The sequence below is a fragment of the Leisingera daeponensis DSM 23529 genome, from assembly GCF_000473145.1.
GTDB classification, from domain to species: domain Bacteria; phylum Pseudomonadota; class Alphaproteobacteria; order Rhodobacterales; family Rhodobacteraceae; genus Leisingera; species Leisingera daeponensis.
The window spans coordinates 57,014-169,948 of record NZ_KI421500.1 but is presented as its reverse complement, the minus strand read 5'-3'; the positions used below and the strand labels follow the sequence as shown (position 1 = coordinate 169,948).

Sequence of the window (112,935 nt, the reverse complement as noted above, 5' to 3'; positions counted from 1 at the left end):
ACAAAGCCCAGCATCACCGGATGCGGCACCAGGCGGATAAACTTGCCCCAATGCATGACGCCCGCAAAGATCTGCAGGATCCCCATCAGCACCACGGTGGCAAACAGGTATTCCACCCCGTGCTCCGCCACCAGCGCCACCATCACCACCGCCAGCGCGCCGGTCGCACCCGAAATCATCCCGGGGCGGCCGCCGAACACCGCGGTGATCAGCCCCACCATGAAGGCCGCGTACAGCCCGACCAGCGGATGCACCCCTGCGACGAATGCAAAGGCCACCGCCTCCGGCACCAGCGCCAGCGCGACGGTGAGGCCGGACAGCAATTCGGTGCGCACGCGGGCCACGGTAAAGCCCTCGTCCTGCATGATGGAAAGGTTGGGCGGGGATATCTGCTTGGCCAGCAAAGCCATGGCTGCGCGTCTCATTGGGTGTACCTGTGCTCGGGAGGAGGAGTGTTCGCCGCCCGCCCCTAGCGGAAATACGCCAATGGGGCAAGGGCGCGGGGCCGAGCGCCCATCCATCGCGCGAACGTGAATTGCACCAGCATCCCGCCATACACAGGTACAGTCGCAGTGAGCTTTCCTGGGGAAAAGATGATGCGGATCCTGCTTGCCTGCCTTGCCCTCGCCGCCGCCCCTGCCCTTGCACAGGACCGGGCCGGACATGACACCGCCAGCGACTGGCGGGTGAAACACTATGAAAGCTTTGGCATCTGGACCTCCGCCTGCGACGAACGCGAGGAGGCCAATGCCCTGGTGCAGCGCTGCTACATCCGCTGGGTGGATGTGTTCTCGCCGCGCCCCAGGTTTGCCGGCCAGTTCCTCTTCCTCACCCCTCATGCGGAGGGCTGGAAGGTCAGCTTCGGCATTGAGCCGGGAACTCTGTTCAGCCCCCGAGGCTTCCGCATCGAACGGCAGGGAGAGGTCACGTGGCGCAGCCTGCATCCCGGCTGCCTCACCGGCCTCAGTTGCAGCTTCACCGGTGCCGGCGCGGACAAGCTGATCGCACAGATGCGTGAAGGCGGCGCCTTCCGCTTCACTTTCCGCGACCGGCACGGGCAGGCGCAGGATCTCACCTGGCCGCTGGAAGGGTTTGATGCGGCCTTTGCCGATTTCCGGGCCGCCGCCAAAGCCCGCAGCCTTTTGGAATAGCCTGCGTGGAACATCAGCAATTCCCCTCTGCAAGATTTAACCCGCCACCCCGGCGCTCAGGAGCCTTGTGCGCAATGTCCCGCTGGCCGGCTTCATCTTTCCTCAAATACTCTCGCCGAAGGCGAAACTTCATAGGGCCTCCGCCCGTGCGGTCCTGAAACTTTGCCCCGGGCGATCACGGGGACGGGCCTCACCCCGCTTCAAACATCCCGGCCTCCCGGCAGCCGCCCGCTGCACAGGGGGTGCACAGCGGGTGCACGCATGCCGCCCCCTCATTTCGCACCTTGGGCTTGCCAAACCCCGGCCCGCTTGCGCATATCCCCTTCAACAGCATCAGGAGGGCAGCACGTGACCGCATCAGAACCCCGCGAAACCATGATCGCCGTGATCGGCGGCTCGGGCATCTACGAAATCGACGGGCTCGAAAACGCTGAGTGGGTCTCGGTGGAAACCCCTTGGGGTGCCCCGTCCGATCACATTTTCACCGGTTCCCTGGGCGGTGTGAAGATGGCCTTCCTGCCCCGCCACGGCCGCGGCCATGTGCATTCCCCGACCGAGGTCCCCTACCGCGCCAATATCGACGCGCTGAAGCGGCTGGGCGTGACTGACGTGTTCTCCGTTTCCGCCTGCGGATCGTTTCGCGAGGAGATGGCACCGGGCGATTTCGTCGTTGTGGATCAATTCATTGACCGCACCTTCGCGCGTGAGAAAAGCTTCTTCGGCACCGGCTGCGTCGCCCATGTGAGCGTCGCGCACCCGACCTGCGAGCGGCTGTCGGACGCGGCGGAGGCTGCGGGCCGGGACGCCGGCATAAAGATCCACCGCGGCGGCACGTATCTCTGCATGGAAGGCCCGCAGTTCTCGTCCATGGCGGAAAGCAAGATGTACCGCGAGCAATGGGGCTGCGACGTGATCGGCATGACCAACATGCCCGAGGCCAAACTCGCCCGCGAGGCCGAGCTGTGCTACGCCTCCATCGCAATGGTCACCGATTACGACAGCTGGCACCCGGAGCACGGCGCGGTAGAAATCACTGAAATCATTGCGACTTTGCAGGGCAACTCCGCCAACGCCCGCGAATTGGTGCGGCGTCTGCCCGACCTGCTGGGACAACAGCGCGCGGACTGCCCGCACGGCTGCGACAAGGCGCTGGAATACGCCATCATGACCGCGCCGGAGCGGCGGGATCCGGCGCTGCTGGCCAAACTCGACGCGGTCGCAGGCCGGGTGCTGGGCTGATCCCCGGCAGCAACAGATTTCAGGTTTCGGGGCGGGCCAGAGGGTGCCGCCCCTTTTCTTTGCCCAACAGGATGCCTTTATCGGACAACAGGATTTACCTCAGGATTTCAGGATTTTTTTCATGCGCCTTCATGGATTGGACATCGCCCGTTTCCTCGCTTTCTGCGGCATGGTGCTGGTCAACTTCCGGATCGCGGCGCAAGTGAGCCCGGGGCCAGATGCCATCTCGCTGTTCACCAACGCCCTGGAAGGCCGGGCCGCGGCGCTGTTTGTCATCCTTGCCGGGGTTGGCCTGTCTGTCGGCAAACCGGACCGGGCAACCCTGTTGCGCCGCGCGCTGTTCCTGTTCCTGATCGGGCTCTTGAACCTGACTATCTTCGAAGCCGACATCCTGCATTTCTACGCGCTCTACTTCCTGGTGGCGCTGCCGTTCCTGACGGCGACCGGCCGGGTACTGCTGCTGGCTGCCGCGGGCACGTTACTGATCGGCCTGATAAGCCTGCTGGCACTGGACTACGAGGCGCATTGGAACTGGGAGACACTGGCTTACGCGGACTTCTGGACGCTGGAAGGCTTCCTGCGCCATTCCTTCTTCAACGGCTGGCATCCGGTATTTCCCTGGGCGGCCTTCCTGTTTCTGGGCATGTGGATCGGCCGCCTGAACCTGGCCAGCCGGTCCGTGCAGGCGCGCCTGGTGCTATGGGGCGCAGCGGCCGCAGCGCTGGCGGCCTTGCCCGGGCTATTGGTACAGAACCCGGACCTGACAGAGCTTTCGGGCACGAGCGCCATCCCCCCCGGGCCTTTCTACATCCTCGCAGCCTCTGGCAGCGCGATGGCAGTGATTGGACTGACGCTGGCCATCACCCCGGCTTTGGACAAGGCGGGCCTTGCCGAATGGCTGGCCGCCCCGGGCCGGCAGGCCCTGAGCCTCTATGCGGCGCATATCCTGCTTGGCATGGGCACCCTGGAGGCTATGGGACAGCTTGATGGCTCGCTGTCTGCCGAGCAAATCTTCGGCTATTCGCTGGGCTTCTGTGCCCTGTCCATGGTGGCGGCCTGGATCTGGAGCCTCTTTGCCAAACGCGGGCCGCTGGAGGCCTTGCTGCGCTGGAGCACCAGCTTTCCCAGGTAAAGCCTGCCAGCGGGCCAGCCGCTGCGCAAAAGGTGACGTCCCGCACACCGGCAACTCTAGCCGTCTTGCGTCAGGATTCTTTGCACAAAGCGGTGGGTTTCGCGGCCCGCCGTCGTGTCCTGATCTCGGACGGCCCGGCAAGAGCGTTCCGCCCCCTTGCCCAAGCGCAGGATCAACCGTCTGGCCTGTCCTGCCCTGCGCCGCCGCGACCGGCGCCATGCGCATCTGGCCCGGCTTCCGGGAAGCCTTTACCGCAGCGACCTGTCGCGGCGGAAAACCCGGCACGGCAACTGACGTCACTGGCGCGGCTGCCGGTTCCCCCTTGCATGACAGCGCGGCTTCGGCCAAACCCCCTGTGCCCGGCGGCAGTGCCGGGCCGCCGGAACCGATGCGCCAAGGGGAGCCAAGCCGATGCCCAAGAAGACCGCTGTTAAGGATTATATCCGCACCATCGTCGACTTCCCGCACGAAGGGATCATGTTCCGCGATGTGACCACCCTGTTTGCCGATCCGCGCGGCTTCCGCATGGCGATCGACCAGATGCTGCATCCCTACGCGGGCGAGCAGATCGACAAGGTTGTGGGGCTTGAGGCGCGCGGCTTCATCCTGGGCGGCGCAATTGCGCATCAGCTGAGCGTCGGTTTCGTGCCGATCCGCAAGAAGGGCAAGCTGCCGGGCACCACCATCAGCCAAGAGTACAAGCTGGAATACGGTGAGGCGATTGTCGAGATCCACGATGACGCGATCAAGCCGGGCGAGAAGATCCTGGTGGTGGATGACCTGCTGGCCACCGGCGGCACCGCGGGTGCAGGCATCAAGCTGATCGAGCGGCTGGGCGGCGAGATCGTGTCGTGCTCGTTCATCGTCGACCTGCCGGAGCTGGGCGGCCGCAAACTGCTGGAAAGCATGGGCATGGACGTCCATGTTCTGTGCGAGTTCGAAGGGCTCTGACGCCCGGCCCGCGGCGCGCTCCCGCCCGTCCTGCGCCATTTTCCGTGAAAACGGCTTTGCCGGTTGGGCATGGCCTTTCAGGTGCCCTGCCAGGGCACCTGAAAGGCGCGCCGCGCGGATGCGCGGCGCCGGGCCCAAAGCCGCCAGGCGGTCCGGCGCAGCCGGGCAGCCGCGGGTGCGGGAGCCCTTCCTTTTTCAGAGAATTCAGACGGCCCTCAGCACCGCGCCCGGGTTCATGATCCCGTTCGGGTCCAGCGCCTGCTTGATCGCGCGCATGGCCGCCAGTTTGACCGGATCGCCATACCGCTCCAGGTCACTGGTTTTCATCCGTCCTACGCCATGCTCCGCGCTGAAAGAGCCGCCGAAGGTGTGGACCAAGTCATGCACGGCCTCCTTCACGGCACTCCGCAGGTGGTCAAAGTCCTCCCGCCTGCGGCCTTTGGGCGGGAAGACGTTGTAGTGCAGGTTGCCGTCCCCAAGGTGACCAAAGCAGTTGATCCGGAATACGCCCAGTGTCTCCAGCACCTCATGGCCGCGTTTGATGAACGCCGGGATCTCTGAGACCGGGACCGAGATGTCATGACTTGAAATTGCACCGATCGCCTTGTTGGCAACCGGGATATGCTCACGCAGCGACCACAGCGCCTGCCGCTGCGCCTCGGATTGAGCAATGACGCCATCCTGCGCAAGCCCGGCCCGTTCCGCCGCCTCGAACAGCTCCGCCAGGGCGGTTTCAGGATCCAGCCCGCGCGGCAGGCCAACTTCGATCAGCACCGACCACTCCGGCGCCGGGGCGAAAGGCTGGCGCACTTGCGGCTGGGTCTCGGCCAGGAACTCCAGCCCCTGCCGGTGGATCAGCTCAAAGGCGCTGACGGCCTCACCGGCCTGATCCCGGGCCAGCGCCAGCAGCGCGATGGCCGCTTCCGGGTCCTTCACTGTGAAAAGGGCCGTGCCCTGTCCCGCCGGGATAGGCGACAGTTTCAGAGCCGCAGCGGTGATCACTCCCAATGTGCCCTCGGCGCCGATCAGCAGGTTCTTGAGGTCATAGCCGGTGTTGTCTTTGCGCAGGCGCGAGAGCCCGTGCCAGACCTCGCCGGAAGGCAGCACCGCTTCCAGCCCCAGGCACAAGTCGCGGGCGTTGCCGTAGCGCAGCACGTTGACCCCGCCTGCATTGGTCGCAAGGTTGCCGCCGATCCGGGCCGAGCCTTCCGCCGCCAGCGAGAGGGGAAACAGCCGGTCTGCCGCCTGCGCAGCGGCCTGCACATCCGCCAGAATGGCACCAGCCTCGGCGATAATCACGTTTTCCTGCGGGTAAACCGCGCGGATCGCCGTCATCCGCTCCAGTGACAGCAGAAGCGGTGCCGGGCCGTCCGGCATCACCTGGCCGCCGACCAGACCGGTGCCGCCGCCGTAGGGCACAACCGGCACCCGGGCGGCATTGGCCTCGCGCACCAGGGTTGCGGCCTGCTCCACGGTGTGCGGCAGCGCCAGCACGCCCGCCTGCCCGCGATAGCGCCCGCGCGGCTCCTCCAGGTGGCGCGGCTCAGGCTGGCGCAGCACGCCTTCGGGCAGCAGGGCAGAAAGGCGGGCGGCAAAGGCGGGATCGGCGGGGTTGAGGCTCATGCCCTATCCATGCCGCAAGGCCCGGCGGCTGGCAAGCGGGCTCACTCCTCTTCCAGCAGGTGCTTCGGCCGCAGCACATGGATGGTCGGGCGGCTGGGCAGGCTGCGCAGCGAAACGGTGAGTGTGCTGCTGCCGTCATCGACCACATCGAACTCCGGGCCGACCTGAGACAGAAAGCGGTCCAGGGAGTAGTCGCTGAACCAGTGCATCGGGATGATGACAGAGGACCGCAGCCGCCCCAGCACCTCCAGCATCTGATCGAGCGGCAGGGTGATGCCGCCGTCCACCGCTGCCATCACCACATCCAGCCGCCCCAGCGCCGCGTATTGCTCCGGCGTCGGCACATGGTGCAGGTGGCCCAGGTGGCCAATGCAGAGCCCCGCAGCCTCGAACACGAAAATCGAATTGCCCTGCTGCTCCACCCCGCCGAACATGTTGCGGATATCGGTGGAGACATTGCGGATCAGCATCTCCCCCAGGTCGAGGTGATGGTCGATGCCTGCCCCGAAGGGGCCCCAGCCTTCCAGCACATGCGGGATCGCCGGATCGGGGTGGGCCGTCCAATGGGTTTCATGGGCGTGGTTCATGGTGACCACATCAGGGATCAAGGGCGCAGCGCCGGTGAATCCGGTGAAATCGGTGACCACATTCAGCCCGCCCTCGGTGCGCAGCAGAAAGGAGGCATGGGCGATATAGCGGATCAGCACGCTGTCCTTGGCAACCGGATCCTGCCAGCTGGCTTTGTGCAGGTAAGCCAGGCCGGGCGTGCCTTGCGCCAGGGCGATGCAATGGCTCGGCCGCCGCTCCTGTGCGGGGAGGGCACTGGCACAGAGGATAAGCCACAGGAGACAGCAAAACGCGCGCATGGGGCAGGTTCTAGGGCGCAAACCACCGCTGTCAGCCCCGGGCGCGAAAAAATCTTCTGGGGCGCTCCCGCCCGCTCCGGCAGAATTGCAAATTCCGCCTTGCGGTTGGGCTGGGCGCCGGGCCTGCGGCCCGGCGCGGACCCGGCAGACCGCCGCCGTCTCTCCCGGCCGCTAGGCCGGGAAACGCCGCACCGCAGGTGCGGCGCCATGCCCGACGGGCGCGGTGCATGTCAGTGCACCAGCGGCGGGCGGGAGGCATTGCCTTTTGCGGGGCCGCAGCGCCTAGGCCTGGCCGGCCAGGGTCTTGCCGCGGCGGTCATGGCGCAGCGCGGCATAGAGCACATGGGTGCGCCAGCGGCCGTTGATTTGCAGATAGGACTGGGCAACGCCCTCATACTTGAAGCCGGATTTTTCCAGCAGCCCGCGGGAGGCCTGGTTTTCCGGCAGGCAGGCGGCCTCGATCCGGCTGAGGTCCAGCTTCGTGAACGCATGATGCACCACCGCGCCGATCGCCTCGCGCATGAAACCCTTGCGGGCGAAGGGCTGGCCCGTCCAATAGCCCAGCGTGCCGGCCTGGGCGGGGCCGCGGCGGATGTTGTCGAGCGTGATCGCCCCGACCAGAACCTGATCCGACCGCCGGATCAGGAACAGCGGCATGGCTGAACCCGAGGCCACCGAGCGGCGCGCCCAGTAGACCCGGTTGGTGAAGCTCTTGCGGCTGAGGTGATCCGCCGCCCAGCTGGGCTCCCACGGCGTCAGATAAGGCTGGCTTTGCAGCCTCAGCGCCGCCCAGCCGTGAAAATCCGCATGCACCGGCGGCCTAAGGGTCAGGCGCTCGGTTTCAATGCGGACCTTGCGGCGGCTGAGCAGCATCAGGCAGCGCGCCTCTCCTGCAGCCTCTCAAGCGCCGGGGCATCCGCCACCGGGCCATACAGCGCCAAGGCCGCCGGCGCAGTTACCGCCATGGTTTCGGCAAGCGTGCGCACGTCCTTGGTGGTCACTGCGTCGATCCGTTCGATGGTCCGCTCCAGCGACGGCACCTTGCCCCAGATCTGCACCAGCCGGGCCAGCCGCTCCGCCCGGTTCGAGGGGCTTTCCAGCCCCATCAGCATCCCCGCCTTCATCTGGGCGCGGGCGCGTTCGACCTCGGCATCGCTCATGTCGTCCGCGGCGCGCTTCATCTCGTCGATGGTGATGCCCGCCAGTTCCGCCAGCTGCTCGCCGGAGGTGCCTGCGTAAACGGTCATTGAACCGGTGTCGGCATATGACCCCGCCTGCGAGAAGATGGTGTAGCAAAGGCCGCGCTTTTCGCGCACCTCCTGAAACAGCCGCGAGGACATGCCGCCGCCGAGGGCGCTGGCATAGATCTGCGCGGTGTACATCGACTGGTCGCGGTAGCCGGGACCTTCGAAGGCCAGCGCAAAATGCGCCTGCTCCAGATCCTTGACCTGCCGCGCCTCACCGCCGGTGAAGGTGGCGCCTTCGGCGGTGAAGTCCGGCTTGGCCGCCATATGGCCGAACAGCTGCTCCGCCAGTCTGACCAGCGCGTCGTGGTCCACACCGCCCGCCGCCGCCAGGATCATCTGGCCGGGGCCGTAATGCTCGGAGACAAAGCCTTCCAGATCCTCGCGCGAGAAGCTGCGCACGCGTTCTGCGGGGCCCAAGATGGTGCGGCCCAGCGGCTGGCCGCGGTAGCTTTCTTCCTGCAGCCAGTCAAAGATCACATCGTCCGGTGTATCCAGCGACTGGCCGATTTCCTGCAGGATCACCCCGCGTTCGACCTCGATCTCGCGCTGGTCGAACACCGGATTGAGCAGGATGTCCCCGATCACATCCACCGCCAGCGGCACGTCATCCTTCAGCACACGGGCGTAATACGCCGTGACCTCGCGCGAGGTGTAGGCGTTGATATAGCCGCCGACATCCTCGATCTCCTCGGCGATCTGCAAGGCCGAGCGCCTTTTGGTGCCCTTGAAGGCCATGTGCTCCAGGAAATGGGCGATGCCGTTCTGTTCAAGCCGCTCGTGGCGGCCTCCGGCTGTCACCCAGATCCCGACCGCCGCGGATTCCAGACCCGGCATATGCTCGGAGACGATGCGGAACCCGTTGGCGAGTGTGTGCTGCTGAACTGTCAATGCGCGATGTTCTTTCTGATATGATCCTCGAGGGCAGCCAGATCGTTGGCAATCCGGGTGACCCGTTCCGGCCTGTCATACAGGTCTGCCATGCGCGGGGGAAGAGGCGGATGAATGCCGCTGGCCTCTTCCACAGCCGCCGGGAATTTCGCCGGATGCGCAGTGGCCAAGGTGATCATCGGCACATCTGCCTTGCGGTGCTCATTGGCGACTTTCACCGCAACCGCGCCGTGCGGGCAGATCAGCTCGCCGGAGGACGCCAGTTCCGATTTGATGGTCGCCAGCGTCTCCTCCTCCGAGGTGCGGCCAGAGGTGTAGTTTTCGGCCAGCGCCTGCATCGCGCCTTGCGAGACATCAAAGCCGCCGTTCTTCAGTTCTTCCATCAAGAGGGCCACGGCCTTGCTGTCCTGGCCATAGGCGTAGAACAGGGCGCGCTCAAAGTTCGACGAGACCTGAATGTCCATTGAAGGGCTGATCGAGGGCTGGGTGTCGCCCTTGTAGTACCCCTGCCCCGACAGGCAACGGTGCAGAATGTCGTTCTGGTTGGTGGCAACGACGAGCTGGTCGATCGGCAGCCCCATCTGCTTGGCGATGAAGCCCGCGAAGATATCGCCGAAGTTGCCGGTCGGCACGGTGAAGCTCACCTTGCGCTGCGGCGCGCCCAGGGAGACGGCGGAGGAGAAGTAATAAACCACCTGCGCCAGCACCCGGGCGATGTTGATCGAATTCACGCCGGCCAGTTTCACCCCGTCGCGGAAATCGAAGTCGTTGAACATGTCCTTGACGCGCGCCTGGCAGTCGTCGAAGTCGCCATCGACGGCCAGCGCGTGCACGTTCTTGTCCTGCGGAGTGGTCATCTGGCGGCGCTGCACCTCGGACACACGGCCATGCGGGTAAAGGATGAAGACGTCCACATTGCTGAGGCCCCGGAACGCTTCCATCGCCGCTGAGCCGGTGTCCCCGGAAGTCGCGCCCGCAATGGTCACCCGGTCGCCGCGGCGTTCCAGGGCAGTCTGGAACAGCTGGCCGATCAGCTGCATCGCGAAATCCTTGAACGCCAGCGTGGGCCCGTGGAACAGCTCCAGCAGGAAATGGTTCGGGGCCAGCTGCTTCAGCGGCGCGCGGGCGGCGTGGCCAAAGCCCTCGTAGGCGCGGGCGATGATGGCTCGGAATTCCTCATCCGTGAAGCAATCGCCAAGGAAGGGGCGCATGACGCGAAAGGCGGTTTCCTCGTAAGACAGACCCGCTAGCGCCGCGATGTCGTCGTGGGACATCTGCGGGATGTCCGCGGGCACATAGAGGCCTCCGTCGCGGGCCAGGCCGGTCAGCATCGCGTCTTCAAAGGTCAGCTCGGGCGCTTGGCCCCGGGTCGAGATATATTTCATCGCCTTCAGCTCTTCAGGTTCAAGGGCGGCTGCGCCGCAGGAAGTAGAGGGTCATCGCCGCCCAGATAAAGGCCAGCGAAAACCAGGTGATCGCATATTGCAAGTGGTCATTGGGGATGCCGGAGGTGGTGACCGGCATGGGGCGCAGCCCCGTCTCCCCTTCGGGTTTTGCGCGCAGGACAATCATTACAGGCTCAGCGCCAAGCTGCGCCGCCATCTGTTCCGCGTCGCGGGCATACCAGATGTTGCCGAAAAGATCCGGTTCAGGCGTGTAGCTATCAACCTCCTGAGGCCAATGGATGTTGCCCTCAATGGCGGCGGGGCCGGCCAGACGCGCGGCCTGCTTCTCCTTAACCGGGATAAAGCCGCGGTCGATCAGCACCCGGCGGCCGTCCTCCAGAGTGAACGGTGAAATCACCCGGTAGCCGGGGCCGGCATCCTTGATCGAAGTGAGGACGTGCAGTTCCTGCGCGCCGATCTCGCCTTGCAGGCGCACGGGGCGGTACTTGTCGGTTTCGGGGTCCAGCTGCGCGGGCAGACCGGCGGCAGGCGCACCAGCGATCCGCGCCTCGATGGTGGCCAGAATGCCATCCTTCCAAGCCTTGCGCTGCAGCTGCCAGGTGCCCAGCCCGATCAGCACGGCCAAGCCCGCGCCGCTGATGATCAACAGGAAGATGACACGCCGCATCTGTGCCGCTCCGCTCCAAAAACAAGGGCGCGCAAGGTCTCCCCTGCGCGCCCTGTGTGTGACTTCATGAGTGCGGATAATCAACCGCAAACATGTAACCGGTACAAACCGCCCGTTACAGGCCGCCCGTTACAGGCCGGATGTGCCCCAGATGTAGACGGCGAAGAACAGGAACAGCCAGACAACGTCCACGAAGTGCCAGTACCAGGCCGCGGCCTCGAAGCCGACGTGCTGTTCCGGGGTGAAGTCGCCCTTGATCGCGCGGATCAGGCAGACGGTCAGGAAGATAGTGCCGATGACCACGTGGAAGCCGTGGAAGCCGGTAGCCATGAAGAAGTTCGAGTAGAACTCGTCTTCGCCGAACTTCCAGCCTTCGTGCAACAGGTGGGCGTATTCATAGCCCTGCAGGAAGGTGAAGGCGACGCCGAAGGCGATACCGATGGCCAGGCCCTGGATCAGCGCCTTGCGGTCGTTGTTGTGCACCAGCGCATGGTGCGCCCAGGTCACGGCACAGCCGGACAGCAGCAGGATCAGGGTGTTGATCAGCGGCAGGTGGAACGGATCAACCGGGTAGATCTCCGGCGCCACGTATTCGGTGCCGATATAGGTCTCCATCGGGTACATGGCGTGTTTGAAGAACGACCAGAACCAAGCGAAGAAGAACATCACCTCGGACATCACGAACAGGATGAAACCGTAGCGCAGACCGATGCGCACGACCGGGGTGTGATCGCCCTGGCGGCTTTCGGCCACAACTTCGGACCACCAGGCAAAGGCGGAGTACAGGACCGCAACAAAGCCGATCCAGAAGGCCCAGGCCGTGATGCCCTTCATCCAGAACACTGCGCCAACCAGCATGACGAATGTGCCCACAGAGGCGGCCAGCGGCCAGATCGACGGCGGCAGAATATGATAATCGTGATTTTTAGCGTGCGCCATTTAAGTGTCCCTCACCTAGCGGCCTAGTTCGTGGTTGCGCCTGCCCCGGTGTTACCCCCGGTGTCGAGAGCGGCATAGCCCTCGGGCAGATCGATTTGATGGAACGTGTACGAAAGCGTGATCGTATGCACGTATTTTGCATCCCGGTCGTCAATGATTTCGGGATCCACATAGAAGGTCACGGGCATCTGCACCCGTTCCCCCGGCTGAAGCACCTGCTCGGTAAAGCAGAAGCAGTCGATTTTCGAAAAGAACCCGCCGGCCTGATACGGCGCGACGTTGTAGGACGCCTGACCCGCCACCGGGCGGTCAGTCGGGTTGTACGCCTCATAGAACGCCAGGCCGGTTTCGCCCAGGCGGATTTCCATCTCGCGCTGAAGCGGCTTGAACTCCCACGGCATGCCGCGCTCTTTGGAGCCGTCGAAGCGCACCTTGATGGTCTGGTCCAGAATGGTGTCGGAACCGCTGCTGGCCACGCCGGTGACGCCGCCAAAGCCGGTGACCCGGCAGAACCAGTCATAAAACGGCACCGAGGCCCAGGACAGGCCGCCCATCAGGACGACGACGCCGACCAGCTGGAGCACGGTTTTCCGGGGGCCCTTCAGCGCCATCAGTTCTGCTCCGCCTGAGTGTCAGGGAAAGAGAAGCCGTTGGAGGTGACCTTGACCATGGTCAGGGCCAGGATCAGCACCACGAAGGCCGCCAGCAGAATGCCCACGCCCATGTTGCGGCCCGACCGGCGCTTGTGGATCTCATGTTGCTTGCTCAGAGCCATATTACCAGCCTCCCAGCCCGTAGGGCTTCAGCAGCGCCTCGGCCAGGATCGCGCCGAAGTGCAGGAACAGATAGAGCAGCGACAGTTTGAAGAAGCTGCGCTCCACCGTGAAATTGTCGGCCTCGGAATCGTCCTCGTCGCGGCGGGTGATCTTCCAGGCGCCATGCAGGAACAACGCGTTCATCACCAGCGCCGCGGCCAGATAGATCGGGCCGCCAATGCCGGAGAATGCGGTGCCGACGGCCAGCAGCGCCAGCAGCACGGTGTAAACCAGGATATGCACGCGGGTGGCGCGGCGGCCGTGGGTCACGGTCAGCATCGGCACGCCTGCGTCGTCATAATCGGAGCGCATGAACAGCGCCAGCGCCCAGAAATGCGGCGGCGTCCACATGAAGGTCAGCAGGAACATCAGCCAGGGTTCAACCGACATGGTGCCGGTGGCGGCAATCCAGCCAATGACCGGCGGGAAGGCCCCGGCGGCACCGCCGATGACGATATTCTGCGGCGTCGCACGCTTCAGCCACATGGTGTAAACCACCACGTAGAAAAAGATGGTGAAGGCCAGGAACGCGCCGGCAAAGACGTTTGCGGCCAGCGCCAGCATGATCACCGACAGGCCCGACAGCGCCAGGCCCAGCGCCAGCGCCTCGCCCGGCTCAACCTTGCCAGCGGGGATCGGGCGGGATTTGGTGCGTTTCATCACCTTGTCGATATCGGCGTCCCACCACATGTTCAGCGCCCCGGAGGCACCGCCGCCGATGGCAATGAACAGGATGGCGCAGAAACCGACGACCGGATGCACGGAGACGGGCGCGGCCAGCAGACCCACCAGAGCAGTGAAGACCACCAGCGACATGACACGGGGTTTCAGCAGGGCGAAATAGTCGCCAAAGCTGGCCTCGTCCTCGTATGCCCGGCTTGCGTTGATGCTTGCGTCGCTCATCTTGGGTCCTTTTGGCGGCAACGGGTGCGCATCGCTGCGCACCCTCATCTTGTGTCTGACCTGCAGGACGCCCGCTCAGGCACCCCGCAGCCAGCTATCAGTTGGAGGCGACCTGGTAGGCCTGCGGCAGCCCCGCGTATTCTTCCTTGGCACCTTCCAGCCAGGCGTCATATTCTTCCTGGGTCACGACCTTGACGGTGATCGGCATATAGGCGTGGTCCTTGCCGCACAGTTCGGAACACTGGCCGAAGTAGACGCCTTCCTTGCCCTCGTCGACCTTGAACCACAGCTGTGCCAGACGGCCCGGAACGCCGTCCTGCTTCACGCCGAAGGCCGGGATGGTCCAGGAATGGATCACGTCGGCGGCGGTCACGTTCATCACGATGGTCTTGCCCGACGGTACCACCACGGCGGTATCGGTGGCCAGCAGGTACTCATCCTCGGCATAGCCGTTTGCAGCCAGCTGGTCCTTGGGCAGCAGGAAGCTTTCGAATCCGAACTCGTGGTCGGTGTATTCATAGCCCCAGTACCACTGGTAGCCGGTCACCTTGATGTTGATGTCGCCCTCGGGGATCTCTTGCTGCGCAAACAGCTGCGGCAGCGAGAAGGAGCCGATGAACACCAGGATCAGGATCGGGATCACGGTCCAGGCGATCTCGATCGGGGTGTAGTGGCTGAACTTGGCCGGGGTCGGGTTGGCGCGCTTGTTGAACCGCAGGATCGCCCACAGCAGCAGGCCCGCGACGAACACGCAGATAACGGTGATGATCACCAGGATCATGTAGTCCAGGCGCTGCAGGCCTTCGGCCAGCGAGGTCGCCGCCGGCTGGAAGTTCAGCCCGCCGTCAACCGGCTTACCAATGGTTTCCAGACCTTCTTGCGCCATTGCTGGAAGGCTTGAAAGGCCGGCAAAAAGGCCCGAAAGCATCAAAGCGTTTTTCATGTTCTGTCCTGATCGGTTGATCGCATTTTTCTGCGGCAGCACGAATGGGGGGAATCATTGATTCCACAAAACGTACCAGCCCCGTTGTCTTTGACGCCGCTTAAAATCATATTCGGGCGTACAGATAAAGAGGCAGCCAAGCGTCAAACCGTCGCTTTCTTGATTTAGATCAAAAAAATCTGAGGACCGTGCCATGGAAAACCCAGCCTTCCGCCCGTTTGAAACCGCGCTTCCGCAGGATGAGGCGCTGGCGACCCTGCGCGATGCGCTGAATGGTGCGGAGGATGGAGAGATCTTTGCCGAGCGCCGCAAGTCGGAAGCGCTCTCGTTTGACGACGGGCGGCTGCGCAGCGCCGGCTACGATGCCTCCGAGGGCTTTGGTTTGCGGGCCGTGAACGGCGATGTGGCCGGTTACGCGCATTCCACCGATGTCTCCATCGCATCGCTGAAACGGGCGGCGGAAACGGCCAGGCTGGCTGTCGGAGCGGGCGGCGGCACCTACTCGGACCCGCCGCAGGCCACCAACAAGAAACTCTACACCGATGCCGACCCGATCAGCGCCATGCCGTTTCCGGTGAAGGTGGAGACGCTGCGCGAAATTGATTCCTATGCACGTGATCTGGATCAACGCGTGGTCCAGGTCTCCGCGTCACTGGCCGCCTCGCTGCAAGAGGTGGAGATCCTGCGTGCCGATGGTGTGCGGGTGCGCGACACCCGCCCGATGGCACGGCTGAACGTCTCGGTGATCGTCGAAAAAGACGGCCGCCGCGAAAGCGGCTCTGCCGGCGGCGGCGGGCGGCTGGGCCTGGATGGTCTGGTCGACCCCAAACACTGGCAGGCCCAGGTGCAGGAAGCGCTTCGCATTGCGCTGGTCAATCTGGACGCTGTCCCTGCGCCGGCGGGCGAGATGGACGTGGTGCTTGGCCCCGGCTGGCCCGGCATCCTGCTGCACGAGGCGATCGGCCACGGGCTGGAGGGCGATTTCAACCGCAAGGGGTCCTCTGCCTTTGCCGGTCTCATGGGCCAGCAGATCGCCGCCCGGGGGGTGACGGTGCTGGATGACGGCACCATCCCGGACCGGCGCGGCTCGATCACTGTGGATGACGAGGGCACGCCCAGCCAGAAAACCACGCTGATCGAGGACGGTATTCTGGTCGGCTTCATGCAGGACCGCCAGAATGCGCGGCTGATGGGGGTCTCCCCCACCGGCAACGGGCGGCGTCAAAGCTATGCCCATGCGCCGATGCCGCGGATGACCAACACCTACATGCTGGGCGGCGACGCCGATCCCGGCGATCTGGTGGCTGGCATCAAGGACGGCATCTGGGCGGTCGGCTTTGGCGGCGGCCAGGTCGATATCACCAATGGCAAGTTCGTGTTCTCCTGCACCGAGGCTTACCGCGTGAAGGACGGCAAGGTCGGCGCACCGGTTAAGGGCGCCACGCTGATCGGCGACGGCGCCACCGCGCTGAAACAGATTCGAGGCCTTGGCAACGACATGGCGCTGGACCCCGGCATGGGCAATTGCGGCAAGGCGGGCCAGTGGGTTCCGGTCGGCGTCGGCCAGCCGACGGTGCTGATGGGCGGGCTGACCGTTGGCGGCTCGGCGGCCTGAATCACTTCGTCAAAAACCGGTAAAACCATGACACTGCCGTAAAATTCCGGGCCGGAAGCCAGCGCTTCCGGCCCCTTTTTCTGCTTCGGACGGCGCGCGCTCTCTGCCGGATTTATATTTCTTCATTTGTTTTCGACACTTAGGAAAATTTTCAGGGTATTGGTTAAAAACTGCCGGCTGTTCACCAACTGTTAACCGCCTAAGGGTTAATTCTAGTCCTGCAAACAGGCGGAGCTGCGGATGACTGAAGAAGCACATTCTTCCACTCACCCCCCACTCCCACCCACCACGGAAGATAACCAGTTTTCATGGCTTCGCCTGTTGCGCTCCAAGCGGGTCGGCCCGGTGACATTTCACCGGCTGCTCGCTGAATACGGTTCAGCGCAGAACGCGCTGGATGCGCTGCCCGAAGTGGCACGCTCCGCAGGCATCAAAGGGTATGAAACATGCCCTGCCAAAGCGGTGGACGCCGAAATTAAGGCCGCAAAAGCCGCCAAAGCGCGGCTTTTGTGCTTTCCGGACCCTGACTATCCCAAACTGCTTGCCGGGCTGAAGGATGCCCCGCCCCTGCTGTGGGCCATTGGCGACCTCTCTGTGCTGGAGCGGCCGGTGATTGCCATGGTCGGGGCGCGCAACGCGTCCTCGCTGGGGCTGCGGATGGCGCGGTCGCTGGCGCAGAACCTGGGCGAGGCAGGCTATACCGTGGTGTCCGGCATGGCGCGCGGTATCGACACCGCCGCCCACCAGGCAGCCTTGAAGACCGGCACCATCGCGGTGCTGGCCGGCGGCGCCGACGTGATCTACCCCGCAGAAAACAGCCGGCTGGCCGAAGAAATCTGCAAAACCGGGCTGCGGCTTTCGGAACAGCCGATGGGCCTGACGCCGCGGGCCCGCGACTTTCCCAAGCGCAACCGGATCATTGCGGGCCTTGCCCGCGCCGTTGTCGTGGTCGAGGCTGCGGCGAAGTCCGGCACCCTGATCACCGCCCGCGATGCGCTGGATTACGGGCGCGAGGTCCTGGCGGTGCCGGGCCATCCATTCGATGCCCGCAGTTCCGGCTGCAACCGGCTGATCCGCGACGGCGCCCAGCTGGTGCGCGATGCCGCCGATGTGCTGGAGGCCCTTCCGCCGCTGGACCTGCCCCCGCGCCCGGTCCCTGAAACCAGCCTGCAAGAAGCCCTGGCGGAGCTGCCCCCGCCGCCGCCCCAGCGGCGCAGCCTGGCGCAGACCCACGCCCTGCATCAGCAGATCCTGCGCAGACTGGGCCCCTCCCCCACCTCCGAGACCGAACTGATGCGCGGCCTCGCCCTGCCGCCGCATGAACTGGCGCCCGCACTCACGGATCTGGAGCTTGAAGGGGCGATCCTCCGCCAGCCGGGCGGGCTGCTGTGCAAGGCGTTTCCGGATGACAGCGATTGACCGCAGGCGCCGCTGAAACGGCCTCCCCGGCGCCGCGGCCAATGCACCCGGATTGACAATCACCTCTTGCGCCCCACATGTTGCCCCGCCATAGAACCCGCAGAAGTGGTCCGAAGAGGTATCAGAATTTATGCCAGTCGTTGTTGTCGAATCCCCGGCCAAAGCAAAAACAATCAATAAGTATCTTGGCCCCGACTATACGGTTCTGGCGTCTTACGGCCACGTGCGCGACCTGCCGGCCAAAGACGGATCCGTCGACCCGGATGCGGATTTCGGCATGACCTGGGAGGTCGCCAACGATTCCCGCAAACACGTGAAGGCCATCGCCGACGCGCTGAAGGACGACAACGCGCTGATTCTCGCCACCGACCCCGACCGCGAGGGCGAGGCGATCAGCTGGCACCTGCAGGAGGCGCTGACCAAGCGGCGCTCGATCAAGAAGGATACCGCGGTCAGCCGCGTCACCTTCAACGCGATCACCAAGGAAGCGGTGACCGAGGCGATGAAAAACCCGCGCCAGGTCGACATGCCGCTGGTCGAGGCCTATCTGGCCCGCCGGGCGCTGGACTACCTGGTGGGCTTCAACCTGTCGCCGGTCCTGTGGCGCAAGCTGCCGGGCGCGCGCTCTGCCGGCCGGGTTCAGTCGGTCTGCCTGCGCCTGATCGTAGAGCGCGAGATGGAAATCGAGGCCTTCAACCCGCAGGAATACTGGTCGGTGCGCGCCCAGCTGGCGACCCCGCGCGGCCAGGACTTCGAAGCGCGCCTGACCGTCATGGGCGGCGAAAAGCTCGACAAGTACAGCCTGAAGAACTCCACCGCAGCAGAGCTGGCGGTGCAGGCAGTGGCCTCGCGCAAGCTCAAGGTGCTGTCGGTCGAGGCCAAGCCTGCCGCCCGCAACCCCTCCGCCCCCTTCATGACCTCCACTCTGCAGCAGGAGGCCAGCCGCAAGTTCGGTATGGGCGCGCGTCAGACCATGAACGCGGCGCAGCGGCTATATGAGGCGGGCTACATCACCTATATGCGGACTGACGGCATCGACATGGCGCCGGAAGCCGTGCAGGCCGCCCGCGCCGAGATCGAAAAGCGCTATGGTGCAGAGTATGTTCCCTCCTCGCCGCGGATCTACAAGAACAAGGCAAAGAACGCCCAGGAGGCGCACGAGTGTATCCGCCCGACCGATATGGGCCGCGATGCCAAGGCGCTGAAGGTGACCGACGACGACCAGCGCAAGCTCTATGACCTGATCTGGAAGCGGACGCTGTCGTGCCAGATGGAAGGTGCGCGGCTGGAGCGCACCACCGTCGACATCGGCTCGGACGATCAGCAGGTCGTGCTGCGCGCCACCGGCCAGGTGGTGCTGTTTGACGGCTTCATGCGGGTCTACGAGGAAGGCCGCGACGATGTCGCGGATGAAGACGACAAGCGCCTGCCGCAGATCATGGAAGGCGAAGCGCTGAAATTCGTCTCCTCGCTGGCGGCACAGGCCGAAAAGGCCGGCAAGGAGGCGTCGGTCCTGTCGGACAATGGCGCCGTGCTGGCGCTGCAGCACCACACCCAGCCGCCGCCGCGCTATACCGAGGCAACGCTGGTCAAGCGGATGGAGGAACTGGGCATCGGGCGCCCCTCGACCTATGCCAGCGTGATCACCACGATCCAGGACCGCGAATATGTCCGCAAGGACAAGAACCGCCTGTTCCCCGAGGACAAGGGCCGGATCGTCACCATCTTCCTTTTGAACTTCTTCCGCAAATACGTGGGCTACGAGTTCACCGCCAATCTGGAGGAAGAACTCGACGACGTGAGCGCGGGCGAACGCGATTACAAGGACCTCCTGGGCCGGTTCTGGCGCGATTTCTCGGCGGCGATCGCCGAAACCTCCGAACTGCGCATCACCGAGGTGCTGGACGTGCTGGACGACGCCCTGGCGCCGCAGCTCTACCCGCCGCGCGAGGATGGCACCGATCCGCGGACCTGCCCGAAATGCGGCCAGGGCCAGCTGCACCTGAAGACCTCGCGCACCGGCGGCTTTGTCGGCTGCGGCAACTATCCCGAATGCAACTACACCCGCCCGATTTCCGGCGAAGGCGCCGAAGGCTATGAACGCGTTCTGGGCGAGGATGACGGCGACGAAATCCACCTGAAATCCGGCCGTTTCGGGCCTTATGTGCAGCGCGGCGAAGCGACGCCCGAGAACAAGAAGCCGCCGCGTTCCTCGCTGCCGAAGCAGGGCAAGGACTTCCTGCCCGGCTGGGGGCCGAACGAGATCACGCTGGAGCAGGCTTTGACCCTGCTCACATTGCCGCGCGACATCGGCGAGCACCCGGACGGCGGCGTCATCCAGTCCAACCTTGGCCGGTTCGGGCCCTATATCGCGCATCAGCTGCCCGATGAGGAAAAGCCGGTATATGTGAACCTCAAAGAGACATTGGATGTCTTTGAGATCGGCATGAACCGCGCGGTGGAAATGCTGGCCGAAAAGCGTGCAAACCCGGGCCGCCGCGGCAGCCGCGCGGCTGCCAAGCCGCTGAAGGAACTGGGCGAGCACCCCGATGGCGGCGGCGCGGTCAACATCATGGACGGGCGGTACGGGCCTTACGTCAAATGGGAGAAGGTGAATGCCACCCTGCCCAAGGACGTGGAGCCGAAGGACGTGACCATGGAAATGGCGGTGGAGCTGATCGCCGAGAAATCGTCCAAGGGCGGCAAAAAGAAAGCCGCAGCGAAAAAGCCCGCTGCCAAGAAGAAGGCCGCGCCGAAGAAAGCCGCGTCCTAAGACCGGAGGCGCACGGCGGCACCCATCAGTGCCGCCATAGCCGCCTCGTAGGGCGCAGACTCAGCGCCTTCGGCAATGGCAAGCGCCGCCCTGTCGAAGGCCGCCGACAGCACCACCGCCAGCGCATCAAGCCCGGCCTCATCCAGCCCTGTGCCCGCAGACGCAAGCCCCGTCCGCAGGGCCCTGCGCCCTCCTCCGGCGTCGATCTCATCCATTGCAGCAGCGCCGAGCACCGCGGGTCCGTCGACCAGCAGAATGCGGGCGCGCCCGGGAACGGCCATCGCGGCAAAATACGCCCTGCTCCCGGCTTCCAGCCCCTCCGCGCCCGGCACCCTGGCCGCGGCCTCAATCGCTTGGGTGACCGCTTGGGCCTCCGCCTCGGCGACGGCGCCGAACAGCGCCTCTTTCCCGTCAAAATGATGGTACAGCGCCCCGCGGGTGACCTCTGCCGCCTTGACGATTTCGGGCGTCGACGTCTCGGCATAGCCTTTTTCCGCAAAGAGCACGCGTGCGGCAGTGATCAGCCGCTCGCGCATGGCAGCCCGGCGGGCTGCGTTCGGAACAGGGGGTTTATTCTCTTGCATACATGCAGCCTGTATGTTTATCTTCACATGCATACAGACTGTATGTTTTCCATGAGAGGTGCAAGATGAAAGTGACCCAATACTATCCGGTGCTGCAAACAAACGACGTCGCGGGCACCGCCGCATTCTACCAAACCCACTTCGGCTTCAGGCCGGCCTTTGAATCGGATTGGTACGTCCATCTTCAGTCCTGCTCTGACCCCGCCGTGAACCTGGCAATCCTGGAGGGCACCCACCCGACGATCCCCGAAGCCGGGCGCGGCAACAGTGCCGGCGTCATCCTGAACTTCGAGGTCGAGGACGCCGCGGCCGAATACACCCGGCTGACCGGCGCGGGCCTGCCGGTCCTGAAGCCGCTCACCGACGAAAACTTCGGTCAGCGCCACTTCATCACCGCGGACCCGAACGGCGTGCTGATCGATGTCATCACCCCGATCCCGCCCAGCGCGGAGTTTGCAGACCAATACGCCGAAGACGCCCTGCCAGTGTGACCTTCGGCCGTGGCGGACCGCCGGCCCGCGCAGGCCGCCACGGCCGCTCCGTAGAAATACGCAAACTTCTCCGTATCGTTGACTTGTGCCCGCCCCGGCGTCAGAACCACTGTCAAACGGTAGTTGTTGGGAGAGCTCCATGAAAAAGGTTTACGCCAACGCCGCCGAAGCGCTCGACGGGCTGCTTCACGACGGCATGCTGATCGCCGCGGGGGGCTTTGGCCTCTGCGGCATCCCCGAACTGCTTTTGCAGGCAATCAAGGACGCGGGCACCAAGGACCTGACCTTTGCCTCCAACAATGCAGGCGTCGACGATTTCGGCATCGGCATCCTGCTGCAGACCAAGCAGGTGAAGAAGATGATCTCCTCCTACGTGGGCGAGAACGCGGAATTCATGCGCCAGTACCTGTCGGGCGAGCTGGAGCTGGAATTCAACCCGCAGGGCACCCTGGCCGAGCGCATGCGCGCCGGCGGCTGCGGCATTCCGGGCTTTTACACCAAGACCGGCGTCGGCACCGTGATCGCCGAGGGCAAGGAGCACAAGGACTTCAACGGCGAGACCTATATCCTGGAGGAGGGCATCTTTGCCGATCTCTCCATCGTGAAGGCCTGGAAGGCGGATGACACCGGCAACCTGATCTTCCGCAAGACCGCCCGCAACTTCAACCCGCCCGCCGCAATGTGCGGCAAGATCTGCGTGGCGGAAGTGGAGGAAATCGTGCCCCGCGGCGCGCTTGACCCCGACCAGATCCACCTGCCGGGCATCTACGTGCACCGCATCATCCAGGGCGAGCACGAGAAGCGCATCGAGCAGCGCACCACCCGCAAGCGTGAGGAGGCTTGAACCATGGCTTGGGACCGCAATCAAATGGCCGAGCGCGCTGCGCAGGAGCTGGAAGACGGCATGTATGTGAACCTCGGCATCGGAATTCCGACGCTGGTGGCGAACTACGTGGGCGACAAGGACATCACCCTGCAGTCGGAGAACGGCATGCTGGGCATGGGCCCCTTCCCCTATGAGGGCGATGAGGATCCGGACCTGATCAACGCGGGCAAGCAGACCATCACCGAGCTGGCGCGCACCTCCTACTTCGACAGTGCCACCTCTTTCGGCATGATCCGCGGCGGCAAGATCGCGGCGGCGATCCTAGGCGCGATGGAAGTGGCCGAAAACGGCGACCTGGCCAACTGGATGATTCCGGGCAAGCTGGTCAAGGGCATGGGCGGCGCCATGGATCTGGTTGCCGGCGTCGGCCGCGTGATCGTGGTGATGGACCACACCAACAAGCACGGCGAGAGCAAAGTTCTGAAGGAATGCACCCTCCCGCTGACCGGCAAGGGCGTGGTCGACCGCATCATCACCAATCTGGGTGTTCTGGATGTCGTCGATGGCGGACTGAAGATCGTCGAGCTGGCCGAGGGTGTCAGCGAAGAGGAGCTGCGCAGCTCCACCGAAGCCACCATCGTCGGCTGATCCCGGTTCGAATCCGAGGAAAAGGCCCTCCGGCTTCCGGCGGGCCTTTTTCGTTCAGGTCATACAGCGGATCACACCCCGGCAGCCGTCCCCGGCCGCGGCCGGGGCCGCAGCGTGTGCCAGACCGCGCCTGCAGGCGGGTTGACGATCTCCCACATGTAAACGCGCTTGTCATGCCAGTTGACGATCTTTTCCCGCCCGTCCTCGAACACCACCACGCAATAGCTGCCCTGCGCCGGATCGCAGCTGTCGCGGCCCAGCACGGTGACGATGACCGGATCGACCAGATGGCTTTTGAACAGAACCATCGCCTTGGTCTGCTTGCCCGAGATGTAGAGCGCCCCTGCAAACAGCGCCGCCGCCAGCAGGACAAATCCCAACCCCGAGAAATTCCGGAACGGGTTAAACTCCGCGAGTTGCGGCCCGAAGGCGGAAAAGACCAGCCGCCCGAAAAACCCGATGAACGCCAGCAAGGCAAACAGCAGGAGTTTTCCACTAACATTTTGCGCGCCCACGGCAATTTCCGATGGGTTAAATCCCAAATCCAAATCCGTTCTCCAAAAAATTTAAGCTAAAAAATTTTCTTTATGGCCACCATACCGGCGGCTTGGGGCAGATGGCAGGCCCTTTGCGCAAAATCTTCGCAAATCGGGTCGCTGCGGAACGTCTTCCGGGCAATGTTCCGCTATGGCCTTTCGGGCCCCGCTGTCCCTGCTGATGCGCCGCCCGCCAGCGGCCGCCGGATAATGCGGCGCACGGGTGCCCGCAAGTGGCTCCAAGCCCGCTGCAGCGGTTTGCACTGCCGCAGTCTGAATCAACGCAAGCAGCCTATCCGCTTCAGCCGCCGTCCGGGGCTTGCACAGGAACCGCCCCTGCAGGGGCCCGCGGCAGTGTCACCGGCAGCAGAACGCCGCCGGCAAGAACAGCGGCCAGCGCCGCCATGAGAATATCCCGTTTCATGCGTGAGACCCCGCGCAGCCGCGGGGGCAGTGCATGGGCAGCTGCCCAGTCAGGACTTGCCTCCCTCCCGCACTGAATTGCCCGCCTGTTCCGGACGCCGCGTCCGGGCGTGTGTCCGCGTCCGGTGCCGTCAGCGCAGCGGCGATGCATGCCGCCAGAATTACCGGCCCGAACGGTGAAGCCATCGGTTTGTAAAGACGTCTCATCCCAGCCCCCTAACAAAGTGTACCGATCTGTCAACTCACGAAAACAAGGTGTACCGATCGGTACTTTAAATCAAGAGATTTATTGCCCGGCCACGGCTGCGCGGCGGCGCCTGGCGCTAACGCCTTTGTGTTGCAGCAAAAAATGTTTTGATTTGCCGGGCCGCCCGGGCGCCAATATGTACCGAACGGTACACTCGAGGACGAATCATGCGCCCCAACAAGCGAGACGAACTGGTCAGCAAAGCCCTGGACGTTTTCTACCGAAGCGGGTTCCACGCAACGGGAATGGACATGCTGGTCAAGGAGACCGGCATCTCCAAGACCTCCATCTACAAGCATTTCCGCACCAAGGACGACCTGATTGTTGCCGTGCTGCACCTGCGGGACGAGAACTTCCGCTCTTGGCTGTTCAGCCGGATGGCTGCTTTGTCGGACACACCCGCCGGGCAGCTGCTTGCGATGTTCACGGCTCTGGGCGAATGGTTCGGCAGAGCTGAATTCGCAGGCTGCATGTTCATAAAGGCCAGCGCCGAGTTCCAGAACCGGGCGCATCCGGTGTACCAGCAGTCGACGGAGCACAAGCAGATGCTGCTGGAGCATTTTACCGGCCTGGCCAAATCAGCCGGCGCGTCTGACCCCGCAGGTCTCGCGCGGCAGCTTCTGACGTTGAAGGAAGGCGCAATCGTTCTGTCGGCCATGTCGGTGACCCCGGATCCGGCAGGGGACGCGCGGCACACTGCCCGGATGCTGCTTGAGCCCTATCTGGCGGAGGGCTGAGCCGGAACGGGCTAGTTCATCACCCGGAACACGCAGCCGTCGGAGATCAGCTGCGGCGGCGTCAGGCACAGGCCCCGGGCCACCTGATAGGCGGCAAGGACCTTGGGCACGTAATCCCGTGTTTCGGCAAAGGGCGGCACCCCCTTGTGGCTGCGCACGGCACCCTCGCCCGCGTTGTAGCCGGCCAGCACCAGGATCGGGTCGCCGCCGAACTCCTTCATCAGCCAGTCGAGATAGCGGATACCCCCCGAGATGTTCTGATGCGCCTCAAGCGAGTCCGTCACGCCGAAGCGCGCCGCAGTGTCCGGCATCAGCTGCATCAGCCCCTGGGCACCGGCGGAACTGATTGCATCCGCCTTGCCCGCGGATTCAACAGCAATCACGGCCAGCACCAGGGCAGGCGAAACCTGGGTGCTGGCGCTTTCGGTCAGGATCTGCACACCGCGGGCCTGGGCGATTTCCTGCATCAGCTGCAACCGCGGCGCCGCCAGCCCCTTGGCCCCGGCCAGCGCCTGCAGGGCATCGTCCAGGCGTCCCGGCCCGCTCTCCTCCAGCCCGGGCGAGATCTTGTCCCAGAACCATCCGTACCGCCCGGCGGGCAGCTCTGCACTCTCTGCCAGCACCGGAACCGGCGCAGCCGCCCTGGCCTCCGGCTGCGGTTCGATCTGCACGGTGATGCGCTTGCCGGTGCCTGGCGCAGGCGGTTTCACCCGTTTCGCCTCGAACTCGGGAAACGGTTGCGGCGGCGCCTCCTGCCCCGCTGCTGTCAGGGGCACGGCACAGGCCGCCAGTGCCAAAATCGCGTTACGGACTGCCATTTCCTTGCCTGCCAGTGGATTCTGCCAGGCGACACTCGGGAAATTGGCCGTTGAAAACCAGTCTCGGCCCCCCAGAATCTGGCGCAATCGCCATATTTTCCCGCGTCTGGCGCGGAAATGCCACGGGCAGCAGACTGGTAACGAAAATTTAACGGAGCAAAATCATTCAGTTACGCCAATCATTGCCAAAAAGTAAAATTAGGGCGGCGATTTCCGGCTTTCAGCCCAAATCCTGCCACGCTGCGCTGGCTATATAAGCTCATCCAAGCCGGACAGAGGTCAAGCAGGTGAGAGAGCGGACCTTGGCGCGAAGGCGGGATAGTTCAAATTCTGAGATCCTTTGGAGGGACCAAGCCATGATCAAATTCTTCAAAAACTTCCGCAAAGACGAATCCGGCGCCGTGACTGTTGACTGGGTTGTGCTGACCGCAGCCGTGGCCGCTCTGGGCGGCGTTGTCTACACCGCCATCGAAGACGGCGCATCGGACCTGACCAGCAAAACCGGCTCCTATCTGGGCACCCAGGCTCCGACCTAATCGCATATAGTGGTCTAACCGATCACGTCACAGGCCGCCCGTTTCCGGGCGGCCTGTTTCGTTTGCGGGCTTCCCAAATCCCGCCGCCTTCTCAGCTTTTTCCGTATGAAATGAACCGCCGGGTTTTCCGGCAATAGGGCGGAAAACTCAGTATTACGCCCAATTAACGCCCCATTCATGAAGCTTAATAGACTCATCAACCGGCGGGCAGGCCAGAAGGAGAGAGCTGGCCAGATCGCCCGGCGGGCCAGATACAGCATTTCAGTTTCCTTTGGAGGGACCAAGCCATGATCAAATTCTTCAAAAACTTCCGCAAAGACGAATCCGGTGCCGTGACTGTTGACTGGGTTGTGCTGACCGCAGCCGTGGCCGCTCTGGGCGGCGTTGTCTATACCGCCATCGAAGACGGCGCGTCGGACCTGACCAGCAAAACCGGCTCCTATCTGGGCACCCAGGCTCCGACCTGATCACTGCCTGATTTCTGAGGCGGCACCGGGCAGTCCGGTGCCGCCTCCGCTCCGGAACCGTTCAGGCAGCGAGGTTCAGATTATGAAGAAGTTACGGTTATATATCGCAAGCGACGACGGTGCGGTTTCCGTCGACTGGGTTGTTCTGTGCGCTGCAATCGTCGGGATGGCCGTAATGATTGCGGCAGCAATGGAAGATGGCGCCCTGGGCGCGGCACAAGCGATTGCCGCCTTCATGTCTAATTGGTCGTTCGGCTGATACCGGCAGAAATGACCGGCTCGCGGCCGCTGCCTTCAAGACGCCTGCGCTGGCCCGGCCATCGCCCGGGGTTCCCGTTGCAGTATGAGACACCCAGCAGCCGGTTCCGATTGCGGAACGCCGGCTTAAGTTGATGAGAGGTAACACAATGCGTGCAGTTTTCGGACTAGTGCTGATTGTCGGTGTCGCCCTCGCCGGCGGCGCCGTGATGATGGCCAAGAACTATATCTCGGCCTATCAGAATGAACTGGCACGCGAGCGCGCCGCCCGCGCCGAGACGGTGCCGACCGTGGACGTGTTTGTCGCCACCAAGCCGCTGAAATACGGCGAGCGTCTGTCCCAGGACGCGGTGCGCGCCGTGCGCTGGCCGGAAAACGCCATTCCCGAAGGCGCCTATACCACCCTGGACGCACTCTTCCCCCCGCAAAGCGGCGACAAGCTGCGGGTGGTGCTGCGCGCCATGGAGAAGGATGAGGCGGTCATGGCCGTCAAGGTCACCGCACCGGGCGAGGATGCCGGCATCACCTCCCGGCTGCAGCGCGGCATGCGCGCCTTTGCGATCAAGGTCGATGTGTCCTCCGGCGTCTCGGGCTTCCTGCGCCCCGGCGACAAGGTCGATGTCTACTGGACCGGCATGATGCCCGGCGCCGGCGGCTCCCGCGGGGAAGTCACCCGGCTGATCGAAACCAATGTGGAACTGGTCGCCGTGGATCAGAGCGCCGGCGGCGACATCAACGAGGCCATCATCGCCCGCACAGTTACTGTCGCGGCCAAGCCCGCACAGGTGGCGGCGCTGGCTCAGGCGCAGACCACCGGGCGGCTGTCGCTGGCCCTGGTGGGCGCAGGCGACGACACCATTGCCTCGGTGGTCGAAGTGGACCAGCGCACGCTGCTGGGACTGGGCGCCCTGGAGGCGCCGCAGGAGGTGGAAAAGGAAAAGATCTGCACCATCCGCACCCGCCGCGGCGCCGAAGTTGTGGAAATCCCGATCCCGTGCGCCAACTAGAAAATACGTGCCCGCACAGGCCGTTGACGCATTCAGCCGCTTCTTCCCCGCGAAGAGCGGCTGTTTGGCCTGTTGCGCAGGCCCCACATGGGCGCCCTGCCAGGAAAGGCCTCGAAGCCTTTGATTCTTGCAATATTTCGGGATCTGCACCACAGTGCCCGAAAGAGCGGGCAAAAAGACCCGGATTTGAGGCGTGATCGGAAAGGCAGGTCACATGGCAATTCGACGGTTCGTGGCGGCGGCCCTGATGGGTCTATCGCTGATTGGCGTGCCGCAGGCAGATGGGGCCTGGGCACAGTCTTTGCGGGTGGTGAAAAAGGGCACGGCGGCAACGCTGGACGTTCCGATGAACCGCGCGGTAGTGGTGGAAAGCGAAATTCCCTTTGCCGAACTCAGCATCGCCAACCCCAGCATTGCCGATATCTCCTCGCTGTCCGACCGCACCATCTATGTTCTGGGCAAATCGCCGGGCCTGACGACACTGACACTGCTCGACGGCTCCGGCCGGCTGATCACCAACGTCGACGTGCGGGTGGCCGCCGACGTGACCGAGTTCAAGCAGCGCCTGCGCCAGATCCTGCCCAATGAGAAAATCGAGGTGCGCACCGCCAATGACGGCATCGTGCTGTCCGGCACCGTGTCCAGCTCGGCCCGGCTGCAGCGGGCGCTGGATCTGGCAGAGCGCTATGCGCCTGAGCGGGTCAGCAACCTGATGTCGGTGGGCGGCGTGCAGCAGGTGATGCTCAAGGTCCGCTTTGCCGAAATGCAGCGCTCTGTCTCGAAATCGCTCAGCGCCTCGCTGGGCTTCAACGGCGGCACCGGCAACGGCCGCACCGGCGGTTACAACACCCTGAACACCTCCGGCGCGCTGGCCAACTCTCTGGCCGGCAACATCCCCGCCGCCAACGAAAACACCGGCGCCTTCCTGTTCGGCTTCAACGCAGGCTCCGTTCAGGTCAGCCTGCTGCTGGAAGCGCTGGAGCAGAAGGGCGTGGTCCGCACACTGGCCGAACCCAACCTCTCCGCCCTCTCGGGTCAGGAAGCGAAGTTCCTGGCAGGCGGCGAATACCCTGTGCCGGTGGCCCAGGAAGGCGGCGTGATCACCATCGAATTCAAACCCTTCGGGATTGAGCTGAACTTCATTCCGCGGGTGATTGACGGCGACCTGATCAATCTCGAACTGAACGCCGCGGTTTCCGCCATCGACCCGACCAATTCGCTGGAACTCAGCGGCCTGACCATCGACGCCTTCTCCCGCCGCGAGACCTCCACCACGGTGGAAATGCGCGACGGCGAAAGCTTTGCCATTGCCGGGCTGATCCGCGACGAATTCCTCGACAACTCCTCGCAGCTGCCGTGGCTGGGTGACGTGCCGGTGCTGGGCGCGCTGTTCCGCAGCGCCGATTACCAGCGCGAGCAGACCGAGCTGGTGATCATCGTCAGCGCCCATCTGGTCACCCCGACCCGCGGCGAGGCGCTGACCCTGCCCACCGACCGGGTGGCACCGCCCAGCGAGAAGGATCTGTTCCTGTTCGGGCGCACGTCCCGCAACCGCGCCGGGCCTGCCGCCGAGGTCGCCAAGCAGGATTTCAACGGATCTTACGGCTACGTGCTGGACTGATAGGGAGTGGCACAGATGATCAGAACCGCCGCAATTCTCGGCCTTCTCCTCACCGCTGCCGCCTGCGAGCGGGAAGCCGGGCGCGAGCTGAACCGCGGGGGAACCTTTGGCGAGGCCACCCTCAACAACGCGGCGGTGATGAGCAACGATCGCAGCTTTACCATCCAGCTGGCCGGCCGCTTCGCCCAGGAAGTGCCGACCACCATCACCTTTGACTTTGACAGCGCGCAGCTGGATCAGTCCGCCCGCGCGGTGCTGGACCAGCAGGCGCATTGGATCCGGCAGTTCCCCGAGGTGCGGTTCCGCGTCTTCGGCCACACCGATGCGGTCGGCAGCGACGCCTACAACCGCGCGCTTGGCCTGCGCCGGGCCCGGGCGGCTGTGAATTACCTGGTTTCCCGCGGCATCAGCCGCAGCCGCCTGGAAGCGGTGATCTCGCACGGGGAAACCCAGCCGCTGATCCCGACGCCGGAACGCGAGCGCCGCAACCGCCGCACCGTCACCGAGGTGAGCGGCTTCCTCAAGAACCACCAGTCGGTGCTGGACGGCAAGTACGCCCAGATCATCTACCGCGAGTATCTGGAGAGCGCGGTTCCGGCCACAACCCTGACCCAGCAGAAGTCGCTGGAGCGCACCCTGCAATAAACCCGCCGCGCGGCCGGCCGGTTACGAAGTAGTAACAATTCCCCACATTTGGGGATTTTTGGCCCCAATATCGCCTAGATTGCCACCGACATTGTTTCCAAGAGGCGGACTGTGCCCATGGCCCGGTTCCGCCCATGTGAACAAGGATGATGGCGATGAGCAGCGGTATGCCGCAAACGGAAACACCAGCAATTGTTGCCTGCACAATCAGCCGCGATGTGCAGAACTTCGACCTTCTGATCGAGGATATGGAAGCCTCGCTGGGAGAGGCCTGGGGCGATCTGGGCTTCACCGAGGCGCTGGCGTTCTTTGGTCAGACCGAGGCGGAGCCGCTGCAATTTGTTGCTCTGGCCATCGACAGCGCCGACGAGGGGGATCTGCCGCTGATGGGGGAGATCATCACCCAGGCCAAGGCGCGCGGCATCAAGGTCATTCTGATTGCAGAAGACGTCACCCCGGCCGCGCTGCACACGCTGTTGCGGCAGGGCGCGGATGAGTTTGTCCCCTACCCGCTGCCCGAGCAGGAGCTGCAGGCCGCCATTGAACGGCTGCAGGCACCGCCGCCGCCAGCGGCGCAAAAGCCGCATCAGCTGCAATCCGGCAGCCAGCGTGAAGGCGCGGTGATCGTCTGCCACGGGCTGGCCGGCGGCACCGGCTCGACCACGATGGCGGTGAACCTGGCGTGGGAGCTTGCCGCGCTCAGCGAGCAGGAGGAGCCCAGCGTCTGCCTGCTGGATCTGGACCTGCAGCATGGTTCGGTTTCCACTTATCTGGACCTGCCCCGCCGCGAGGTGGTGATGGAAATGCTGAGCGAGTCCGAAAGCATGGACGAGGAACTGTTCGGCCAGTCACTGCTGCCGTTCCAGGAGAAGCTGCAGGTTCTGACCGCCCCGCTGGAGATGGTGCCGCTGGACCTCCTGTCGCCCGAGGACATCACCCGGGTGATCGAAATGGCGCGCAGCCACTTTGATTTTGTCGTCATCGACATGCCGCACACGCTGGTTCAGTGGTCCGAAACCGTGCTGACCACGGCGCATGTCTATTTCGCCCTGATTGAGCTGGACATGCGCTCGGCCCAGAACGCGCTGCGCATGAAACGCGCCCTGCAGTCGGAGGACCTGCCGTTCGAAAAGCTGCGCTTTGCGCTGAACCGGGCGCCCAAGTTCACCGATCTTGCCGGCAAAAGCCGGGTCAAGCGGATGGCCGAATCCCTGAGCATCTCGATCGACCTGCAATTGCCCGACGGCGGCAAGCAGGTGCTGCAAAGCTGCGACCACGGGCTGCCGCTGGCTGTGTCGGCAGCAAAGAATCCCTTGCGCAAGGAAATCGCCAAGCTTGCGGCCTCGCTGCATGCGCTGGGCCGCAGTGAAGCAGAAGCCGCCTGAACGGCCTGAATTGGGGGTGAGTTGATGTTTTCCAAGTATAAGAAACAAGCGCCGAAACCTGCCGCGCCGGCACCTGAACCGCTTGCAGCACCCGCTGCCGCTGCCGCCCCTGCCGCCAGCCTGCGCCGCCCGGTGCAGCGCAAGGCGGCTGAGGCGCAGCCGATGGACAAGGAGCGCAAGCGCAAGGAGCGTCTGAGCGAAATCAAGGTCCAGCTGCACCGGGAGCTGCTGGAGAACCTGAACCTGGCTGCCCTGGAACGCGCCGGCGAAGCGGAACTGCGCTCCGAGATTGCCACCATCGCCACGGAGATCCTGGCCGAGAAAAGCATCGTCCTGAACCGCGAGGACCGCCAGCAGCTCAACAAGGAGCTGTATGACGAGGTCACGGGCCTGGGCCCTCTGGAGACGCTGCTGCAGGATGAATCGATCAGCGATATCCTGGTGAACGGCCCGCATCAGATCTTTGTCGAACGCAGCGGCAAGCTTCAGCTTTCCGACATCACCTTCAAGGATGAGAAGCACCTGATGCGGATCATCGATAAGATCGTCTCTGCCGTGGGACGCCGGGTCGATGAATCCAACCCTTACGTGGACGCCCGCCTCGCCGACGGCTCGCGCTTCAACGCGATGGTGCCGCCGATTGCGGTGGACGGCTCGCTGGTGTCGATCCGGAAGTTCAAGAAGGACAAGCTGGGCATCGACGACCTGGTGCAGTTCGGCGCCTTCACCGAGGAAATGGCGGCCTATCTGCAAGCCGCCGTCTCCACCCGCCTGAACGTGATCGTCTCCGGCGGTACCGGCTCCGGCAAAACCACGACGCTCAACGCCCTGTCGTCCTTCATCGACAACTCCGAACGCATCCTCACCATCGAGGACACCGCGGAACTTCAACTGCAGCAGACCCATGTGGGCCGGATGGAAAGCCGCCCGCCCAACGTGGAAGGCAAGGGCGAGGTGTCCCCGCGCGACTGTCTGAAGAACGCACTGCGGATGCGGCCCGACCGCATCATCGTCGGCGAAACCCGCGGCGAGGAAGTGATCGACATGCTGCAGGCCATGAACACCGGCCACGACGGCTCGATGACGACGATCCACGCCAACTCCGCCCGCGACGGCATTTCCCGTCTGGAAAACATGATCGCCATGGCGGGGATCGAGATGCCGATCAAGGCGGTGCGCAGCCAGATTGCGTCGGCTGTGAACCTGATCGTGCAGGCCTCCCGCCTGCAGGACGGCTCCCGCCGGATGACCTCGATCACCGAAATCACCGGGATGGAAGGCGACGTGATCTCGATGCAGGAAATCTTCCGCTTCCAGCGCGTCGGCCTGACCCCGGACAACAAGATCATCGGCCACTTCACCGCCACCGGAGTGCGCAGCCACTATTCCGAGCGTTTCCGCCTGTGGGGGTACGACCTTCCGCCCTCGATCTATGAACCCACCGTGATGGAGAAGCGCTGATGCAGCTGAGTGCGGAACCGCTTATCTACGGCCTGATCTTCTTCGGGGTGCTGGCCCTGGTCGAGGGCCTGTATCTGTTCACCTTCGGCAAATCCATCAGCCTCAACAGCCGGGTCAACCGCCGGCTGGAGATGATGGAGAAGGGCAGCAACCGCGAGCAGGTGCTGGAGCAGCTGCGCAAGGAACTGGGCCAGCACGCAAAATCGCAGTCGATCCCGCTGTACTCGCTGCTGTCGGAACGGGCGCAGAAGGCGGCCATCGCCTTTTCACCGAAACAGCTGATCCTGATCATGGCCGGGCTGGCCGCGCTGGCCTTCGTCGGCCTCAGCATCGGCACCTCCGCCCCCCTGCCCGTCCGCATTCTCGGGTCCGTCATCATCGGTGTCGGCGCGGTGTTCTTCTGGGTCAACAAGAAGGCCGCCAAACGTATGGCGATGATCGAGGAGCAGCTGCCCGACGCGGTAGAGCTGATGGTGCGCTCCCTGCGTGTCGGCCACCCGTTCACCTCTGCCGTGCAGATCGTCGCCAACGAGGTCGAGGACCCGCTGGCCACCGAATTCGGCATCATCTCCGATGAATGCGCCTATGGCCGCGATATCGGCGAAGCGCTCAAGGAAATGGCGGAGCGGCTGGACATGCAGGACATGCGCTTCCTTGCGGTCGCGGTGACGATCCAGCAGCAGTCGGGCGGCAACCTGGCCGAAGTGCTGGCAGGCCTGGCCAAGGTGATCCGCGCCCGCTTCCGCCTGTTCCGCCGGGTGAAGGCCATCACCGCAGAGGCGCAATGGTCGGGCAAGTTTCTGTCAGGCTTCCCGCTGTTCTGTCTGGCTGGCATCCTGGTGAAGGACCCCAACTATTATGACAAGGTGCTGGATCACCCCTGGTTCATTCCCGCCTGTTTCACGGTTGGCGTGATGCTGACGGCCAACCTCTTTGTCATGCGCATGCTGACCAATATCAAAGTCTAAGGAGGCGGACCGTGGGTTTTCTGACCGGAATAAACGACTACCTGACCTCGCACTTCGGCGAATTCGGCCCGCTTCTGGCGCTTGGCATTGCCGGGCTGTTCATGATCCTGCTGGCGGTTCCGCTGCTGCTGAACCAGCCCGAAGACCCGCTGAAAAAGCTGCAGAAGAACATCAAGCCGGAAACCCGCAACGTCCCCAAGAAGGAGCGCCTGCGCCAAGCCAACCGCAACGAGCAGCTGCAGAAATTCGCAGGCTTCCTGGAACCGCAAAACGCGGATGAGCTGTCGGCGATGGAGCTTAAGCTGCGCCAGGCGGGCTATCACTCCAAGGACTCGGTGCGCCTCTTCCACTTTGCCCAGTTTGCCCTCGGCCTGCTGGGGCTGATGGGTGGCCTGTTCTTTGTCTACGTGCTCAAGGCCGACATCGACTATGACAGCCAGCAGATGGCCATCCGCATCGTCGGGCCGGGCGCGGCTGGGTACTTGCTGCCGAAATACTGGATCACCCGCCGCATCGAAGAGCGCAAGCAGAAGATCACCGAAGGCTTCCCGGATGCGCTGGACATGATGCTGGTCTGCGTCGAAGCCGGCCAGTCGCTGGACCAGGCGATTGTCCGCGTCGCCAAGGAGCTGCACGCCTCCTACCCGGACCTGGCTGAGGAATTCGAGGTCGTCGCCTATGAGATGAAGGCGGGCAAGGAAAAGGACAGGGTGCTGCGCGACATGGGCACCCGCTGCGGGGTGCAGGATATCTCCTCCTTCGTGACGGTGATGATCCAATCGGCCAGTTTCGGCACCTCGATCGCCGATGCGCTGCGGGTCTATGCCGGAGAAATGCGTGACAAGCGCGTGATGCGCGCCGAGGAAGCCGCAAACAAGTTGCCCGTGAAGATGACCCTTGCCACAATGGGCCTGACGGTCCCGCCGCTGCTGATCATTCTGGTTGGCCCGTCGATACAGGGCATCATGAATATGGGCAACGCAGGCAACTGAACATGACATCACAAGGACGGGCCGCGCCTGTCCGCCTCAGCCGCGCTCTTGCCGCCGCCAGCGTTCTTGCGCTGGCGGCGGCCTGCGCGCCGGGCGGTCTGAAACAGGACACGGGCAGCCCCTGGGCGCCGGGCGCCGATCACCGCAAAACCGCGGAGGACGGCTTGCAGGTCGGCCACAGGCTGATGGCGGCGGGCGAGCACGAGCTGGCGCTGGAGGCCTTCACCCGCGCCGCCCTCGACCAGGGCCTGACGGCCGAGGTGCTGTCCGGCATGGGATCGGCCAAGCTTGGCCTCCGGCGGCTGGGGCAGGCAGAGGATCTGCTGCGCCAAGCAGTCGATGCTGACCCGGCCTGGCCCGAGCCGATGAACAACCTGGGCGTGGTTCTGATGGAACGGGGCAAGACCGCCGAAGCCGTGCAGGTGTTCCAGCGCGCCTATGCGCTCGACAATGGCGAAAGTGACGCAATCCGCGATAATTTGCGCCTGGCCCTCGCAAAACTGGACGATCCTGCGCATACTGAGCCGCAAAACCAAGATTACAAATTGGTGCGGCAAGGCGGCGGCAGCTACCTGATTCGCCCGGCACCATGACAGAGGCAGAGCAGTAAAAGGACGCACAAATGCGCCAGCAGTTTTTCCTATCCGCTTCTCTGGCAGGGGCGCTGGTCCTGTCGGCCTGCGCAGAGAAGGCCGATGAAACCGTGGAACGGGCCTTTCAGGAAGTGAATGTCATCGACGAGAGCAACCTCAACGATGTCATGATGACCGTGGCCGACCCGAACGAGGCGGTGGCCCATTTCCAGCGCACCCTCAAGACCGGTCCGGACCGGATCGAGCTGCAGCGCGGCCTCGCCTATTCCCTGATCCGCGCCAAGCGCACCACCGAAGGCACCACCGCCTGGAAGAAGGTGGTGTCGATGAAAGGCGCCACCAGCGAGGACCAGGTGCAACTGGCCGGTGCCCTGGTGCGCAGCGGCGAATGGGATGCGGCCAAGGACATTCTGGACAAAGTGCCGCCAACCCATGAAACCTACGAGCGCTACCGGCTTGAGGCCGTGGTGGCGGACGCGAACAAGGACTGGAAGCGGGCGGACAGCTTCTACGAGATTGCCACCGGGCTGACCACCAAACCCGCCAAGGTGATGAACAACTGGGGCTACTCCAAGCTGACCCGCGGCGATTTCGCCGGGGCTGAGCGTCTGTTCGGCGAAGCGATCCGCCAGAACCCGGGCCTGTTCACCGCCAAGAACAACCTGGTGCTGGCCCGCGGCGCGCAGCGCAACTACACCCTGCCGGTGATCCCGCTGGACCAGACCGAACGCGCGCTGCTGCTGCACACGCTGGCGCTGTCGGCGGTCAAGCAAGGCGACGTCAAAGTGGGCGAGAACCTGCTGCGCGAAGCCATCGACACCCATCCGCAGCACTTCGAGGAAGCCTCGCGCTCGCTGGCGGCACTGGAAAACGGCTGATCCATGCAGTTCCCGGCCCATGCCGCCCTGTGGTTTCTGCCCTTCGTGCTGCCGCTGTGCTACACCGTGGCGCTGACCGACCTGCGCGGCATGCGCATTCCCAATTGGGCGGTGGATGTTCTGGCGGTGATCTATGTGGCTGTGGGCGCCATTGCGATGCCCTCCTGGGCGGACTACGGCTGGCACCTGCTGCATCTGCCGGCAGGGATCGGGCTCGGCTTCCTGTTCTACTCCGCTGGCGCCGTCGGCGCCGGCGATGCCAAATTTGCCGGCGCCGCCGCGCCGTTCTTTGCGCTCGGCGATTTGCGGCTCCTGATGATCATCTTTGCCGCGACCCTGCTGGCGGGCTTCACCGCCCACCGGATCGCCAAATACACGCCGCTGCGCCAGCTGGCGCCGCAGTGGCAAAGCTGGGAAACCGGCAAAAGCTTTCCCATGGGCCTGTGCCTCGGCGGCACCCTCGCGCTCTATCTGATCCTGGCCGCCCTGTTCGGCAGCTAGGCCGCGCCGCCGCGGGAAACGGCCACGGATTTTCCCGCCGCCTCCGCGGAAATGCTGCAGCTCTGCCCCGCTGTTGCCACAGTCCTGAATAGTCTGTTTCCAAGGCCGCCTCCCGAACCGGGGGCGCAAATCCGGAATTCAGGAACAGGCACCGCCATGAACATGCATAACCTCACCGTGACGGCCCCGCCCCCGCCCAAGGGGCTGGAGCAGATGCAGCTGCCGCTGGTGATGATGCGGGACATCCTGCTCAAGACCATCTTCCGCAAGAACGCGGAAACGGTGACGGAGATTGCCGAGGCACTCTGCCTGCCCGGCGCCGTCACCCAGGAACTGGTGGACATGGCCCGCGAGCAGAAACTGCTCGAAGCCACCGGCACGCTGAACGCCAACAGCGGCAACGAGATGGGCTATCAGCTCACCGATGCAGGCAAGGCGCGGGCGCTGGATGCGCTCAGCCAGTCGGAATATTTCGGCGCCATGCCGGTGCCGCTGGCGGTCTACCGCGAGCAGGTCAAGCGCCAGTCGATCCGCAACATCCAGGTGACCCGCGACCAGCTGATCAGCGCCATGGGCCACCTGATCCTGCCGAACAGCCTGCTGGACCATTTGGGCCCGGCGGTCAGCGCCGGCCGCTCGATCCTGATGTACGGCCCGCCGGGCAACGGGAAATCCTCGATCTCCAACGGCATCCGCGACGCCCTAGGCGATCATGTCTACGTGCCGCGCGCCATCGAATACGCGGGCCAGGTCATCACCGTCTACGACCCGATCGTGCACACCATGGTCGAGCAGGAACCGGAAGACCCCAACGCCCTGCGCCGCCGCCGACGCTTTGACGAGCGCTACGTGATGTGCGAACGCCCCACCGTGATCACCGGCGGCGAGCTGTCGCTGAACATGCTGGATCTGGTCTACAACCCCACCGCGCGCACCTATCAGGCCCCCTTGCAGCTGAAATCCACCGGCGGCATTTTCATCGTCGACGACCTTGGCCGCCAGGCAGAGCCGCCGCAGGCGCTGGTCAACCGCTGGATCGTGCCGCTGGAGGAAAGCAAGGACATCCTGGCGCTGCAGTCGGGCGAGAAATTCGAAGTGCCCTTCGATACGCTGGTGATCTTCTCCACCAACTTCCACCCGAACGAGATCTTCGACCAAGCCGCCCTGCGCCGGATTTTCTTCAAAATCAAGATCGACGGCCCGGATCAGGAGAACTTCCTCAAGATCTTTGCCATGGTGGCCCGCAAGAAGGGCGTCCCCTTGGATGAACGCACGCTGGTCCACCTGCTCAAGAACAAATACCCCACCATCAGCAACGTTTACGCGAATTATCAGCCGGGGTTCCTGATCGACCAGATGATCGCGATCTGCGAGTTCGAGGGCATCCCCTATCAGATGTCGCCGGAACTGATCGACCGGGCCTGGGCCAACATGTTCGTCAGGGACGAGCAGATCGTGAAATGACCCGGCCCCAAAGTTTTTTATAACTTCGGGCCAGACATTTCTAAAAAGATCTGCGGCAGCACCTACATGGGACGGATGAGCACTCTGCCGCCCGTCATCGAGAACTGGTTCGCCTCCAAGGGCTGGTCCATCCACCCGCACCAGCACGCCATGCTGGAGCGGGCCTCTCAGCCCTGCACCCTGCTGATCGCCCCCACCGGCGGCGGCAAGACCATGGCCGGTTTCCTGCCCACCCTCGCGGAGCTGGCGGACGGCAGCCACGAAGGGCTGCACACCCTCTACATCTCCCCGCTCAAGGCGCTGGCGGCCGACATCAAGCGCAACCTGCGCACGCCCGTGGAGGAGATGGGCCTGCCCATCCGCATCGACGACCGCACCGGCGACACCCCTTCCAGCCGCAAGAAACGCCAGCGCGCCGACCCGCCGCATATCCTGCTGACCACGCCCGAAAGCCTCGCCCTGCTCACCTCCTACGAGGACGCCGCCCGCACCTTCAAGGGCCTGAAGCGCGTGGTGGTCGACGAGATCCACGCCCTGGCCGAAAGCAAGCGCGGCGACCAGCTGATGCTGGCCCTGGCGCGGCTGCAGACGCTCTGCCCGGATCTGCGCCGGATCGGGCTGTCCGCCACCGTGGACGACCCGCAGGCGATCGCCAGCTACCTCGCCCGCCATCCGGACCCCTGCGATATCGTGCTGGCCGACCCCGGCCCCGCCCCTGACATCCGGATGCTGGAAACCGCTGAACCCCCGCCCTGGGCCGGCGGCGGCGCGGCCTATGCGATCCCGGCAGTGATGGCGCAGATCAAGGCGCACAACACCACGCTGATTTTCCACAACACCCGCGCTCAGGCAGAAATCTTCTTTCACAATCTCTGGCTCGCCAACGAGGACGCCTTGCCCATCGGCATCCACCACGGCTCGCTCGACCGGGTTCAGCGCGAGCGGGTCGAGGCGGCGATGGTCCGCGGCGAGCTGCGCGCCATCGTCTGCACAGGCTCCCTGGATCTTGGCATCGACTGGGGCGATGTCGACCTGGTCATTCAGATCGGCGCCCCCAAGAACGTGAAACGCCTGGTCCAGCGCATCGGCCGCGCCAATCACCGCTACAACGCCCCGTCCAAGGCGTTGCTTGTGCCTGCCAACCGGTTTGAAGTGGTCGAATGCCGCGCCGCGCTGGAGGCGGTGTGCGCAAACGATCTGGACGGCGCGCCGCGCGGCCCCGGCCCCCGCGACGTCCTGTGCCAGCACATCCTGATCGCTGCCTGCGCGGGTCCCTTCGACGCTGACCAGCTTTATGCGGAAATGACCCAGGCGGGGGCCTATGCCGCCCTGCCCCGCGCCGAATTCGATGCCTGCCTCGATTTCTGCGCCACCGGCGGCTACGCACTGAAAGCTTACGACCAATGGCAGCGCCTGCTGCAGCGCCCGGACGGCAAGTGGCAGCTGCGCGATCCGCGCGCCGCGGCCCGCATCCGCATGAACCTGGGCACCATCCAGGACACCGACCTGGTCAAGGTCCGCCTGAAACGCAACCGCGGCGGCAAGCCGCTGGGCGAAATCGAGGAAGCCTTTGCCGCCACCCTCACCCCCGGCGACACCTTCTTGATCGGCGGCCAGACCGTGCGCTACGAGGGCCTGCGGGAAATGACCGTGGAAGTCAGCCGCAACCCGGGTAAAAAGCCCAAGATCGCCGTGTTCTCCGGCACCAAATTCGCCACCTCCACCCAGCTTAGCGCCCGCATTCTGGAGATGTTCAAGCAGGACAGCTGGCCCAGCCTGCCGCGCCACACGGCAGATTGGCTGGAACTCCAGCGCGAGGTCTCAGAGCTTCCCCGCGCAGGCTCCCTGCTGATCGAAAGCTTCCCGCATGACGGGCGCGCGCACGCTTGCGTCTATGGCTTCGCAGGCCGCAATGCCCAGCAGACGCTGGGACTTCTCCTGACCAAGCGGATGGAGGAATTGGGCCTCGACCCCCTGGGCTTTGTCTCCACCGATTACGCAACCATGATCTGGGGGCTGGAGGACCTCGCCGACCCCGCCCCGCTGTTCGACATCGGCGCCCTGCGCGAGGGGCTGGAGGGCTGGCTGGCCGGCAACGCGGTGATGAAACGCGCCTTCCGCGGTGCCGCCACCATCGCCGGGCTGATCGAGCGCAACACCCCGGGCCAGCGCAAGAACGGGCGGCAGGCGACGTTCTCCTCCGACATCCTCTATGACACGCTGCGCAAGTACGACCCGGATCACCTGCTGCTGGACATCACCCGCGAGGAGGCCCTGCGCGGCCTGGTGGACTTCGGCCGCATCGAGGAGATGATCGCCCGCATAGACGGCCGCATCACCCACCGGCGGCTGCAGCGGATCTCCCCCCTCGCCGCCCCCTTGCTGCTGGAGGTCGGCAAAGTTCCTGTCAAAGGCGCGGCGGAGGAGAAACTGCTGCAGCAGGAGGCCGCGGCACTGATGCAGCAATCCGGGCTGGACCGGCTGCAATGATACCGTCCAGGGTTCAGCTACCCGTTAGGCGTTCAGGTAGACAATTGCACCAGCGGCAGCCATGGTGACGGTCGCCACACCAAATCCCGTAAGCCCCAAGCGCATCTGAATCGGTTTCAGAGGATCTGACTTGTCTCTTAGGACGGCCTGTAGCAAGTGAAATCCGGTCCGCTTCCAAATCAGCCCTTCCTCGCGCAGAGGTGCGTAGACCGGGTTTTGCAATTGGCGGCGGTACAGCAGAAACGAGACAACGAAAATCAGAATGACAGCGACACCAGCCATGTTTTCCCCGTTGTCTCCCTCAGCAACATCTTAATCTGCCCCGCTTTCATAGACTGCGCCCCCCGTTAAAGGCAACTGTATGACCGGATTTGATTTTACCCTCGCAGGCGCCCGCCTCACCGCCCTTGGCTCCGGCGCGCTCTGGTGGGACGCGCAACGGCTGCTCTGCGTCTCCGACCTGCACTTGGGGAAATCCGAGCGCCGTATGCGGCGCGGCGGCAGCGCCCTGCCGCCTTATGAGACGCGGGATACGCTCATCCGCCTTTCTGACCTGGTGTCTGCCCTGCAGCCGGACACGGTGGTCTGCCTCGGCGACAGTTTCGACGACGACACCGCCTCGCGGGCGTTGCCGGATGCGGAGCAATCGCAACTGGCCACCCTCATGCAGAACCGCCGCTGGATCTGGATCACCGGCAACCACGATCCGGCCCCTGCCGATCTCGGCGGGGAACAAATGCCAGAACTGCAGCTTGCCCCCCTCACCTTCCGCCACATCGCCGATCCTGCTGCCAAGGCCGAAATCTCCGGCCACTACCACCCCAAGGCGCGGGTGCGCAGCACCTCCCGGCCCGCTTTTCTGGTGGACGCCGCCCGCGTGATCCTGCCTGCCTTCGGCACCTACACCGGCGGCCTGCGCAGCAGCGATCCGGCTTTCGCGCCGCTGATGGCACCCGGCGCTCTCGCCATCCTGACCGGGCCGCGCCCGTTGCCGGTGCCAATGCCGCGCTGACCGGTTAAATGGCGCAGCGTCACCTGCGCAAGGCACCCGCGCTCCTTTATGCTGCGGGCAAACCAGCAGAAGGACACCGCAATGGAAGACCGCATCCGCAGCAGCTTCGCCAAGCAAAGCATGATGCAAACCCTGGGCGCCGAGATTGAAAGCGTCGCGGCCGGTGAAGTGGTGATCACCGCGCCCATCCTGCCCGGCAGCCGCCAGCAGCACGATGTGGCCCATGCCGCCCTCAGCTTCGCCATCGGCGACACGGCGGCAGGCTACGCGGCGCTCACGATGATGCCCGCGGACTGCGAAGTGATGACGGCAGAGATGAAGATCAACCTGCTGGCGCCCGGCGCCGGAGACCACCTGCGCGCCACCGGCAAGGTCATCAAGCCGGGCCGCCGCCTTGTCATCGTCACCGCGGAGGTTCACGCAGTGACAGCGAAGGAAGAAAAACTGGTCGCGCTCCTGCAGGGCACAATGGTGCCCGTCACGGCCTGACCCCCGCCTCTTTCATCTTTCCCAAAGGGGCTCCGCCCGTTCGCGGGGGAAACGCTCCACTGGAGCGTTTCCAGGAACCCCGCTACCCCCGCCGGAGGCGTCCGGCGGGAGCGCTGGTTTCAGCCGCTGCTGTTTTGCGCTGCGCTTACGCGGTCAGGCCTTCCGGCTCCGCCAGGTTGTTGGCGCGGCAGGCGGCGGTCACGGTGTTGGCCAGCAGGCAGGCGATGGTCATCGGGCCGACGCCGCCCGGCACCGGGGTGATGGCGCCCGCGCGCTCCGCGGCCGAGGCGTAATCCACATCCCCCACCAGACGGGTCTTGACGCTTCCGTCCTCATTGGTGCCCTTCTCCGGCGCATCGATGCGGTTGATGCCGACGTCGATCACCGTCGCGCCTTCCTTGATCCACTCGCCCGGCACCATCTCCGGACGGCCCACCGCCGCCACCACGATATCGGCGCGGCGCACCACCTCCGGCAGGTCCTTGGTGCGCGAATGCGCGATGGTCACGGTGCAGCTGTCGCCCAAGAGTAGCTGCGCCATCGGCTTGCCGACGATGTTGGAGCGGCCGATCACCACCGCGTCCAGGCCCGAGAGGCTCCCGTGGTGCTCGCGCAGCATCATCAGGCAGCCCAGCGGCGTGCAGGGCACCATCGACTTCTGGCCGGTGCCCAGAAGGCCCACGTTGGAGATGTGGAAGCCGTCCACGTCCTTCTCCGGCGCGATCGCGTTGATCACCAGATCCTCGTCCAGATGCTTCGGCAGCGGCAGCTGCACCAGGATGCCATGCACGGACGCGTCGCTGTTCAGCTGATCGATCAGCGCCAGCAGGTCGGCCTCGGAAGTGCCCGCGTCCAGCTTGTGCTCGAACGAGTTCATGCCCACCTCGACGGTGCTCTTGCCCTTGGAGCGGACATAGACCTGGGAGGCCGGGTCCTCGCCCACCAGCACCACCGCCAGGCCGGGGGTGATGCCATGCTCCTCTTTCAGCCGCGCCACATGCTCCGCCACCTGGCCGCGCACCTTGGCCGCAAAGGCCTTGCCGTCAATCACTGTTGCTGCCATTGCTCTCTTCCTTTCCGCCGGGGGGCCGCCCCCGGATCCGGTCCCGTCATCTCAAAGCTTCAGCGGCCCGGGTGTCCCCGGGCCGCTGCATTCCGTCTGTGCCGGCTCAGAACAGGCCTTCGATCTGGCCGTCCGCATTCAGGCGGATAGTCTCCGCCGCCGGGGTGCGCGGCAGGCCCGGCATCGTCATGATCTCGCCGCAGACCACCACGATGAAGCCCGCGCCGGCCGAGAGCCGCACTTCGCGCACCGGCACCGAATGGCCCACGGGCGCGCCGCGGCGGTTCGGGTCGGTGGTGAAGGAGTACTGGGTTTTTGCCATGCAGACCGGCAGGCTGCCATAGCCCGCCTCTTCCCATTCCTTCAGCTGGTTGCGGATTTTCTGATCGGCCAGCACCTCGTCGGCGCGGTAGATGCGCTTGGCGATGGTCTCGATCTTCTCAAACAGCGGCATGTCGTCCGGGTAGATCGGCGAGAAGTTCGCCTTGCCGGAATCGGCCAGCTCCACCACCTTCTGCGCCAGATCGGCAGAGCCTTCGGAGCCCAGCTCCCAGTGGCGCGACAGCACCGCTTCGACGCCATGGCTGCCGCAGTAGTCCTTCACCGCCTGCACCTCGGCCTCGGTGTCGGTCACGAAGTGGTTGATCGCAACCACCACCGGCACGCCGAAGGATTTGACGTTCTCGATGTGGCGGCCGAGGTTGGCGCAGCCCTTCTTGACCGCCTCGACATTCTCGGCGCCGAGGTCGGCCTTGGCGATGCCGCCGTTCATCTTCATCGCCCGCACGGTGGCCACGACCACCACTGCGGAGGGCGCGATGCCCGCCTTGCGGCACTTGATGTTCATGAACTTCTCGGCGCCAAGGTCGGCGCCGAAGCCCGCCTCGGTGACCACGTAATCGGCCACTTTCAGCGCGGTCTTGGTGGCGATCACCGAGTTGCAGCCATGCGCGATGTTGGCGAACGGGCCGCCGTGCACGAAGGCCGGGTTGTTTTCCAGGGTCTGCACCAGGTTCGGCTGCATCGCGTCCTTCAGGAGCACGGTCATCGCGCCCTCGGCCTTGATGTCGCGGCAGTAGACCGGGGTCTTGTCGCGGCGGTAGGCCACGATGATATCGCCCAGGCGCTGTTCCAGGTCCTTGAGGTCATTGGCCAGGCACAGGATCGCCATCACTTCCGAGGCCACGGTGATGTCAAAGCCGGTCTCGCGCGGGAAGCCGTTGGAGACGCCGCCAAGCGAGGCGGTGATCTGGCGCAGCGCCCGGTCGTTCATGTCGACCACCCGGCGCCAGGCGACGCGGCGCACGTCGATCTCGCACTCGTTGCCCCAGTAGATGTGGTTGTCGATCATCGCTGACAGCAGCGAATGCGCCGAGGTGATCGCGTGGAAGTCGCCGGTGAAGTGGAGGTTCATCTCCTCCATCGGCACCACCTGGGCATAGCCGCCGCCCGCAGCGCCGCCCTTCATGCCGAAGTTCGGCCCCAGCGACGCTTCGCGGATGCAGATCATCGCGTTCTTGCCGATCCGGTTCAGCCCGTCGCCCAGGCCCACGGTGGTGGTGGTCTTGCCTTCGCCCGCCGGCGTCGGGTTGATCGCGGTCACCAGGATCAGCTTGCCGTCTTCGCGGTCCTGCACAGAGTTGATGAACCGCTGGCTCACCTTCGCCTTGTCATGGCCGTAGGGCAGCAGATCGTCATTGGAAATCCCGATCTTCGCCCCAATCTCCTGGATCGGCTTCTTCTGCGCGTCCCGCGCGATCTCAATGTCACTCTTGTAGCTCATGGCAAGGTTCCTGCTGAGTTTGCATACGATCGCCGGCACAAGGATGCCGGTTTCGCGATAGACTTAGCCAATATGCGGCAAAACGCGCGCGTGATTTCCGACATTATCCCGCCTTGAAGCGGCGTGAGCTCTCTCCCTGCTCCGTTCCCGGTTCCCTAAAGGAAACCCGATCGTTCTGAAAGAGGGGCGTCACGGCGCCCAGGCGCGCTGATCCGGCACGAAGAGGGTCAGTTTGGCGCCCAGGGTCAGTGTGCCAGGCCGCTCCACCCAGGCGGTGATTCCCCGGCGGTTCTGTGCCGCCGGCTTGAACCGGGCGCCAAAGCCCGCGTGGTCCTTCTCGATCTCCCGGCCCGGCAGCACGCAGGGGCGGTTTTCCATATCCACGGTCAGGGTCACCCCGTCCGGCCCCTGCAGGCGCGAGGACGGTGGCACAAAGGTGAAATCCGGGATGCCGCGCAGCACAACGGTGGCCCCCAGATGCGCCGGGTCGAGCCGCGCCATCCCCATGTCCGCCGCGATCAGCGCCAGCTCCTCTTCCGACAGGAGGGTCAGCTGGCGCACGTTGCGGATTTCGGTGCCTTCCGGGTGGACGTTGCGCACCCGCACGCAGGAGGCGCGGTTTTCGCCCTCATGGCGCTCCCCCGGGATGCCCCCGAAGCCCAGCGCCAGCGCCTCCGACGCAACCGCCTGCAGGCCTGCTCCTGCCGGGACGCTGCCCAGCCACGTGATTTCACCGCTGAAGCCGCTGTCGCGCAATACCGGCATTCCGGCTCTCCTCCCATGAATACTGCTCTGGGAGCGGAGCTTACAGGCAATTTCCCCAGCTGCCACCCGGGAACGGCCTGGCAGGCTGTCTTCCCGCCGCGGCCCCGCCCCCCCCAAAAAAGCAAACGTCCCGGAGACCGCAGCAGGGTTCCGGGACGCGTTTCGCTTTCTGGCTTGGCGCTTACGCTGTTGGCTCAGGCTCCATGCCGCCTTCCGGCGGGGTTTTCTTGGGCTTGGCCTTCGGGATCGCGGTGACGGAAGCGGTGCCTTCGTCCTCGCCGCCATCCTCATCGTCGCCCGCCTGCGGCGGCTCGCCGTTCATGACCCGCTTGATTTCGTCGCCGGTCAGCGTTTCGTATTCCAGCAGGCCCTGTGCCAGGCGTTCCCACTCCTCCCTATGCTCCGTGAGGATCTGGAACGCGCGCTCATAACCCTCCTGGATAAAGGTCTTCACCTCTTCCTCGATCAGCTCCTTGGTGTGAGCCGAGACCGAGAAGCCGGCGGTGTTCCCGGAATAGCCCTCATGCGCTTCGGCATAGTCGATGTTGCCGACCTTGTCGGACATGCCCCAGCGCATCACCATGGCACGCGCGAGCTGGCTGGCCTGCTGAATGTCGCCGGCCGGGCCGTTGGACACATGGCCTTCGCCGTATTTGATGACCTCGGCCGCCTTGCCCGCCATGGTCATCGCCAGCTTCTGCCCGCACTCGTCCTTGTGCCAGTTCAGCCGGTCCATTTCCGGCAGGCTGACCACCATGCCCAATGCGCCGCCGCGCGGGATGATCGTCGCCTTATAGACCGGATCGCATTCCGGCAGCACCATGCCGACAACGGCGTGGCCCGCTTCGTGGTAGGCGGTCTTTTCCTTCTGGTCCTGGGTCAGCACCATCGAGCGGCGCTCGGCGCCCATCATCACCTTGTCCTTGGCGGATTCGAAATCCTCCATGGTGACAAAGCGGCGGCCGACACGCGCAGCCATCAGCGCGGCCTCATTGACCAGGTTGGCCAGATCGGCGCCGGAGAAGCCGGGGGTGCCGCGGGCGATGATGCGCAGGTCCACGTCCGGCCCCAGCGGGGTCTTGCGGGCATGCACGCCCAGGATCTTCTCGCGGCCCTTGATGTCGGGGTTGCCGACGGTCACCTGGCGGTCAAAGCGGCCGGGGCGCAGCAGCGCCGGGTCCAGCACGTCCTTGCGGTTGGTGGCGGCCAGGATGATCACACCCTCATTGGCCTCAAAGCCGTCCATTTCCACCAGCAGCTGGTTCAGGGTCTGCTCACGCTCGTCATTGCCGCCGCCGTAACCGGCGCCGCGGTGGCGGCCCACCGCGTCGATCTCGTCGATGAACACAATACAAGGCGCGTTCTTCTTGGCCTGCTCGAACATGTCGCGCACGCGGCTTGCACCGACACCCACAAACATTTCCACAAAGTCAGAGCCGGAGATGGTGAAGAACGGAACGCCGGCCTCGCCCGCGATAGCGCGCGCCAGCAGCGTCTTACCGGTGCCCGGAGGGCCGACCAGCAGCGCCCCCTTGGGGATCTTGCCGCCGAGGCGCGAGAACTTTTGCGGGTTGCGCAGGAACTCGACGATCTCTTCCAGCTCTTCCTTGGCCTCGTCGATGCCGGCCACATCGTCAAAGGTGACGCGGCCATGCTTTTCGGTCAGCATCTTGGCCTTGGACTTGCCAAAGCCCATGGCGCCGCCTTTGCCGCCGCCCTGCATCCGGTTCATGAAATAGATCCACACCCCGATCAGCAGCAGGAACGGCAAGAGCGTGATCAGGAACGACTGGAAACCGGACTGCTGCTGCTTTTCAGCGCGCACCGGAATGTCGTTTGCGATCAGCAGAGAGGTGACCTCGGCATCGCCCGGCTTGATGGTGACATAGTTCTGCCCGTCGGTGGTGGTGTAGCGCACCTGCTCCCCGTCCAAGGTGACGGTGCTGACCGTGCCGGTTTCAACCGAGCTTACGAAGTCAGAAAAAGTGCGTTCACGGCTCTGCATCGTGCTGCCGGAACCGCTGAACAAATTGAACAGCGCCAGAATCAGCAGAAACAGAACAACCCAAAAGGCGATATTGCGAGCGTTGCCCAAGGAAAGTTCTCCCTATCAGATAGGCGCACCTCACAGGCCGCCTGCGTTGTGCTTAAAATAAGGATCATTCGGGCAGGTTCAATGAGATAAAAGGGATGCAAAGAACTCTTCTTCGCTTCCTGCCGTTTCCGCCGACCAGCCATTGGCCAATCCGGCCGCAGGCGCAGCGGCCAGCCGGGCGCCGCGCCAGACCGCGGGGGTGCCTTCCAGCACGGGACCCGGCACGCCTGTGGCGCGCCAGTCAGGGCATTGCGCCAGCCCCTGCCGCCCCAGCGCCCGCACTTCGCATCCCTTTGCGTCGCCGCCGAAAATCTTCCACCTGCCGTCCCAAAGCTGCCCCGGCAGCGCAGTTACCCCGTTCACGGCATTATACTCGCGGCAGACCCAGACCTGCTTGGCGGTGCTGACCAGATGGCAGCCTGCCAGCGTGGCGGAGCTGCCGTTCCGCGCCGCCTGGACCGCTTTCTCCATCGGCACCCGGCGCGGCGGATAGGCGGCGCCGGACACCCACTGCACCGCCCGCACCAGCAGCCGGTGGCTGATTTCGACGGGCAAGGTGCGGAATTTGCGCTGGCACAGGACGACTGCGCCCGCCTGCACATGGGCCAGATCGCGGGCGGCCAGAAAGACATACCAGTCAAGCGCCTCACGCGCCTTGGACATGTTCCGGGCAACGCTGGCCAGCACTTCCGGCGTCAGCCCCAGCGGCGCCAGATGCTCCAGCGCCTTGCGAACACGCACCCGCTCAAAACGGGTATCTTCATTGCTTGGATCCTCGGCCCAGTCCACGCCGCGCGCTTCCAGATAGCGGCGCAGCTCGCTGCGGGTCACGTCCAGCAGCGGCCGCAGCAGCGTCACCCCCTTGTGGGTGCGCCGCGCCGCCATGCCCGACAGCCCCGTCACGCCAGAGGCCCGGGCCATGCGCATCAGCACCGTTTCGGCCTGATCGTCCGCCGTGTGGCCAAGCGCCAGCACCGGGATGCCGTGCTGCCGCGCCCAGCCGCACAGCAGCTCATACCGCGCCGCCCGCGCCTGCGCCTGCAGGTTGCCGTCCTGCGGCCTGTCCGCCCAGTGCAGCACCTCATGGGGGATGCCAAGCCGGGCCGCTGCGGCGCCGGCCGCGGCCGCCTCGTCCGCCGAACCGGGGCGCAGCCCGTGGTCGACGGTTGCCGCAAAAAGCTGCACCTCGCCGCTGCCGAAGCAATCGTGCAGCAGATGCATCAGGGCCATCGAATCACCGCCGCCGGACAGGGCAATTCCCAGCTTGGCGGGCAGAGCAGAACGGAACTGACTGCGCACCAGAGCCGGGATATCCCGCCCGGCCTCGGTCAAGAGCAGCCCAGCTTGGCCATCTCGGCCCTGGCCTCTTCTTCCGCGCCGGTGCCCGGAAACCGCACGCCGACTTCGGACAGCGTCACGCAGGCCTGATCGGCCTGCCCCAGACGGCCCAAAGCCGCGCCCAGCTCAAACAGCGCCTTGGGCGCCACCGGGCCGGCGGAATTGCCCGAAAAGGCCGCCAGATAGGCCCGGGCCGCTTCGCGGGTGTCGCCCAGCCCGTCCAGCGCCTTGCCGCGGCTGAACTCAGCCGCTGCCGCCAGCGGGCTGCCCGGATAGGCCTGATTGAACGCCGCAAGCTTTTCTGCCGCTTCCTGGTACTGGCCTTCGGCCAGCAGCGCCTCGGCGGCGTCGAAATCGGCCTGTTCGCCAATCGCCAGCTCGCCGCCCGCGGTGCCGCCGTCCGCGGCTTGCGGGGCAACCGCCACCGCCGCCGGCAGTTCGCCGCCGCCCAGCGTCGTGGTTTCGCCCAAGGCGCCGACGTCGCCGCCTTCCAGCTCGACCAGGCGGAACTCCAGGTCGCCGATCCGGTTGGTGCCATCGGCAACAATCCGGTCGATCCGGTGGCCCAGCTCCTCGGTCTTCTGGGTCAGCCGTTGCAATTCGCTTTCAATCGCGGCGACCCGGTCCAGGACCGTGTTGCCGGAGACATCCGCGGACGGGGATCCGGTGGTGGACAGCTCGCGCCTCAGCCGCTGCACCTCCACATGCAAGACGGTCAGCTCCTGGCGGATGTCCGCCAGGGTCTGCTGGTCCTGCGCCGCCAGCGGCAGCGGCAGCAGCATCACGGAGGCCAGCAGCGCGGTGCGCAGAAGTTTCATGCCGTTACCCCGTCAGTCCGCCCGCCAGCACGGTGACAGCGCGGCGGTTCTTGGAATAGCAGGTCTCGTCCGAGCAGATCTCCAGCGGGCGCTCCTTGCCATAGCTCACCACCTTGATGCGGCTGCCGGAAATGCCCTGGGAGATCAGGTACTCGCGGGCGGCGTTGGCGCGTTTGGCACCCAGGCCGAGGTTGTATTCGCGGGTGCCCTGCTCGTCCGCGTGGCCCTCGATGGTAACCGCGTAATCGCCGTTTTGCGCCAGCCAGCGCGCCTGCCCCTGCAGGGTCGCCTGGGCGGCGGGCGACAGCGTGTGCTGATCGATGGCAAACAGAACCCGGTCGCCCACGGTCTGCTGGAAATAGGCCGGGCTGGCCGGATCCAGTGCCCCGGCGCCGGCACCGGCGCCCGCACCCGCGCCGCCTGCCCCTCCGGCACCGTTCAAGTCGTCATTCCAGGGTTTGTTGCTGCAGGCTGCAAGCCCCAGCACGGCCACTGCCGCGATTGCCAATTTCAAGCCGCTCATGATGTCTGCCTATTCCTTTGCGTTTCTTGCCCCGACATTATCACAAGCCCGGGTCTGGTTCCATGCGGGTATCCCCGCCTTGTTGGCCCTGTTTCCGCAGCATTCACTTTTGCAGCGGCGACCACGACGGGTCCGACGCCCCGTCCGGCGTCTTGACCGGCTTCAGGTTGCGCCCGGTGATATCCACCGAGTAAAGAAGCGCCCGCCCGGAGCTGCCCTGGCTTTCACGGGTGAACATGATCACCCGGCCATTGGGCGCCCAGGTCGGCCCTTCATCCAGGAAGGAGGCAGTCAGCAGCCGCTCCTCGCTGCCGTCGGTGCGCATCACGCCGATGTGGAACCGGCCCTTGTTCTGCTTGGTGAAGGCCACCATGTCGCCGCGCGGCGACCAGACGGGCGTGCCATAGCGGCCCTCGCCGAAGCTGATCCGCCGCGCCTCGCCGCCGCCTGCGGGCATCACATAGAGCTGCTGGCTGCCGGAGCGGTCGCTTTCGAACACGATCTGGCTGCCATCGGGCGAGAACGACGGCGCCGTCTCGATCGAGGGGGCCGAGGTCAGCCGGGTCTTGGCGCCGGTCTCGATATCCATCGCAAACAGGTCCGTGTTGCCGCCTTGGGTCTGAGAATAGACGATAGTGCGCCCGTCCGGCGCAAACCGCGGCGCAAAGCTCATGGTGCCGTCGCCGCTGGACAGCACCTTGCGTTGCACCTGGCCCACGTCCAGCACATGGATCTGCGGGAAGCCGCTTTCATAGCTGGTATAAAGCACCCGGTCGCCGGCGGGCGAGAACCGCGGCGCCAGCACGATGGAGGCGCTGTTGGTCAGGTACTGCACATTGGCACCATCGTAATCCATCACCGCCAGCCGCTTGCGGCGGTCGTTCTTGGGGCCGCTTTCGGAGACATAGACCACGCGGCTGTCGAAATAGCCGCTCTCGCCGGTGATTTCGCTGTAGATGGCATCGGCCACCTTATGCGCCATCCGCCGCCAGCCGTCGGTGGTGCCGGTGAACTGCAGCGCGGTTTCCAGCTCTTTTTCCGCAAACACGTCATAGCCGCGGAACCGCACCGTCAGCCCGTTGCCGGTGACGCTGACCGCGCCGGTGATCAGCGCCTGGGCGTTCACCGCCTTCCAGTCGGCAAATTTCACCGGGCCGTCGAACGCCGTCACCTTGGAGATATGGGCGCTGGCAGGCACCTCCCGGAACAGGCCGGTGCCGCTGAGGTCGGAGGCGATCACCCGCGCGATTTCGGCGGCGTATTCCGCTGCCGCAGGGGTTTCCGGCACGAAATCCGGCACCGCGTAGGGCAGCGGCTCGATCACACCCTGGTCGATTTCGATGCGGAGCGGCCCGGTCTGCGCCGCGGCTGCGCCTGCTCCGGCCAGTGCCGAAGCGCCGATCAGGAGTGCTGCCAGAATATTCCTCATTTGATCCGCATCCTTTCCGGATTGAATGTCATTTCAATATCACGCCATTGCGCGTATTTTTCAGCCGGAAGCTGAAATCCTCCGGCTCCGCAGCGGATAATCGCCCGCCGCGCCGCGTCAAAGGCCTGTTGCGCCGCCGAAGACGCGCCGCCGGTGCTGGACAGCATCCGGATCGACCCGGAGTCCGGCCTGCCATCCTGCGCCAGCGACACCGCAACAACCACGGTTGTCTTCAGCGCGTCGGTGGACAGAGAGCCCACGTTCCAGCACTGCGAAACCGCCACCCGCAGGGCATCCTTTTCCCCCAAGGTCAGCGGCGGGCCGGACGGTTCCGGATCTTCCACATCGGCGCCGCCCGCCAGCGCTTCGGCCAGGGCGTCCGCCACGGCCGAGGATGTGCCGGACGGCTCCGGCTCCTCCGGCTCCTCCGGCTTTGCCGGCTGGGCCGCTTCGGTAACCTGCGTGTCCGGTTCCGGCTGCGGCTGCGGCTTCGGCCGTGACGGCCGGGTCACGGGGCGCTTGGAAACGGCCGGCGCGGCGGAGGCCGCAATGTCCTCGCCCTCGTTCTCCTCGGTGACGATCCGGTCGCTGGCGGCCTCGCGCGCGGTGGCCTCCTGAACCTCCTGCTCGGTCTTGGCGCCCTCGTCCGGCGCCACCTCGGGCTGCACGATGTCGTCGATGCGCGTGTCCGGCTCCGGCGGAGCAACGGGCTCCGGCGCCACCCGGTCCACCGGGCGCGGCGCGGCCTCCGGCCTCACCCGCGGCACCAGCGCGGCGATCTCCGGCTCTTCCGCTGCCGGCGGCGGCGTGTCCGGCACCTCCGGCTCGGGCTGCGCATCGGGCAGCTCTGCCACCTGCGGGTCGGGCTCCGCCGGCGCGACCGGCTCGGGCCGGGAAATCTCGGGTTCCGGGTCCGGCTGCGGTGCGGGTTCCGGCGCGGGCTGCACCTCGGCAGGCTCGTTCAGCGGTGCGGGCTCCGGCGCGACCTGCGGCGCCTTGCGCTGCTGGCTCAGCTTCTCGAACTCTTCCGCGGAGATCAGCGCCACCTGCTGCACATTGGACGGCAAAGGTTCGGACGGGAACCAGGCGCCAAAGACGACCCATCCCATCAGCAAACCGTGTCCGGCAAGAGAGATCTTGGTTCCGGTCTGCACCGTCCGCGTCCCCGCTTACTGATCCGTGCCCTGCGCCTGCCGCCCGTCCAAGGCCGGGCCGCCGGTGTCGGTGACCAGCCCCACATTGGAAAAGCCGCCGGCATTCAGCGCACCCATCACCTGCATCACGTCAGCATAGGCGATCTTGCCGTCCGCGCGCAGGAATACCCGGTCCGAAGACCGCTCCGCCGCAATCGCCCGCAGCTTGGGCACCAGCTCATCGCGCGCCACCGGGGTGGTCTGGATCTCCACCCCGCCCTCGGCGGTCATGGTCACGGTCAGCGGCTCTTCCTCGTCGCCCGGCAGGGCACCTGCGGCGGTCTTGGGCAGCTCCACCGGCACGCCGACGGTCATCAGGGGCGCAGCCACCATGAAGATGATCAGCAGCACCAGCATGACGTCGACGAACGGCGTGACGTTGATTTCCGACATCGGCTGGCCGCGGCGGCGGCGGCGGCCCCGGCGGCGGTCGCCGCCCCCTTGCGGCTGCTGGACTGCGGCGCCCATGGCCTCAGGAGTCCAATTGGCGGCTGAGGATGGTGGCGAACTCATCGGCAAAGGCTTCATAGCCGCCGATGATGCGGTCGCTGTCCGCGCTCAGCTTGTTGTAGAACACCACCGCCGGGATCGCGGCCAGCAGGCCCAGGCCGGTCGCCATCAGCGCCTCGGCAATGCCCGGCGCCACAACGGCGAGGTTGGTGTTCTGCTGCTCCGCAATCTCGATGAAGGCGGTCATGATGCCCCAGACGGTGCCGAACAGCCCGACAAAGGGCGCGGTGGAGCCGACGGTGGCCAGCACCGACAGGCCGCTCTGCAGCCCCTCGGTCTCCTTGGCGATGGCCACATCCATCGACCGGTCGATGCGCGCCTGTGCGCCGGGGATCAACCCGCCGTCGCTGCGGTGGCTGCGCCGCCATTCGGTCATCCCTGCGGAAAAGATTCGCGCCGCCTGGCCGGGAGGCTCGGCGCCGATCTGATCAAACAGCGAATCCAGCGGGTTGCCGGACCAAAAGGCCCGGTCGAAGGCATCCGCCTCCTGCCGCGCCTTGCGGTAATTGATCATTTTCTGAATGATGATGCCCCAGGACCAGATCGAGGCCCCCACCAGCATCAGCATCACCAGTTTCACGGTCACGGTGGCCCGCGCAAATAGGCCCCACATGGAGAAATCAATCTCCTGCGCCAGCGCCAGAGTTTCTGCTTCCATTCGCCTGCTCTACGGTTTTTCCAGCCGTTTATCCGGCCTTATTTGGCAAGACGCTAGCGCAGTTCAATGGCAAAGACCATCAAAACAGGCGGCAGTGTGCCAAATGTTACCGCAATGCGCGAATCTCTGCCGGCAGCCGCGCCGGTTTGCCGCCCGTGGTGATGCAGACGATGGTGACCTGGGCGCGGAACAGCGGCTGGCCGTCGCGGGTGACGTCCTGGATCAGGGTCATCCGGGCGGGGGTTACAGCCTGCATCGAGGTGGTGACCAGCAGCTCCTCGTCGAATTTGGCAGGCGCCAGGTAATCCGCCTCGATGCGGCGCACCACATAGATCAGCCCGGCCTCGCGCATGGCGTTCTGATCGACGCCGATGCCGCGCACCCAGTCGCTGCGGGCGCGTTCGATGAAGCGCAGGTAATTGGCGTGATAGACGATCCCGCCCATATCGGTGTCCTCGTAATAGACCCGGACGGGGAATTGATGGTTCATTGCCTGCGCTCCTGTTGTCCGGCGGGAACCTATTGCACCAGGCAGAAAACCTACAGCAGTTTATAGTTCGCACACCAGCAGCCGCCCCGCGGAACAATGCGGCCCTTGGCAGCCAATCAGCCTCTCAGCTCATACTCCGCCAGCACGTCATACCGCGCCCCTTCCGGTGCAAGGGTGGACTGGTACAGCGCAAAGGTCTCCGCCTCGCACTCCAGCCGGAAATCCGCTGCTGCGGACAGGTAACGGGCAATTTTCTCCACCTGCCCGGCCTCCAGATGCCGGGGGAAGCGCGCCAGCGTGACATGCGGCCGGAAGCGTTCGCGGGGCAGTTCGATACCGGCACTGCGGCAGGCACTGCGGACACGCTCCCGCAGATGGCTCAGCTCCGGCGTTTTCTGCACCTGAGCCGCCAGCACCCGCGGCAGCTTGCCGCCAAAGGTGTCCAGCCCGCGGAAGGCGAGCTGTACCGGCGGCGCGCTGATTTCTGCCAGCAGCTGATGCAGGGCTTCAAGCACGGCCTCCGGCTGATCGTCCAGGAAGGCCAGCGTCAGGTGCATGTTCTCTGCCGGAACATGCCGCCCCACCGTCAGCGGCTCCTGCAGCCGCTCCAGCGCGTCCAGGGCTGCATCCGGCAGCGGCAGGCCCACGAAAGCGCGCATCAGGGCCGCGGCGGTTCCGCCGGCGCCTGCAGGCGCGCGAACAGGCGCAGGGCGTGGGATTTGTCATCTGCCGCCACCGGCATCATCCGGTCATAGGCGGCAGCAATCACACCCGCGATTTCCGGGCGCAGGATGGTGGTGCCGGTCTCCGGCAGCACCGCCAGCGGCGAAGCCTCGGCAAAGGCCGCATCGCCCCACATCAGCGCAACCTGCACTGCCTGCGTGAGCGCCAGCGTCTCGGCCGGAAGCTGCGCCATCGCGCCCTTCATCCGCAGGAACACGAACCCCGCCTTGATGCCGCCCTGATCGTCAAACCGGAAGGCGCGGTACTGGCTGGCGTCCGCCTCCTTCAGCCGGGCGACCAGCGGCTGCAGGCCCGGGATCAGCCGGTCCAGATCCGGCACCTCCAGCAGTTCGTCCCAGTCGCGGAAGAAGAAGAACATCAGGTTCGAGCCCAGCTCCGGGTCGGTCTCGGCCATCTGGTGGCCCGCCAGCGTCATCACCGCCTCCAGCGCGCCCTTGAGGGTCTTGAGGGTCTCGTCCTGCACCCCGAACACGATCGGCGCCACCGGCCGCGCCCAGCGGGCAAAGGCATAGGCGCCGTCACGGCGGGTGAACAGGGCTTCGATCTGCTCCGGCGTCAGGTCTCGCAGCTGGGCGGTCATGGGCGTCTCCTTCGTCTTGCCCCGTCTATGCCGCCTGCGCCGCGCGGCGGCAAGGGGGCGGCAAGGGGGCGGCTCCCGCGCCTGCCCAGCCGCCGGGCTGCGCCAGGCCGCCGGCAGCAGCCTTGGGCCGGGCGCCGCTGGCGCGGCGCGGGCCCGGATTGAGCGCAGCCGCGCCGTGCGCAAGCGCGGCGCCACGCCCAACGGGTGCAGGCGCATCTGCGATGCGCCGGCGGCGGGCGGGAGCGCTTCCCGGGAAGAGAAAAGGACCCCTCGCAAATAGGTCAGCCGTCCTGCCGCAATGTTTCGCGCGCGAAACATTTGGACAGAAACACTGCCACAACTTTTGGTAGTGCGCGCTGCTTTTACCCGAACAGGTCGTTCTGGCTGCGCGGCGGAGGCATACCAAGGTGCGTCCAGGCCTTCTGCGCCAGCATCCGCCCGCGCGGCGTGCGCTGGATCAGGCCCTGCTGCAAGAGATAGGGTTCAATCACCTCCTCCAGCGCATCGCGGCTTTCGCTGAGGGCGGCCGAGATCGTCTCGATCCCCACCGGACCGCCGCCGTAGTTTTCGGCGATCAGTTTCAGATAGCGCCGGTCAGCCCCATCAAGCCCAAGCTGGTCCACGCCCAGCCGCGTCAATGCGCCGTCGGCCAGCTCCCGGGTGATGGTTCCATCGCCCTCGACCACCGCAAAGTCCACCACGCGGCGCAGGAGCCGCCCGGCGATCCTGGGGGTGCCGCGCGCGCGCCGCGCGATCTCGCGGGCGCCGGCGTCATCGGCGGGCGCGCCCAGCTTGCGGGCGTTGCGGCTGACGATCTCAAACAGCTCATCGATAGTGTAGAACTGCAGCCGGGTCGGGATGCCGAAGCGGTCGCGCAGCGGTGTCGTGAGCAGGCCCATGCGGGTGGTGGCACCGACCAGCGTAAAGGGCTGCAGCTCGATACGCACGGTGCGCGCCGCCGGCCCTTCGCCGATCACCAGGTCCAGTTCGAAATCCTCCATCGCCGGGTACAGCACCTCCTCCACCGCCGGGTTCAGCCGGTGGATCTCGTCGATGAACAGCACGTCGCGGGATTCGAGGTTGGTGAGGATCGCCGCCAGATCCCCCGCCTTGGCCAGCACCGGGCCGGAGGTCATGCGGAAGTTCACTCCCAGCTCGCGCGCGACGATCTGCGCCAGCGTGGTCTTGCCGAGGCCGGGGGGGCCGTGGAACAGCGTGTGGTCCATCGCCTCGCCGCGGCGGCGGGCGGACTCGATGAAAACGCGCAGGTTGGCGCGGGCCTCGGCCTGGCCGATGAACTCGCCAAGCCCCTGCGGGCGCAGGGCGCGGTCGTTCTCCGCAGCACTGTCTTCAGGCAAAGGCTCGGGGCGCAGGGCGGGGTCGGCGTCAATCATCAGCGTCACTCCGCCTCCAGCTTCATATCCGGTGGACCGCCCGGCCGGCAGGCGGGGACGGGCGCTGCCCTAGCCGCAGTCTCGCATTTCCTTGCACGCATTCTCTTATCCCTTCGGCGCCAGCAGGCGCAGCGCGGCGCGGATCAGTTCCGGTTCGTCCGCGTCCGGCCAGGTGGCCGCGGCTTCCGCCACCGCAGCGGCGGCATCCGAGGGACCATAACCAAGATTTCCCAAAGCCGACAGCGCCCCGGCGGAGGCGGCCGCCGCGCCGCTCGGCTTTTTCGGCGGCGCCTTGCGGGCCGGTCTGGCGGCGGGCGCCGGATCAGCCGCCTCGACCAGCTCCAGCCCGGGTCCGTCCATTGCATCAACAACCGTGCCGCCCATTGCCATCACGCCGGGCGCCTTGTCCTTCAGGTCGAGCACGATCCGCTGCGCGGTCTTGGGGCCGACACCCTTGGCTGCCTTTACCGTGGCCCAGTCGCCCAAAGCAATCGCCCGGCTGACCCCGTCCGGCCCCAGCGCGCCGAGAATGGCCAGCGACACCTTGGCACCTACCCCCTGCACCGAGGTCAGCAGCCGGTGCCATTCCTTCTCCACCAGCGAGGGGAAGCCGTAAAGCTGCATCAGGTCCTCGCGCACCACCAGATCGGTATAGAGCGCGACCGGCTCCCCCGTGCCCGGCAGCGCCGCCATGGTGCGGTCGGAGCAATAGACGATATAGCCGACGCCGCGCACGTCGATCAGCACATGATCCTGCGCCCGGTAGTCGAGGCGGCCCGTCAGTTTTCCAATCATGCCAGCCTGCCGGTCATGCGCGCTTCTCCTTCAGCTGCCGCTGCTGCGTGCCCCTGTAATAGGCGTGGCAAATGGCAATCGCCAGCGCATCCGCGGCATCGGTGTTTTTCGGCAGGCAGCCCGGCAGCTGCAGCTTGACCATATGCATGACCTGTTCCTTCTCGGCGTGCCCCACGCCCACCACTGTCTTCTTGACCCGGTTGGGGGCGTATTCGCCCACCGGCAGGCCCGCCTTGGCCAGCGTCAGCAGCGCCACGCCGCGTGCCTGGCCCAGCTTCAAGGTGCCGGCGCCGTCCTTGTTCACGAAGGTCTGTTCGATCGCTGCCTGGTCCGGGGCAAAAGCCTCGATGATCTCGGTGACCTGATTGTGCAGCGACAAGAGCCGCTCGCCCAGATCATCGCCGTCGGAGGTGCAGACGCCATTGGCGACATGGCTCAGCCGGGTGCCGCGCGATTCGATCACGCCCCATCCGAGGTTCCGCAACCCCGGATCAATTCCCAAAATCCGCATGATGTGCCCGACCCCTGCCCGCTTGTTCGGAATTTATTTTCTTCACCGTTAGCACAAAACGCGAACATGTCCAATTGCTTTCCGGCGGCCCGCAGCCGCAAAGCGGCGCGGCGGAGGTCTGAAACCGACCCCTTGCAGAGGCGGGAGCGACATTTTCCGGCCGATTTCGCCGCCGCGCGGAAAGCCCTTTTTTATAAGGGTTTCAGCTATGCACAAACTGCATATGACACATGCAATTTCGGTTCTTGCCGCGCTGAAAGTTCGCCACTAGATGCCGGCCATCGCACCACAGCGACACTCGCCAACACCAGATCAGAGGACAAGGACATGGCCGCTTTTGACACCACCCGCACCACCTATGGGTCCACCGGCCTGTTCGGCCGCATCGGCGCCCTGATTTCCAGCGCTGCCGGCGCTGTTGCCGCCTGGAATGACGCCCGCGCAACCCGCAACGTGCTGTCTGGCCTGACCGACCGCGAACTGGCCGACATCGGCCTGTGCCGCGGCGACATCGACACTGTCGCGGCTGGCAAATCCGTTTTCTGACCCCCTTCTTCAGCCCTGCCGCCTCCCTCGGGGCGTATTGGCGGGGCGAATAGGGAAACGCCGCGGACCCGCACCGGTCCGCGGCGTTTTTTGTTGTCTGGACGGCCCCGCGCCCGGGCACGCTGTCCGGGCATGAAAAAAGGCCGCCGGCTCCCCCTGCCGGCGGCCTTTCTGCGGCCCCGCAGCTGACCCGGCGGTCAGCGCAGCACGGGCCCGATCTTCTGGGCGAAAAAGACGGAGAACGGGTCGGCCTGCATGATGAAGGCCCCGGCGCGCTCCACAGCGCTGCCGCCGGCAAGCGTCCGCACCCGCTCATCATAGATGCCAAAGCCCAGCGCAGCCATCAGGAAGCCCTTGAACAGCAGAAACGCCGCAGCGACCAAAACCAGCGTGCGGGCGGAAATCCGGGATTGCACACTGCGCGGCTTGATCACCAGCAGCCCGTCCGGCCGCAGCTTTGCCGAGTAGCCCCCGGACATGGCTTCATGTTTGCGGTTGATCTGCTTCAAACGCGCCTGGAACTGATCACGATGTTCGCCCATTACGAGCCTCCGAACTGGCCCCCACCAGCGGATGGCTTATTCTTGGCTCGAAATGAGGCGAAAATGCGGCAAACCCTTAAAATTCACCGCAAACTTAACTCAATCACCCCGCTTTGCGCAGAAGTAGCGTTGTCCATTCACCAATTTCGTCCCGGCGTTCGAGATCGACGCCGTTCTGCGCATAAACGGCGACCACGTCATCGGCCTGCTCGTTCAGAATACCGGAGAGAATCGCATAGCCGCCGGGGCGCAGATTCGCCGCCAGATCGGGGGCCAGGGCCACCAGCGGCCCCTTCAGAATATTGGCGAAGATGAGATCGTAAGGCGCCTGCGCCTGCAAGTCCGGATGATCGAAGCCGGCCGCTTCGAGGCAGATGACCTGGCCTTCCATGCCGTTGGCCTTCAGGTTGGCCTCGGCAACGTCCACCGCCACCTCGTCGATGTCGCTGGCCAGAATGGTGCCGTCCCAGACCCGCGCGGCGGCCATCGCCAGAACCGCAGTGCCGCAGCCGATATCCGCCACTTTTTCGCCCTGAAAGCCCTGGTCCAGCAAATGATCCAGCGCCTTGAGGCAGCCAAGGGTGGTGCCGTGGTGGCCGGTGCCGAACGCCATGGCGGCCTCGATCAGCAGCGGAATGCGGCCTGCGGGCAGCTTGTCCGCGTCGTGGCTGCCGTAGACGAAGAAGCGGCCTGCCTCGACCGGCGCCAGCTCGCGGCGGACGTGGGCGACCCAGTCGGTTTCCGGCACTTCGGAGACGACAAAAGGTTTGGCCTCATGCATCGCTGCCAGCAGGGCAAGGCCCGCCTCATCCGGTGCTTCGGTGAAATAACCGCCGACCTCCCACAGGCCGGAGCCGTCTTCCACCTCAAAGACGCCGATACCGGTGGGCTCGGGGTTCAGCCGCTCCATCGCGTCGCCCAGCGCTTCGGCCTGGGACTTTCCGCGGAGCGTGGTGAGGGCGGTGAAGGTGGTCATGGCGTCTCTCCTGAAACTGTTGGCAAGCGCCTAGGCTGCCGCGCGCCCCGCGTCAAGCGCCCCCGCCTGGCTGCAAGCCCGGCAGCGCCGCGGCGGACGCCACAGGGCTGTCCGGTCATTCGGCGGGCGCGGGGCGGGCGTATTTGCTGAAAATGGTCTCGTTGCCCGGCTCCGGGTGGCGCGGGATCAGCAGCGACAGGGACAGCGACACCAGCGCCATGCCCGCTGCCAGCGTAAACACCATGCCCGGCGAATAGACCCACAGCAGCCCCAGCAGCACCGGCAGGAACACCGCGGCAATGTGGTTGATGGTAAAGGCGACGGCAGCGGTGGGGGCAATGTCGCCCGGATCGGCGATCTTCTGGAAATAGGTCTTGAGCGCCAGCGCCAGCGCAAACAGCACATGGTCCACCACATACAGAACCGCGGCAACCACCACGCCCCAGCCGAACCAGTAGATGCCGCCGTATGCGGCAAAGACGGCGGCCAGGCCCGCGTATTCGAAAATCAGCGTGCGCCGCTCGCCGAACATGGCCACCGCCTTGCCCAGCATCGGCGCGGCGGTCATGTTGATCACCAGGTTGATCAGGTACAGGCCGGTCAGCTCATGCACATCGAACCCGAATTTCTCCACCATCATGAAGCCGGCAAACACCACAAAGATCTGCCGCCGCGCGCCGGCCATGAACTGCAGCGCGTAGTAGAGCCAGTAGCGTTTGCGCAGGATCAGCTTCTTGGTCTGCGGATGCGGCGCGTCGAACTGCGGATAGGCAAAAAGCGCAAAAAGCGCGATCAGCGCCGTTGCCCCGCCCGCCGCCAGGAACACGGTGTTATAGGCCAGATCGAACCGGTCCCAGGTCAGCACGATCAGCCCATAGACCACCAGCGTTGCCGCCGAGCCTGCCGCCACCAGCCAGCCCAGCGTCTGCGGCGCTTTCTCCTTGGGCAGCCATTGCAGCTGCAGCGACTGGTTCACCGTCTCGTAATAATGAAAGCCGATCGAACTCAGCAGCGTCACCATCAACAGGCCGCCGAGTGACGGGAACCAGGCGGTAACCGCTGTCGCCACCCCCAGAAGCACCAATGAGATCATCCCCAGCACCTGCTCGCGGACGAACAGGATGACGGCGATCACCCCCACCGCCAGAAAGCCCGGGATCTCCCGCACCGTGTGCAACAGGCCGATGTCGGCGCCGTCGAACTGCGCCGCCTCGATCACGAAGTTGTTGAGCAGCGCGCTCCAGGCGTTGAAGGCAATCGGCATCGCCAGCGCCATCAGGAACAGAAGCGTCACGGGGCGGCGCCAGAACGGGAGGCCTTGCGCCTCATGCAGGGGCATCGGTTTGAACATGCACCGGATGTACGCCTCTGCGCCCGGTTTGGCGAGAGGCAACAAGCGGCCGCACATCCACCTTTGCGCCAGCGCGCAGAAGCATACCGCCCCTTCCCTGATCTGCATCAAAGCGCCCGCCTGCGGGACCACATATGCAAACATGTGAATTTGGAGGTGTGTGATGGATCTGGTTCCCCTGGTTGAACGTATCGGCGAGGCGCCGGCAGCGGCCCTGCTGGGCCTTTTGACCGGCGTTGTCTTTGGCGTCGCCGCGCAGCGGTCGCGGTTCTGCCTGCGGGCCGCCACGGTAGAGTTCGCGGGCGGCCGGCTGGGGGACAAGGTGGCGGTCTGGCTGCTGACCTTTTCCACTGCGGTGGTCTGGGTTCAGGCAGCGCAGCTGCTGGGGCTGATGGAAAGCGCCGATGCCCGGATGATGGCGGTGCCGGGAAGCTGGTCCGGCGCCATCCTCGGCGGGCTGATGTTCGGCTGCGGCATGGTGCTGGCGCGCGGCTGCTCGGGGCGGCTTCTGGTGCTGGCGGCCACCGGCAACCTGCGCTCGGTGGTGTCGGGGCTGATCTTTGCGGTGGTGGCGCAGATGAGCCTGTCCGGCCTGCTGTCGCCCGCGCGGGACTGGCTGGCCCGGCAGTGGATCACCGGGGGCGGGCGCAATCTGGACCTGCTGGCGGCACTGGGGATCCCGCAAGCGGGCGGGGTGATCCTGGGGCTGGCCACGGCAGCGCTGGCCCTGGTGCTGGCCCGCCGCAACCGCATCGGCGCGGCGCGGCTGGTCTTTGCCTCCGGCGTCGGGTTCGCCGTCGCGCTAGGCTGGGTGCTGACCTATGCGCTGAGCCAGGTGGCCTTTGACCCGGTGCAGATCGAAAGCGCGACCTTCACCGGCCCCTCCGCCCACACGCTGATGTTCTTCCTGGACCGGGGCGCGGTGCTGGAATTCGACATCGGCCTGGTGCCCGGCGTGTTCATCGGCGCGATGCTGGCTGCGGCTTTTGCCGGGGAGATGAAGCTGCAGGCCTTCGATGACGCCGCCACCATGCGCAAGGCGATGACCGGCGCCGCGCTGATGGGCTTCGGCGGCATGCTGGCCGGCGGCTGCGCCATCGGCGCGGGCGTCACCGGCGGCTCGATCTTTGCAGGCACCGCCTGGGCGGCGCTGTTTTTCATGTGGATCGGCGCGATGGCCACCAGCATCCTGACCGGCGCTGCAGCTGAAACCGCAACGGCCTGAGCCGGTGTTTCAGGCGAGGCTCTGCCTCGCGCTCCGGGATATTTTCAGCCAGATGAATGAAGGATCCAAACTTCATCTGGCTGAAAATATCCCGGGGGAGGCCCGCAGGGGCCGGGGCAGAGCCCCCTTCTGCCGCAGGCCTAAAAGAAACTCTGCGGGTCGATGTCGACGCTCAGCCGCAAGTCGCCCTTCAGCCGCAGCGGCGCGATCCAGCGGGCGATGGCGTCCTGCAGCGGCACGCCTTTGGCCGCCTTGACCAGCAGCCGCACCCGGTGGCGGCCGCGCACCCGGGCAATGGGGGCCGGGGCCGGGCCGAACAGCTGGGCGCCGATCTGGCGCAGGGGACCATCGTTGCGCGCCATCGCATTGCCGAGGTCAAACACCGCCGCCAGATCCGGACCCGACAGGATGATCCCCGCCATCCGCCCGTAGGGCGGCACGCCGGCGGCCTGCCGTTCGGCGGCTTCCGCCTTCCAGAAGTTTTCCTCATCCCCCGACAGGATCGCGCGGATGACCGGGTGTTCGGGCTGGAAGGTCTGCATCAAGGCCTCGCCCGGGCGTTCGGCGCGCCCTGCCCGGCCCGCCACCTGGCGCATCAGCTGGAAGGTCCGCTCTGCCGCGCGCAGGTCGGAGCCCTGCAGGCCCAGGTCGGCATCAATCACCCCCACCAGCGTCAGAAGCGGGAAGTTGTGGCCCTTGGCGACCAGCTGGGTGCCGAGGATGATGTCGGCCTCGCCTGCGGCAATTTCCTCGATCCTCTGTTTCAGCGCGCGGGCGGAGCCGAAGAGGTCGGAGCTGAGCACCGCGATGCGAGCCTCCGGGAACAGGGCGGTGGCTTCCTCCGCCAGACGCTCGATGCCGGGGCCGACCGGGGCCATCTTGCCCTCCACCTCACAGGAGGGGCAGGCCTCCGGCACCGGTTTGGTTTCGCCGCACTGGTGGCACATCAGCCGCTTCATGAAGCGGTGCTCGACCATCCGGGCATCGCAGTGGTCGCAGGCCACCTGCGCGCCGCAAGCGCGGCAGATGGTGACCGGGGCAAAGCCGCGGCGGTTCAGGAACAGGAGCGACTGCTCGCCGCGTTCCATTCTGAGCTTCATCGCCTGCTTGAGGGTCGGCGAAATCCAGGTGGAGGGCAGCAGATCCTCTGACCGCATATCCACCGCACGCATGTCGGGCAGCACTGAAGCGCCGAAGCGGGAGGTGAGGTTCAGCCGCTTGTACTTGCCCGCCTCGGCATTGGCCCAGGTCTCCAGCGAGGGCGTGGCGGACGCCAGCACCACCTGCGCCGAACACATCGCCGCGCGCAGCACCGCCATGTCGCGGGCGTTGTACAGAACCCCGTCTTCCTGCTTGTAGGAGGTGTCGTGCTCCTCATCGACGATGATCAGGCCCAGGTCGCGGAACGGCAGGAACAGCGCTGAGCGCGCGCCGATCACCAGTTGGGCGGCGCCCTGCCCGACCATCTTCCAGACCCGGCGGCGTTCGGTCAGGGTGGCGCCGGAGTGCCACTCAGCCGGTTTGGCACCGAACCGCGCCTCCACACGGGTCAGGAATTCGGCGGTGAGCGCGATTTCCGGCAGCAGCACCAGCGCCTGCCGCCCGGCGCGCAGGGCGGCGGCGACGGCCTCCAGATAAACCTCGGTCTTGCCGGAGCCGGTGACGCCCTTGAGCAGTGTGGTGCCGTAGCGCCCGCTGTGCACGGCATCTGCAAGCGCAGCCGACGCGTTGGCCTGATCCTCGGTCAATTGCTTGGAGGGCAGTTCCGGGTCCAGATGCGGATAAGGGGTGTCACGGGGCGCTTCCTCCTCGCGCAGGGCGCCCTGTTTCACCAGCCCCTTCACCACCGAAGGCGTCACATCAGCCATATCCGCCAGTTCCCTGGGCGTGAAGGCGAGACCGCCGAATTCCTCCAGCACTTCCAGAACGCGGGTGCGGGCCTCGGTCATCCGGTCCGGCACGCCGTCGCCGCGGCGCAGGATCTTGCGCATCGAGGGCGGATCGGAAAGCCCCGGCGCGCGGGTCGCCAGCCGCAGCATCGCGGGCATCGGCGTCAGGGTGTAATCGGCGGCCTTTCCAAGGAACTGTCGCATCTCGGTCCGCATCGGCGCGACATCCAGAACCCGGATCACCGAGCGCAGCTTGGCCGAATCGAAATCCCCCGCACCCGGCCCCCAGACCACACCCAGCACCTTGCGCGGCCCCAGCGGCACCTCGACATAGGCGCCAAGGAAACAGCCGCCCTCCGGCGCGCGGTAATCCAGCAACCGGTCAAGGGGTTGCGTGGTCAGAACCCCGACCCTTTCGCCTGCCTGAAAGAACTCCTGCCCGCTCATGCTGCTGCCCATGTTGCCGCCCGTAATCCCATGAGGTAAAGGCTGGGGCGACCGAGGCCAACCCATCCAAAGGACTGCCCCATGAAATTCTTCGTAGATACCGCCGAGATCGACGCGATTGCAGAGCTGAACGATCTGGGCATGGTGGACGGTGTCACCACCAACCCGTCGCTGATCAAGAAATCCGGCCGCGACATCATCGAGGTCACCAAGGAGATCTGCGCCCTGGTCGACGGTCCGGTGTCGGCGGAAGTGACCGCAACCGATGCGGAAACCATGATCGCCGAAGGCCGCAAGCTGGTGGAGATCGCCGAGAACATCGCCGTCAAGGTGCCGCTGACCTGGGACGGCCTCAAGGCCTGCAAAACCCTGACCGATGACGGCCACATGGTGAACGTGACCCTGTGCTTCTCCGCCAACCAGGCGCTGCTGGCAGCCAAGGCGGGCGCGACCTTCATCTCCCCCTTCGTCGGGCGTCTGGATGACATCAACCTGGACGGCATGGAGCTGATCGAGGACATCCGCATCATCTATGACAACTACGGCTTTGACACGCAGATCCTGGCGGCCTCGATCCGCTCTGTGAACCATGTGCTGGATTCGGCCCGCATCGGCGCCGATGTGATTACCGCACCGCCGGCCGTGATCAAGGCGATGGTGAACCACCCGCTGACCGACAAGGGCCTGGATGCCTTCCTGGCCGACATCAAGGCGGCTGAGATCAAGATCCTCTGATCTTCCTGCAAGTCAGGACGCGAACACAGGCGCCCCGCTGCGGGCGCCTTTTTCTTTTTCGGGCGTGAATTGCTTCGGCCGGGCACTGCTGCAGGGCAATTTCTGCCGGTCCGGAATTTTTCCGCAGCATTGCGCAAATCCCGTGTTATACACATCACCAAACCCGTCAGAGGTCCGGAGCCGCAAGAGTTTCACGCATGAGCAGTACAAACCCTTCAGTCAGCCTGGAAGACCAGCTGCGCGAGGCGATCCTCGCCAAACCCGATGCGGTGCTGGAGGATCAGCACCTGATGAACGCCCTTGTCGCCGCAAATGAGCGCGCGATGGGTTCCAACGTCGTTGACCTGCGCGGCATCGCTATGGAGCGGATGGCGGCGCGGCTCGACCGGCTGGAGGACACCCACCGCTCGGTCATCGCCGCGGCTTACGACAACCTGGCTGGCACCAACCTCATCCACCGGGCCGTGCTGCGGCTGCTGGAGCCGCGCGATTTCACTGCCTTCCTCGCCTGCCTGGAACAGGACATGCCGGAGATCCTGCGTGTCGATGCCCTGGCGCTGGTGCTGGAAACCGCGCAGCCCGGCGGCGCGGCGGTGGAGCGCAAGTCCGGCGCCCTGAAACTGGCGGGCCCCGGCTTCACCGAAAGCTATGCCGGGCAGCCCGGCAGCCAGCGCATCGTGACCCTGCGCCAGACCCAGGGCGGCAGCCCGCGGGTCTATGGGCAGAAGGCCGAATGGATCCGCTCCGAGGCCTGCCTGATGCTGGATCTGGGCGAAGGCCGCCTGCCCGGGATGCTGGTGCTGGGGTCGGAAGACCCGCATCAGTTCTCGCCGATGCAAGGCGCTGATCTGCTGGGCTTTTTCAGCGGCGTTTTCGAACGTTCGATGCGCTGCTGGCTGTCGTGACGCTGATTTCCCCGGCCTGCCGCGATGCGCTGCAGCTCTGGCTGGAGCGGCTGGGCGGGCTGGAGGATGCCTCGGCCAACACGCTGGCGGCCTACCGCGGGGATGTGACCGCCTTCCTGGCCTTCATGACGCAGCACTTTGGCGGCCCGCAGGGTCTGGGCGCGCTGGCGCGGATCACCACCGCCGACATGCGGGCGTGGATGGCGTCGGAGCGCAACTCCGGCACCGGCGCGAGATCGCTGGCGCGCAAGCTGTCGGCGGTCAAGACCTTCTACCGCTGGCTGGCCAAGCGCGAGGGGTTTGAGCCCGCCGCAGTGCTGCTGGCGCGCGCGCCCAAGTTTCAGAAGAAGCTGCCGCGCCCGCTGGCGCCGGAAGCCGCCAAGGCGGTGCTGGAGGCGGTGGAGCTGCAATCGGAAACGGACTGGGTGGCTGCCCGCGACGTGGCGGTGGTCACGCTGCTCTATGGCTGCGGCCTGCGGATTTCGGAGGCTCTGGGGCTGAAGGGCGCAGACGCGCCGCTGCCGCAGGTGCTGCGCATTCTCGGCAAGGGCCGCAAGGAGCGCGTGGTGCCGGTGCTGCCCGCCGCCCGCGCAGCGGTCGACCGCTATCTGGAGCTGTGCCCGCACCCGCAGGAACGCGCGGCGCCCTTGTTCCGCGGCGTGCGCGGCGGCGCGCTGAACCCGCGCCAGATCCAGGGGGTGATGGCCAAGACCCGCGCCCAGCTGGGGCTGCCCGCCACCGCGACCCCGCATGCGCTGCGCCACAGCTTCGCCACCCACCTGCTGGAGGCAGGCGGCGACCTGCGCGCCATTCAAGAGCTCCTGGGCCATGCGTCGCTGTCGACCACCCAGGCCTATACGGCGGTGGACACCACCCATCTGATGGATGTCTACATGCGCGCCCACCCCAAGGCGTGACTTGACCCGGCGCGGTTTCCGCCCTCTGCTGGAGGCAGGGAGGCCTGCCCATGCCCGGCTCACAGCCTGAAGATCCCGTCCTGACCAGCACGCTCACCTGCCCGTCCTGCGGCCATCAGGCCACGGTAAGGATGCCGCAGGACGCCTGCCAATGGTTCCACGAATGCCCGGGCTGCCGCATCCTGCTGCGGCCCCGTCCCGGCGACTGCTGTGTGTTCTGTTCTTACGGCACCGTGCCCTGCCCGCCGGTGCAAACAGGACGCGGCTGCTGCGGCTGAGCCCGCCTGTGCCGGATCGGCTGGCCTGCGCCGGATTAGCTAAAATGCGTGCTATTTTTGCAGGACGCGGCAAGCGGCTGTTAAGGCCGCTGCGGCTTTATGGCGGAAACCGATCCAGAAAGGATTCCGCTATGACCATTCCCGGTTCTGCCGCCCTTTATGCCGATGGCGCCCCTGCTGCCCCTGCCCCGCCGCCCGGCGGCCAGCCGTGGGAACGGATGGGGGATATGCCCTCAAGGGCGCCGTTTACCTCCCCTCATATCACCGTCCCCGCCCCCTTGGGCCGCCGCATGGCCCGCATCCAGTTTGCCGCAGGCACGGAATTCCGCCCAAACCTGCACTGAACGGTTGCGGGACCGGGGCAAATTCGCCATCAGGGACCCATGACACCACAGATCCGCGCCCTCTCCGTTCACCTGCTCACCGCAACCGGCGCCGTCTTCGCCATGCTGTCGATGCTGGCGGCGGCGGAGGGCAAGTGGAGCCTGATGTTCGTCTGGCTCGTGGTCGCCTTCGCGGTGGACGGGATCGACGGCCCGCTGGCGCGGCATTACCACGTCAAGCGCTATTCGCCTGAGTTTGACGGGGTGCTGCTGGACCTGATCATCGACTATCTGACCTACGTGTTCATCCCCGCCTTTGCGCTGTTCCAATCGGGGCTGATGGCAGGCTGGACCGGCTGGTTCGCGATCATCGTGATCACCTTCGGCAGCGCGATGTATTTCGCCGACACACGAATGAAGACCAAGGACAATTCCTTCTCCGGGTTTCCCGGCTGCTGGAATATGCTGGTGCTGGTGATCTTTGCGCTGGAGCCCAGCCATTGGACCAGCCTGGTGCTGGTGACGCTGCTGTCCATTGCCATGTTCCTGCCGCTGAAATTCATCCATCCGGTGCGCACGGCCCGCTGGCGCAAGGTCTCGCTGCCGATGGCGCTGGCCTGGACGTTCTTTGCCGGCTGGGCCGCCTGGGTCGATTTCCACCCGGCCAGCTGGGCCCATTGGGGGCTGGTGGTCACCTCGGTCTACCTGCTGTTTGTCGGCATCGCCCAGCAGATCATTCCCGAACGCCGCCGCGCGCCTTCGCATCCCTGATCCTGCGGCAGGCTGCAGGCGCTGCCCTTGGCCGGCAGCGCTTTTTCCTATGCACCCTAGGGCTTTGGCAAACCGGCGAAAGTTTGAATGGGTTTTGCCTTAGAAAGCGGCCGCGCCGGTAAGCCGAATTTAACGGGCAACTGCGGACACTGACCGGGACTTTGCCCTCGCGGCAGCGATTACAGGAGACCGCCATGCATTCCGTATCCGCCCCTGCCCTCGCCCCAAGCGGGCTGAGCAACGCCTTGAACGCTGTGACCGGCAGCAAACAGCCGGGGCCGCCCGACCATGCCAAGGCCTGGGGCTGGCGCGCCAAGCAGGCAGACGCTGCCGAGGCCGCACAGCCGCCGGCAGGCGGCACCTCCGGCACGGCAGAGACCGGCGGCGCAGCCCCGGCAGACAGCCCCGACAGCGCCGCAGAAGCCGCCGCAGCACCCGCCCCTGAGGCTCCGTCCGAAGCTGATATGGAATCGGTGATCCTGGCGCTGATCAGCGATTTTACCGAAACCTCCGGAACCAGCACTGCACCGCTTTATGACCAGGTGAAGGCCCTGTTTGCCTGACCCCATGCCGTGCCGCCCCGCGGCGCGGTTTGCTCCCGCGGCGGCGCTGCGCCCTGAGGGGGCGGACAACCGGTTCCCGTTCAGCGCAAATGAAGCCCCGCGGGACACAGCGGCCGGCCTGCAGGGTCAGATCAGCAGGCCTGCGGCGCCTTCGTGTTTCAGCAGGGCAACCTTGGTTTCCACCCCGCCCTGCCCGGAAAAACCGCCCAGCCCCGTGGCGCTGAGCACGCGGTGGCAGGGGATGATCACAGGGATCGGATTGCCGCCGCAGGCATTGCCCACCGGCTGCGGAGGGGCGCCGAGATCCCTGGCAATTTCCCCGTAGGTGCGGGTTTCGCCGAAAGGGATCGCCCGCATCGCCTCGCAAACTGCCTTTTGGAACTGAGAGCCGTCCACATGCAGCGGGAGATCGAATTCTGTCAGCTCCCCGGCGAAATAGGCGCGCAGCTGCGCTACTGCCCGGTCCAGCAAGGCCGACCGCCCCGTTGCCGCCGCAGACCAGGCCAGCCGCACAAGGGCACCGTCCCGTTCTGTCACGCTGAGCGCGCCGACAGGTGTTTCAAGGCTGGCTGAAATCATCCTGCCTCCCCGGCGCTGCCACAGGCGCCATCATCCCCCGGAATATCCCTGCTGGCAAGGCGGCCTGTGCCCGGTTGCCGCAAGCGCGGTTAAGGCCGCGTTAACCAATGCTAACAGTTCCTCACCCAATTACATCAAATTATCATAAAGTGAGTCTCAAGAACGAAGCGAAGGGTAATCAAATGCTGTCTGCAGTTTCCGGCACCGCCAGTCTCTATCACGGCCTGAAGCAGATGCAGGCTGCGCGCAGCAAACAGCCCGTGATCGCGGAGGCAGGCGGCCAGCCGGTGGATGCGCCGCTGATCGACGGCACCACCCGGGGCATCGGCCGCAGCCTGCAGCGGCAGCAGGCGCTGAGCGCCGCCCGCCCGGAAGCGCTGACCCCGCAGTATATCGGCCCGGCCCGTGCCGCCGCGCGCACCGATACGCTGAACCTGAAGCAGGTGAACGACATCGGCATGGCGGCGTTTTACCAGGACCTGATGAATGGCTGCCAGGCCGGCCCCAAACCGGTCAGTGCGCTTCAGGCGGAAGCCAGCTATGTCAAGGCCCGGCTTATCACCGGCTCTTAAGGCCGGTATTCAGGCCGATTTTGCAGGCCCGTTTGCGGACCGCCCGCCCGGCCGCTCCGCCCTGCGGAACCGCGTTAACCTGCTGTTAAGCGCTTTGCATTAACCTTCGCTTAAGACCGGTTCACAGCCAACGCGAAGGACCCGCTCTATGTTTTTGCCAGTTTCAGGAAGGGTAGATCCTGTCAAACCGAACCGCGGCCATCTGACCGCCCGTCCGGTTGTGCGCTCAGATGACCCGGACCGCAGCGAATCCGCAAACACCAGCCCGCGGGAGCAGGAACCGCACGGCCATCCGCAGGACCCGCCCGGCCGCGATGACCGCCGCAGCCGCCCGGCCGCCGCCGCCCGGCAGGGCACCGGACCGGCGTCCGGCCTGCCGCAGGAAAACCCGGTCCTGGCGGAGCACCTTCTGCTGCAGCGCGCCGAACACCAGGATCCGGGCAGCGAGGCCGAATGCGCCGCGGCCTGCAACGGCTACAAGGCGGCCAAAACCCTGTCCGCCTGACGCCGCCGCCCTTTATTGGAGCTGCGCCCAGAACAGCTCCAGGTGGCGCGACATGATCTCTTCGAACCGGCCGCTGCCGCGCAGCTTCTGCAGGCCCGCATTGATCCGGTAAAGATGGGTGGTGCCGCGCCAGTGGCGCTTGGAAATCACGACGTGCAGACCTTCTTCCGACAGCGGCTTTTCCAGGGGCACGACGGTGTCGCGCAGCCCTTCCCCGACGATGGTGCTGGCGCCCAGGAACAGGTTGACCGCAGCCGCATCCACCTTGCCCTCTGCCACCATGCGGAAGCAATCGGCGGGGGTCTTCGGCTGCACCAGAGTGATTTTGCCGCCGTCCAGCCAGCGGCGCCCGGGACGGTTCAAGTCATGGGTGAAATAGCCGGCCGGACGGCACAGGGTCTTGCCTTCGACGTCGGCGTCCTCGCGGTAGTCAAAGCCGCTGTCGGCGCGGGCAAACAGCATGATCGGCAAGGTCATCACCGGGTCCGAGAAATGGAAGCTGGCGCAGCGCTCATTGTCCGGCTCAGCCGCACAGTCGGGCTTGAGCCAGGGGAAGCCCATATCGAATTCCTTCTGGTCCAGCATCGGGAACAGATGCTTGGACCAGTCATCCTCCCAGCTGACCGAATAGCTGACCGGCGCGGGCGCCAGCTCCAGCGCGGCGTTGACCAGTTCGGTCACCATCCCCTGCCCCGGCAGGCCGCGGCCGGTGAACGGCGCATAGCCGCCGCCGGTCAGCAGCGTCAGCTCTGCCTTTTCCTGGCGCAGCGGTGTGGCATCAGGCGCGGTGGCGCCGGTGATGCAGGGGATGAACAGCTTGCGGCCCGGCAGCACGGTCGCGCCCGCCAGCAGTTTCTGGTTGCGGTAATAGACCAGCGTCCAGCGCTCGCGGTCGCCATAGTGGGTCTCGGCTATGGAGAACAGCGTGTCGCCGGGCTGCGCCACATAATCGACATCGCAGATCGCCCAGGCGGCGGCCGGCGCCAAGCTGAACACTGCGGCCAGCTGAAGAAGGCGGGAGAACAGCCTTTTCATGATGCCCTCCTCCTCAGAAACCGGCCCAGATCCGGGCCATGTGGTCCTCGACGATCGCCTGATAGCTGCCGTCCTCCTGGATGCTGCGCAGGCCGGTGTTGACCATCGACAGCATCTGATCCGCGCGCGGATGGGTCTTGTGAACCACCACATAGATGCCCAGCACCGACAAGGGCTGCGGCAGAATGGTGAAGCGGCCCTCCAGCCCGTGCTCCTTCATCACGCTGCGGCCGGTGAATTCGTTGATTGCCACCGCATCGGCCTCGCCCGCGGCCACCATGTCGAAACAGTCCTTCACCTTGTGCGGCTGCTTCAGGGTGATCTTCTTCTCTGCAATCCAGTTGCGGCCGCGCTCATCCAGATCAAAGGTCAGATAGCCCGCGGGACGGCACAGGGTTTTGCCTTCGATGTCGCTGTCCTGCTCAAAGGCGAAGGGCCGGCTGCTGTCGGCAAACAGCAGCATCAGGGTTTCGAACATCGGTTCCGAGAAGTGGAAGTTCTGGCAGCGGTAGCTGTCCGGCATGGTTTCGCAGTCGGGCTTGTACCAGGGGAAGCCCAGGTCCAGGAGCGCGTTGGACAGCAGCGGGTCGAAATGCGAGGACCAGTCGTTCACCCAGTGGATCGCGTAACCTTCGGCCGGCGCCGCCTTGGCCATGGCGGCGTTCACCACCTCGGTGATCAGCCCGCCATTGTGCGAAGCCTTGGAGGTGAAGGGGGCATAGTCGTCGCCGGTCAGCAGGTTGATTTTCTTGCGCACCGCGGCATTGCCCGGCGCCACCTTGACCGGCACCGCAGCGGCGGGAACGGCGGCGGCGATTTCCTTGCCGCCCGGCAGCCCCAGCGGCAGCCCTTCAAGGCAGGCCAGCGACAGTTTCATGCCGGCCCGGATCGCGTTCGGCTTGGGGCCGATCTGGTCGATGTTGCGGTTGTGGATGGCGCTCCACTTGCCCGCGTCCTTGTACATCTTGTCGGCAATCACCGACAGGCTGTCGCCGGACTGCACGGTGTACACCCCGCCGCAGGTCTCTGCGGTTGCGGAATTGGCGGCAAGCGCAAACAGCCCCATGGCTGCGGCAGCGAAAAAGCTCTTCATGGTCCCCCCGGAAGTCTTGTGCACCGCGGCCGTTTTCGGCCTGCGGCGCGGGTCTGTGTTGTTTTTGTTATGAAAGCCGCCGGTCTAACAGCACCAAAGCCTGTGCGGGCATCCCGGGGGCAGCTCCGGCGCAGCCGCCGGAGCGAAGGTCATTTGCCGACGAACAGCGCCAGCAGCGTGGCGGTGTCGACCCGCCCGCTGGCGTCAATCAGGCTGGCGGGCACGGTGATTTCCCGGCGCGCATAGGCGCCGTTCACCAACTGGTCGATGTAGGCCTCCGACTGTCCCTGGGCGGCGGCGGTCATCACCATTTTGAACAGCGCGGTGCCTTTGGCCGGTGCCGCGGGGGCGGCGGCCGGCGCCGCAGGGCCGGGCTCTGCCTGCTTGCTGCGCAGCGCGGCCAGCGTGCCGGCAGTGATGCGGGCAACCAATGCGTCCTCGCCGCTGCCCGCGCCCTCGGCCAGGCCTGCAGCCGAAGCCGCCCCGGCGGGAAGAACCGCCGCCGGCGCCAAACCGGCCTGATCAGTGTCCGCAGGCGTGGTGCCGCCGCCGAACTGGAAATACAGCAGCATGGCAGAGGCCACCGCCAGCCCGGCAGCGGCCAGGCTCAGTTGCGGCAGGGCGCTTCCGGTTTCAGAAACTGCAAGGGGCCGCTGTGCCGCGCGGGCGGTCCGGGCGGCAAAGGCCGCCTTGATGGCTTTTGCCGCCTTCAAAGCTTTTCGGGTTCGGGCAGGCGCCTGCCGGGTAGCGGGCGCAGGCATCTGCGCCGCCGCCGCAGCGTTTGCGGCTGCGGGTTCGGGCGTCTTGACCGGGCCTGTGAGGCTGCTGGCCATCGGGCCCGCGCCGCCAGCCACCAGCCCGATTTTCATGTTCTTCGGCGCAGAGATCCCGTCAATCCGGACTGCCATCTTGCGCGGCGCGCCAAGCTCGTCCGCCGGTTGCGCGTCCGCTTTCAGCTTCAGCATAGAAAACTGCCCCCCCTGCCCCATGCCATGTTCTTGAATGAATGGCTGAAAATCTTCATGGAATTAACGAATTCTTAACCAGTTGTGGAAAACCGGTCAACATCTAGAGGAATCCAAAACAGCGGGACACAAGGCAGCACCCGGAAAAAGTGCGGGGAGTTGCGTAATAACATCGCAAAAACGACAGCGCCCGGCCATCGGGCCGGGCGCTGCACTCAATTAGGGGGTGAGCCGTGGGTCAGCTCAGCGCGCTGTCGCAGCGGCCGCAGACGCCCGCGTGGCTGTGGCGGCCCACATCCGGCAGGATCTTCCAGCAGCGCTGGCACTTATCGCCATCGGCCTTCTCAAACACCACCGAGACGCCATCCACCTCCGGCATCCGGAAAGCTTCGGCCGGGGCCGGGTCATTTGTCAGCATGATATCCGACGTGATGCAGATATCGGCAAAGTTGACCGATTTCAGCGCCGCCAGCGCCTCCTTGTCGCGCACATGCACCACCGGCGCGGCCTCCAGCGAGGCGCCGATCACCTTGTCGGTGCGCTGCACCTCCAGCGCCGCTGTCACCACCCGGCGGGCCTGGCGGATCTTGGCCCATTTTTCGGCCAGCGCCGGGTTCAGCCAGCCGGCCGGGGTTTCCGGGATGTCCTGCAGGTGAACAGAGCTGCCTTCGCCCGGATATTTCTCCAGCCAGACCTCTTCCATGGTGAAGACGAGGATCGGCGCCAGCCAGGTGGTCAGGCGGTGGAACAGGATATCCAGAACGGTGCGCGCGGCGCGGGCGTTCAGCGTGTCGCCGTCGCAGTAGAGCGCATCCTTGCGGATGTCGAAGTAGAAGGCTGACAGATCCACGGTGGCAAAGTTGAAGACCGACGAGAACACACCCTGGAAGTCAAACGACTGGTAGCCGCTGCGCACCTTCTGGTCGAGTTCCGCCAGCCGGTGCAGCACCCAGCGTTCCAGCTCCGGCATATCCTCCGGCGCCACCCGCTGCTCTTCGCGGAAGTCGCCCAGCGACCCCAGCATGAACCGCATGGTATTGCGCAGGCGGCGGTAGCTGTCGGCGGTGCCCTTCAGGATCTCCGGCCCGATCCGCTGGTCGGCGGTATAGTCGGTCTGGGCCACCCACAGGCGCAGGATGTCGGCGCCGTATTGCTTGACCACTTCATCGGGCACGATGGTGTTGCCGAGCGACTTGGACATCTTCATGCCCTTCTCGTCCAGCGTGAAGCCGTGGGTCACCACGTTGCGGTAAGGCGCGCGGCCCTTGGTGCCGCAGGCTTGCAGCAGCGAGGAGTGGAACCAGCCGCGGTGCTGGTCGGTGCCTTCCATGTAGACGTCGGCGATGCCGTCCTCGGTGCCGTCCTCGCGGTCGCGCAGCACAAAGGCATGGGTCGAGCCGGAGTCGAACCACACGTCCAGCACGTCGAAAACCTGGTCGTAATCGTCCGGATCCACGCTGTTGCCGAGCACCCGCGCCTTGAAGCCGTCCTCGTACCAGACGTCGGCGCCGTGCTCCTCGAACTCCGCGACGATGCGTTTGTTCACATCTTCATTGCGCAGCAGGAAATCCGCATCGGTCGGCAGCGCGCCTTTCCTGGTAAAGCAGGTGAGCGGCACGCCCCAGGCGCGCTGGCGGCTCAGCACCCAGTCGGGGCGGCTTTCGATCATCGAGAACAGGCGGTTGCGCCCCGTTTGCGGCCACCACTTCACCAGTTCGTCGATCGAGCGCAGGGCGCGTTCGCGGATGCTGTCACCCATCTCGCCCATGCCGTCATCCAGCTTGCGGTCGACAGAGGCGAACCACTGCGGCGTGTTGCGGTAGATGATCGGCGCCTTGGAGCGCCAGGAATGCGGGTAGCTGTGCTTGATCTTGCCGCGCGCCAGCAGGCCGCCGGCCTCAACCAGCTTGTCGATGACGGCCTTGTTGGCATCGCCCTCGCCGCCCTTGCGGTTGAGGATGTAGGTGCCGCCAAAGAACGGCAGATCGGCGCGGAAGGAGCCGTCGTCCATCACGTTGTAGGTGATCACCTGCTCCAGCATGCCGAGATCGCGGTAAAGCTCGAATTCCTCCATCCCGTGCGAGGGCGCACAGTGGACGAAGCCGGTGCCTTCGGTGTCGGTCACGAAGCTGGCGGCGCGGAAATCGCGGATGGCGTCCCATTCGCCGTTCGAGCCTTCGGCGCCGGCGAGGGGATGCTTCAGCGACAGGCTGGAGAGTTCCTCAGCCGAGACGCCGCGCAGGCGCTTGTACTGGCCTTCGCCCAGCCGGGCGCGTTTGAATACATCCGCGGCCAGGTTGTCAGCCAGCAGGAACCGGTCGCCGGCAGCGGCCCAGCATTCTTCCGGCGCGCCGGTCACCTCATAGAGGCCATAGGCAATGTCAGCGCCGTACACCACCGCCTTGTTCGACGGGATGGTCCAGGGCGTGGTGGTCCAGATCACCACATGGGCGCCTTCCAGATCCTGCGCCACGATCGCCGAGTCGGCGCCGGCATAATCGGCATCCTCGCCATCAGCAGCCACGAAACCGCCGGCCTCGGCCACCTTGAACTTCACCCAGATGGTGAAGCTTTCCTTGTCGTGATACTCCACCTCGGCCTCGGCCAGGGCGGTTTTCTCGACCGGCGACCACATCACCGGCTTGGAGCCTTGATAGAGCGTGCCGTTCATCAGGAACTTCATGAACTCGTCTGCGATGACCGCCTCGGCGTGGTAGTTCATGGTCAGATAGGGATCGTCCCAGTTGCCGGTGATGCCCAGCCGCTTGAACTCCTCGCGCTGGATTTCGACCCAGCTGTCGGCAAAGGCGCGGCATTCCTGGCGGAATTCGACCACCGGCACCGCGTCCTTGTTCTTGCCCTTTTTGCGGTACTGCTCCTCGATCTTCCATTCGATCGGCAGGCCGTGGCAGTCCCAGCCCGGCACATAGCGCGCGTCAAAGCCCATCATCTGGTGCGAGCGCACGATCATGTCCTTGATGGTCTTGTTCAGCGCGTGGCCGATGTGCAGGTGGCCGTTGGCGTAGGGCGGGCCGTCATGCAGGGTGAAGGGCTTGCGCTCTGCATCCGTGCCCTTGGCCGCGGCGGCCTTCTCGCGGAGTTTTTCGTAGACGCCGATCTCAGCCCAGCGGTCCAGCCAGGCAGGCTCGCGCTTGGGCAGGCCGGCGCGCATCGGGAAATCGGTTTTTGGCAGATTGAGAGTGTCTTTGTAGTCAGGCGTCTGGGGCGTGTCGGCGCACATCGGGGGCGTCCTTTGGATGATCAAGGTCGGAAATTGGGATATTCGGTTCGGCGCGATGGCTCAAGCGCCTTTGCCCGGCGGCTCAATGGTTTCAGAGCGCCGGGGATATAATTCGAATAATGATGGCCGCGAATAGGGACATGCGGGCCTTATAGGCCGGTCCGGCAGTCTGGTAAAGCGGCAGATGCGCCGCATGCTGGTGAGGGCGGAGCCCGGCCCTGGACGGCGCCGGCTTTGCGGCAACGCCGCGCTGCGGCAGTTGCGCCTGCCCCCTTCCGCTGGCCCCGCCTTGGCCTTATCTAGCGGGCGAGAGCAGGCCGGAGCACCCGATGACCGATACAGACACCGCAAACCCGCTGGCGCGGTTCGAAATCACTGCAGAGGATATTTCCCGCGTGGTCGCCGTGTTCTATGCCCGCGTGCGCGGCCATGACGTGCTGGGGCCGGTGTTTGCCGCGCATGTCTCCGACTGGCCGGAGCATGAGGAGAAGATCGCAGGCTTCTGGCGCAATGCGATCCTGCGGGAACGCAGCTACAGCGGCAATCCGATGCGGGTGCACGTCAGCCGCCCCGATGTGAAGGCGGAGCATTTCCCGCTGTGGCTGGGCCTGTTCCACGAGGTGCTGCGGGCCGAGCTGCCAGCACAGACGGCGCTGCAATGGGGCGCCTTGGCCGACCGTATCGGCGAGGGCTTCCGCACCGGGATCGTGGCAATGCGCCAGCCCAAGGACCAGCCGCCGAAACTGTTCTGACCCCGGCCCCGCGGCAGCGCTCCCGCGCCTGCCGGCGGTCTGGCTGCGCCAGACCGCATCAGCAGCCTTGGGCGCGGCTCATGCTGCGCATGAGCCTGGGCGCGCGCATTACTTGTCTCTGGAAAACAGGCCGGTCAGCGCCCGCTGCACCACTTTGCGGGTGCTGGGCTTGCGCCGGTCCGAAAACGGCATCGGGCGGCAGACCTCCATGGCGGCGATGCCGACCCGTGCCGACAGCGCGCCGTTCACCAGCCCCTCGCCGAAGCGGCGCGACAGTTTGGACAGGACTGAGCCGCCCAGCACCGGCTCCAATAGGTCATCGCCCGCCGCCACCGCGCCGGTCGCGGCCAGATGCGCCAGCACCGCGCGGGTCAGCCGCCAGGAGCTGAAAACACCGGGCCGGCCGCCATAGATCCCGGCGACCCGGCGGATCATCCGCAGCGAGGAGACCAGCGCCGTCAGAATATCCGCCAGCGCCATGGGCACGATCGCCGTCACCGTGGCGACCTGCCGGGCGGCGGCCTCCACTTCCCGCAGGGCAAGGGCGTCGAGCGGCACCAGCAGCTCCTCCTCCGCCAGCAGCAACAGGGCGTCGCCATCCATGATGTCCGCCTTGCGCTCTGCCAGCCGGGCCTGGTGCCAGCTGAGATCCTCGCGGTCCTTGTAAAAGCCCTCCAGCAGGCTGGTAAAGGCGCGGGCCGCGGTCAGGTCAGAGACCTCTGCCGCTTGGTGCCGCAAGGTATCGACCCGGCGCAGCCGCGACAGCGCCGCCAGCTCGCGCAGGCCCATCGCCAGCGCCAGCAGCACCAGAACCGCCAGACCGGCGCTGACCGCCCAGCCCAGCACGGGCACCCGGGCGATCAGTCCGGTCGCGAAATCCCAAGCTGCCACCGAGGCCATGGCCCCGACCACCGCAACCAGCACCGCCCAGAACCAGCGTGCCAGGCGCGACGGCCTGCGGGCGGCAATCCGGGCCGCCTGTTCCATTGCCGGCGGCGGCGGAAGCCCCGGCGCCGCCAGCTCGGGCACCGGCGGGGCATCCGCAACCGGCGGCGCCCCGGCCTCTTCCTCCAGATCGAACAGAACCGGCTTCTTGCTCATGCTGCCGCCTCCCGGATGGCGCGCCACTCATAGGCGATGTCGGGCAGGCCTTCCTCGTTGTCCGCCCCGCCGCCGCGGCCGGTCTCGGAAAAGCCCTCGCGCCGGTAAAACTTCTGCGCACGCGTGTTGGCGGCGAACGTGCGCAGGATCAGCCGCGGCGCGGCCGCCTTGGCCGCATCCAAGAGCGCCTTGCCCGCGCCCTGCCCGCAGGCGCCTGGCGCGAGGTAGAGCGCGCAGACCTCTGCCCCGTCGCGGGCCAGAAAGCCCAGCACGCCGCCCTGGCGCTCCGCCACGGTGACCCAGCCGCGGTCGATCATCGTGCCGCAGAAGGAGATCGCCTCTGCCCAAGTATAAAGCTTGGGCATCCACTCCGTATCCTTCTGGAAACGGTACAGAATATCGCCGGCGGCACCGGCATCCAGAGGAACGGCAGGTCGCAGGCAGAGCGTCACAGGGCATCTCCGATCAGGAATTCGGCGGCGCGGTCGAGGCGGATATGCGGCGGGCCGCTGCCATGTTTGAGGGTCAGCGGTGCGGGCGCAAAGGCCATCGCCTGATAATCCCCCTCCAGCCAGCGCGCGGCGCCCTGACGGGCGGGGGTGAGCAGCTGGGCCGGGTCTTCGGGCAGCGCACCGGGATAAAACGCCGCCTGCTTGCCGGTCTCCAGCAAGGTGCCGCGGACGCAAGGAAGCTCAGTGCCGTTGAGGGGGCGCATCTCCTCGGTGGTGGTGCGCAGAGAGGCCATGGACAGCGCCGCGGTGTGCGCCCCGGCAAAGCGGGCGCGGTCCTGCGCCTCGCGGGTCAGGGCCTCGATGATGGCGGTCATGCGGCCATGCTGGGCGTGGTGCAGATGGTCGGCCTTGGTGGCGGCGAACAGGATCTTCTCCACCCGCTTGCCGCCCAAGAGCCGGGTCAGGAAACGGTTGCGGCCCGGTTTGAAGGCGCTGAGGATATCCGCCATCGCGTGGCGCAGATCCTCCACCGCCTGCGGGCCGGAGTGGATCGCCGAGAGCGCATCGACCAGCACCACCTGACGGTCGATGCGGGCAAAATGGTCGCGGAAGAAGGGTTTGACGACCTTGGACTTATAGGCCTCATACCGCCGGTCCATCTCCCGCCACAGGCTGCCGCGCGGGGCGCCTGCTTCCGGCGGCAGCGGTGCGAAGGTCAGCACCGGCGAGCCCTCCAGGTCGCCCGGCAGCAGGAAGCGGCCCGGGGTGCAATCGTAAAAGCCGGCAGCGCGGGCCGCGTGCAGGTAGCCTGTAAACGCGGCGGCAAGGGCCTGCGCCTGCGGCTCGTCATGCGCCCCGGCGGGGGCCGTTTTGGTTTTCTCCGCCAGGAAGTGTTCCGCCTGCGGGCGTGCGGCGATGCGCGAGAGGACATCCGAGGACCATTCGGCATAGCTCTTGTCCAGCAGCGCCAGGTCCAGCAGCCATTCACCCGGGTAGTCGACGATATCCAGATGCAGTGTGCGCAGCCCCTGCAGGCCGGACAGAAGGCCGGCGGGCCGCACCTTCAGGCTGAGACGCAGCTCCGACACCGCGCGGGTGCTGTCCGGCCAATGGGGTGACGGCCCGGTCAGCGCTGCGAGGTGGGACTCAAAATCGAAGCGCGGAACGGTGTCGTCGGGCTGGGGCTGAAGAAAGGCGGCCTCGATCCGCCCCTCGCGCGCGGCGTTCAGCTGCAGCATCCGGCCCCGGTCCATCAGATTGGCAACCAGCGAGGTGATGAACACCGTCTTGCCGGAGCGCGCCAGCCCGGTGACCCCCAGCCGCAATGGCCGGTCAAACAACGCCGAGGAGAGACCGCTGGTGACGCTCTCCACCCCGCTCATCACCCCGTCTGCAAGGGAGGTTATCACCAAGGCCCTGATCCTGCTCTGTTCTTGCTGCTGCCAAGATAGGCGGCATGGCATGAGGATACCAGCCGCTGCCGCTGAAAGGGCTTGAGTTCCCGCTTTGCTGGTGCGCGCGGCCCACAACCCAGGTGCGCGCCGGCGGCGGGGCGTAGCGCTTGCGCACGCGGGGCTTGCCCCAGCCCGGCGCTGTTGCTAGTTGCGCGGCCATGCCGCGTTTTGCTTTGAAAGTCGAATACCACGGGAAGCCTTTTGCCGGCTGGCAAAGGCAGAAGGATCTGCCGTCCGTGCAGGGCGCGATCGAGGCTGCGCTGGCGCGGCTGGAACCGGGGGAACACACCATCGCCGCCGCCGGGCGCACCGATACCGGCGTGCATGCGCTGGGACAGGTGGCCCATTGCGATATGGCCAAGGACTGGGACCCGTTCCGCCTGTCGGAGGCGCTGAATTACCACCTGAAGCCCGACCCGGTCGCCATCGTGGCCTGCGCCCGGGTGGACGATGACTGGCACGCGCGGTTCTCCGCGGTGGAGCGGCAGTATCTGTTCCGCATCCTGATCCGCCGCGCGCCGGCCACTCATGACGCTGGGCAGGTCTGGCAGCTGAGCCATGAGCTGGACGCGGACGCCATGCAGGAAGCGGCCAAACATCTGATCGGAAACCATGATTTCACCACCTTCCGCTCTTCCATCTGCCAGGCGCAAAGCCCCGTGAAGACGCTGGATGAGCTGACGGTGGAGCGGGTGCAGGGTTTTTCCGGGCCGGAGATCCATTTCCACGTGCGCGCCCGCAGTTTCCTGCACAATCAGGTCAGGAGCTTTGTCGGCACTCTGGAGCGGGTTGGCGCAGGCGCCTGGGACCCGGCGGATGTGAAAGCCGCGCTGGAGGCCCGCGACCGCGCCGCCTGCGGGCCGGTCTGCCCCGGCCACGGGCTGTATCTGGCGCGGGTGGGCTATCCGGAAGACCCCTTCGCCTGAGACCAAAGCGCGGCGGACCCCCCGCGGCACAGCCTGTGCACCTCCCGTACACCCCCGGTGCACCCCCATGTCCACCTCCCGGCACAGCGCGCGGCAGACGCGGCCGGGGGACTGCCCCCGCAAGCCGCTCTTGCATCTTGGCAGCCGCGGCCCATACTCGACCCGGACATTCCGGCACCAGGCAACGGCAGGCAAATGCGCTGCTGCCCTGCCCCCTCAGATTTGCAAAAGGCATAACCCGCAATGGCTAACACCACGAAACCGCCGCTTCTGGCCGTCCTGATCGACGCCGACAACATCTCCGCCAAATATGCGGAGGCAATGTTCGATGAGATCGCCTCCTTCGGCGAGGCCAGCATCCGGCGCATCTATGGCGATTTTGCCGGCGGCAGCCCGCAGGGCTGGAACAAGGAGAAGCTGGCGGCGCTGGCAATTGTCCCGCATCAGCAGTTTGCCAATACCACCGGCAAGAATGCCTCTGACATCGCGCTGGTGATCGATGCGATGGACATCCTGCATTCGGGCCGCTTTGACGGTTTTGTGCTGATCTCCTCGGACAGCGATTTCACCCGGCTGGCCAGCCGCATCCGCGAACAGGGGCTGGACGTCTACGGCATGGGGATGCGCAAGACGCCCGCGGCCTTTGTCAAAGCCTGCAAGCGGTTCATCTATGTTGAGAACCTGCTGGAGGACCCGGGTAAGAGCAAGCCCAAGGCGAAGAAAGCGGAAGAGACCAAGGAAGAGACCAAAGATGACGCACCGGCAGAGCTGGTGGATCCGACCAAGCTGGTGGTGCGGGCGATGGATGCGATCGACCAGGACGACGAGTGGTTCACCCTGGGCCAGATAGGCCAGTACATCACCGCAGCCTCGCCGGATTTCGACACCCGCAGCTACGGCAAGCGCAAGCTGAGCGACCTGATCGCCTCGCTCAAGCTGTTTGAGACCAAGCGCGGCGAGGGCAATCAGATCCTGGTGCGGCGGCTGGACTGACAAGCCAAAGGGCCGCGGCAACGGGAAAAAGTAGCGTTCGCTTTGGCCCGGGCGGCGGCCTGTCCCGGTGCCGGGGAACTTCTGGCAGGCAGGCGCCGCCGGCTGAGACGCTGCGGATGAGGAAAGCACATCACTCATTGCCGTAAAGCGGTGCCGGCGCAGGAGGCCAGCCCGGCAGCTATGAGCGGTAGTCCGGGTTTTCGCAATCAAACCGGCAGCCCGCGGGCCAGTCGTCGCGGTCCCGGCCCTGTCCGGTCATATCCGGGCAGACGCCGGGCGGCACCTGGTGATCCAGCGTGTGCAGATGCTCTACCGCAACACCGTCCTTTTCCATGATGACGGAGGACGCACCCATCGGCAGGCGGGCGTGGCTTTTCCTGCCGTCCTTTTTCAGCGCTGTGGTGATGAAAAGGGCTTTGACCCCTGAAAATCCGGTCATTGCGCACCTCCTGCCAGGCATGGGTGTTTTGGCGATGACCGGATAGCAGCCCGCACCCGGCGGGTGCATAGGCGGCTGGCGGGATCGTGATCGCCGCCGCCCGCAGCCTGCCGCGGAAGCCGCAGCAGGCGGGAAATATCAGGAGATGAAGTCCTTATAGCCTGCTTCATCCATGTAATCGTCCATCGGCGACAGGTCCGAGGGTTTGATCTTGAAGAACCAGGCCGCGCCCTCGGGGTCGTCGTTCACCTTGCCGGGGTCGTCGGCCAGCGCCTCGTTCACCTCGACGATCTCGCCGTCGAGCGGGGCAAGGATGTCGGACGCCGCCTTGACCGATTCAATCACCACGACCTCATCGTCCTTGGAGACTTCGGTGCCCGGCTCCGGCAGCTCGATATAAACCACTTCGCCGAGCTGTTCGGCGGCATGGACGGTGATGCCGACGGTGATCAGGTCGTCCTCGGGCAGCAGCCACTCGTGTTCCTCGGTGTATTTCATGGGGGTGTTATCCTTCGAAGAGGCATGGGGTTTGAATGGGTTGAGGCTGCCGGAAATGGCGCCGCGGATGGCAGAGGACGGCGCGGCCGGCCCCTGCATGCGCGGGTATACGCTATCAATGAGCGGGGTCGGCGATCAAGACGGCAAAGCCCGATTGAATAGGAATTTTTGCGCATCGCCGGGCGGCTCGCGCGGCGCCTCAGAACAGGTCGAAATACTCCGCCTGCTCCCACTCGCTGACGGTGTCCAGATAGCGCTCCCACTCGAACTGCTTGAGCTGCAGCAGGTAATCCGCAGTGTCCGCCCCCAGCGCCTCTCGGCACAGGGTTGAGCCTGCGAAGCCGTCCAGCGCCTGGCCCAGCGAGCGCGGCAGGCGCGCGGCCTCCTCGCTGTAGGGCGACAGGGTGGGTTTCGGGGCCTCCAGCCCCTCGCGGACCCCGGCGGCGCCTGCGATGATCTGGGCGGCGAGCGCATAGTAAGGGTTGGCCGAGCTGTCGGGAGCACGGTTTTCGATCCGGCTGGCGGCATCGCCCGGCTGCATCAGCGCGCGCAGCATGGCGCCGCGGTTGTCCACGCCCCAGCCGATCCGGCTGGGCGCCAGTTGAAACGGCAGATACCGCTTGTAGCTGTTCACCGTGGGCGCGGTCAGCAGCGAGGTCTCAGCCGCGTATTTCAACAGGCCCGCCATCCAGCCGCTGGCAGGCGGGGGCAGCACCCCGGCGGCTTCCGGCATGAACAGATTGCGGCCCGTGGCCAGGTCCTGCAGCGACTGGTGGACGTGCCAGCCGCTGGCCAGGGCCCCCGCCAGCCGCGGCTTGGCCATGAAGCTGGCGTGCAGGCCGTTTCTGGCGCAGACCTCCTTGACCATGGTGCGGAACATCACCATCGCGTCGGCCTGCTCCATGGCGCTGCCGGGGGCAAAGGTGAACTCCACCTGGCTGGGGCCCATCTCGATTTCCACGGACCGCACCGGCAGGCCCAGTTTCTGGGCGTTGCGGCGCAACAGGTCCAGGATGCCCTCGACCTCGCCATAACGGGTTTCGGTGAGGTACTGATAGCCTTGCGTCAGGTTGCGGGTCTGGACCGGGGCGCCGGGGCGGCCTGCCTGCTCGCTGGCGGCGGAAGGGTCCGCCAGTTCGAAGATGTGGAATTCCACCTCCAGCCCGAAGGTGGCCGCCATCCCCTGCCCCGCCAGCCGGTCCACCGCACGCTGCAGCACGCCGCTGGAGGCAAAGGGGATCCGCTGGCCGTCCAGGCAGACCGGCTCGCAGAAGATCCAGGCGGAATGGCCGGACCAGGGCAGCGCGCGGAAGGTGTCCGGGCGCGGCACCAGCAGCACGTCGCCCGCGCCCTGTATCGGCGCGGCCAGCCCGGTGCCGCCCTCCCACACAGGAAAGGCATTGCGGTGCGAGGTGTCCTTGAGCAGCAGGGTCGCGGGCACGTTGAGGCCGCGGTCGAAGACACCGGCAAAAGCCTCCGGCATCACCGCCTTGCCGCGCAAGAGCCCGTGCTGGTCCGGGAACAGCACCCGCACCGTCTCGATCCCGTCGAACTGCGCGCGGGAGGTGATCTCTGCCGCCTTGCGGCAGTCCTCCGCGCTGAGCAGTCCCAGGCGGGCCAGTTTGCCGGATGTGAAGTCTTGTGCCATGGGCGGCCTCTCGATGCAGAGCGGTTTGAAATTGCACCGGAAACGGCCCCAGCGTCCAGCCCGCCGCCGGGCTTCCCCGTAACCCGTTGCGCAATCTGGATATTGCGGAGGTTTTGCGGCTTGACAGAGTTCACGAAGCGAACAAGCTGTGCAGCATTTGCACAAAGGCCGCCGCAGCAGGCGGCAGCATTTCAGAACCAGGACAGGCAGCGCAGATGACAGCGGTGGAACAGGACAGGAATATTTCGTCGAGCTTTGCCAAGGGGCTGGCCGTTCTGGCGGTGTTTGATGCGGCCAGCCCCAGCCTCACTCTGGCCGAAATCGCCCGGCGCACCGGGCAGGACCGGGCCACCGCCCGGCGCGGGGCGCTGACTCTGGTGCAGGCGGGCTATCTGCGCCAGGACGGGCGGATGCTGTCCCTGACGCCGCGGGTGCTGGCGCTGGCGGGCGGTTTCCTGCAGGCCAACCAGTTCGGCCGCCGGGTGCAGCCGGTGCTGAACCGGCACGCCCGGCAGATGGAGATCGAGGTGACGCTGGCGATGCTGGACCAGGGCCGGGTGCTGCTGCTGGCGCAATCGACGGTGGATCACGGCCACATCACCTATGGCTTCACGGCTGGTTCGCATATCCCGCTGGCCCATACCAGCCTGGGGCGGATGCTGCTGGCCGGCCTGCCGGAGGAGGAGGCAGCGGCGGTGCTGGCAGAAACCGTCATCCCGCACCACACCAGCCAGTCGCTGACCGGTCCCGCCGCCATTCTGGACCGCGTTGCCCAGGCGCGCGAACAGGGCTACTGCCTGACCGACAGCGAGTTCGAAGCCGGGATCACCGGTTATGCGGTGCCGGTGTCGCGCCCGGGCCGGACGCCGATTGTGGCGGGCTGCTCTGCCCCGCGCGGGCGGCAGCCGCAAGCCGATGCCGAGCGGCTGCTGCGCGGGCTGCAGCTGTGCGCGGCGGAGCTGCGCCAGGCCGAGGCGGTGGACCACCTGTAAGGCGCGTCTTGCTTTGTGCCGGGGCTGCGCTAGGCTGAGCGCAGGCATTTCCCGCAGGAGCATTTCAATGATGAAACAGACTGCACTGGCCGCGGCCCTGTGCGCCGCGCTTGCGCCGGCCGCATCCGCAAAAGGCGTGGAAGGCACCAAGGTTTCCGTTCTGGGCCGCGACTGGCTGGTGGTGCCGGTCGAGGGCACAACGGGCCGCTACAGCGCCACGCGGATGAACCTGGAGCACCTGGCCTTCCGTCCGCCCGCGGTGCTGACCGCCCGGCAGGCGGTGCGGGCCATGCAGGCGGCCACCGGCTGCAGCGTCAATCTGGACACGATGGTGCGCACGATCACCGGCACCTATTACGCGCAGGTCATCTGCCGCAAATAGCAACGCCTTTAACGGATGTGCGGTATTGCGGCCTTTTCCTGAAACATCCTCTTGGGAAATGTGATCATTTTCCCGGGGGCCATGGATTGAGCGGCCCTGGCGCGCCTGCCATAGATTGCGCATGAAACTTGCTATCAACGGATTCGGCCGCATCGGCCGCGCCATCCTGCGTCAGATTCTGACCACATCGCGCGGAGACGGCATCGAGGTGGTGCGGATCAACGATATCGCGCCCTTGGACATGTGCGCCTATCTGTTCCAGTACGACAGCACATTCGGCCCCTTTGCGCATCCGGTGGAGCATGGCAGCGGCGCGCTGCAGGTGATGGGCCGCAGCATTCCGGTCAGCCATGAGCCCGACCTGACATCGGTCGACCTGAGCGGCGTCGATCTGGTGCTGGAATGCACCGGCATCGCCCGGACATCCGACGTGGCAGAGCGCGGACTGAAGGCAGGCGCTGGCAAGGTGCTGATCTCCGGCCCCTCCCCCGCGGCTGAGCTGACCATGGTTCTGGGCGCCAACGAGGAGGCTTTGGGGAATACAAGGATCGTCTCCAACGCCTCCTGCACCACCAACGCGCTGACGCCGCTGGTCAAGTTGCTGGACCAGATTGCCGGCATCGACACCGCGCATATGACGACGATCCACTGCTACACCAACTCGCAGCCGATGGTGGACGCGCCGCGGGGCGATTTTACACGCTCGCGCGGCGGGGCGCAGTCGATGGTGCCGACGACGACCTCTGCGATGCATCTGATCGACGAGGTGCTGCCGCATCTGAAGGGCCGGGTCAGCGGCGCCGCGGTGCGGGTGCCGACGGCCAGCGTGTCGGCGGTGGATCTGGTGGCGCAGCTGAAGACCCCGATGAGCGCGGCGGAGTTCAGCGCCGCGCTGCGCGAAGGGGTGGCGGCCTCCCAGGTGATGGGCTGGACCGATATGCCGCTGGTGTCCTCAGACCTGCGGGCGCGGACCGAGTCGCTGGTGATTGCCGGGCCGGAAACCCGCATGGCGGGGACTTCACAGGTGCGGGTGTTCGGCTGGTATGACAATGAATGGGGCTTTTCCGCCCGGATGCTGGATGTTGCCCGCCTGATGGCGGGCTGAAAGCCGGCCGCCTGCAGCGCGTGCCCGGCTATCCTTGGGGGCTTTGCCCTTGTGACACCAGCCGCAGCCAGCGGAAAATCAGCATCAGGGCGACCATGCAGACCGCAAGGCCGATCAGGTCGCCCGCAGCGTAAACCGCCATCACCGGCAGCTGATCGTCGGGGAAAATCAGGCCCGAGAACACCACCGTCTGCCCCAGCGAGTTGATCACCGACGCCAGCCCGCCGATGGCCAGCAGCGCGGTCCAGGCGATCCGCCGCGCCTGGCCCGCATAAAGGTCCCAGCCGAACAGCCAGGCGATCTCGAAGGCCGCGTACACCGAAAACGCGCCGACGGCGATGGATTGCAGCAGCACCGGCTCCATCAGCTCCCGCACGCCGGCCGTGGTGAACAGCAGCTCTGACAGAAGCGCCCCCGCGGCGAGCGGCAGCACGGCCTTCCAGCCGAACAGCCAGATGCACAGCACCCGCACCCCGTGCGGCAGGTAGGCCAAGCTGGCAAAGACGGTGATGTCCGGCAGGAAAAGGTTCTGCACCGGCGTGACCACCAGGGCCGTAAGGCCGTGGCAGATGACATAGACAGCGGTGATCACCGCAAACCCCTGCACCGGGGACAGAAACTGGTAAAATCGACTCATGCCGCCCGTTTATCCAGCGGACGCAGAACCTGCAATCAGATGCCGCGCCGCAGGCGGCAGGCTTTCACTCGGCGGCGGGGTCAAAGCGCACCACGTAATGCTTGGCCCGGCTGCCGCCGGCCCGCTCCAGCAGCCCCATGCCCAGCAGCGATCTCAGCGTGCGGTGATAGGTGGCCTGGGCAATTCCCTGCACCAGCCGGTGGCTGCGAATCTGGTCGGATTGCACCGCTTCCCCCGGCGCGCTGGTCAGCGCATGGGCCGCCAGCAGCACGTCCCGCTCCGCCGGGCTGAGCCGGTCAAGCCCGATATCGCGCTCCATCTGAAACAGCATGTCGCGCAGTTCAAAAATTGATTTCAAAGCATCCAAAACTGTTACCCCTTGAAAACTCAACCTTCTGGTTCAGCACAGGTCCTGCCGCGGCCAGGCGGAATGATACCACCTGACATTACCAGACTGATAATTAAAATTACCAGACTGACAATTATATGGACTGTGGCAATCCACGTGATATCATTTCCAGCAGGCCTGGCTGCATGTGAGTGGTGGCTGTGCCTGCGTTACCTGATGTAGTTCTTGTTAATGAGTGCCAGCTCCGGCAGGTCCACCTGCCGGAGCTGAACCGAATAGTACATTTTAACTACCGCTTTCCAATCTCGTTTACGGTCATTTTTCCCTCATTCGCGCCAAAGCGGCAAAAAGTCGCCCCGGCTGGACGCCACTTTCACGTGGCTGGCGGGGCCGCAGCCTCTCGCGCGGTCCGGATGCGCGGCAATCCGCCGCTGCCGGAGACAGGCGGAATGCCGCTGCTTTGCCAGTTCCATCCCGCAAATTTCCCGTGCTAGGCTCAGCGCTGACGCCTGCCGCCCTTCCGGGCCGCACGGCCGGATTTTTTTTACGCCCGCTGCCGGGAGCAAACATGAATTTTCCATTCCGCCCGCGCCTGACCGCGCGCGCCTTTGTCTTCAGCTTTCTGACCCTGCTGCCGCCTGCCGCCTTTGGCGCGGACGCCACGCTTCAGGCCCCCGGGGCCAATGCCGGCCTTGCTGACCGGCTGCGCGGCGCCTCGGCCTCGGTTGCCGCCAGCGGCGAAACCAATGTGCAGGAGATTCTGGCGGCAGCGCTGTCGGACTACCGGACGCTGGTGCAGGTGCTTTATGATGCGGGCCATTTTGCGCCGGTGGTCAATATCCGCCTGGACGGGCGCGAGGCGGCGCTTATCCAGCCGCTGAACCCGCCGCAAAGCGTCCGCACGGTGGAGATCACCGTCCAGCCGGGCCCGAAGTTTGCCTTCGGCAAGGCGGAGCTGTCGCCGCTGCCCCGGCAAAGTGACGTGGAGTTTCCCGAGGATTACGCTCCGGGGCAGCCCGCCAGCACTGGCGCGATCCGGGATGCGGCAGTTGCGGGTGTGCGGGCCTGGCGGCGCAGCGGCCATGCCAAGGCCGCTGTGGCAGAGCAGAGGATCACCGCCAATCACCTGCAGGCGCGCCTGGATGCCCAGCTGCGGCTGGCCCCCGGTCCGCGCCTGCGTTTCGGCCGGATGGCCGTGACCGGCGACACAAGGGTGCGCGAGGAGGCCATCCGCAGTATCGCGGGCTTTCCGGCGGGGGAGGAGTTCCACCCCGACCTGATTGCCAAATCCGCCAGCCGGCTGCGCCGCACCGGCACCTTTTCCAGCGTGGTGCTGCGCGAGGCGGAGCAGCCGAACCCGGACGGCACCCTCGATTACACCGCGGTGGTCGAGGACCTGCCACCGCGCCGCCTGACCTTCGGAGCCGAGATCAGCTCCTCCGACGGGGTGGAACTGTCGGGCAGCTGGATGCACCGCAACCTGTTCGGGGCTGCGGAAAAGCTGCGGATTGAGGCGCGGGTCAGCGGCATCGGCAGCAGCAACGACATCGACGGGCGCGTGGCAGTGCGGCTGGACCGGCCTGCGGCGCTGGGGCCGGATGACCTGATCTTCTACCTCGCCGAGGCAGAACGGCTGGATGAGGAGCATTACAAGGCCACCCAGGTGTTTGGCGCGGCCGGGGTGCGGCGCACCTTCTCCGACAAGTTCTTTGCCGAGGCTGCGCTGGGGGTGTCCTCGACCCTGGCCGAGGACGTGTTCGGCAAGCGGCGGTTCAAATACATCGCGGGCCGCCTGCGGGCGGAATACGACGAGCGCGACAGCCGGGTGAACCCGGCCAGCGGCTATTACCTGCAAGGCACGGCGACGCCCTTCATCGGCTTTGGCGGCAGCAAGTCCGGGGTGCAGATCGAAGCGGACGGGCGGGCCTATTGGGGCTTGGGCGCAGACGACCGGATCGTGCTCGCCGGGCGGCTGCAGCTGGGCTCTGTCGCCGGCCCGTCGCTGAGCGAAATCTCCCCCACCCTGCTGTTCTTCTCCGGCGGTGCGGGCACGGTGCGCGGGCATGAGTTCCAGTCGCTGGGGGTGCCGGTTGGCGGCGGCACCGCCGGCGGGCGCAGCTTTGCGGCGCTGTCGGGCGAGGTGCGGGGCAAGGTCACCGAAACGATTTCCTTGGTCGGCTTTTACGACATAGGTTTTGTCGATGCGGACAGTTTCGTGTCGGGATCGTCCGCGCGCCATGCCGGCGCCGGCATCGGGGTGCGGTATGATGTGGCGGGTATCGGGCCGATCCGGCTTGACCTTGCCTATCCGGTGGACGGCGGGTCCGAGGACGGGCTGCAATTTTATATCGGGATAGGACAGGCGTTTTGAAACAGATACTTGCCTATAGCCTGGCCCTGGGCCTCACGGCGGCGCCGCTGGCGGCGCAGGACACTCCGAAAGAGGACGCCGGCGGGCTGCTGGTCGATTTCCTGGAGGACACGCTGTCGGGCGACAGCCGCTATATCAGCGTCAGCGGGCTGCAGGGGGCGTTTTCCTCTGAGGCCAAAATCGAGAAGATCACGGTGGCCGACGAGAAAGGCATCTGGCTGACCATCGAAGGCGCCGCGCTGGACTGGAACCGGCTGGACCTGCTGCGCGGGCGGTTTTCGGTCAATGAGCTGTCGGCGGAGCGCATCGCGGTGGAGCGCGCGCCCGAGCCGCTGCCGCCGGACCCGGAACTGCCGGAGGCCGCGGCCACGCCCTTCTCGCTGCCGGAGCTGCCAGTGGCCATCGAACTGGGCCTGATCAAGGCACAGAGAATCGAACTGGGCGAAGCGCTGGCGGGCACGGAGGCCAGCCTCAGGCTTGAGGGATCACTGCGGCTGGCGGACGGCGCGCTCGACACCAAGCTGGAGGCGGTGCGGCTGGACAAGCCCGGCGACCACCTGCGGCTGGAGGCGGGATATGCAAATGAGACCCAGCAGATCACCCTGGACCTGACCGCGGATGAGGCTGCGGGCGGGCTGATCTCCCGCAGTCTGGACCTGCCCGGCAATCCGGATTTGCGGCTGACCGCCAAGGGCAGCGGCCCGGTCACGGACTTCACCGCTGATATCAGCTTCAGCGCCAACGGCGCGGAGCGGCTCGCGGGCCAGGTGGTGCTGGCCGCCCAGCCCCTGCCCGCGGATGCGGCGCCGGAAACGCCTCGGGACATTCGCTTCTCCGCCGATCTGGGCGGCAATATCGACGTGCTGCTGCCGCCGGTGCACCGGCCGTTCTTTGGCCCGGGCCTGCGGCTCAACGTGAAAGGCATCCGTGAAGGCAGCGGCGCGCTGGCGATGGACACGCTGGTTCTGCGCACCCGGGCGCTGCAGGTGAGCGGCGCCGCAGCGCTGGCGGCAGGCGGGCGGCTCGACACCGCCAACCTGAAGGTCTCCATCACCCCGCCGCCGGGCCAGGCCGCAGTCACCCTGCCCGTGGGCGGCGGCCAGACCACGCTGGCGGCGGCGGATCTGCAGCTGCGCAAGCGGACGGACGGCAACTGGACCCTGGACGGCATCCTGAACCAGCTGAGCCACCCGGGCGCCCTGGTCGACCGGGCGGAAGTCACCGGTCGCGGCACGCTGGACCAAAGCAGCGGCTTTGCGCTGGAGGGGCGGCTGTCGGCTGCGCTCAGCGGGTTGCAGCCGCGCGACCCGGCGCTGGCCAAGGCAACCGGCAGCGACATCCGCTTTGAGGGCACCCTCAGCACCGAAGGTCCCGGCGCGCTGCGGATCACCGGTATGGAACTGCGCGGCACCGATTACCAGGCGGCGGGCGATGTGACGCTCGACGGGCTGGAAGAGGGGCTGAAAATCACCGCAGACCTGACCGCGGAGGCCTCGGAGCTGGCGCGCTTCTCGGAACTGGCCGGACGGCCCCTGGGCGGCGCGGTGCGGGCGGACATCCAGGGCTCCTTCACGCCGCTGTCCGGCGCCTTTGACACTGATCTGGACCTCACAGCCGAGAACCTCTCTGCCGGGATTGCCAAGGCGGATGAACTGCTGGCGGGGACCACCACAGTGGCGCTCAAGGCGTCGCGGGACGAGATCGGCATCGCCGTCGACGCATTCGAGCTGAAGGGCAGCGCGCTGGCCGCTTCTGCTGCGGGCACGCTGAACAATGACAGCGGCCAGATGGAGATCACCGCCCGGCTGACCAAGGTGGAGGTGCTGCTGCCGCAGGCCCCCGGCACGCTGGAGCTGGCCACCACCCTCACCCGTACCGGCAGGCGGTTTGATGGCGTGGCAGAGCTGACCGGGCCGCATTCCTCCAGCGCCCGGCTGGACGGCTCCGTCACCCTGGAAGGCGACGCCGATTTCGACTTTGCCGCAGCCTTCAACGAACTGGAGCGGTTCATACCGGAGCTTGCGGGCCGGCTGACTGCCGAAGGCACCGCGGAGCGGCGCAACGGGGAATGGCAGATCGCCGCCACCGCGGATGGCCCGGCGGACCTTGCGGTAAAGGCCGAGGGGCGCTTTGCCGAAAGCAATGGCGACACCGATCTGCGGTTTGACGCCGTCATCGGGCGGTTGCAGCAGCTGGTGCCGGATCTGGCCGGGCGGCTGGCCGCCAAGGGCACAGCCGCCCGCCGCAACGGCACCTGGACCGTAGACAGCACCGCCAGCGGCCCCGCGGGCATCGACAGCCGCATCGCAGGCAGCTGGAACGAGGCCGAGGGCACCGCCGATGTGACTGCCAAAGGCACCCTGCGGCTGGAGGGGATGAACCCGTTCATCTCTCCCAACCTCATGCAAGGGCCTGCGAATTTCGACCTGGCCCTGCGGGGGGCGCCGGCGCTGGACTCCCTGAGCGGCACCGTGTCGGTCCCCGGCGCCTCGCTGGCGATCCCGGCGGCGGCACAGCGGCTGGATGACATCAACGCCACCGTCTCCTTTGCGCGTTCCAGCGCGCAGGTGCAGGCCTCGGCCCGCGGCCGTGACGGCGGCACCCTGCAGATCAGCGGCCCGGTGGCAATGCGCCCGCCCTTCAGCAGCAATCTGCAGATTGCCATCGGCGATCTAGTGGTGACCGACAACCTGTCTTACGAGACCCTTCTGAACGGCAGCCTGACCCTGTCCGGCGCGATGGCGGGCGACAAGCGGATCGGCGGGCAGATCAATGTGGGCGAGACCAATATCAACCTCAACACCGCCGGCGGTTCAGTTTCGTCGGCGCCAATCCCGCCGATCCGCCATGTGAACGCGCCCCGCGACGTGCGCCAAACGCTGGCGCGGGCCGGGCTGACGGGCAACAACGGCGGCGGCGGCGGCGGTTCCGCCAGAACCGAACTGGATATCCTGATCAGCGCCCCCTCACGGGTGTTTGCCCGCGGCCGGGGCCTGCGCGCAGAGCTGGGCGGCGAGATCCGCCTGCGCGGCACCACCGCGCGGCTGTCGCCCTCGGGCCAGATCAGCCTGATCCGCGGCACCTTTGACATCCTGGGCCGGCGGCTGGATCTGGACGAGGGGCGGATCACGCTCCTCGGGGATCTGAAACCCTATCTGGAGTTCAAGTCCACCGCCGCCACCGGCGAGGGCACCGCCACACTGGAAATCTCCGGCCGGGTCGATGCGCCCGAGATCAAGGTGACGTCGGAGCCGCCGCGCCCGTCGGAGGAGGCGCTGGCATTCTTGCTGTTCGGGGACAATATCGAGGACATCTCGCCGCTGGCGCTGGCCCGGCTGGCCGGCTCCGCGCTGACGCTCAGCGGACGCGGCGGCGGGGCGCAAAGCAAGGTGCGGCAGGCCACCGGCGTCGATACCGTCGACATCGGCACCGACAATCTGGGCGCTGGCCAGCTGGGCCTGGGCGGTTATGTGGCGGAGAACGTCTATACCGATTTCAACGTCAACACCCGCGGCGACAGCGAGCTGAGCATCAATCTGGATGTGACCAAAAGCCTGACGGTGCAGGGCACGGTGGACAGCGAAGGCGAGACCGGATTCGGCCTGTTCTTCAAGCGCGACTACTGACGGCGGCCGCCAGGCCGCCATCTGCCGAGGGCCTGTTTGCGGCCATCTGCCGCCCCAGGAACTGCAGCAATCCCGCCGCAATCGCAGTGGAGCCGGCAGGCAGCGCTTGCAGCCGCCGGCGGAACCTTGCAGGCTGGCAGCGACAGTCCCGGCAGGCGCAAAACGGAGCCACGCGTGCATAAAACATTCGGCCACAGGCTGGCGGCCCGCGCCGGGAGGATGGCGCAAGACGCCCTGCACCGCGCAAGGCTGCGCAGCTCGCTGCGCCAACTGCACGGCCCCGCCCGCCGGTTTGCCGCCCCGCAGGAGGTGGTGCTGGTCGCGCTGGTGCGGGACGGGGCCTATTACCTCGACGTGTTTTTCGAGCATTACCGGCGCCTCGGCGTCTCCTGCTTTGTCTTCATCGACAATGGCTCGACGGATGGCACCGTGGAGCGCATCCGGCAGGAGCCGGGCACCGCAGTGCTGCGCTCCGCCCTGCCCTGGCTGGAGTTTGAGAACAGCTTCCGCGCCTATGCCGCCAGCCGGTATGGCCAGGACCGGTGGTGTCTGTTTGCCGACATGGACGAACTGCTCGACTTCGAAGGCAGCAGCACTGCCGGGCTGGCCGGGCTGACCGGCTATTTGGCGCAGCAGGGCTATACCGCGCTGCAGGCGCAGATGCTGGAGATGTTCCCCAAGGGCCCGCTGGCGGCGGCCCGCGGGCTGTCCTATGCCGGCGCGGTTGAGGCCTTCCGCTATTGCGATATCAGCACGGTGCAGGCGATGGATTATGGCGCTGCGGAGACCGGGCTGGCCTATTACCTGCGCCAGAACAGCCTGCCCCCGGGCGGGACGCGGATGCTGTTCGGCGGGGTCCGCGGCAAGGTCTTCGGCGAGCGCTGCTGCCTCAGCAAGCACCCGCTGGTATTCAACGGCCCCGGCGTGCAGGCGGCGGTGCATCCGCATGTCTCTGCCGGGGTGGCGGTGGCGGACGTCGAAGGGCTGATCCGCCATTACAAGTTTGCCGGCGACAGCCTGGCACGCGATCTGCAGACCCGGGCCGAGGCGGTCTCTGAACATGGCGAGGACAGGCTGCGCAGCGACGCGATGCAGGCGCAGCCGGAGCTGAGCCTGTGGTCCGAAGAGGCGCTGGAGGACGCCAGCATCGCCGGTTTGCAGCGCCTTGGCTTTCTGCGCCGCGCACCGGGGTACAGCGCCCGGCTGGCCGGAGACGGCGCATGAGCGCCCCGGCCATCGGCGCGGTGGTGATCGGCCGCAACGAAGGCGAACGCCTGATCCGCTGCCTGCGCTCCCTGCAGGGACAGGTGCAGCAGCTGATCTACGTGGACAGCGGCTCAACCGATGGCTCGGCCGCGGCGGCGCGGGGCCTGGGCGCTGAGGTCGTGGATCTTGACCTGAGCCGGCCCTTCACCGCCGCGCGCGCCCGCAATGCCGGTCTGGCTGCCCTGAGGAGCGGGATCGAGCTGGTGCAATTCGTGGACGGCGACTGCGAGATGGATCCGGGCTGGATTCCAGCCGCGGCGGAGTTCCTGCAAACCCGCCCCCGGGCCGCGGCGGTCTGCGGGCGGCGGCGGGAGCGGTTTCCGCAGGCGTCGGTCTATAACCGGTTGTGCGACGCGGAATGGGACACCCCCGTTGGCGAGGCCGCGGCCTGCGGCGGCGATGCGCTGATGCGGGTGGCGGCGGTCTATACCGCGGGCGGCTACCGCGACAGCCTGATTGCCGGCGAGGAGCCGGAACTGTGCCTGCGGCTGCGGCGGGCGGGCTGGCAGATCTGGCGGCTGGACGCTGAAATGACGCTGCACGACGCGCAGATGCTGCGCTTTGGCCAGTGGTGGAACCGCAGCCGCCGCGCAGGCCACGCCTTTGCCGAGGGGGCTGCGCTGCACGGCGCGGGACCGGAGCGGCACTGGCGCACCGAGACCCGCCGCGCGCTGGCCTGGGGCGCGGCGCTGCCCGCCGCCATCGCGGCCGCCGGGCTGGTCTCCCCGCCCCTGCTGCTGGCGGCGCTGATCTTCCCGGCCCAGGTCCTGCGCCTGTCCCGCCGCATGGGGTATGAAAGGGCGCTGTTTTCGGTACTGGGCAAATTTGCCGAAGCCTCCGGCGCGCTGGAGTATTACTGGCGCAGGAGGCGCGGTACAGCGCGCGGAATCCTTGAGTACAAGTAGCGCCGCCGGGAGCTTTGCCCCCCTTGGCCTGCCGGCCAATTCACCCCAGGATATTTGCAGCCAGATGAAGACCGGATCCTTTGTTCATCTGGCTGGAAATATCCCGGAGCGCGAGGCAGAGCCTCGCATCAGGCTGCTCAGCGGGTCCGGATGCGCCAGGCTCTGAGCATCTGGCCGGGCAGGACCGCCAGGCATTTGGCATAGCGCGGCAGCAGCCGGGACGGGCTGGACAGCGCCCGCCACAGCCACTCCATCGCGATCGCCCGCACCCAGGCAGGGGCCCGTTTCTGATGGCCGCCCAGGAAATCGAGGCCGGCGCCGATGCTGGCAAAGCCGGTGCGCGGGGCCAGGCGGCGGCCGCGCTGCGCCAGGCGCTCCTGCTTGGGCGCGCCCAGCGCCAGGAAACACAGGCCGACGCCTGTCTCATCCAGCCGGTGCAGGATCCGGTCCGCCTCCTCGCCCTCCGGGTCGAACCGGCCCGAGGGGGCGTGGCACCAGGCGATCTCCAGGTCCGGGACTGCGGCAGTCAGCGCCGCCGCGGCGTCTGCCAGCGCCTCTTCGGTGCTGCCGGCCAGCGCCACCGGCACCCCGGCCTCGGCCGCCAGGCGGCATAGCGGCAGCACCAGATCCGAGCCCGGCATCAGCTCCACCGGGCGGCCCGCAAGCCGCGACAGCCAGACAATCGGGCGCCCGTCCGCCACCACCAGATCCTGCGCCTGGTAGGCGGCCAGAAACTCCGGCGACTGCGCCAGTTTGACGAGGTGGTCCAGGTTGATCGTGGCCAGCGCAAAGCCCTGGCGCGCCTTGAACCGTGCCCGGATCTCCGCCTCCAGCAGCGCCCGGCGGGGCATGTTCACCGCCACCCGGCGGCCGTTGAAATCGAAATACACTGCATCCCCCGGTCTTTGACACGTCCCTGATACATCCGGCATCCGCGCCAGGCCAGCGCAGCAAGCCCACCGCGGCCGCCAGCGTGGCATCGCTGCACACCGTTTACCGGTTCTTGCAAATCCGCGCGACAGCGCCCGCGGCAATCGTTAAACTTTGAACCAACAACGGGGAACGAGGAGAAACTGGCCTGTGCCCAATGCCTTGGCCTATCTGATGCTGCTGGCCTGGCCGCTGGTCAGCCTGGTGCTGTTCCGGCGTCTGCCGCTGGAACGGGCGATCCTGTGGTGCCTGATTGCGGGCTACCTGCTGCTGCCGCCGCTGGCCGAATTCGACCTGCCGCTGGTGCCGGATATGGACAAATTCGCCATTCCCTCGCTGATGGCCTTCGTGCTGTGCGCAGGGCTGCTGCGCAAGCCGGTGCCGCTGTTGCCGCGGCATCCGGCAGTGCGGCTGCTGACGCTGCTGTTCGTGTTCGGCGTCATCCCCACGGTGCTGACCAATGGCGAGCCGATCCTGTTCCGCAAGATCGCCAATTCCGACCCGATCATCTTCCTGACCGATCAGCTGCCGGGCCTGCGCTGGCGCGACCTGGGTTCCGTCATCATCAACCAGATGATCGTGCTGATCCCGTTCCTGCTGGCCCGCCGCTACCTCTCCACGCCCGACGCCCAGCGCGAGTTGCTGCTGGCGCTGATGATCGGCGCGCTGGCCTATACCATCCCGTCGCTGGTCGAGATCCGGTTCAGCCCGCAAATCAACGTCTGGGTCTACGGTTTCTTCCAGCATGACTTCAGCCAGATGATGCGTCAGGGCGGCTTCCGCCCCATCGTGTTCCTGCCGCATGCCCTGTGGCTGGCATTCTTCATGCTGTCGGCGCTGCTGGCGGCCACCGCCCTGGCGCGTGCCGCCGCCGGCCGGCAGCGGCTGCGTCTGGCATTGGCGGCCGCCTATCTGTTTGCGGTGCTGGTGCTGTGCAAGAGCCTGGCCTCGCTCGCCTATGCGCTGGCGTTTGTGCCCGTCGTGGCGCTGGCGCCCTTGCGCTGGCAGCTGCGGGCGGCCCTGCTGCTGGCGGTGATCGCGGTGGTCTACCCGATGCTGCGCAACACCGGGCTGGTGCCGACCGAAGCGCTGGTGGCCCAGGCCGAGGCAATCAGTGCCGAACGGGCGCATTCGCTGAACTACCGGTTCGAGAACGAAGCGCAGCTGCTTGCCAGGGCTGCGGAGAAACCGTGGTTCGGCTGGGGCGGCTGGGGCCGCAACCTGGTGCGGCACGAGGAGACCGGGCAGATCCTGTCGGTCCCGGACGGGCGCTGGATCATTGTCTTCGGCACCTTCGGCTGGCTGGGCTATATCGCCGAGATGGGATTGCTGGCGGCGCCGCTGATGCTGCTCGCCTCTGCCGCGCGGCGGGCGCCTGCCGGCAGCGTCTCGCCCTATGCCGCGCCGATTGCGCTGATTCTGGCGGCCACCATGGTGGACATGCTGCTGAACGCGACGCTGATCCCGATCACCTGGATGTGCGCGGGATCGGTTCTGGGCTATGCCGAGCGGCTGCTGTACCCGGATGTGTTCCGCCCCAAAGCCGCACTGTTCGGCGGCGCGCAGGCGATGCTGCCTGACACCGCAGGGCGCGGGCGGCGCAGCATCCTGTGATGCCGCAATCTTTCCGCTTTTCCGGCCCAATTCAACACAATGCGTCCATAGGACAGCCGCATGGATTGACGAAGATAAACAAGAATTCATCCGGCCCCGCGGAGCAGATGGGGATCTATGCCGCCAGGCCGGAGCAGCCGCCGGGAAAAATCCCGGCACCGGATAATAAACCCGTCCGGCGGGCCCTGCCATTTTCGCAAAGCGGACTGGCTGCGGCGTGCCGGACCGTTTGCGAAGGGCTAGTGGGGTCAGGTATTGACGATGCAGGATGGGATTACCGCAGCGGCGGGCGCTGCCGAACAGATTAAGCCCGGTGATATTGCCATTGTCGGGCTGTCGGTGACAGTGCCGGGCGCAGGCTCTGCCGAGGTGTTCTGGCAGAACCTGCGCGCAGGGATCGAATCGATCGAGGTTCTGGACCGCGAGACGCTGCTGGCACATGGCGAACGCGCCTCGGCCCTGGCCGATCCGAACTATGTGCCCGCATCCGCACGGCTGCAGGGGTTTGACGAGTTTGATGCCGAATTCTTCGGCTTCAGCCCGAAAGAGGCCGCCATCCTCGACCCGCAGCACCGCAAGTTTCTGGAAGTCGCCTGGGGTGCGATGGAAAACGCGGGCCATCCGCCGGAAAGCATCAACGGCCCCATCGGAGTCTATGCGGGCTGCGGCATGGGCAGCTATTTCTACTTCAACATCTGCTCCAACCCGGCTCTGGTCGACGATGTCGGCATGTTCCTATTGCGCCACACCGGCAATGACAAGGATTTCCTGTCAACCCGCGTCAGCCACGTCTTCGACCTCAAGGGGCCGTCGGTCAACGTGCAGACCGCCTGCTCCACTTCGCTGGTGGCGGTGCATTACGCCTGCAAAGCGCTGCGGGAGGGCGAGTGCGACATGGCGCTGGCGGGCGGTGTCACCATCGAGCTGCCGCAGGGCCGCGGCTATCTCTACAAGGAAAACGAGATCCTCAGCCCCGACGGCCATTGCCATGCCTTTGACCACCGGGCGCAAGGCACCGTCTTCGGCTCCGGCGCCGGTGCGGTGGCGCTGCGGCGGCTGGAGGATGCGATTGCCGACGGCGACCACATCTGGGCGGTGATCAAGGGGTCCGCCATAAACAACGACGGCGCGGACAAGGCGGGCTACCTGGCGCCATCCGTCGGCGGCCAGTCGGCAGCGGTGCAAAAGGCGCTGGCAGCGGCAGGCACCCCGGCAGAGACCATTGATTATGTCGAATGCCACGGCACCGGCACCTATCTGGGCGACCCGATCGAGGTTTCCGCCCTGACGGATGCCTACCGCGCCAGCACGCAGGACACCGGCTATTGCCGCATCGGCTCGGTCAAGACCAATATCGGCCATCTGGACACCGCAGCGGGCGTTGCCAGCCTGACCAAGACCGCGCTGGCGCTGCATCACCGGGAAATCCCGCCCTCGCTGGGCTATGAGGCCCCAAACCCGGCAATTGATTTCGAAACCTCGCCGTTCAAGGTGAACGCCGCTCTGACGCCCTGGGTGCCGCACAAGGGTCCGCGGCGGGCAGGCATCAACTCGCTGGGCGTCGGCGGCACCAATGCCCATGTGATCCTGGAGGAAGCGCCGGAGCGCGCGCCTTCGGAGGAAAGCGATTTCCCGTTCCAGATCCTTTGCGTTTCCGGACAGTCCAAGGCAGCGCTGGAGGCCAACTCTCAGGCGCTGGCTGAATATCTGAAAGCCAACCCCGAGGCCGATCTGGCCGACGTGGCCTATACCCTGAAGGAAGGCCGCCGCGGTTTTGCCAAACGGCGGGTGCTGGTGGCCGAAACCGCAGCCGAAGCCGCCCGGCTGATTGAGGAAAACGATCCGCGCAAGGTCTTCACCCACGACCGCCTGGGCGACGCGCCTGAGGTTGTTTTCATGTTCCCCGGCGGCGGCGCGCAATATGCGGGCATGGCGCGCGACCTTTACGAGACCGAACCGGTCTTTGCCGAGTGGATGGACCGCGGGCTGGAGCATCTGCAAAAGAGCCTGGACTACGACATCCGCGCCCTCTGGCTGCCGGAAGACGGCGAAGAGGACGCAGCGAATGCGCGCCTGCAGCAGCCCTCGGTGCAGCTGCCGCTGATCATGATCGTGGAATACGCGCTGGCGCAGCTGTGGATCAGCTGGGGCGTGCGGCCTGCCGCATTGGTCGGTCATTCCATGGGCGAAAACACCGCGGCCTGCCTCGCCGGTGTTATCTCCTTCGAGGACTGCATCGGCCTGGTTCTGCTGCGCGGGCGGCTGTTTGATACGGTGCCTGCGGGCGGAATGCTGTCGATTGCGCTGCCGCTGGCAGAGGTCGAGGCCATCATCGGCGATGATCTGGATATCGCCAGCGTCAACGCTCCCTCCCTCACCGCCGTGTCCGGCCCGCAGGACGCGCTGGACCGCCTCTCGGCAGACCTGAGCGCCCGCGAGGTGGAACACCAGCGCATCCAGATCGACATTGCCGCCCACTCCCGGATGCTGGACGGCATCTTGCAGGAATACGGGGACTTCATCCGCTCCCTGCCCCTGTCCGCGCCGAAGCTGCCGGTGATCTCCAACCGCACAGGCACGGCCCTGACGGCGGAACAGGCCACCAGCGCCGACTACTGGGTGGGCCAGCTGCGCAACACCGTGCTTTATGCCGGCTGCATCGAAACCCTCGCCCAAACCCCCGGCCGCGTGTTTCTGGAGGTCGGCCCCGGCAAGGCGCTCAGCGCGCTGGCGCAGATGTCGCCGGCGGTAAAGCAGGGCCAAGTGCTCAGTTCCCTGCGCCATCCGGATCAGGACGTGATGGACGACAGCTATTTCTTCGGTGTTATCGGCCGCCTGTGGGCCTGCGGCGTCGAGGCCGACTGGCGGCAGATCTGGGGCGAGGCGCGGCGCAACCGTCTGCCGCTGCCCGGATACGCCTTCCAGCGCAGCCGCTATTTCATCGAGCCCGGCAGAGCTGTGGTGGAGGAAAACGCTAAGGCGCCTGCCCGCCACGACGACCTGCGCGATTGGGGCTACCGCCCGGCCTGGCGCCCGCGGCTGGCAGACTGCACGTGGGACGTGGACGAGGAACTGGGTCAGGATCCGCAGACCTGGCTGATCTTCGAGGATGAAACCGGCCATGCCGCCCGCGCCGCCGCCCGGCTGGAAGCCGCAGGCCATGCCGTCGCCCGCGTCCGCGCCGGCGATACCTATGCTCAGCTGTCGCCGGATTCCTATATCCTGCCGCCCGAACAGGGCCGCGCCGCCTATGGCGCGCTGCTGGCAGATCTGGCCGGGGCCGGCCTGCTGCCGCACCGGATCGCCCATTTCTGGCTGGTGACCGGGGGGGAAACCTTCCGCCCCGGCTCCTCCTTCTTTGACCGCAACCTTGAGATGGGTTTCCATTCCCTGACCGCGCTGGGGCAGGAGCTTGGCAATGCCGATCTGCCCGGCCCGCTGCATATCACGGTCTTTACCACCGGCGCCGCGCAGGTCCGGGACGAGGCCCTGCCCTATCCGGAAAAGGCGATGATCGCAGGCCCTGCCGGCGTGATCCCGCGGGAGCTGCCGGGGCTGTCCTGCGCCACTGTGGACATCGAGCTGCCAGCGGCGGCGCAGGGCCTGTTTGCCCGCCGCAACCCGGCGGACACGGACATCACCGCCCGGTTGCTGGAAGAGCTGATGGCGGAGCCCGCAAACACCTCCGCCGCCTGGCGCGGAGAGAAGCGGTTCGAACTCACCTGGCGCCCGCAGCCGCTGCCCCTGCCGGAAACACCGCCATTCAAACAAGGCGGCCACTACCTGATCACCGGCGGCTTCGGCGGCATCGGCCTGGCCATCGCGGGTTATCTGATGCGGGACTACGGGGCGAAGATCACGCTGATCTCCCGCGAGGGCCTGCCGCCGCGCGACAGCTGGGACCGGTATCTCGGCAGCCACAGCCCGGCCAACCGCACCGCGCAGCGCATCCGCGCGCTGATGGCGCTGGAGGAGACCGGCAACGGCACTGTGCTGCCGCTGGCCGCCGACGTCTGCCACACAGGCGAGCTGCGCTCCGCACGCGCGCAGGCCGAGGCCGCAAACGGCCCGCTGACCGGCGTGATCCACGCGGCGGGCGTCATTGATGACGGCCCGCTTCTGGCCAAGGACGAGGACCGGATCGCCCAGGTCCTGGCCCCCAAGGTGAGCGGATTGCGTGCCCTGGACACAGTGTTTCCCGACGGCAGCCTGGAGCTGATGGTGCTGTTCTCCTCCTCCTCCACCGTGACCCGGCCCGCGGGCCAGGTGGATTACATCGCCGCCAACGAATACCTGAACGCCTGGGCCAAGCACCGTGCCGGCGGGCAGACCCGTGTCGCGGCAGTGGATTGGGGCGTCTGGGCGGACACCGGCATGGCCGCCGATGCCATGAATGCCCGCAACAGCGCCGCAGGCGCCAGCACGCCGGAGCCCTGCCCCCAGCCGCTGCTGCAGCAGCAGGCGTTTGATGCCGCAGGCAACCGCATTTTCACCCCTCGTTTCAGCACCGCAGACTGGCTGCTGGAGGAGCACCGCACCGCCGATGGCACCGCCCTGGTGCCCGGCACCGGCTACATCGAAATGGCCGCCGAGGCGCTGGCGGCAGCAGGGGCCGAAGGGCCGTTCGAACTCCGCGACCTCTATTTCCTGCGCCCTCTGATTGTGCAGGACGGCGAGCCCAAAAAGCTTCTGGTTAAGCTAGAAGCTAAAGAAAATGGTTATGAACTGTTTGTTTACTCGGCATGTACAAATGGTTACTCTCTCAACTGTCAGGCAATGCTGGCCTCCGCGGCGGTGGCAGAATGCCCCGCCGCACTCAACCTCCAAAAGATTTTCACCCGATGCCCGGAGGGGCAGGCGCCTGCCGGCGGGCGCCTGCAATCCCCGCAGGAGGCGCATCTGCGCTTTGGCCCGCGCTGGCATGTGCTGGAGCGCGCCGCCCTGGGGGACGGCGAAGGGATTGCCAGCCTTGCCCTGCCGGAGGCTGCGGCGCAGGACGGCACCCTGCTGCATCCCGGCCTGATGGATCTTGCCACAGGCTGGGCGATGAAGCTGATCCCCGGCTATCGGGCAGATGCGCTTTGGGTGCCGGTCTCCTACCGCACCATCCGCGTCTTTGCGCCGCTCACCGCGAACATCTTCAGCCACGTGCGGCTGGCCGCGGCGCCAGACAGCGCCTCCGCAATGTTTGACGTCACGCTGACGGATACAAACGGCACCGTTCTGGCCGAGATCGAAGGCTTCCGGATGCAGCGCCTTGCCTCTGGCCTGGATGCCTCTGCCGGTGCCGCCGAAGCCGATGCCACTGCAGCAGAGCTGGGTCTGGAACCTGCCCGCAGCGCGCAGCCGCTGTCGCCGGAGGAACGCCGCCTGCAACTGAACATTTCCAACGGTATCACGGCCGAGGACGGCGGCGAGGCGCTGGCCCGCGCGCTGGCCGCCGGGCTGCCGCAGGTGGTGGTCTCCTCGCTCGACCTGCCCGCGCTGATTGCACAGGCGGCACAGAGCGCCGCGCCCGCCGCGGCAGAAGCGCAGACCTTTGACCGCCCGCAGCTCGACACCGATTACATTGCCCCGCGCAACCCGGTGGAGGAGGAGCTGGCCAAGCTCTTTGCCGCGCTCTTGGGCGTCAGCGAGGTCGGGATCGAGGACAGCTTCTTTGACCTTGGCGGCCACTCGCTGATTGCAGTGCGGCTGTTTGCGCAGGTGAAACGCAGCTTCGGTGTGGAATTCCCGCTGTCGGTGCTGTTCGAGGCGCCCAGCGTCGCCGCGCTGGCAGAGCGCATCATCGCCCGCACCGGCGGCGGGGTCGCGGCGGAACCGGGGGACACGCCCAAAACCGCAGAGGACAAGCCGCAGTACACCCATCTGGTGCAATTGCATCCGGGCGATGGCACCGGGCGGCGGCCCTTCTTTCTGGTAGCGGGCATGTTCGGCAATGTGCTGAACCTGCGCCATCTGGCGCTGCAGGTCGGCAAGGACCGGCCGGTCTATGGCCTGCAGGCTAAGGGGCTGGTGGGCGACGCCGGCCCGCACAGCCGGATCGAGGACGCCGCCCGCAGCTGCCTGTCCGAAATCCGCCAGATCCAGCCCCAGGGCCCGTATCTGCTGGGCGGTTTCTCCGGCGGCGGCATCACCGCCTATGAGATGGCGCAGCAGCTCAAGGACCAGGGCGAGGACACCGCCGCGCTGATCCTGCTGGACACGCCGCTGCCAGTGCGCCCGCCTCTCAGCCGCCCTGACAAGGCCCTGATCAAGCTGGCGGAACTGCGCAGCAAGGGCCTGGGCTACCTTGGCGAATGGGCCAGAAACCGGATCGCCTGGGAGTTTGAGAAACGCCGGGCCAAACCGGCAGAAAAGGGCACCCGGCCGGAGTTCAACAACCGCAAGATCGAACTGGCCTTCCGCGCCGCGGTTGAGGCTTACGCCCTCAAATCCTGGCACGGCCCGCTCACCCTCTTCCGGCCTCCGCTGGACCGCAAGTGGCAGGTTTCAAAAGGAAATTGGGTCAGCGGAGAGCGCGAGTATGTGTTTGACGACAACGACTGGACGAGATGGGCCCCGGCCACTGAAGTGGCAGAGGTGCCGGGCGATCATGACAGCATGGTGCTGGTGCCCAACGTCAGCGTGCTGGCGGCAGGCGTGAAGGCACGGCTGGACGCCGCCGATGCCGCCGCCGGGCGGCCCCGTTACGACCAGGCCGCGGAGTGACCCTGATGAGCCAGCAGCGTATCCTCACCATCCTCCTGAACTTCCGCACGCCGGAGATGACCCTGCAGGCCGCCGAAGCGGCGCTGCGCGAGATGGAGGACCTGCCGGGCGAGCTGCTGATCATCGACAACGGCTCCGGCGACGGCTCCTTTGAGCAGATCCGCGCCGGGGCAGAGGCCCGCGGCTGGCTGGACAGCGGGCGGCTGCGGCTGCTGGCCTCGCCGGTCAACGGCGGCTTTGGCGCGGGCATGAACATCGGCATCCAGGCGGGCCTCGCGGACGGCCGCGCGCCGGAGTTCTATTACCTGCTGAACTCCGACGCCTTCGTGCAGGGCGGCACCATCCGCACCCTGCGCGACTTCCTGCTGGAGCATCCCGGCGCAGGCCTGGCCGGCTCCTACGTGCGCGGCACCGACGGGGAACCGCACCGCACCGCCTTCCGCTTCCCCTCAATCGCGGGGGAGTTCGAGGCCAGCGTGCGCACCGGCATCTTCACCCGCCTGCTGAAGCCCTGGGTGGTGGCGATGGATATGCCGCAGGGCGAAGTGCAGGTGGACTGGACCGCCGGCGCCAGCCTGATGATCCGCCGCGAGGTGATCGAGGCCGCGGGCGGCTTTGACGAGACCTTTTTCCTCTACTTCGAGGAAACCGACCTGTGCCGCCGCGCCGCCCGCGCGGGCTGGCGCACCCATTACGTGCCGGCCAGCGAGGTGGCGCACATCGGCTCTGCCTCCACCGGGATGAGGGGCTGGCAGCGCACGCCGCAGTACTGGTTCGACTCGCGCCTGCACTACTTCACCAAAAACCACGGCCGTGCCTATGCCGCTGCCGCCACGCTGGCCCGCATTGGCGGCAGCCTGATTTATGGCCTGCGCCGCCTGATCCAGAACAAACCGCAAGCCGATCCGCCGCATTTCCTGCGCGATCTGTGCCTGCACAGCCTGCGCGCGCTGTTTGCGCCGCGCCGCAGAACTTCAACGGAAACGCGCCTCCCTTCTCCGCTTGCAAAGGAGCAGAAATGACCGCATTCACCTGTGCCCTGATCGGCAATGAATCCCTCCTGATCGGCTGCGCCGATGCGCTGCTGGCCCGCGGCCACCAGATCCGGGCGGTGGTCTCTCAAGACGCCGGCATCCGCGACTGGGCCGCGGACAAGGGATTGACGCTGCTGGAAAAACCCGCGGACCTGACCGGCGGTTTTGACTGGCTGCTGTCAGTTGCCAACCTCACCGTGATCCCCGATGCGGTCTTGGCCCTGGCCGCCAAGGGCGCGGTCAACTTCCACGACGGCCCCCTTCCCCATTACGCGGGCCTCAACACCCCGAACTGGGCGCTGATCAACGGCGAGCCGCAGCACGGCATCACCTGGCATCTGATCGAGGGCGGCGTCGATGAGGGCGATATCCTGGCTCAGCGCCTGTTCGACGTGGCGGCGGACGAGACCGCCTTCAGCCTCAACTCCAAGTGCTATGCCGCGGCGATGGACAGCTTCGGCGAGGTCGTCACGCAGCTGGAAACCGGTGAACTGAAGCGCCAGAAGCAAGACCTGAGCCAGCGCCGCCTGTTCAAAAAATCCGACCGCCCGGCAGCAGGCGGGATGCTCGACTTCACCCGCCCTGCGGCGGAACTGGCCCGGCTGGTGCGCGCGCTCGATACCGGCGGCTACTGGAACCCGATGTGCGCCGCCAAACTGCGGATCGGCGGGGCCATCGTGCTGGCCGGCGGTGCAGAGACCGCGGACGGCAGCGGCGCGCCGGGAACGGTTCTCGAAGCCCGTAATACCAGCGTGACAATCGCAACCGGCGACGGCGCCCTGACCCTCTCCCGCCTGACCACGCCTGCGGGTCAGCCGCTGGACATCACCAAACTGGCCCAGGCGGGGGAAATGCTGCCCGCCCTGACCGCGGCGGAGGCGGAGGCGCTCACCATCCGCCTCGCTGCGGCGCAGGGCGGCGAAAGCCATTGGCGCGGGCGGCTTGCCGCGATGCAGCCGGTGCAGGTGCCGCTGGCCTCGGATGCCGGAGGGGACGGGTTCGGCCGCTCTGAGATCGCCTTGCCGGCTGCCCTCAGTGAGGGCCAGGCGGCTGCTGGGGTGCTGGCCTGGGCGCTGCTCAGCAGCGGGGAAAACGCCGCCGATGTGGCACTCGCCGCTGGCAGCACGGACGCCCTGCCCGGCCTGATCTCCCCTTGGGTGCCGGTACAGGCGCAGCGCGGCCAGATGCTGCAGGATCTTACCGGCCGCGCAGCAGAAGAAATTGAAAAGGCCCGGAAATACGGCGGGTACCCTGAGGATCTGGTGGCCCGCGACCCGGCAATTCCGGCCCAGGCGCAGCCCGCAATCGGCCTGTCGTTGGATCGGGACCTGCCGGTCGGCGGCTGCATCGCCACCGTCACCTTCTGCGGCGGCAAGATGGTGCTGCACACCGACAGCAGCCGGCTGGATGCCAAATCCGCGGGACTGCTCGCCGCCCGGCTGGAACTGGTGCTGGCCGCCATTGCACAGGACGCAAACCGCCCGGTTGCAGAGCTGCCCATCCTGCCGCAAGCCGAGCGCAAGCTGCTGCTGGAGGACTGGAACCAGACCGCCGCGGACTACCCCGCCGGTCAGACCATCCACGCGGCGTTTGAGGCGCAGGCAGCCAAGACCCCGGAGGCAACCGCGCTGGTGTTCGAAGACCAGAGCTTCACCTACGGCGAAGTCAACGCCCGCGCCAATGCGGTGGCCGCCCGCCTGCGTGAAATGAACGTGAAACCGGGCAGCCATGTCGGCATTTACGTCCGCCGCGCACCGGAACTTGTGTTTGCCGCGCTTGGGGTGATGAAGGCCGGCGGCGCCTATGTGCCGCTGGATCCTGCCTACCCCGCTGACCGCGTCGCGCATTACATCGCAGACAGCCAGGCGCAGGTCATCGTGACGCAAAGCGCGCTGGCGGGCAGCCTGCCGGCCTCGGACGCTGAGGTGCTGGACATCGAAGCCGTCCCCGCGGGGACAGCCGGGGAAAACATCTCCGGCGGCGCCACCGGCAGCGATCTGGCCTATCTCATCTACACCTCCGGCTCTACCGGCCTGCCCAAGGGGGTGATGGTTACCCATGCCAATGTGTCGAACTTCTTCACCGGCATGGACGCCCGCATCCCGCATCAGGAGGGCGATGGCTGGCTGGCCGTCACCAGCCTCAGCTTCGACATCTCGGTGCTGGAGCTGTTCTGGACCCTCTCGCGCGGCTTAAAGCTGGTTCTGTCCAGCGACGAGAGCCGGCTGGAGCTGTCCAAGGGCCCTGTGGCGCTTAGCAGCCAGAAGATGGATTTCAACCTGTTCTACTGGGGCAATGACGACGGGCCGGGACCGCAGAAATACCATCTGCTGCTGGAAGGTGCCAAGTTTGCCGACCGGCACGGTTTCAACGCGGTCTGGACGCCGGAGCGGCACTTTCACGCCTTTGGCGGCCCCTATCCGAACCCGTCGGTCACCGGAGCCGCTGTCGCCGCGGTGACGCAGAACATCGGCGTGCGCTCCGGCTCTTGCGTGGCGCCCTTGCACCATCCGGCGCGGATTGCCGAGGAATGGGCGGTGATCGACAACCTGACCGCGGGGCGTGCGGGCATCGGCTTTGCCTCCGGCTGGCAGCCGGATGATTTCATCCTGCGCCCCGAAAACACGCCGCCCGCCAACAAGGCCGCGATGTTTGACGCCATCGAAACCGTGCGCAAGCTGTGGCGCGGCGAGGAAGTCGCCTTCCCGCGCAAGGACGGCGGCGAGCACAGCGTCATCACCCAGCCCCGCCCGGTGTCCAAGGAGCTGCCGGTTTGGGTCACGACCGCGGGCAACCCGGAAACCTGGCGCGAGGCCGGTGCGATCGGGGCCAATGTGCTGACCCACCTTTTGGGGCAAAGCATCGAGGAGGTGGCGGGCAAGATCCGCATCTACCATGACGCCCTGCGTGAGGCGGGCCATGACCCCGCGGATTTCAAGGTCACGCTGATGCTGCACAGCTATCTGGCGGAGACCCGCGAGGAGGCCCGCCGGGTCGCGCGCGAGCCGATGAAGGACTACCTGCGCTCCGCCGCCGGGCTGATCAAGCAATACGCCTGGGCCTTCCCCGCCTTCAAGAAACCGGAGGGCGTCAACAACCCCTTCGAGATGGACCTGGGGATGCTGTCGGAGGAGGAGCTGGAGGCGATCCTCGACTTTGCTTTCGAGCGCTATTTCGAGGACTCCGGGTTGTTTGGCACCATCCAGGACGCCTGCCAGCGGGTCGAGCAGCTGAAGCGCATCGGTGTGGATGAGGTCGCCTGCCTGATCGACTACGGCATTGCGCCTGATGTGGTTCTGGAAGGGCTGAAACCGCTGGCCGAGGTGCTGCGCCTGTCGAACGCGCCGCAGGAGCTGGCGGCGGATGACTTCTCGCTGGCGGCGCAGATCGTGCGGCATGGGGTCAGCCATATGCAATGCACGCCGTCGATGGCGCGGATGATAGCTGCGGACGCGGACGCCAGCGCCTGCCTGGGCCAGCTGCAGCATCTGCTGGTCGGCGGCGAGGCGCTGCCCGGCGATCTGGTGCAGGCACTGAGGGACGCGACCCGGGCAGAGATCCGCAACATGTACGGCCCGACCGAGACCACGATCTGGTCCACAGTCGAGAAAATTTCCACTGTCCCCGCAGGGACAGCGGGGATCGGCACGCCGGTTGCCAACACGCAGGTTTATGTGCTGGACGAAAATCGAGCGCCTGTCCCCGCGGGGACTCCCGGGGAGTTGTATATCGGCGGCGCGGGTGTCACGGCGGGCTACTGGCAGCGGCAGGAGCTGACCGCTGAACGGTTCGTTAACACACCGTTCGCTGCTGGCCGCCTGTACCGCACCGGCGATTTGGTGCGCTGGACGGCAAAAGGCAATCTGATGTTCCTGGGCCGCACCGATCATCAGGTGAAGATCCGCGGCCAGCGGATCGAGCTGGGCGAGATCGAGGCAGCACTGGCGGC

At 66.0% G+C, this 112,935-nt stretch carries 105 protein-coding genes (2 of these 105 only partly in view); 53 read left to right on the top strand and 52 right to left on the bottom strand.

Annotation, left to right across the window (positions count from 1 at the left end):
- A protein-coding gene (locus tag DAEP_RS0101155; RefSeq protein WP_027243380.1) for a SulP family inorganic anion transporter crosses the window boundary here: on the bottom strand, positions 1-425 show its beginning. It extends 1,186 nt beyond the left edge of the window; the window shows 425 of its 1,611 coding nt (coding positions 1-425); the start codon lies at positions 423-425; its stop codon lies beyond the left edge, outside the window.
- 171 nt (positions 426-596) lie between these two features.
- On the opposite strand from DAEP_RS0101155, the gene DAEP_RS0101150 reads away from it, so the two are divergent.
- From DAEP_RS0101150 to DAEP_RS0101130, 4 genes are all read left to right on the top strand, one after another.
- Positions 597-1,151 (top strand): invasion associated locus B family protein, encoded by a 555-nt coding sequence (locus DAEP_RS0101150; protein WP_027243379.1) that lies wholly within the window; start codon positions 597-599, stop codon positions 1,149-1,151.
- A gap of 375 nt (positions 1,152-1,526) precedes the next feature.
- The gene (locus DAEP_RS0101145; protein WP_036760392.1) at positions 1,527-2,390 is read left to right on the top strand and encodes an S-methyl-5'-thioadenosine phosphorylase; all 864 of its coding nucleotides are present in this window, start codon (positions 1,527-1,529) and stop codon (positions 2,388-2,390) included.
- Between the two features lie 121 nt (positions 2,391-2,511).
- Positions 2,512-3,522, top strand: a complete 1,011-nt coding sequence (locus DAEP_RS0101140; RefSeq protein ID WP_036760391.1) for a DUF418 domain-containing protein — start codon at positions 2,512-2,514, stop codon at positions 3,520-3,522.
- A gap of 411 nt (positions 3,523-3,933) precedes the next feature.
- Positions 3,934-4,473, top strand: a complete 540-nt coding sequence (locus DAEP_RS0101130; protein WP_008556837.1) for an adenine phosphoribosyltransferase — start codon at positions 3,934-3,936, stop codon at positions 4,471-4,473.
- Between the two features lie 204 nt (positions 4,474-4,677).
- Here DAEP_RS0101130 and DAEP_RS0101125 read toward each other — a convergent pair whose 3' ends face one another.
- From DAEP_RS0101125 to coxB, 11 genes are all read right to left on the bottom strand, one after another.
- Positions 4,678-6,096 carry an FAD-binding oxidoreductase gene (locus DAEP_RS0101125; protein WP_027243376.1) on the bottom strand — a complete coding sequence of 473 codons (1,419 nt, stop codon included), beginning with the start codon at positions 6,094-6,096 and terminating at the stop codon, positions 4,678-4,680.
- Between the two features lie 41 nt (positions 6,097-6,137).
- Positions 6,138-6,962 carry an MBL fold metallo-hydrolase gene (locus tag DAEP_RS0101120; protein WP_027243375.1) on the bottom strand — a complete coding sequence of 275 codons (825 nt, stop codon included), beginning with the start codon at positions 6,960-6,962 and terminating at the stop codon, positions 6,138-6,140.
- Between the two features lie 282 nt (positions 6,963-7,244).
- Positions 7,245-7,835 carry a GNAT family N-acetyltransferase gene (locus DAEP_RS0101115; RefSeq protein ID WP_008555950.1) on the bottom strand — a complete coding sequence of 197 codons (591 nt, stop codon included), beginning with the start codon at positions 7,833-7,835 and terminating at the stop codon, positions 7,245-7,247.
- A complete protein-coding gene (locus DAEP_RS0101110) occupies positions 7,835-9,097 on the bottom strand; it encodes a M16 family metallopeptidase (protein WP_027243374.1) in 1,263 nt (420 codons plus the stop codon). The genes DAEP_RS0101115 and DAEP_RS0101110 overlap by 1 nt, the downstream gene beginning before the upstream one ends.
- Positions 9,094-10,482 carry a threonine synthase gene (gene thrC, locus DAEP_RS0101105; protein WP_027243373.1) on the bottom strand — a complete coding sequence of 463 codons (1,389 nt, stop codon included), beginning with the start codon at positions 10,480-10,482 and terminating at the stop codon, positions 9,094-9,096. Before thrC ends, DAEP_RS0101110 begins: the two co-directional genes overlap by 4 nt.
- Positions 10,483-10,501: 19 nt before the next feature.
- Positions 10,502-11,170, bottom strand: coding sequence for an SURF1 family protein (locus DAEP_RS0101100; RefSeq protein ID WP_027243372.1), 669 nt, complete (start codon positions 11,168-11,170; stop codon positions 10,502-10,504).
- Positions 11,171-11,299: 129 nt separating this feature from the next.
- Positions 11,300-12,109: a cytochrome c oxidase subunit 3 gene (locus tag DAEP_RS0101095; protein WP_027243371.1), complete on the bottom strand. Its 810-nt coding sequence runs from the start codon at positions 12,107-12,109 to the stop codon at positions 11,300-11,302.
- Between the two features lie 23 nt (positions 12,110-12,132).
- Entirely contained in the window at positions 12,133-12,720 is a 588-nt protein-coding gene (locus tag DAEP_RS0101090; RefSeq protein ID WP_027243370.1) for a cytochrome c oxidase assembly protein, read from the bottom strand.
- A complete protein-coding gene (locus tag DAEP_RS0101085) occupies positions 12,720-12,884 on the bottom strand; it encodes a hypothetical protein (RefSeq protein WP_008553467.1) in 165 nt (54 codons plus the stop codon). Before DAEP_RS0101085 ends, DAEP_RS0101090 begins: the two co-directional genes overlap by 1 nt.
- A gap of 1 nt (position 12,885) precedes the next feature.
- Positions 12,886-13,827, bottom strand: coding sequence for a heme o synthase (cyoE, locus tag DAEP_RS0101080; protein ID WP_008555323.1), 942 nt, complete (start codon positions 13,825-13,827; stop codon positions 12,886-12,888).
- A 97-nt stretch (positions 13,828-13,924) separates the two neighbouring features.
- On the bottom strand, positions 13,925-14,770 hold the full coding sequence (gene coxB / locus DAEP_RS0101075; RefSeq protein ID WP_027243369.1) for a cytochrome c oxidase subunit II: 846 nt from the start codon (positions 14,768-14,770) through the stop codon (positions 13,925-13,927).
- 193 nt (positions 14,771-14,963) lie between these two features.
- Between coxB and tldD the strand changes: the two genes are divergently transcribed.
- The 3 genes from tldD (at position 14,964) to topA (ending at position 20,577) form a co-directional block, all read left to right on the top strand.
- Positions 14,964-16,385 carry a metalloprotease TldD gene (tldD, locus tag DAEP_RS0101070; protein ID WP_027243368.1) on the top strand — a complete coding sequence of 474 codons (1,422 nt, stop codon included), beginning with the start codon at positions 14,964-14,966 and terminating at the stop codon, positions 16,383-16,385.
- Between the two features lie 240 nt (positions 16,386-16,625).
- Positions 16,626-17,804 carry a DNA-processing protein DprA gene (dprA, locus tag DAEP_RS0101065; RefSeq protein ID WP_027243367.1) on the top strand — a complete coding sequence of 393 codons (1,179 nt, stop codon included), beginning with the start codon at positions 16,626-16,628 and terminating at the stop codon, positions 17,802-17,804.
- Positions 17,805-17,934: 130 nt separating this feature from the next.
- Entirely contained in the window at positions 17,935-20,577 is a 2,643-nt protein-coding gene (topA, locus tag DAEP_RS0101060; RefSeq protein WP_027243366.1) for a type I DNA topoisomerase, read from the top strand.
- On the opposite strand, the gene DAEP_RS0101055 is transcribed toward topA, so the two are convergent.
- Entirely contained in the window at positions 20,574-21,161 is a 588-nt protein-coding gene (locus tag DAEP_RS0101055) for a TetR/AcrR family transcriptional regulator (protein ID WP_027243365.1), read from the bottom strand. The two genes, topA and DAEP_RS0101055, sit on opposite strands and share 4 nt — an antisense overlap.
- Before the next feature lie 65 nt (positions 21,162-21,226).
- Between DAEP_RS0101055 and DAEP_RS0101050 the strand changes: the two genes are divergently transcribed.
- The 3 genes from DAEP_RS0101050 (at position 21,227) to DAEP_RS0101040 (ending at position 23,126) form a co-directional block, all read left to right on the top strand.
- On the top strand, positions 21,227-21,652 hold the full coding sequence (locus DAEP_RS0101050) for a VOC family protein (RefSeq protein WP_027243364.1): 426 nt from the start codon (positions 21,227-21,229) through the stop codon (positions 21,650-21,652).
- 139 nt (positions 21,653-21,791) lie between these two features.
- A complete protein-coding gene (locus DAEP_RS0101045; RefSeq protein WP_027243363.1) occupies positions 21,792-22,496 on the top strand; it encodes a CoA transferase subunit A in 705 nt (234 codons plus the stop codon).
- A 3-nt stretch (positions 22,497-22,499) separates the two neighbouring features.
- Positions 22,500-23,126 carry a CoA transferase subunit B gene (locus tag DAEP_RS0101040; RefSeq protein ID WP_008554642.1) on the top strand — a complete coding sequence of 209 codons (627 nt, stop codon included), beginning with the start codon at positions 22,500-22,502 and terminating at the stop codon, positions 23,124-23,126.
- A gap of 71 nt (positions 23,127-23,197) precedes the next feature.
- Here DAEP_RS0101040 and DAEP_RS0101035 read toward each other — a convergent pair whose 3' ends face one another.
- Positions 23,198-23,668 carry a hypothetical protein gene (locus tag DAEP_RS0101035; RefSeq protein WP_245595043.1) on the bottom strand — a complete coding sequence of 157 codons (471 nt, stop codon included), beginning with the start codon at positions 23,666-23,668 and terminating at the stop codon, positions 23,198-23,200.
- A gap of 831 nt (positions 23,669-24,499) precedes the next feature.
- On the opposite strand from DAEP_RS0101035, the gene DAEP_RS0101025 reads away from it, so the two are divergent.
- On the top strand, positions 24,500-25,069 hold the full coding sequence (locus DAEP_RS0101025) for a TetR/AcrR family transcriptional regulator (protein WP_027243361.1): 570 nt from the start codon (positions 24,500-24,502) through the stop codon (positions 25,067-25,069).
- Between the two features lie 11 nt (positions 25,070-25,080).
- Here the strand turns inward: DAEP_RS0101025 and DAEP_RS0101020 are convergent, their stop codons facing one another.
- On the bottom strand, positions 25,081-25,887 hold the full coding sequence (locus DAEP_RS0101020; RefSeq protein ID WP_027243360.1) for a lytic transglycosylase domain-containing protein: 807 nt from the start codon (positions 25,885-25,887) through the stop codon (positions 25,081-25,083).
- Between the two features lie 356 nt (positions 25,888-26,243).
- Between DAEP_RS0101020 and DAEP_RS0101015 the strand changes: the two genes are divergently transcribed.
- The gene (locus DAEP_RS0101015; protein WP_027236755.1) at positions 26,244-26,423 is read left to right on the top strand and encodes a Flp family type IVb pilin; all 180 of its coding nucleotides are present in this window, start codon (positions 26,244-26,246) and stop codon (positions 26,421-26,423) included.
- 14 nt (positions 26,424-26,437) lie between these two features.
- On the opposite strand, the gene DAEP_RS23865 is transcribed toward DAEP_RS0101015, so the two are convergent.
- Positions 26,438-26,683 carry a hypothetical protein gene (locus tag DAEP_RS23865; RefSeq protein ID WP_154665016.1) on the bottom strand — a complete coding sequence of 82 codons (246 nt, stop codon included), beginning with the start codon at positions 26,681-26,683 and terminating at the stop codon, positions 26,438-26,440.
- A gap of 27 nt (positions 26,684-26,710) precedes the next feature.
- Between DAEP_RS23865 and DAEP_RS0101010 the strand changes: the two genes are divergently transcribed.
- From DAEP_RS0101010 to DAEP_RS0100945, 14 genes are all read left to right on the top strand, one after another.
- Complete coding sequence (locus tag DAEP_RS0101010; protein WP_027236755.1) at positions 26,711-26,890, top strand: Flp family type IVb pilin; 180 nt, start codon at positions 26,711-26,713, stop codon at positions 26,888-26,890.
- An 82-nt stretch (positions 26,891-26,972) separates the two neighbouring features.
- Positions 26,973-27,149, top strand: coding sequence for a hypothetical protein (locus DAEP_RS24170; RefSeq protein ID WP_008555357.1), 177 nt, complete (start codon positions 26,973-26,975; stop codon positions 27,147-27,149).
- Between the two features lie 148 nt (positions 27,150-27,297).
- The gene (gene cpaB, locus DAEP_RS0101000) at positions 27,298-28,155 is read left to right on the top strand and encodes a Flp pilus assembly protein CpaB (RefSeq protein WP_008556768.1); all 858 of its coding nucleotides are present in this window, start codon (positions 27,298-27,300) and stop codon (positions 28,153-28,155) included.
- A 214-nt stretch (positions 28,156-28,369) separates the two neighbouring features.
- Complete coding sequence (locus DAEP_RS0100995) at positions 28,370-29,776, top strand: type II and III secretion system protein family protein (RefSeq protein WP_008556882.1); 1,407 nt, start codon at positions 28,370-28,372, stop codon at positions 29,774-29,776.
- Positions 29,777-29,791: 15 nt separating this feature from the next.
- Positions 29,792-30,421 carry an OmpA family protein gene (locus DAEP_RS0100990; RefSeq protein WP_027243359.1) on the top strand — a complete coding sequence of 210 codons (630 nt, stop codon included), beginning with the start codon at positions 29,792-29,794 and terminating at the stop codon, positions 30,419-30,421.
- 155 nt (positions 30,422-30,576) lie between these two features.
- Positions 30,577-31,806, top strand: a complete 1,230-nt coding sequence (locus DAEP_RS0100985; protein ID WP_027243358.1) for a CpaE/TadZ family protein — start codon at positions 30,577-30,579, stop codon at positions 31,804-31,806.
- Between the two features lie 24 nt (positions 31,807-31,830).
- Complete coding sequence (locus tag DAEP_RS0100980; RefSeq protein WP_008557372.1) at positions 31,831-33,267, top strand: TadA family conjugal transfer-associated ATPase; 1,437 nt, start codon at positions 31,831-31,833, stop codon at positions 33,265-33,267.
- The gene (locus DAEP_RS0100975; protein WP_008553689.1) at positions 33,267-34,235 is read left to right on the top strand and encodes a type II secretion system F family protein; all 969 of its coding nucleotides are present in this window, start codon (positions 33,267-33,269) and stop codon (positions 34,233-34,235) included. Before DAEP_RS0100980 ends, DAEP_RS0100975 begins: the two co-directional genes overlap by 1 nt.
- Positions 34,236-34,246: 11 nt before the next feature.
- Positions 34,247-35,227, top strand: coding sequence for a type II secretion system F family protein (locus DAEP_RS0100970; RefSeq protein WP_008556673.1), 981 nt, complete (start codon positions 34,247-34,249; stop codon positions 35,225-35,227).
- Between the two features lie 2 nt (positions 35,228-35,229).
- Complete coding sequence (locus DAEP_RS0100965) at positions 35,230-35,820, top strand: tetratricopeptide repeat protein (RefSeq protein ID WP_008556984.1); 591 nt, start codon at positions 35,230-35,232, stop codon at positions 35,818-35,820.
- A 29-nt stretch (positions 35,821-35,849) separates the two neighbouring features.
- Complete coding sequence (locus DAEP_RS0100960) at positions 35,850-36,698, top strand: tetratricopeptide repeat protein (RefSeq protein ID WP_027243357.1); 849 nt, start codon at positions 35,850-35,852, stop codon at positions 36,696-36,698.
- Between the two features lie 3 nt (positions 36,699-36,701).
- Complete coding sequence (locus tag DAEP_RS0100955) at positions 36,702-37,199, top strand: prepilin peptidase (RefSeq protein ID WP_027243356.1); 498 nt, start codon at positions 36,702-36,704, stop codon at positions 37,197-37,199.
- Between the two features lie 156 nt (positions 37,200-37,355).
- Positions 37,356-38,663 carry a P-loop NTPase family protein gene (locus DAEP_RS0100950; RefSeq protein ID WP_027243355.1) on the top strand — a complete coding sequence of 436 codons (1,308 nt, stop codon included), beginning with the start codon at positions 37,356-37,358 and terminating at the stop codon, positions 38,661-38,663.
- A 75-nt stretch (positions 38,664-38,738) separates the two neighbouring features.
- Positions 38,739-41,153 carry a ligase-associated DNA damage response DEXH box helicase gene (locus DAEP_RS0100945; RefSeq protein WP_027243354.1) on the top strand — a complete coding sequence of 805 codons (2,415 nt, stop codon included), beginning with the start codon at positions 38,739-38,741 and terminating at the stop codon, positions 41,151-41,153.
- A 24-nt stretch (positions 41,154-41,177) separates the two neighbouring features.
- On the opposite strand, the gene DAEP_RS0100940 is transcribed toward DAEP_RS0100945, so the two are convergent.
- Entirely contained in the window at positions 41,178-41,435 is a 258-nt protein-coding gene (locus tag DAEP_RS0100940) for a hypothetical protein (protein ID WP_027243353.1), read from the bottom strand.
- 79 nt (positions 41,436-41,514) lie between these two features.
- Here DAEP_RS0100940 and pdeM point away from each other — a divergent pair, with 79 nt between their 5' ends.
- Together pdeM and DAEP_RS0100930 are read left to right on the top strand one after the other, a co-directional pair.
- Positions 41,515-42,165 carry a ligase-associated DNA damage response endonuclease PdeM gene (pdeM, locus tag DAEP_RS0100935; protein WP_027243352.1) on the top strand — a complete coding sequence of 217 codons (651 nt, stop codon included), beginning with the start codon at positions 41,515-41,517 and terminating at the stop codon, positions 42,163-42,165.
- A gap of 81 nt (positions 42,166-42,246) precedes the next feature.
- Complete coding sequence (locus DAEP_RS0100930; protein ID WP_027243351.1) at positions 42,247-42,654, top strand: PaaI family thioesterase; 408 nt, start codon at positions 42,247-42,249, stop codon at positions 42,652-42,654.
- Positions 42,655-42,799: 145 nt separating this feature from the next.
- On the opposite strand, the gene folD is transcribed toward DAEP_RS0100930, so the two are convergent.
- From folD to ruvC, 17 genes are all read right to left on the bottom strand, one after another.
- Positions 42,800-43,717 (bottom strand): bifunctional methylenetetrahydrofolate dehydrogenase/methenyltetrahydrofolate cyclohydrolase FolD, encoded by a 918-nt coding sequence (gene folD, locus DAEP_RS0100925; RefSeq protein ID WP_027243350.1) that lies wholly within the window; start codon positions 43,715-43,717, stop codon positions 42,800-42,802.
- A 106-nt stretch (positions 43,718-43,823) separates the two neighbouring features.
- Positions 43,824-45,500, bottom strand: coding sequence for a formate--tetrahydrofolate ligase (locus DAEP_RS0100920; RefSeq protein WP_008554513.1), 1,677 nt, complete (start codon positions 45,498-45,500; stop codon positions 43,824-43,826).
- Positions 45,501-45,689: 189 nt separating this feature from the next.
- Positions 45,690-46,265 carry an MOSC domain-containing protein gene (locus DAEP_RS0100915; RefSeq protein ID WP_027243349.1) on the bottom strand — a complete coding sequence of 192 codons (576 nt, stop codon included), beginning with the start codon at positions 46,263-46,265 and terminating at the stop codon, positions 45,690-45,692.
- Between the two features lie 181 nt (positions 46,266-46,446).
- A complete protein-coding gene (gene ftsH / locus DAEP_RS0100910; RefSeq protein ID WP_008557569.1) occupies positions 46,447-48,360 on the bottom strand; it encodes an ATP-dependent zinc metalloprotease FtsH in 1,914 nt (637 codons plus the stop codon).
- Positions 48,361-48,438: 78 nt separating this feature from the next.
- On the bottom strand, positions 48,439-49,692 hold the full coding sequence (gene tilS, locus DAEP_RS0100905) for a tRNA lysidine(34) synthetase TilS (RefSeq protein WP_008557394.1): 1,254 nt from the start codon (positions 49,690-49,692) through the stop codon (positions 48,439-48,441).
- Entirely contained in the window at positions 49,689-50,516 is an 828-nt protein-coding gene (gene ybgF, locus DAEP_RS0100900) for a tol-pal system protein YbgF (protein ID WP_027243348.1), read from the bottom strand. The genes tilS and ybgF overlap by 4 nt, the downstream gene beginning before the upstream one ends.
- A 4-nt stretch (positions 50,517-50,520) precedes the next feature.
- A complete protein-coding gene (pal, locus tag DAEP_RS0100895; RefSeq protein WP_008555374.1) occupies positions 50,521-51,039 on the bottom strand; it encodes a peptidoglycan-associated lipoprotein Pal in 519 nt (172 codons plus the stop codon).
- 103 nt (positions 51,040-51,142) lie between these two features.
- The gene (gene tolB, locus DAEP_RS0100890) at positions 51,143-52,468 is read right to left on the bottom strand and encodes a Tol-Pal system beta propeller repeat protein TolB (RefSeq protein ID WP_008554046.1); all 1,326 of its coding nucleotides are present in this window, start codon (positions 52,466-52,468) and stop codon (positions 51,143-51,145) included.
- A complete protein-coding gene (locus DAEP_RS0100885; RefSeq protein ID WP_027243347.1) occupies positions 52,465-53,622 on the bottom strand; it encodes a hypothetical protein in 1,158 nt (385 codons plus the stop codon). The genes tolB and DAEP_RS0100885 overlap by 4 nt, the downstream gene beginning before the upstream one ends.
- 15 nt (positions 53,623-53,637) lie before the next feature.
- Positions 53,638-54,129 (bottom strand): protein TolR, encoded by a 492-nt coding sequence (tolR, locus tag DAEP_RS0100880; RefSeq protein ID WP_008557137.1) that lies wholly within the window; start codon positions 54,127-54,129, stop codon positions 53,638-53,640.
- 4 nt (positions 54,130-54,133) lie between these two features.
- A complete protein-coding gene (tolQ, locus tag DAEP_RS0100875) occupies positions 54,134-54,829 on the bottom strand; it encodes a protein TolQ (protein ID WP_027236732.1) in 696 nt (231 codons plus the stop codon).
- A 106-nt stretch (positions 54,830-54,935) separates the two neighbouring features.
- Entirely contained in the window at positions 54,936-55,319 is a 384-nt protein-coding gene (gene ybgC / locus DAEP_RS0100870) for a tol-pal system-associated acyl-CoA thioesterase (RefSeq protein WP_027243346.1), read from the bottom strand.
- Positions 55,320-55,435: 116 nt separating this feature from the next.
- Positions 55,436-55,978 carry an RNA 2',3'-cyclic phosphodiesterase gene (gene thpR / locus DAEP_RS0100865; RefSeq protein WP_051337306.1) on the bottom strand — a complete coding sequence of 181 codons (543 nt, stop codon included), beginning with the start codon at positions 55,976-55,978 and terminating at the stop codon, positions 55,436-55,438.
- Positions 55,978-56,643 carry a hypothetical protein gene (locus DAEP_RS0100860; RefSeq protein WP_027243344.1) on the bottom strand — a complete coding sequence of 222 codons (666 nt, stop codon included), beginning with the start codon at positions 56,641-56,643 and terminating at the stop codon, positions 55,978-55,980. The genes thpR and DAEP_RS0100860 overlap by 1 nt, the downstream gene beginning before the upstream one ends.
- Before the next feature lie 362 nt (positions 56,644-57,005).
- Entirely contained in the window at positions 57,006-58,037 is a 1,032-nt protein-coding gene (ruvB, locus tag DAEP_RS0100855) for a Holliday junction branch migration DNA helicase RuvB (protein WP_027243343.1), read from the bottom strand.
- 105 nt (positions 58,038-58,142) lie between these two features.
- The gene (ruvA, locus tag DAEP_RS0100850) at positions 58,143-58,832 is read right to left on the bottom strand and encodes a Holliday junction branch migration protein RuvA (protein ID WP_027243342.1); all 690 of its coding nucleotides are present in this window, start codon (positions 58,830-58,832) and stop codon (positions 58,143-58,145) included.
- Between the two features lie 13 nt (positions 58,833-58,845).
- On the bottom strand, positions 58,846-59,343 hold the full coding sequence (ruvC, locus tag DAEP_RS0100845; protein ID WP_008555887.1) for a crossover junction endodeoxyribonuclease RuvC: 498 nt from the start codon (positions 59,341-59,343) through the stop codon (positions 58,846-58,848).
- 327 nt (positions 59,344-59,670) lie between these two features.
- Between ruvC and DAEP_RS0100840 the strand changes: the two genes are divergently transcribed.
- Positions 59,671-59,889, top strand: coding sequence for a DUF1127 domain-containing protein (locus DAEP_RS0100840; RefSeq protein ID WP_027243341.1), 219 nt, complete (start codon positions 59,671-59,673; stop codon positions 59,887-59,889).
- Positions 59,890-60,086: 197 nt separating this feature from the next.
- On the opposite strand, the gene DAEP_RS0100835 is transcribed toward DAEP_RS0100840, so the two are convergent.
- The 3 genes from DAEP_RS0100835 to DAEP_RS0100825 all read right to left on the bottom strand — a co-directional run bounded on the left by DAEP_RS0100835 (position 60,087) and on the right by DAEP_RS0100825 (position 62,758).
- Positions 60,087-60,431 (bottom strand): hypothetical protein, encoded by a 345-nt coding sequence (locus tag DAEP_RS0100835; RefSeq protein WP_027243340.1) that lies wholly within the window; start codon positions 60,429-60,431, stop codon positions 60,087-60,089.
- Between the two features lie 103 nt (positions 60,432-60,534).
- Positions 60,535-61,407, bottom strand: coding sequence for a 50S ribosomal protein L11 methyltransferase (locus tag DAEP_RS0100830; RefSeq protein ID WP_008556287.1), 873 nt, complete (start codon positions 61,405-61,407; stop codon positions 60,535-60,537).
- 115 nt (positions 61,408-61,522) lie between these two features.
- On the bottom strand, positions 61,523-62,758 hold the full coding sequence (locus DAEP_RS0100825; protein WP_008557075.1) for an MFS transporter: 1,236 nt from the start codon (positions 62,756-62,758) through the stop codon (positions 61,523-61,525).
- A 163-nt stretch (positions 62,759-62,921) separates the two neighbouring features.
- Between DAEP_RS0100825 and DAEP_RS0100820 the strand changes: the two genes are divergently transcribed.
- Positions 62,922-63,983, top strand: coding sequence for a YeeE/YedE family protein (locus tag DAEP_RS0100820; protein ID WP_036760386.1), 1,062 nt, complete (start codon positions 62,922-62,924; stop codon positions 63,981-63,983).
- Positions 63,984-64,123: 140 nt separating this feature from the next.
- Here the strand turns inward: DAEP_RS0100820 and DAEP_RS0100815 are convergent, their stop codons facing one another.
- Positions 64,124-66,319, bottom strand: a complete 2,196-nt coding sequence (locus DAEP_RS0100815; RefSeq protein WP_027243338.1) for a primosomal protein N' — start codon at positions 66,317-66,319, stop codon at positions 64,124-64,126.
- 81 nt (positions 66,320-66,400) lie between these two features.
- Between DAEP_RS0100815 and fsa the strand changes: the two genes are divergently transcribed.
- The 7 genes from fsa (at position 66,401) to DAEP_RS0100790 (ending at position 70,811) form a co-directional block, all read left to right on the top strand.
- The gene (fsa, locus tag DAEP_RS0100810; protein WP_008557895.1) at positions 66,401-67,054 is read left to right on the top strand and encodes a fructose-6-phosphate aldolase; all 654 of its coding nucleotides are present in this window, start codon (positions 66,401-66,403) and stop codon (positions 67,052-67,054) included.
- Between the two features lie 197 nt (positions 67,055-67,251).
- Positions 67,252-67,959, top strand: coding sequence for a DUF484 family protein (locus DAEP_RS0100805; RefSeq protein WP_008554193.1), 708 nt, complete (start codon positions 67,252-67,254; stop codon positions 67,957-67,959).
- Entirely contained in the window at positions 67,956-68,876 is a 921-nt protein-coding gene (locus DAEP_RS0100800) for a tyrosine recombinase XerC (protein ID WP_027243337.1), read from the top strand. Before DAEP_RS0100805 ends, DAEP_RS0100800 begins: the two co-directional genes overlap by 4 nt.
- A 50-nt stretch (positions 68,877-68,926) precedes the next feature.
- A complete protein-coding gene (locus DAEP_RS24340; RefSeq protein ID WP_084204385.1) occupies positions 68,927-69,154 on the top strand; it encodes a GDCCVxC domain-containing (seleno)protein in 228 nt (75 codons plus the stop codon).
- Between the two features lie 131 nt (positions 69,155-69,285).
- Complete coding sequence (locus DAEP_RS23475; RefSeq protein ID WP_008558085.1) at positions 69,286-69,498, top strand: hypothetical protein; 213 nt, start codon at positions 69,286-69,288, stop codon at positions 69,496-69,498.
- Positions 69,499-69,537: 39 nt separating this feature from the next.
- Positions 69,538-70,248 (top strand): CDP-alcohol phosphatidyltransferase family protein, encoded by a 711-nt coding sequence (locus DAEP_RS0100795; protein WP_008557084.1) that lies wholly within the window; start codon positions 69,538-69,540, stop codon positions 70,246-70,248.
- Between the two features lie 194 nt (positions 70,249-70,442).
- Positions 70,443-70,811, top strand: a complete 369-nt coding sequence (locus DAEP_RS0100790; protein WP_027243336.1) for a hypothetical protein — start codon at positions 70,443-70,445, stop codon at positions 70,809-70,811.
- A gap of 126 nt (positions 70,812-70,937) precedes the next feature.
- Here the strand turns inward: DAEP_RS0100790 and DAEP_RS0100785 are convergent, their stop codons facing one another.
- A complete protein-coding gene (locus DAEP_RS0100785) occupies positions 70,938-71,390 on the bottom strand; it encodes a methylated-DNA--[protein]-cysteine S-methyltransferase (protein WP_008556263.1) in 453 nt (150 codons plus the stop codon).
- A 182-nt stretch (positions 71,391-71,572) separates the two neighbouring features.
- Between DAEP_RS0100785 and DAEP_RS0100780 the strand changes: the two genes are divergently transcribed.
- Together DAEP_RS0100780 and DAEP_RS0100775 are read left to right on the top strand one after the other, a co-directional pair.
- Entirely contained in the window at positions 71,573-71,962 is a 390-nt protein-coding gene (locus DAEP_RS0100780) for a hypothetical protein (protein WP_027243335.1), read from the top strand.
- Between the two features lie 148 nt (positions 71,963-72,110).
- On the top strand, positions 72,111-72,467 hold the full coding sequence (locus tag DAEP_RS0100775; protein ID WP_008553969.1) for a hypothetical protein: 357 nt from the start codon (positions 72,111-72,113) through the stop codon (positions 72,465-72,467).
- 12 nt (positions 72,468-72,479) lie between these two features.
- Here DAEP_RS0100775 and DAEP_RS0100770 read toward each other — a convergent pair whose 3' ends face one another.
- From DAEP_RS0100770 to ileS, 4 genes are all read right to left on the bottom strand, one after another.
- Entirely contained in the window at positions 72,480-73,502 is a 1,023-nt protein-coding gene (locus tag DAEP_RS0100770; RefSeq protein ID WP_027243333.1) for a transporter substrate-binding domain-containing protein, read from the bottom strand.
- Between the two features lie 13 nt (positions 73,503-73,515).
- The gene (locus tag DAEP_RS0100765; RefSeq protein WP_027243332.1) at positions 73,516-74,595 is read right to left on the bottom strand and encodes a transporter substrate-binding domain-containing protein; all 1,080 of its coding nucleotides are present in this window, start codon (positions 74,593-74,595) and stop codon (positions 73,516-73,518) included.
- A gap of 149 nt (positions 74,596-74,744) precedes the next feature.
- Positions 74,745-75,560: a hypothetical protein gene (locus tag DAEP_RS0100760; RefSeq protein ID WP_027243331.1), complete on the bottom strand. Its 816-nt coding sequence runs from the start codon at positions 75,558-75,560 to the stop codon at positions 74,745-74,747.
- A 238-nt stretch (positions 75,561-75,798) separates the two neighbouring features.
- Positions 75,799-78,801 carry an isoleucine--tRNA ligase gene (gene ileS, locus DAEP_RS0100755; RefSeq protein ID WP_027243330.1) on the bottom strand — a complete coding sequence of 1,001 codons (3,003 nt, stop codon included), beginning with the start codon at positions 78,799-78,801 and terminating at the stop codon, positions 75,799-75,801.
- Between the two features lie 329 nt (positions 78,802-79,130).
- Here ileS and DAEP_RS0100750 point away from each other — a divergent pair, with 329 nt between their 5' ends.
- Entirely contained in the window at positions 79,131-79,553 is a 423-nt protein-coding gene (locus tag DAEP_RS0100750; RefSeq protein ID WP_027243329.1) for a group III truncated hemoglobin, read from the top strand.
- A gap of 108 nt (positions 79,554-79,661) precedes the next feature.
- On the opposite strand, the gene DAEP_RS0100745 is transcribed toward DAEP_RS0100750, so the two are convergent.
- The 3 genes from DAEP_RS0100745 to DAEP_RS0100735 all read right to left on the bottom strand — a co-directional run bounded on the left by DAEP_RS0100745 (position 79,662) and on the right by DAEP_RS0100735 (position 82,518).
- Entirely contained in the window at positions 79,662-80,654 is a 993-nt protein-coding gene (locus DAEP_RS0100745; protein WP_027243328.1) for a YcjF family protein, read from the bottom strand.
- Positions 80,651-81,019, bottom strand: a complete 369-nt coding sequence (locus tag DAEP_RS0100740) for a GNAT family N-acetyltransferase (protein WP_425411755.1) — start codon at positions 81,017-81,019, stop codon at positions 80,651-80,653. The genes DAEP_RS0100745 and DAEP_RS0100740 overlap by 4 nt, the downstream gene beginning before the upstream one ends.
- 83 nt (positions 81,020-81,102) lie before the next feature.
- Complete coding sequence (locus tag DAEP_RS0100735) at positions 81,103-82,518, bottom strand: YcjX family GTP-binding protein (protein ID WP_027243326.1); 1,416 nt, start codon at positions 82,516-82,518, stop codon at positions 81,103-81,105.
- 200 nt (positions 82,519-82,718) lie between these two features.
- Here DAEP_RS0100735 and truA point away from each other — a divergent pair, with 200 nt between their 5' ends.
- Together truA and DAEP_RS0100725 are read left to right on the top strand one after the other, a co-directional pair.
- Positions 82,719-83,486, top strand: coding sequence for a tRNA pseudouridine(38-40) synthase TruA (gene truA, locus DAEP_RS0100730; RefSeq protein WP_027243325.1), 768 nt, complete (start codon positions 82,719-82,721; stop codon positions 83,484-83,486).
- 243 nt (positions 83,487-83,729) lie between these two features.
- On the top strand, positions 83,730-84,479 hold the full coding sequence (locus tag DAEP_RS0100725; RefSeq protein WP_027243324.1) for an NYN domain-containing protein: 750 nt from the start codon (positions 83,730-83,732) through the stop codon (positions 84,477-84,479).
- A 178-nt stretch (positions 84,480-84,657) separates the two neighbouring features.
- Here DAEP_RS0100725 and DAEP_RS0100720 read toward each other — a convergent pair whose 3' ends face one another.
- From DAEP_RS0100720 to DAEP_RS0100710, 3 genes are all read right to left on the bottom strand, one after another.
- Complete coding sequence (locus tag DAEP_RS0100720; RefSeq protein WP_027243323.1) at positions 84,658-84,918, bottom strand: hypothetical protein; 261 nt, start codon at positions 84,916-84,918, stop codon at positions 84,658-84,660.
- A gap of 138 nt (positions 84,919-85,056) precedes the next feature.
- The gene (gene gcvH / locus DAEP_RS0100715) at positions 85,057-85,416 is read right to left on the bottom strand and encodes a glycine cleavage system protein GcvH (RefSeq protein WP_027243322.1); all 360 of its coding nucleotides are present in this window, start codon (positions 85,414-85,416) and stop codon (positions 85,057-85,059) included.
- Between the two features lie 199 nt (positions 85,417-85,615).
- On the bottom strand, positions 85,616-87,064 hold the full coding sequence (locus DAEP_RS0100710) for a glutamine synthetase family protein (RefSeq protein WP_027243321.1): 1,449 nt from the start codon (positions 87,062-87,064) through the stop codon (positions 85,616-85,618).
- 215 nt (positions 87,065-87,279) lie between these two features.
- On the opposite strand from DAEP_RS0100710, the gene DAEP_RS0100705 reads away from it, so the two are divergent.
- The 3 genes from DAEP_RS0100705 (at position 87,280) to DAEP_RS0100695 (ending at position 89,543) form a co-directional block, all read left to right on the top strand.
- A complete protein-coding gene (locus DAEP_RS0100705; protein ID WP_008557346.1) occupies positions 87,280-88,056 on the top strand; it encodes an IclR family transcriptional regulator domain-containing protein in 777 nt (258 codons plus the stop codon).
- Between the two features lie 70 nt (positions 88,057-88,126).
- Positions 88,127-88,438 (top strand): hypothetical protein, encoded by a 312-nt coding sequence (locus DAEP_RS0100700; protein ID WP_245595042.1) that lies wholly within the window; start codon positions 88,127-88,129, stop codon positions 88,436-88,438.
- Positions 88,439-88,559: 121 nt separating this feature from the next.
- A complete protein-coding gene (locus DAEP_RS0100695; protein ID WP_027243319.1) occupies positions 88,560-89,543 on the top strand; it encodes a type I glyceraldehyde-3-phosphate dehydrogenase in 984 nt (327 codons plus the stop codon).
- Between the two features lie 28 nt (positions 89,544-89,571).
- Here DAEP_RS0100695 and DAEP_RS0100690 read toward each other — a convergent pair whose 3' ends face one another.
- Positions 89,572-90,180, bottom strand: coding sequence for a hypothetical protein (locus DAEP_RS0100690; RefSeq protein ID WP_027243318.1), 609 nt, complete (start codon positions 90,178-90,180; stop codon positions 89,572-89,574).
- 64 nt (positions 90,181-90,244) lie between these two features.
- Entirely contained in the window at positions 90,245-90,511 is a 267-nt protein-coding gene (locus tag DAEP_RS0100685) for a hypothetical protein (protein WP_245595041.1), read from the bottom strand.
- Positions 90,512-91,097: 586 nt separating this feature from the next.
- Between DAEP_RS0100685 and DAEP_RS0100675 the strand changes: the two genes are divergently transcribed.
- From DAEP_RS0100675 to DAEP_RS0100660, 4 genes are all read left to right on the top strand, one after another.
- Positions 91,098-92,900 (top strand): autotransporter assembly complex protein TamA, encoded by a 1,803-nt coding sequence (locus DAEP_RS0100675; protein WP_027243316.1) that lies wholly within the window; start codon positions 91,098-91,100, stop codon positions 92,898-92,900.
- Positions 92,897-96,526 (top strand): translocation/assembly module TamB domain-containing protein, encoded by a 3,630-nt coding sequence (locus tag DAEP_RS0100670; protein ID WP_027243315.1) that lies wholly within the window; start codon positions 92,897-92,899, stop codon positions 96,524-96,526. The genes DAEP_RS0100675 and DAEP_RS0100670 overlap by 4 nt, the downstream gene beginning before the upstream one ends.
- 174 nt (positions 96,527-96,700) lie before the next feature.
- Positions 96,701-97,750 (top strand): glycosyltransferase family 2 protein, encoded by a 1,050-nt coding sequence (locus tag DAEP_RS0100665; RefSeq protein ID WP_245595040.1) that lies wholly within the window; start codon positions 96,701-96,703, stop codon positions 97,748-97,750.
- Positions 97,747-98,697 (top strand): glycosyltransferase family 2 protein, encoded by a 951-nt coding sequence (locus DAEP_RS0100660; RefSeq protein ID WP_027243313.1) that lies wholly within the window; start codon positions 97,747-97,749, stop codon positions 98,695-98,697. The genes DAEP_RS0100665 and DAEP_RS0100660 overlap by 4 nt, the downstream gene beginning before the upstream one ends.
- 137 nt (positions 98,698-98,834) lie before the next feature.
- On the opposite strand, the gene DAEP_RS0100655 is transcribed toward DAEP_RS0100660, so the two are convergent.
- Entirely contained in the window at positions 98,835-99,587 is a 753-nt protein-coding gene (locus DAEP_RS0100655; RefSeq protein WP_027243312.1) for a WecB/TagA/CpsF family glycosyltransferase, read from the bottom strand.
- Between the two features lie 190 nt (positions 99,588-99,777).
- Between DAEP_RS0100655 and DAEP_RS0100650 the strand changes: the two genes are divergently transcribed.
- The 4 genes from DAEP_RS0100650 to DAEP_RS0100635 all read left to right on the top strand — a co-directional run.
- Positions 99,778-101,241, top strand: a complete 1,464-nt coding sequence (locus tag DAEP_RS0100650; protein WP_027243311.1) for a membrane protein — start codon at positions 99,778-99,780, stop codon at positions 101,239-101,241.
- Between the two features lie 261 nt (positions 101,242-101,502).
- Positions 101,503-107,952 (top strand): type I polyketide synthase, encoded by a 6,450-nt coding sequence (locus DAEP_RS0100645; RefSeq protein ID WP_027243310.1) that lies wholly within the window; start codon positions 101,503-101,505, stop codon positions 107,950-107,952.
- 5 nt (positions 107,953-107,957) lie between these two features.
- On the top strand, positions 107,958-108,974 hold the full coding sequence (locus DAEP_RS0100640) for a glycosyltransferase family 2 protein (RefSeq protein ID WP_027243309.1): 1,017 nt from the start codon (positions 107,958-107,960) through the stop codon (positions 108,972-108,974).
- A protein-coding gene (locus DAEP_RS0100635; RefSeq protein ID WP_027243308.1) for a MupA/Atu3671 family FMN-dependent luciferase-like monooxygenase crosses the window boundary here: on the top strand, positions 108,971-112,935 show its 5' portion. 601 nt of this gene lie beyond the right edge of the window; the window shows 3,965 of its 4,566 coding nt (coding positions 1-3,965); it begins with the start codon at positions 108,971-108,973; its stop codon lies beyond the right edge, outside the window. The genes DAEP_RS0100640 and DAEP_RS0100635 overlap by 4 nt, the downstream gene beginning before the upstream one ends.

Excerpts from the sequence above, each read along its gene's own strand:
- DAEP_RS0100765 (WP_027243332.1), bottom strand. The coding sequence starts at position 74,595 with ATGAAGAGCTTTTTCGCTGCCGCAGCCATGGGGCTGTTTGCGCTTGCC.
- DAEP_RS0101115 (WP_008555950.1), bottom strand. The coding sequence starts at position 7,835 with ATGCTGCTCAGCCGCCGCAAGGTCCGCATTGAAACCGAGCGCCTGACC.
- ileS (WP_027243330.1), bottom strand. The coding sequence starts at position 78,801 with ATGTGCGCCGACACGCCCCAGACGCCTGACTACAAAGACACTCTCAAT.
- DAEP_RS0100985 (WP_027243358.1), top strand. The coding sequence starts at position 30,577 with ATGAGCAGCGGTATGCCGCAAACGGAAACACCAGCAATTGTTGCCTGC.
- DAEP_RS0101145 (WP_036760392.1), top strand. The coding sequence starts at position 1,527 with ATGATCGCCGTGATCGGCGGCTCGGGCATCTACGAAATCGACGGGCTC.
- DAEP_RS0100920 (WP_008554513.1), bottom strand. The coding sequence starts at position 45,500 with ATGAGCTACAAGAGTGACATTGAGATCGCGCGGGACGCGCAGAAGAAG.
- DAEP_RS0101015 (WP_027236755.1), top strand. The coding sequence starts at position 26,244 with ATGATCAAATTCTTCAAAAACTTCCGCAAAGACGAATCCGGCGCCGTG.
- pdeM (WP_027243352.1), top strand. The coding sequence starts at position 41,515 with ATGACCGGATTTGATTTTACCCTCGCAGGCGCCCGCCTCACCGCCCTT.
- DAEP_RS0100965 (WP_008556984.1), top strand. The coding sequence starts at position 35,230 with ATGACATCACAAGGACGGGCCGCGCCTGTCCGCCTCAGCCGCGCTCTT.
- ybgF (WP_027243348.1), bottom strand. The coding sequence starts at position 50,516 with ATGAAACTTCTGCGCACCGCGCTGCTGGCCTCCGTGATGCTGCTGCCG.
- DAEP_RS0100815 (WP_027243338.1), bottom strand. The coding sequence starts at position 66,319 with ATGAGCGGGCAGGAGTTCTTTCAGGCAGGCGAAAGGGTCGGGGTTCTG.
- ruvA (WP_027243342.1), bottom strand. The coding sequence starts at position 58,832 with ATGATTGGAAAACTGACGGGCCGCCTCGACTACCGGGCGCAGGATCAT.
- DAEP_RS0101150 (WP_027243379.1), top strand. The coding sequence starts at position 597 with ATGCGGATCCTGCTTGCCTGCCTTGCCCTCGCCGCCGCCCCTGCCCTT.
- cpaB (WP_008556768.1), top strand. The coding sequence starts at position 27,298 with ATGCGTGCAGTTTTCGGACTAGTGCTGATTGTCGGTGTCGCCCTCGCC.
- DAEP_RS0100760 (WP_027243331.1), bottom strand. The coding sequence starts at position 75,560 with ATGCTGAAGCTGAAAGCGGACGCGCAACCGGCGGACGAGCTTGGCGCG.
- DAEP_RS0101040 (WP_008554642.1), top strand. The coding sequence starts at position 22,500 with ATGGCTTGGGACCGCAATCAAATGGCCGAGCGCGCTGCGCAGGAGCTG.
- DAEP_RS0100750 (WP_027243329.1), top strand. The coding sequence starts at position 79,131 with ATGACCGATACAGACACCGCAAACCCGCTGGCGCGGTTCGAAATCACT.
- DAEP_RS0100745 (WP_027243328.1), bottom strand. The coding sequence starts at position 80,654 with ATGAGCAAGAAGCCGGTTCTGTTCGATCTGGAGGAAGAGGCCGGGGCG.
- topA (WP_027243366.1), top strand. The coding sequence starts at position 17,935 with ATGCCAGTCGTTGTTGTCGAATCCCCGGCCAAAGCAAAAACAATCAAT.
- DAEP_RS0100930 (WP_027243351.1), top strand. The coding sequence starts at position 42,247 with ATGGAAGACCGCATCCGCAGCAGCTTCGCCAAGCAAAGCATGATGCAA.
- DAEP_RS0100945 (WP_027243354.1), top strand. The coding sequence starts at position 38,739 with ATGAGCACTCTGCCGCCCGTCATCGAGAACTGGTTCGCCTCCAAGGGC.
- thpR (WP_051337306.1), bottom strand. The coding sequence starts at position 55,978 with ATGCGCGCTTTCGTGGGCCTGCCGCTGCCGGATGCAGCCCTGGACGCG.
- DAEP_RS0100720 (WP_027243323.1), bottom strand. The coding sequence starts at position 84,918 with ATGACCGGATTTTCAGGGGTCAAAGCCCTTTTCATCACCACAGCGCTG.
- ruvB (WP_027243343.1), bottom strand. The coding sequence starts at position 58,037 with ATGATTGACGCCGACCCCGCCCTGCGCCCCGAGCCTTTGCCTGAAGAC.
- ruvC (WP_008555887.1), bottom strand. The coding sequence starts at position 59,343 with ATGCGGATTTTGGGAATTGATCCGGGGTTGCGGAACCTCGGATGGGGC.
- DAEP_RS0100990 (WP_027243359.1), top strand. The coding sequence starts at position 29,792 with ATGATCAGAACCGCCGCAATTCTCGGCCTTCTCCTCACCGCTGCCGCC.
- DAEP_RS0101140 (WP_036760391.1), top strand. The coding sequence starts at position 2,512 with ATGCGCCTTCATGGATTGGACATCGCCCGTTTCCTCGCTTTCTGCGGC.
- tolB (WP_008554046.1), bottom strand. The coding sequence starts at position 52,468 with ATGAGGAATATTCTGGCAGCACTCCTGATCGGCGCTTCGGCACTGGCC.
- DAEP_RS0100940 (WP_027243353.1), bottom strand. The coding sequence starts at position 41,435 with ATGGCTGGTGTCGCTGTCATTCTGATTTTCGTTGTCTCGTTTCTGCTG.
- DAEP_RS0101100 (WP_027243372.1), bottom strand. The coding sequence starts at position 11,170 with ATGCGGCGTGTCATCTTCCTGTTGATCATCAGCGGCGCGGGCTTGGCC.
- DAEP_RS24170 (WP_008555357.1), top strand. The coding sequence starts at position 26,973 with ATGAAGAAGTTACGGTTATATATCGCAAGCGACGACGGTGCGGTTTCC.
- DAEP_RS24340 (WP_084204385.1), top strand. The coding sequence starts at position 68,927 with ATGCCCGGCTCACAGCCTGAAGATCCCGTCCTGACCAGCACGCTCACC.
- ybgC (WP_027243346.1), bottom strand. The coding sequence starts at position 55,319 with ATGAACCATCAATTCCCCGTCCGGGTCTATTACGAGGACACCGATATG.
- DAEP_RS0100790 (WP_027243336.1), top strand. The coding sequence starts at position 70,443 with ATGCATTCCGTATCCGCCCCTGCCCTCGCCCCAAGCGGGCTGAGCAAC.
- DAEP_RS0101090 (WP_027243370.1), bottom strand. The coding sequence starts at position 12,720 with ATGGCGCTGAAGGGCCCCCGGAAAACCGTGCTCCAGCTGGTCGGCGTC.
- coxB (WP_027243369.1), bottom strand. The coding sequence starts at position 14,770 with ATGAAAAACGCTTTGATGCTTTCGGGCCTTTTTGCCGGCCTTTCAAGC.
- DAEP_RS0101095 (WP_027243371.1), bottom strand. The coding sequence starts at position 12,109 with ATGGCGCACGCTAAAAATCACGATTATCATATTCTGCCGCCGTCGATC.
- DAEP_RS0100805 (WP_008554193.1), top strand. The coding sequence starts at position 67,252 with ATGAGCAGTACAAACCCTTCAGTCAGCCTGGAAGACCAGCTGCGCGAG.
- DAEP_RS0101120 (WP_027243375.1), bottom strand. The coding sequence starts at position 6,962 with ATGCGCGCGTTTTGCTGTCTCCTGTGGCTTATCCTCTGTGCCAGTGCC.
- cyoE (WP_008555323.1), bottom strand. The coding sequence starts at position 13,827 with ATGAGCGACGCAAGCATCAACGCAAGCCGGGCATACGAGGACGAGGCC.
- DAEP_RS0101050 (WP_027243364.1), top strand. The coding sequence starts at position 21,227 with ATGAAAGTGACCCAATACTATCCGGTGCTGCAAACAAACGACGTCGCG.
- DAEP_RS0100995 (WP_008556882.1), top strand. The coding sequence starts at position 28,370 with ATGGCAATTCGACGGTTCGTGGCGGCGGCCCTGATGGGTCTATCGCTG.
- DAEP_RS0100780 (WP_027243335.1), top strand. The coding sequence starts at position 71,573 with ATGCTGTCTGCAGTTTCCGGCACCGCCAGTCTCTATCACGGCCTGAAG.
- DAEP_RS0100705 (WP_008557346.1), top strand. The coding sequence starts at position 87,280 with ATGACAGCGGTGGAACAGGACAGGAATATTTCGTCGAGCTTTGCCAAG.
- DAEP_RS0100830 (WP_008556287.1), bottom strand. The coding sequence starts at position 61,407 with ATGACCACCTTCACCGCCCTCACCACGCTCCGCGGAAAGTCCCAGGCC.
- fsa (WP_008557895.1), top strand. The coding sequence starts at position 66,401 with ATGAAATTCTTCGTAGATACCGCCGAGATCGACGCGATTGCAGAGCTG.
- DAEP_RS23475 (WP_008558085.1), top strand. The coding sequence starts at position 69,286 with ATGACCATTCCCGGTTCTGCCGCCCTTTATGCCGATGGCGCCCCTGCT.
- folD (WP_027243350.1), bottom strand. The coding sequence starts at position 43,717 with ATGGCAGCAACAGTGATTGACGGCAAGGCCTTTGCGGCCAAGGTGCGC.
- DAEP_RS0100785 (WP_008556263.1), bottom strand. The coding sequence starts at position 71,390 with ATGATTTCAGCCAGCCTTGAAACACCTGTCGGCGCGCTCAGCGTGACA.
- DAEP_RS0100975 (WP_008553689.1), top strand. The coding sequence starts at position 33,267 with ATGCAGCTGAGTGCGGAACCGCTTATCTACGGCCTGATCTTCTTCGGG.
- DAEP_RS0101130 (WP_008556837.1), top strand. The coding sequence starts at position 3,934 with ATGCCCAAGAAGACCGCTGTTAAGGATTATATCCGCACCATCGTCGAC.
- DAEP_RS0100725 (WP_027243324.1), top strand. The coding sequence starts at position 83,730 with ATGGCTAACACCACGAAACCGCCGCTTCTGGCCGTCCTGATCGACGCC.
- DAEP_RS0101055 (WP_027243365.1), bottom strand. The coding sequence starts at position 21,161 with ATGCAAGAGAATAAACCCCCTGTTCCGAACGCAGCCCGCCGGGCTGCC.
- thrC (WP_027243373.1), bottom strand. The coding sequence starts at position 10,482 with ATGAAATATATCTCGACCCGGGGCCAAGCGCCCGAGCTGACCTTTGAA.
- DAEP_RS0100955 (WP_027243356.1), top strand. The coding sequence starts at position 36,702 with ATGCAGTTCCCGGCCCATGCCGCCCTGTGGTTTCTGCCCTTCGTGCTG.
- truA (WP_027243325.1), top strand. The coding sequence starts at position 82,719 with ATGCCGCGTTTTGCTTTGAAAGTCGAATACCACGGGAAGCCTTTTGCC.
- DAEP_RS0100915 (WP_027243349.1), bottom strand. The coding sequence starts at position 46,265 with ATGCCGGTATTGCGCGACAGCGGCTTCAGCGGTGAAATCACGTGGCTG.
- DAEP_RS0101020 (WP_027243360.1), bottom strand. The coding sequence starts at position 25,887 with ATGGCAGTCCGTAACGCGATTTTGGCACTGGCGGCCTGTGCCGTGCCC.
- DAEP_RS0101085 (WP_008553467.1), bottom strand. The coding sequence starts at position 12,884 with ATGGCTCTGAGCAAGCAACATGAGATCCACAAGCGCCGGTCGGGCCGC.
- DAEP_RS0101045 (WP_027243363.1), top strand. The coding sequence starts at position 21,792 with ATGAAAAAGGTTTACGCCAACGCCGCCGAAGCGCTCGACGGGCTGCTT.
- DAEP_RS0100700 (WP_245595042.1), top strand. The coding sequence starts at position 88,127 with ATGAAACAGACTGCACTGGCCGCGGCCCTGTGCGCCGCGCTTGCGCCG.
- tldD (WP_027243368.1), top strand. The coding sequence starts at position 14,964 with ATGGAAAACCCAGCCTTCCGCCCGTTTGAAACCGCGCTTCCGCAGGAT.
- DAEP_RS0100695 (WP_027243319.1), top strand. The coding sequence starts at position 88,560 with ATGAAACTTGCTATCAACGGATTCGGCCGCATCGGCCGCGCCATCCTG.
- dprA (WP_027243367.1), top strand. The coding sequence starts at position 16,626 with ATGACTGAAGAAGCACATTCTTCCACTCACCCCCCACTCCCACCCACC.
- DAEP_RS0100775 (WP_008553969.1), top strand. The coding sequence starts at position 72,111 with ATGTTTTTGCCAGTTTCAGGAAGGGTAGATCCTGTCAAACCGAACCGC.
- DAEP_RS0100770 (WP_027243333.1), bottom strand. The coding sequence starts at position 73,502 with ATGAAAAGGCTGTTCTCCCGCCTTCTTCAGCTGGCCGCAGTGTTCAGC.
- DAEP_RS0100960 (WP_027243357.1), top strand. The coding sequence starts at position 35,850 with ATGCGCCAGCAGTTTTTCCTATCCGCTTCTCTGGCAGGGGCGCTGGTC.
- pal (WP_008555374.1), bottom strand. The coding sequence starts at position 51,039 with ATGAGCGGCTTGAAATTGGCAATCGCGGCAGTGGCCGTGCTGGGGCTT.
- tolR (WP_008557137.1), bottom strand. The coding sequence starts at position 54,129 with ATGGGCGCCGCAGTCCAGCAGCCGCAAGGGGGCGGCGACCGCCGCCGG.
- DAEP_RS0100835 (WP_027243340.1), bottom strand. The coding sequence starts at position 60,431 with ATGGGCGAACATCGTGATCAGTTCCAGGCGCGTTTGAAGCAGATCAAC.
- DAEP_RS0100675 (WP_027243316.1), top strand. The coding sequence starts at position 91,098 with ATGAATTTTCCATTCCGCCCGCGCCTGACCGCGCGCGCCTTTGTCTTC.
- DAEP_RS0100690 (WP_027243318.1), bottom strand. The coding sequence starts at position 90,180 with ATGAGTCGATTTTACCAGTTTCTGTCCCCGGTGCAGGGGTTTGCGGTG.
- DAEP_RS0100820 (WP_036760386.1), top strand. The coding sequence starts at position 62,922 with ATGGATCTGGTTCCCCTGGTTGAACGTATCGGCGAGGCGCCGGCAGCG.
- DAEP_RS0100980 (WP_008557372.1), top strand. The coding sequence starts at position 31,831 with ATGTTTTCCAAGTATAAGAAACAAGCGCCGAAACCTGCCGCGCCGGCA.
- DAEP_RS0100795 (WP_008557084.1), top strand. The coding sequence starts at position 69,538 with ATGACACCACAGATCCGCGCCCTCTCCGTTCACCTGCTCACCGCAACC.
- DAEP_RS0101125 (WP_027243376.1), bottom strand. The coding sequence starts at position 6,096 with ATGAGCCTCAACCCCGCCGATCCCGCCTTTGCCGCCCGCCTTTCTGCC.
- DAEP_RS0101010 (WP_027236755.1), top strand. The coding sequence starts at position 26,711 with ATGATCAAATTCTTCAAAAACTTCCGCAAAGACGAATCCGGTGCCGTG.
- DAEP_RS23865 (WP_154665016.1), bottom strand. The coding sequence starts at position 26,683 with ATGCTGTATCTGGCCCGCCGGGCGATCTGGCCAGCTCTCTCCTTCTGG.
- DAEP_RS0100825 (WP_008557075.1), bottom strand. The coding sequence starts at position 62,758 with ATGTTCAAACCGATGCCCCTGCATGAGGCGCAAGGCCTCCCGTTCTGG.
- DAEP_RS0100645 (WP_027243310.1), top strand. The coding sequence starts at position 101,503 with ATGCAGGATGGGATTACCGCAGCGGCGGGCGCTGCCGAACAGATTAAG.
- DAEP_RS0100660 (WP_027243313.1), top strand. The coding sequence starts at position 97,747 with ATGAGCGCCCCGGCCATCGGCGCGGTGGTGATCGGCCGCAACGAAGGC.
- DAEP_RS0100685 (WP_245595041.1), bottom strand. The coding sequence starts at position 90,511 with ATGCTGTTTCAGATGGAGCGCGATATCGGGCTTGACCGGCTCAGCCCG.
- DAEP_RS0100860 (WP_027243344.1), bottom strand. The coding sequence starts at position 56,643 with ATGACCGCCCAGCTGCGAGACCTGACGCCGGAGCAGATCGAAGCCCTG.
- DAEP_RS0100840 (WP_027243341.1), top strand. The coding sequence starts at position 59,671 with ATGGCCGCTTTTGACACCACCCGCACCACCTATGGGTCCACCGGCCTG.
- gcvH (WP_027243322.1), bottom strand. The coding sequence starts at position 85,416 with ATGAAATACACCGAGGAACACGAGTGGCTGCTGCCCGAGGACGACCTG.
- DAEP_RS0101025 (WP_027243361.1), top strand. The coding sequence starts at position 24,500 with ATGCGCCCCAACAAGCGAGACGAACTGGTCAGCAAAGCCCTGGACGTT.
- tolQ (WP_027236732.1), bottom strand. The coding sequence starts at position 54,829 with ATGGAAGCAGAAACTCTGGCGCTGGCGCAGGAGATTGATTTCTCCATG.
- DAEP_RS0100710 (WP_027243321.1), bottom strand. The coding sequence starts at position 87,064 with ATGGCACAAGACTTCACATCCGGCAAACTGGCCCGCCTGGGACTGCTC.
- DAEP_RS0100950 (WP_027243355.1), top strand. The coding sequence starts at position 37,356 with ATGAACATGCATAACCTCACCGTGACGGCCCCGCCCCCGCCCAAGGGG.
- DAEP_RS0100740 (WP_425411755.1), bottom strand. The coding sequence starts at position 81,019 with ATGCCCAAGCTTTATACTTGGGCAGAGGCGATCTCCTTCTGCGGCACG.
- DAEP_RS0100640 (WP_027243309.1), top strand. The coding sequence starts at position 107,958 with ATGAGCCAGCAGCGTATCCTCACCATCCTCCTGAACTTCCGCACGCCG.